Source organism: Rhodoferax sp. SPJ4 (assembly GCF_058216275.1).
Genome location: NZ_JBYZMN010000001.1, coordinates 1,274,438 through 1,387,218, shown reverse-complemented (window position 1 = coordinate 1,387,218; position 112,781 = coordinate 1,274,438). Strand labels below are relative to the sequence as shown.

The following is a 112,781-nucleotide window of genomic DNA, read 5'->3' as shown; positions in this document are numbered from 1 at the left end:
GGGAACTGGCGGAGGAAATTTACCGTGCGCTTCATTGACCATCCTTGGCGGGCCGCGGCCCTGCTGGCCCTGACCGCGGGCTTGAGCGGCTGCGTCCAGCCGCCGACGCCGCCGGTCACGCCCCCACCGACCGAGCCGGCGCCCACCGTCGCCCGCCCGCCCGCGGTGCGGGACCCGGCGGTTCGACCCGCCCGCAACTGGGACGACTACCGGCTGCGTGCCGCCAAGCGCATTGCCGAAAACAATGGCCCGCAGATGTTTGCCGGCACCTTGCCCGACCGCCTGCGTTCCATCCCGGTGCTGACGGTGCAACTGGCACGCGACGGCTCGGTGCGTTCCATCAACGTGATGCGCCAACCGCGCTTTTCAACGGAGACGGTGAAGATGGCGATGGAAGCCGTTCGCCGCGCCGCACCCTTTGAGCCGGTGGGCCATCTGCCGCAGCCCTGGCAGTTCAACGAAACCTTTTTGTACAACGACAACCTGAAATTCCAGCTGCGCTCCCTGGTGGAAACCCCGTGACACGGGGCGCTTGTCCCTCGTGCCAGAATCGGACCATGTTTTTCACCATCCCCACCCTGATGACCTGGACCCGCATCATCGCGATCCCGCTCATCGTCGGCGTGTTCTACCTGCCACTGTCCGAACCCTCGCGCAACACCATCGCCACGGTGATGTTTGTGCTGTTCGCCTTCACCGACTGGCTGGATGGTTTTCTGGCCCGCAAGCTGAATCAGGAGTCGTCGTTCGGCGCCTTTCTGGACCCGGTGGCCGACAAGTTTCTGGTGTGTGCCTCGCTGCTGGTGCTGGTGCATCTGAACCGGGCCGACGTGTTCGTCGCGCTGATCATCATCGGCCGTGAAATCGCCATCTCGGCGCTGCGCGAATGGATGGCGCAGATCGGTGCCTCCAAGAGCGTGGCGGTGCACATGATTGGCAAGGTCAAGACCACCGTGCAAATGGTGGCGATTCCCTTTCTGCTCTACAACGGCCGCTTGTTCGAACTCATCGACACCGGCGTCTGGGGGATCTGGCTGATCTGGTTGTCGGCCATCTTCACCGTCTGGTCCATGGTGTACTACCTGCGCAAGGCCTTGCCCGAAATCCGCGCCCGCGCCACATGACGGCGCCCGCCGACAGCGCCTGGGTGCGGGCCACCCCGCTGACCTTTGTGCTGATCTGGAGCACCGGTTTCATCGTTGCCCGTTACGGTCTGCCTTATGCGCCGCCGATGAAGTTTCTGGCGGCGCGTTACGCCTTGTCGCTGGCCTGTTTCATTCCCTGGGTGCTGCTGGCCAAGGTGCGCTGGCCTTCGTCCCGCGCCCAGTGGGGCCATTTGGCGGTGACCGGCGTGCTGATGCACGGTGGCTACCTGGGCGGCGTCTGGGCGGCGGTCAAGGCGGGCATGGGCTCGGGCCTGTCGGCGTTGATCGTCGGCTTGCAGCCGGTGCTCACCGCGGTGTGGCTGTCGTCGCAGGGTGGCCAGGTCACACGCCGCCAATGGGCCGGTCTGGGGCTGGGCTTTGCTGGGCTGCTGATGGTGGTGTCGACCAAACTGGGCCAGGGCGGCGAGGTCACGGCCTGGAGTTTGGCGCTGGTGGTGCTGGCTTTGTTCAGCATCGCCGTGGGCACGCTGTACCAAAAGAAGCATGTTGAGCCCTGCGATGTGCGGGCCGCCAACAGCGTGCAATTGGGCGCGGCCCTGCTGGTCACCTTGCCGCTGGCCTTGCTGGAGGCCGAGGCCATGCAGTGGACAACGCAGCTGGCCGGGGCCCTGGCCTGGTCGGTGCTGGGCTTGTCGATCGGCGCCAGCTCGCTGCTCTACCTGCTGATCCAGCGCGGCGCGGCCACCGCGGTCACGAGTTTGTTTTACCTGGTGCCACCGGTCACCGCCTTGATGGCCTGGGTGCTGTTTGGCGAGGCCATCACGCCCATCACCGTGCTGGGCACCTTGCTCACCGCGGCTGGCGTGGGGCTGGTGGTGCGGCCGGCGCGCTGACGGCAGCGGCACACAACAAAGGAGCGGGCATGGGCAAGCACAGGATCGCGGTGATCGCCGGTGACGGCATTGGCAAAGAGGTCATGCCCGAGGGCCTGCGGGTCATGGAGGTGGCGGCCAGTCGCTTCGGCATCGACCTGCAGTTCGACCATTTTGATTTTTCGTCCTGGGACTATTTCGAGCGCCACGGCCAGATGCTGCCCGCCGACTGGAAGGACCAGATTGGCGGCCATGACGCGATCTACTTTGGTGCCGTGGGCTGGCCGGAGAAGATCCCTGACCACATCTCGCTGTGGGGCTCGCTGCTGCAGTTCCGGCGCGAATTCGACCAGTACGTCAACCTGCGGCCGGCCCGGCTGATGCCAGGCATTGTGGCGCCGGTGGTGCGCAAGAACGGTCAGCCGCGCGAGCCCGGCGAGATCGACATGATGATCGTGCGCGAGAACACCGAGGGTGAGTACTCGGCCATTGGTGGCCGCATGTTCGAGGGCACCGAGCGCGAGATCGTGATGCAGGAGACGGTGATGTCGCGCGTGGGGGTCGACCGGGTGCTGAAGTTCGCCTTCGAGCTGGCACAGTCGCGGCCCAAGAAACACCTCACCAGCGCCACCAAATCGAACGGCATCGCCATCACCATGCCCTACTGGGACGAGCGGGTGGTGGCCATGGCCCAGGCCTACCCGGCGGTGCGCTGGGACAAGTTCCACATCGACATCCTCACCGCGCACTTTGTGCAGCGGCCCGACTTCTTTGATGTGGTGGTGGCCAGCAATTTGTTTGGTGACATCCTCAGCGACCTGGGGCCGGCCTGCACCGGCACCATTGGCATTGCGCCCAGTGCCAACCTGAACCCGGAGCGGCGTTTCCCGTCCTTGTTCGAACCGGTGCACGGCTCGGCACCCGACATTGCTGGCCAGGGCATTGCCAATCCCATCGGCCAGATCTGGTGTGGCGCGATGATGCTGGACTTTCTGGGCCACCGTGACGCACACGATGCGGTGCTGGCGGCCATCGAGACGGTGTTGGCTCCCCAAAATGGGGCGCCGCGCACACCCGATCTGGGTGGCCAGGCCTCGACCACCGAGCTTGGCCACGCCGTCGCCGATGCCTTGCGTGGTTGATGCTTTTGGCCCCCGCGGCGCACGCCGCCACCGCCGACCCTGCCGCCGCGACAGCCAGCCCGTTTTCAGAGGAAAAACAGACTAGAATCGCCCAACTTTGCCAGTGGGGCAACTCGCATTGACACCGTTGTCCCGCACCGGTCCAATCAACATGCGTTGAGCACCGCGCCGAATCGCCAGAGACGTCTGCACCCAGACCGTCACTCGCAGGCAGGCATTTCTGCCGACCCGAACCATCATCTGACCAACCAAATTCTGAACGAGGGGATTTCTGTGAACAAAGCTGAACTCATCGAGCACATTGCCAAGCAGGCCGACATTTCCAAGGCCGCCGCCACGCGCGCGCTGGAAGCCACGATTGGCGCCGTGAAAACCACCCTGAAAAAGGGCGGCTCGGTGTCCCTCGTCGGCTTTGGCACGTTCGCCGTGGGCAAACGTGCAGCCCGTTCGGGCCGCAATCCGCGCACCGGCGACACGATTAAAATCAAGGCGGCCAAGGTGCCAAAGTTCCGTCCGGGCAAGGCGTTGAAAGACGCGCTGAACTGACATGTGTTTCCGGTGGGGTGCTTAGCTCAGTTGGCAGAGCGGCGCCTTTACACGGCGTAGGTCGGCGGTTCGACCCCGTCAGCACCCACCAAGCGACACCCAGGCGAACACAGGTTCGCCTTTTTTATGCGTTCTCGAAAGTCACGGCATGTTTGATTTCATCCGCAACCACTCCAAAGCCGCTTTGTTCGTGCTGTTCCTGTTGGTCGTGCCCTCGTTCATTCTGTTGGGCACGGGCGGTGATCGCCTGGCCACCAAAAGTCCGGTGGTGGCCACGGTGGACGGCCAGGACATCCATCAAAACGAATGGGACGCCGCGCACGAACAGGAAGGCCGGCGCCTGAAGGCGGCCAACCCCCGCCTGGACGCCAAGCTGCTGGACTCCCCAGAGGCCAAGTACGCCACGCTGGAAAAAATGGTGCGTGAACGCGTGCTGGCGGCGGCAGTCAGCAAGTTCAAGCTCGGCGTCAGCGACCAGCGCCTGGCGAGTGAGTTGCAGCAAGACCCCACCATCGCCTCGCTGCGCCGCGCCGACGGCACGCTGGACATGGAGCGCTACAAGCAGTTGGCCAGCAGCCAGGGCATGACGCCCGAGATGTTCGAAGCCCAGGTGCGCAGCCAGCTGTCGGTGCAACAGGTGCTGCAAGGCGTGGCCGAGTCGGGCTTCGCGCCGCGTCGCGTCGCCGACCAGGCGATTGCCGCTTTCTTCGAGAAGCGCGAGGTGCGCATGGCGCGCTTCAACCCCACCGACTACCTGGCCAAGGTCGCTCCCACCGACGCCGACCTGGAGGCGTATTACAAGGACAACGCCGCGCGCTTTGGGTCCAGTGAGCAGGCCCGCATCGAGTACGTGGTGCTGGACATGGCCGCGGTGCAGCGCAACGTGGTGCCCAGCGAGCAGGACCTGAAAACCTACTACGAACAAAACCTGTCCAAGCTGGCCGGCAAGGAAGAGCGCCGTGCCAGCCACATCCTGTTGGCCGCCGCCAAGGACGCCCCGGCCGCCGAACGCCAGAAGGCCAAGGCCCGTGCCGAGGCCTTGCTGGCCGAAGTGAAAAAGGCGCCGCAGAAGTTTGCCGAGATCGCCAAGGCGCAGTCGCAAGACCCGGGCTCGGCCGCGGCCGGCGGCGACCTGAATTTCTTCACCCGGGGCGCGATGGTCAAGCCCTTTGAGGATGCGGCCTTCGCCATGGCCAAGGGCGACATCAGCGGCGTGGTGGAGTCCGACTTCGGCTACCACATCATCCAGCTGACCGACATCAAGGCCGTCAAGCAAAAGAGCTTTGAAGAGATGCGGCCCACGCTGGAAGCCGAGTTCAAGAAACAAGCCGCTGCCGCCAAATACGCCGAAGCCGCCGAGGTTTTCACCAACGCGGTGTACGAGCAGTCAGACAGCCTGAAGGGGGTGGCCGACAAGCTCAAGCTGGAGATCAAGACAGCCGACGCCGTCACCCGCCAGCCTGCGCCCGGCGCGGTGGGCGCCTTGGCCAACAGCAACTTTCTGAACGCCGTGTTGTCCGCTGACGCGGTGGAAAAAAAGCGCAACACCGAGGCCATCGAGATCGGCCCCAGCCAGTTGGTGTCGGGCCGCATCGTCCAGCACACACCGGCGCGAACCATTCCGCTGGCCGAGGTCAAGACGGTGGTGCGTGAATTGGTGGCCCAGAAACAAGCCAATGCGCTGGCCAAGAAGGAGGGCGCCGAGAAGCTCGCCGCCTGGCGCGCCAAGCCGGACACGGCCACGCTGACCGAGACCCAGTCGGTGTCGCGCGAGCAGGTCAAGCTGGCGCCATCGCTGATTCGCGGTGTGATGCGGGCAGATGTCAGCCAGCTGCCGGCCTGGACCGGGGTGGACCTGGGTGAGTCCGGCTATGCGGTGGTGCGGGTCGACAAGGTCGTGCCACGCGATGCGGTGGACGAGGCCCGTGGTGGCCAGGAACGTGGCCAGTTCAGCCGCTGGTGGACGTCCGCCGAAGGCCAGGCCTACTTCAACCTGCTGAAAGAGACGTTCAAGGTGAAGATCAAGGTGGCCGCGCCCGCCACCGGCAACGCCTGATTGTGCTGCGCCGGGCAAAACGGCCCTCAGACCCGGCTATAATCCTGCTCTTGCGGTGGCTGTAGCTCAGTTGGTAGAGTCCAGGATTGTGATTCCTGTTGTCGTGGGTTCGAGCCCCATCAGCCACCCCAAAACAAAAAAGCCTGTTGGTTGCCAACAGGCTTTTTTGTTTTCTGCGCCCAAAGCCTTGCTTCAAAACACGCCAGGCAGCAGCCGCCAGCGGGTGCGCTGCATGAAGCTCCGGTAGGCGGGGTCCCGCTGCAGCACCTTTTCTTCCCGCAGGATGCGGGCGATCTGCAGCACGTAGACGGTGCCCATCAAAAGAGCGTTCTGCAGCGAGAAGTAGCCGCACAAAAAGCCGACGTGGCCCATCAGGTAGCCCAGGTAGATCGGGTGGCGCACCAGCCGGTAGGGCCCGTTCTGCACCACGCCACGGTTGGCGGGCAGCAGACCGAAGGAGCGGCCCAGGGTGTACTTGGCGGCGATTTGCAGACCGATGGCACCCAGCTGCAGCAGCACTGGCCAGGGCTCGTCGATCAGGGCCCGGCCGGTATCGACCTGCACCCCCAGAATGTAGAAGGTGCCGCCCAGCGTGATGGCGATGTCAAAGGGGTGCAGGGAACGCGTCATCGGGTGGCGCGACAGGATGACCAGCGCCACCGTCAGCGTCTCACCCACGGCCAGCAAAAACAACACCGGGCTGTGGGTGGCCAGAAACTGGGCCAGCACCCGCGTCAGGAACAAGGCCAGCGTCAGCGCAGTGAGTGTCTTCAGCACCCCATCGACCGTTCGCGCCGACGGCACGTACCGGGCCGTGGCCGCACGCATGCCAGCCCGCATCAGCACCAGTGCCGTGACGTCACGCGCCCGGCAGGGCGGTGGCGATGGATTCGAAGGTGGTCTTCAGCTTGGTGCCGACATCGGTCACGGCCAGGATGATGACCACGGCAATCAAGCCGGCGATCAGGCCGTATTCGATGGCGGTGGCGCCTTCTTCGTCGCGAAAGAATCGGGCAAGGGCTTTGGACATGGGGGCTCCATTCGTGGGTTGAATGGCAGCCATCGTAGGCCGGCCAGGGCCGCCCCATCGCAGGAATAAGCGGCGTTTTGCGGTGTTTTCATGGCCTTGGCGCAGCGGGCCTGGCCAGCGAAAAGTGGCCGATGCGGCCCACCCCATGGTCGGTATTAAGCTGGAAGATGTACGCCGTTGGGCCTGCGGAACACCGGGTTCACTGGCGTTTCCCTTCTCCAAGCGGGGGTGGGTTCCGGGTCTCGAAGGCCATCGTGCCAGGCCCTTGGTGCTGGGCCTTAAGACCTCAGAACGGGTGGGGCGCCGGGGCGAAGGGTTAATACCTCTCCACCGATTCGGCGCCGAAAGTAAGCCATTGGTGTCGGTGTCGGTCGGCGGCCACTGTCTCTTATTGAGATAGGAGGAGAAAAGTCCCCCTTTTCTCCCGATGCCGCGGAAGAGGGCTGCCTACGATCAAGCCTCCTTAAACCCACTTCTGGAGACCTCCATGCACCAAGCCCTGACCCGCTTCTTTCGCGACGAAGAAGGCGCCACCGCCATCGAATACGGCCTGATCGCCGGCCTGATTGCCGTGGTCATCATCCTGGCCGTGACCGGCGTCGGCACCAAGCTGAAGACCACCTTCGAATCCATCGCCACCGCCTTGCCAGGCGCCTGATCGCCAGCACCCGGGCACGCCACCGCAGCACATCCACGGCCAGACCATGAACCCGCAGCTGCTGCTTCCCGGTCTGGTGGTGTGGTGCGGCCTGATCGCCTGGTCCGACTGGCACGCCCGTCGCATTCCCAACACCTTGCTGGTGGCCGGCCTGGCCGTGGCCTGGCTGGGCCTGCTGGTGCAGGGCCAGACCCCGTTTGGCATCGGCCCGTGGGCCAGCGTGCTCGGCACGGTGCTGGGGCTGCTGGCCCTGTTGCCTTTTCACCTGATGCGGCTGATGGGGGCGGGCGACGTGAAGCTGTTCGCCACCGCCGGCGCGCTGATGGGCGGCTGGGCGCTGTGGCCGATCTGGCTGATCGCCTCGCTGTTGTCGGCACTGCATGCGCTGGCCTGGACCGCCTGGCATCGCTGGGTGCCCGGGGCGACCCGTCCGGCCGCGTCCGCCGCCCAGGGCCGGCTGCCCTACGGTTTGCACCTGGGGCTGGCGATGGTGGCCGTTGCGCTCTGGCCCGAACTCATTTCCCGGTTGTCGTTTGGCCTGGCCGACTGACAGCACGCTTCCCGTCCCTGGACCTTTTCCATGAACACCATCACCAAAATTTTCGCCGGGCTGCTGCTGGTGGCGGCGGCCCTGATCGGGCTTTACGCCCTGTTGCTGGCCAGGCAACCGGGGCCGGTGGCGCCCGCAGCCACCGCGCCCAATGCCACCGTCCCGGCGGCGCAGTTCGCCGTGGTGGTGGTGAGCAAGGCGCTCAGCGCCGGCAAGCCCATCACCGCCGACAGCGTGCGGCTGGAAAAACTGCCCATCAAGCCAGCCGAGAGTTTTGGCGACGTCAGCGAGGTGGTTGGCAAGGTGCCGGTGGCCGACGTGGGCGAGGGCGTGCCCATGCTGCAAAGCCATTTGTCCGGCGGTCTGGCCAGCCAGGTCGCGGTCGGCGAGCGCGCGGTGGCCATCAATGTGGACGAATCGATCGCCGTCGGCTTCCGCGTCAAGCCCGGTGATTTTGTCGACGTGTTTTTTGTGCTGCGCCAGGACAACGCCGAGATCGCACCCAGCCAGGGCCGGCTGCTGCTGTCCAAACTGCGGGTGCTGGCGGTGGGCGGCAACTCGGTCAACGAGGAGGCATCCAAGGCCGACCCCAACCGCACGGCCGCCGCGGTGCGCACCACGGTGCTGGCGGTGCCGATCGCCGACATCAACCAGCTGAATCTGGCGCAGAACGCCGGCCGGCTGACGCTGGCCCTGCGCAACCCCAAAGACGACGCGCTGCCGTCGGCCCAGCTGTTCCCCAACCCGCCGGCCGTGATCCAGGCCCGCAACGGCAAGGAAGTCACCGAGCCGGTGAACCAGGCCTATGCCGGCACCAGCCTGCCGGGACTGGCTGGCCGCAAGGACGCCCGCCCGGCCCGTCTGGGCAGCCCGGTGGCCGTCGCCGGGCCTGCCCGTCCCGCCATCGACAACGTTGAAATCATCCGTGGAGGAGTGCGCCAATGAGCCGCCAACCAACCCGCCTGGCCGCCCTGTGGGCCCGGCCCGCACACCCGTTGCGTGCCATCGCCCTCGCGGCTGTCGCCGTCGGCGGTCTGACCCCCAGCGCCTGGGCGGCCGAAGCCGCCCCGGCCGCCACCCCCGCGCTGGCCGCCCCGGTAGTGACCGCGGCGGTGCAGCCCGACGCGGCCCAGGCTGCGGCCGAAGCCGGCGTGGCCCTGCCACCGCGCAAGGCCAAGCGGGCCAAGAAAGCCAAGGCCGATCCATCCAAAGCGACACCGGCGACCGACAAGCCCGCGGTCGACCGCTCGCCCGGCGCCGGCTTTCCGGCCAACCTGGCCCTGAAATCCGCTCAGCAGCAGGAACTGCCACTGCCAGCGCCGATCGACCGCATCGCCGTGGCCGACCCCAGCGTGGCCGACGCGCTGCTGCTCAAGCCCCGCAGTGCGGCCGGCCATGGCGCCCTGCTGGTGACCGCCAAACATGCCGGCAGCACCACCGTGCTGGTCTGGTTCCGTGGCCAAGCCAGGGCCGCCACGCTGACACTGGTGGTGGACGGCGACGCCCTGAACGGCACCGGACTGCAAGCCAACGGCGGGGTGCTGACCGGCGCCTCGCCGGACATGCTGGCCCACGCCCAGGCCAGCGAGCTGGCCCGCCAAAACCTGCCGGCCACGGGCGGCAAGACCGTCATCGACCAGAGCACCGTGGCCTTGTCGGGCACGGTGCAGGTCGATGTCAAGGTGGTGGAGTTCAGCAAGACCGCGCTGAAGCAGATCGGCATCAACTTCTCCAAGTTCACCGACGGCACCTTCAAGTTCGGCACGCTGTCGCCCTCGGCCGGCTCGCAGGTGGGCTTTTCGCCCACCGCACTGAGCGGCGGTGGGGTATCGCCGTCGGCGGTGACGGTGCAGCCCCTGTTGCCGATTGCCCAGGCGTTCAACCTGATCAGCTCGCAGTCCGGCAACCTGTTCAACCTCAGCCTGTTGCAGAGCAACGGCATGGCCCGGGTGCTGGCCGAGCCCACGCTGCTGGCCCAGTCGGGCCAGAGCGCCAGCTTCCTCGCCGGCGGCGAAATTCCCATCCCGGTGCCGCAAGGCCTGGGTTCGGTGGCCATCCAGTACAAGCCCTTCGGGGTGGGCCTGGACCTGACGCCCACCGTGATCAGCGCCAGCCGCATTTCGCTGAAGGTCGCACCCCAGGCCAGCGAGCTGGACTACAACAACGCGCTGACCATCAGCGGCTTCTCGGTGCCGGCCATCCGCACCCGACGCACCGACACCACGGTGGAACTGGGTGACGGCGAGAGCTTTGTCATTGGCGGCCTGATCAGCAAAAGCACCATCTCCAACGTCGACAAGGTGCCCTTGCTGGGTGACCTGCCGGTGATCGGCGCCTTCTTCAAGAACCTGAATTTCCGCAGCGAAGAAAAAGAACTGCTGATCATCGTCACGCCCCACCTGGTCAGGCCCATGGCCAAGGGCGCCAACCTCGGCACGCTGCCGGGTGCGGCGGCCACCGGCACCGAGGCCCCGGTCTGGACGCCCTACCTGCTGGGTGGCAGTGGCAACAGCTTTCCCGGGCTGTCGCAATGAGCACCATGCCGCCCGAACTGAGCGACCTGCGCGCCCCTGCCGGCAGCCTGCCCGAGCTGGCGCTGGTATTCGCCCAGGTGGGCACCGAAGACCGATTGGCCGGCATCGTGGGCAACCTGGGGCGGCTGGTGTCCTTGCCGGGCGGCGTGCCTGAATGTGCCGAGGCGCTGGCGCAGCGCAAGCCCCGGCTGGTGTTTCTGGATTTCTCGCCGGCCCAGGCCGGCCGCTCGGCGGCGCTGGCCAAACAGCTGGTGACCCAGAGCCCCAAACTGTCGCTGGTGGCGGTGGGCAATGCCGCCCTGGCCGACTCGGTGCTGGCGGCCTTGCGCGCCGGCGTTCGCGACTTCATTGACCTGCACGACGCCGACGGCGACGCCGGTGCCATCGTGCGCCGGGCGCTGGCAGCCAGCCCCGACGGCCCGGTCAGCCCGGCCCCGGCCGCCCGCGGCAAGATGGTGGCCCTGGTCGGTGGCCGGCCCGGCGTGGGCACGACCAGCGTGGCGGTGAATTTGTCGCTGCTGGCCCAGCAGCATTTCGGCCAGGACGGCCGGGTGCTGCTGCTGGACTTCGGCATCCCGGTGGCCGACGCCTCGCTGTACCTGCACCAGAAAAAAGAGTTCGACCTGCTGCAGGCCATCCACAGCCTGAGCCGAATCGACGAGACCTTCATCGCCTCGGCCTTTGCCCGCCACCCCAGCGGCTTCACGCTGCTGCCCATGCCGTCGCAGCCCGAACGCATGCGCGAGATCTCCTACGACGACGCGCTGGCGGTGCTGGGGGCCATGCGCGGTTTCTTCCCACTGGTGGTGGCCGATCTCGGCGGCTGCACCGACCTCGATTTTGTGGCCGCCATGGTGCGCCAGGCCGACGACGTGCTGCTGGTCAGCGACCCGTCGGCCGGTGCCATCGTGTCGGCCCGCACGCTGGTGCAGTCGCTGGCCGAGCGGGCGGTGATCGTGGGCAAGCTGCAACTGCTGCTGACCAAACACGACGAGGCGCTGGCCCTGGGTGTGAGCGACGTGGCCCAGCGCCTCGGCGTGACTGCCCTGGCCACCTTGCCACACCGCCATGTGCCCATGCTGCAGGCCGCCAACCAGGGCAAGGCCCTGGCCGAACTGGCCCCCAATGACCCCTTTGTGAGCGCACTCGAAGCGGTGCTGGCCCAGGGGGCCTGGTCGCCCGCGACCCGGCCCGCAGCCACCCGTTTTGGCACCGGCCTGGTGGGTGGCCTGCGTCGCCTGGTGAACCGGTCTTGACCCTTTGAATCCCCGAGGACCTGATGCGAAGCAACCTCTATGAACTGTCGGGCGACCTGAACGGGTTTGCCGAATCCCAGCAATTCCTCGACATCAAGCAGAGCGCCCAGGCGCACCTGCTGACCCGCATCGAGGAAGAAGGCCAGGGCCTGATGCAACGGCCACGCACCGCGGTCCAGCAGTTTGTGCTGGCCGAGGTGGACCAGTTCATCCGCAGCCGCCGTGTGCCCATCAACGACCTGGAAACCCGGGTCATTGCCGACGCCTTGTTCAAGGACCTGGTGGGCCTGGGCCCGCTGGAAGACCTGCTGGCCGATCCGGCCATCGAAGACATCCTGTGCAACGGCCCCAAAGAGGTGTTCGTGTCGCGTGGCGGTGTGCTGGAACGCAGCACCACCCGCTTCACCGACAACGCCCATTTGCTGCGCATCGTGCGCCGCATCCTGGCGCCGCTGGGCCGCCGGCTCGACGAGTCCAGCCCCATGGTCGACGCCCGGCTGCACGACGGTGGCCGCCTCAACGCCATCATCGAACCGCTGGCGCTGGAAGGCCCGGTGGTGTCCATCCGCAAGTTCCGCAAGGACCCGATGACACCGCAGGAGCTGATCGACCTGGGCACCATGAACCAGCCGGTCTACGACCTGCTGGCCGCCGCGGTGCGCAACCGCTGCAACATCATCATCAGCGGCGGCACCAGCTCGGGCAAAACCTCGCTGCTGAACGCGCTGGCCAACTTCATCGGCCCGGCCGAACGCATCATCACCATCGAGGACACGGCCGAGCTGCAGCTGCGCCACGAGCATGTGGTGCGGCTGGAATCGCGCCCCGGTGGCTTCGAGGGCACGGGCGAGGTCACGCCGCGCGACCTGATGCGCAACAGCCTGCGCATGCGGCCCGACCGCGTCATCGTCGGCGAGGTGCGCGGCGGCGAGGTGCTGGAGTTGCTGCAGGCCATGGGCACCGGCCACGACGGCTCCATGGGCACCATCCACGCCAACAGCCCGCGCGAATGCCTGTACCGCATGGAAATGCTGGCCGGTTTTGCCGGCTTCCAGGGCAGCGAGTCCAGCCTGCGCCGCACCATTTCCAGCGCGGTGGACTTCATCGTGCAGATCGGCCGCCTGGCCAATGGCAAGCGCCGCATCCTGTCGGTGACCGAGATCACCGGCTTTGGCGACAACATCGTCTCCATGCAGGAGCTGTTCCGCCACGAAACCGTGCTCGCGGCCGACGGCAAGGAACACGACCGCTGGCATGCGCTGGGCGTGCCCGCCCACAGCCCCAAGCTGGCCGCGCTGCGCCAGGCGCCGCAGGCCGCAGCCAAGGGGCGCATCCATGTCTAGCCTGTTGCTTCAGACCCTGGCCCTGGCCTTGTTGCTGGCCGGCGGCGGCCTTTGGCTGTGGCAACGGGCCCGCTGGCAGGACCGGCGCCAGGCCTCCACCGCCGGCATCGACCAGCTGCTGGCGCTGGACGGGCTGGCCGACCAGGCCCAGGGCCGCCAGCGCCGCGAACGCCGGCAGGCGGTGCTGGGCGGCAGCCGCGATTTCCCGTTCAACCAGACCCTGCAGCGCGCCGGCCTGCGGCCCCGGCCGCGCACCCTGGTGCTGATGGTGCTGCCGCCGCTGCTGCTGACCAGCGTGGCGTTGCTGTGGGGCGGTCTGTTGCTGGGCGGCATTGTGGCCCTGGCGAGCAGCCTGATGCTGGTGATGTGGCTGAACCTGCGGATTGCCCGCCGGCGCAAGGCGCTGACCCACGACATCCCGGCCTACCTGGACAACGTGGTGCGTTTGATGACGGTGGGCCACAGCGTGCAGTCGGCCTTCCAGAACGCGCCGGCCGCCGCCGGCTCCCCGCTGGGTCTGGCCACCGAACACGCCTCGCGGCTGCAGGCCGGTGGCCTGGACCCCGACCAGTCGCTGCAGGCCGTGGGTGAGCTTTATGCCTCCACCGAGCTGATGCTGCTGGCCTCCATCCTGCGCATGGCCATGCGTTTCGGCGGCCGCGCCGATCTGATCATCTCGCGCGTCGCGGTGTTCATCCGTGACCGCGAACAGGCCCAGCAGGAATTGATGGCGCAGTCGTCAGAAACCCGGCTGTCGGCCTGGGTGCTGGGCCTGCTGCCGGTCAGCCTGGCGGTCTACATCGTTGGCGCCAACCCCGAATACATCGGCCGCATGTGGGTCGACCCCACCGGCAAGCAGTTGCTGATGGGTGCGCTGGTGCTGCAGTTGCTGGGCGCTGGCGTGCTCTACAAGCTCACCAAGTCGCTGGAGGACTGACCGTGGTCACCGATTCCTTTTCCCTGTGGATGACGGTCTGCGCCGCGCTGGTGGGCCTGGCCTCGCTGGCGCTGGGGCTGGACTTCTGGCTGGGTGCCCGCCGCAAGGCGCAGGCCCGGCAGCGGCTGGACGCGGTGCTGGCCGGCGACCGCCCGGCCCCGGTCGAAGCCGAGGGCGAGGCCAGCGTCAAGCAGCGGCCGGGCGCGGCCACCGCCCGCCGGCTGGGCGACTCCATGGCCAGCTGGGGCGAGCGGGTGTCGGTGTCGCGCTTCGGCCAGATGTCGCTGGAAGACGAGGACGTGCGCCTGCTGGCCCTGTGCAACTTCCGTGACCTGCGCAGCCGCTACATCTTCCTGGGCATCCGCATGCTCACACCGCTGCTGCTGATGGCCGGCGTGGTGCTGTTCTGGACCGGCTCGGCCTCGAATTTCTGGCTGGCCCTGTTTGCCGCCGGTGCCCTGGGTTTTCTGCTGCCCAAATGGGTGCTGAAGGCCTTGGCCGCGCGCCGCCACAGCCGGGTCGAGGTGGAATTGCCCTGGCTGCTGGAACTGCTGCAACTGCTGATGGGCGTGGGCCTGAGCGTGGACCAGAGCCTGCAGCTGGTGATCCACGACTTCCGCAGCACCGCGCCGGTGCTGGCCGACGAACTGGGCATTGCCAACCAGCAGTTCTCGGCCGGCCGCAGCCGCGAGCAAAGCCTGCAGCGCCTGGTCAAGCTGTTCGACAACGACGACCTGAAGGTGTTTGTCGACCTGATCACCCAGATAGACAGGTATGGCGGCTCCGTGCAAGAGCCAATGAAGCGGTTTGGCGACCGCTTATTGGAGCAACGGCGCAACCGGGTCCGGGAGAAGATTGGCGTCATCACCGTGAAGATGAGCGCCGTGATGATTCTGTTCCTGCTGCCCGCGCTGCTGATCGTGGCCGGCGGCCCCGGTTTCATCGGCATCCTGCGTGCGCTCGGCAACCACTGAAGGAAACCCATGAACGCCAAGCCCTGTTTCACCCGCTGGACCGCTGTGGTCACCGCCGCAGCCTTGCTGGCCCTGGGCGGCTGTGCCACCCGTGGCGGCGGCACGGCCGCCGCCACGCCGCGCGCGCCGTCCATCAGCGACAGCCTGGCGGCCGACGCGCTGCCCGCACCGGCCAACACCGACAACCGCGCCACCTATTTGCAGCTGGTGGGCCAGATGCAGCAAAAAGGCCTTTACTTCGCCTCGCTGGCCCACATCGACGCCTTGCAGCAGCGTTGGGGGGCCGACGCCGATTCCAACCTGCTGAAGGCCGACGCGCTGCGCCAGACCGGCCAGGCCGAGCCGGCCCGGCTGCTCTACACCCAGCTGCTGGGCACGCCCGCCAAGGCGCGCGCCGCCCATGGCCTGGGCTTGCTGGCCAGCCGCGCAGGTGACCTGGCTGGCGCGGCCGCCTATTTCACCCAGGCCATGCAGGCCGCGCCCACCGATGGCGCCATCCTCAATGACCTGGGTTATGTGCTGATGCAGCAAGGCCAATGGCCAGCCGCCCGTGTGCCGCTGATGCAGGCCTCCGAGCTGGCGGCCGACAACCCACGGGTCTGGAGCAACGTGGCCTTGTTCCTGACGCTGGACGGCCAGCTGGCCCAGGCCCAGAAGGTGATGGAAAGCCACCAGCTGCCAGCCGCCACCCGCGGCCAGATTGCCGAACAGGCGCGCGCCATCCAGCAACGCCATGGCGTGGCCGACAGCGCCCGCCAGCCCGCGCCCACGCTGGTGTTTGCACCGGCCCTCAGCATGTCGTCCAGCCTGTCGGGCTGGACGGCCGAACCCGCCCGTGCCACGCCGGCCCGTGTCGCGGTGCAGTGATGTTTTCAGGAGTTGTTGCCATGCCTTTTTCGTCTTCCTTGTTTTCCCTGGGCGCCCGGTCCGCGCTGACACTGGCCCTGACCTCGGTCGCTGGCCTGGCCTTGGCCGCACCGGCCGAGCCACCGGTGGTGGGTGGCAGCACCCGTGCGCTGCTGGCCCAGCAGCGCGACGGCAGCCAGGCCGCGCCCCCACTGCCGGTGCTGGGCGCGACCTCGGACCTGGCCTACCAGCGTTACCTGGAGAGCTTCAAGACCAAAATCCCGGACCGCATGGCCAGCGACCTGACCAAGGGCGGCGCGGCGCGCTGACACCGATGCGCCGCGCTTTCGCCATCACCCGGCGCCGGGGAGTGGGGCCTGGGCCCCGCCACCAGGGCGGCGCCTATGCGCTGGAGTACGGGCTGGTGTTTCCATTCCTGTTTCTGGTGATTTACGGCAGCCTGGCGTTCGCGGTGGTGATGTTCATGCGCATCGATCTGCAGCATGCGGCCGAGGAGGGCGCCCGCGCGGCGTTGCAATACCGGCCCACCGCCGGCGCCCGGCTGCAGCAGGCGGTGACGGTGGCCAACCAGCGCACCAGCTGGATGCCCGGCCCCCGCACCGTGGTGGCCGACCTGTGCGCCGGCGGGGTCAGCTGCGAGCCCACCAGCACACCGGCTGCGCCGACCGCGGTCTGTGGCGACACCGTGACCACCGCCTGCCAGCTCACCGTGGTGGCCAGCTACAACTACGCCGCCAACCCCATCGTGCCGCCGCTGCCAGGCCTGGGCTTTTTGCTGCCCAGCGTGCTGCAGGCCAGCGCCACCGTGCTGGTGGACGCCAAGACGCTCGCCCCATGACCCGGCCCCGGTTGTTTGCCCCGGCCACGGCCCGCGCCCAGCGCGGGGTGGCGGCGATCGAGTTCGCGCTGGTGTTCCTGTTGTTTGTTTCCATCCTGTACGGTGTAGCCTCGCTGGGTGCGGTGTTCTACACCCAGCAGGTGCTGGCCCGGGCGGCCGAGGACGGCGCCCGTGCGGTGTCGCTGCTGGGCGCCACGCCGGTCACCGCCAACGACAGCCGCATCATCACCGTGGTGAGAACCTCGCTGGCCAACTCATTGATTGCCCCCAGCTCGGTGGGCACCACCCAGGCCGCCCGCAGCACCTGGCTGAGCAACCCCAGCAACGTCACGGTCACAGTGGACACCGCCTGTGCCGGTGTCAGTGGCTGCGTCAAGGTGACGGTGGCCTACCAGTACGCCAACAACCGCATCCTGCCCGTGCTGCCGCTGATCAGCTGGGTCCCGAGCACACTCAACGCCTTTGCCGTGGCCCCCAAGTAGGACCTCCCCATGCCCCGTTTTGCCCGTTTTTCCCATGCCCGTGGCCGCCGCCAGGGTGGCGCGGTGCTGGTGCAGGCCGCGGTGGCCTTGCTGGTCTGCGTGATTGCGCTCACCGGCACCGAGCTGGGCTATTTGTTTTTCGTCAAACGCGAGATGCAGAAGGCAGCCGACCTGGCGGCCATCACCGGCGCCCGCACGCTGGCCACCGACAGCTGCGCCAACGCCAACGCGGCGGCGGTGGCCAATGCCAACCAGAACCTGCAGTCGCTGGGCTTTCCGATCACGGTCACGCCCACCTGCGGCCGCTTTGACCCGGCCTACACCAGCAAGGACAAGTACTTCGACACCGCGGGCTCACCGTACAACGCCATCAACGTGCTGGTGTCGGGCACCGGGCCGACCTTTCTGCCCTATTTGTCGAGCCGGCTGGTGTCGGCCCAGGCGGTGGCCAAATCAGGTCCGCCTCTGGCCGGTTTCTCGGTCGGAACCAAGCTGCTGGCTGTCACCGGCAACGGCCTGCTGGGCGACACGCTGAAGATGCTGGGCCTGGACCTGACCGGCACCTCGTTGGTGGGTTACGACGGCCTGGCCGATGTCAACATCACCCCCGGCGGTTTGCTGCAGCAGCTGGGCATTCCGGTGGCCAGCGACCTCACCGTGGCCGGCATGAACGCCTTGCTGCAGGCCAACCAGGTCACGCTGGGCCAGGTGCTGGACGCCACCGCCGTGGCGGCCGGCCGCTCGGACCTGCTGGCCCTCAACACCACCTTGCTGAACGCGCTCACCACCAAGCTGGGCGGCGCGGGCAACGTCAACCAGATCAAGCTGGGCTCGGACAGCTCGGGCACCTCGCGCGGCCTGTTCGCCAACGTGGTCACGCCCGACACCTCGGCCGGCTCGGCCCTGAGCAGCCAGGTCAGCGCACTCGACATCCTGAAGGCCGCAGTGGGCGTGGCCAGTGCCGGCCATGCGGTGGATGTGCCCTCGCTCAGCCTCAACCTGCTGGGCCTGGCCACGGTCACCGCCAAGGTGGGGGTGGTGGAGCCGCCGTCGGTGGCCTTTGGCGCGGTGGGTGTGTCGGCCTACACCGCCCAGGTGCGCAGTTCCATCCGCGTGCAGACCACCAGCGGCCTGCTGGGCGCGCTGCTGTCGCCGCTGGTGTCGGTCGATCTTCCCATCGTGGTCGATGTGGTCAGCGGCAAGGGCACGCTGGCCGAGCTGTGCACCGCCAACCAGCGCGACGGCTCGGGCAACGACCGGGCCCGCATCACGGTGGAGTCGTCGATTGCCAAAGTCTGTGTGGGCACCATCGCCGCCGGCGACCTGTTTTCCAAAAGCAACGCCTGCAACGACAACCTGACCAACCCCACCAACCCGCTGCTCAGCGTGGCAGGCCTGATCCAGGCCACCCAGAAGATCAACCTGGACGCGCTGCCGTCGAATGGCTCGGTGACGCTGAAAGAAGGCGAAACCCAAAGCACCACCAACAACCTGCAGATTGGCACCACCGTGTCCAACCTGGTGACCCAGCTGACCAACCAGCTGTTCGGTGCCCAGCCACCCACCACCGCGCCCACCAGCACCCAGCTCGACAACCTGCGCGACCAGATTTGGAACGAAACCGCCAGCGTCTGCACCGCCACCACGCCGGCCTGCCGCGGCAGCCGGCTGACCGACGCCAACAGCCGCGTCACCGCCAACGCCGGCAACAGCGGCCTGCTGTCCGGCGTGGTCAACCTGCTGGGCGGGGTGGTGAGCTCACTGCTCAACTCCTGCACTGGTCTGGCCTACCTGGGCGGCACCGAGGCCGGTTGCAAACAGATGCTGCGCGACACGCTGGCCGCGTCCAGCAACACCACGCTGGGCAGCACGGTGAACAACTCGCTGGCCTACCTGACCGGCCTGGTGAAGCCGCTGCTGAATGCACTGGGCAGCTCGGTGCTGACGCCGCTGCTGCAAAACGTGCTGGGCATCGACCTGGGTGTGACCGACGTCCACCTGATCAAGCTCAACTGCAACGGCGAGCCGCGGCTGGTGTACTGAGGCCGTTCCCTGGCTCAGGCCACGGCCACCGTCAGCGTTTCCAGGCCGCTCACCCGGCCCACCATCACGTCACCCGACACCACCGCCGCCACGCCTTCGGGTGTGCCGGTGTAGATCAGGTCGCCGGGCTGCAGGGTCCAGGCGGCCGACAGGTGTTCGATGATTTCACCGATGTTCCAGATCAGCTTGGCCACCGCGCTGCGCTGGCGGTCGGCCCCGTTCACCTGCAGTGAAATCGCCGCCTGCGTGAGGTCGCCGGCCTGGGCCAGCGGGGTGATGGGGCCGATGGGTGCCGAGTCGTCGTAGCCCTTGCCGATGCACCAGGGTCGGCCCTGTTTTTTCATCTCGGTTTGCAGGTCACGCCGGGTCATGTCCAGGCCCACCGCATAGCCGAACACATGCTGCAGTGCGTCAGCCGCCTGGATGTTGCGCCCGCCGACACCGATGGCCACCACCAGCTCGATCTCGTGGTGCAGGTTGTGGGTCAGCGAGGGGTAGGGAATGCGGCCGGTGGCACCGGCCTCGACCGCCACCACCGCGTCGGCCGGCTTCATGAAAAAGAACGGCGGCTCGCGGCCGGTGAAGCCCATTTCCTTGGCATGCTCCTCGTAGTTGCGGCCCACGCAGTAGATGCGGTGCACCGGAAAACGCTCGCTGCGGCCCAGCACGGGCACCGAGGGCACAGCAGGGGGGGTGAACACAAAGCTCATGGCAGTCTTTCTTCACGGTGAACCCCCAGCGCGTCGTGCACCGGGCGGTCGGAAAAGCTGAACAACACCGCACCGCCGGCAGAGGCCAGGCGCAGCCGGTGCCAGGACGGCACGACAAAATGGTCGCGGGCAGAAAAGTCAAGCCGTTGGCTGCCCGCCGGGCCGTCGATGAAGGCGCTGCCCGCGCCTTCGACCACGCTGTAGACCGCGCCATCGGTCTGCCGGCAGGCCAGGCCGTCAAAACCCGGCGGCAGCAGCTGCATGAAGGCGGCCAGTGTGGGCAGGGGCCAGCCGCCGGTGACCGGGTTGGTGTAGCGCAGCTTGAAGCCGTCCCAGGCATCGAGCGGCGTGGTGCGCGACAGCTGGTTGAGTGCCTCGCGGCTGCGGCTGTAGGGGTGGCTGAACAGCGGGGCGGCGTCGGTGCTGGCGTCGTGCCGCACCGGCGCCATGGTGTGGCCAAACCGGGCCTGGCTGGCGCCCTCGGGCCGGGCCAGTGGCTGGGTGGCGGTGCTGCCGTTCTCGGCGAAACCAGCATCCAGAAACCGCAGCATGGGAATGTCCAGGCCGTCGAGCCAGACCACCGGCTCTTGGGCCTCGTTGCCATGGTCGTGCCAGGTCCAGCTCGGGGTGATGACGAAGTCGCCCGGGGCCATGGTGGTGCGTTCGCCGTTCACCGCGGTGTGGGCGCCGCGGCCCTCGACGATGAAGCGCAGCGCGCTCTGGCTGTGCCGGTGGCTGGGCGCCACCTCGCCGGGCAGGATCAACTGCAGCCCGGCGTACAGCGACTGGGTGACGGCCGACCGACCGGGCAGCGCCGGGTTTTCCAGAATCAGCACCCGGCGCACCGCCTCGGCCGCGCTGATCAGCTCCCCGGCCCGCATCAACAGCGGCCGCAGCGTGGCGTAGCGCCACAGCGCCGGCACACAGGGGCTGGCCGGCTGCGACGGCACCAGGGCGTGCAACACCTCCCACAGCGGGGTCAGGTGCTGGGGCGCGATGGCTTCGTAAAAGGCACGCCGCTCCGCCCGGGTATCGGCCTGCTGGGTGGCCATGGCGCCAGGCTCAGTCCGCCAGGAGCGTGAAGTGTTCCACCACCGGCGGCGCGGCGAAGAAGGGGCCCACAATGGCCCGCCATTCGGCAAACGCCGGCGACTGGCGGAAATCCACCGTGTGGTTTTCCAGCGTGGCCCAGCGGATCTGCAGCAAATAGCGCTCGGGCGCCTCGATGCCATGGTGGACCGTGTGGCCCAGATAGCCCTTGGCCTGGCCAATCACGGCCTGGGCGCCATGGCGGATGGCGGCCTCGAAAGCCGCTTGCTGGCCGGGCTGGATGCGGATGTCGGCCACTTCGAGAATCATGGGATGTCCTTGAAAAAACAGGTCAGGTGTCAAAGCCCAGCAGGGTCACGCTGGCGGCCTGGTGACGCAGCGGCAGCAGCGCCTGGTAGGCCGGCGACTCGTGCCAAGCCACGGCGGCATCCACATCGGGGAAGCGGATCACCACGGTGCGGTCATGGGCGTGGGGGCCGCTGAACACCACATGCCGCTGGCCGCGGAACACGATCTCGGCACCCCAGGGCGCCAGGGTGGCGGGCACCTGGGCACAGTAGTCGGCCCACTTCACGGCGTCGAGCACGGTGATGTGGCCGATCACGTAGCCGGGCCGGGTGTCGGCGGTCTCTGCCTTGGGGGAAATCGGGGTCTGGGCCATGGGGCAGGGCGGTGGTGAAGTGTGGTCAAAGTTTAGCCCAGCGAGGCCCAAACCGCTGGGCCTCACAGCCTGGGTTTATCCTCTGGCCATGCCCGCCAACGCCCCGAATGTCCCTGTGAATGCCCCCGCCAACTGGCTGGTGCCCGACTGGCCGGTGCCGGCCGGGGTGCGGGCCGTCTGTACCACCCGGGCCGGGGGCCAATCGGTGGCGCCGTTCGATTCGTTCAACCTGGGCGGGCATGTGGGCGACGCGGCGGAGGCCGTTCGGGCCAACCGGCGCCAACTGGCCGACGGCCTGGGCGCGCGGCCGGTGTTTCTGGACCAGGTCCATGGCACAGGCCAGATTGAGCTGCAGGCCGACACGCCCGACGGCCTGGCCGCCGACGCCTGTTTCACCACGGCGCACGGCCTGGCCTGCACCGTGATGGTGGCCGACTGCCTGCCGCTGTTGTTCACCACCACCGATGGCGGCTGCGTCGGCGCTGCCCATGCGGGCTGGCGTGGCCTGGCCGCTGGCGTGCTGGCGCCGGTGCTGGCACAGATGCGGGGCCAGGCGGCCGCAAACGGCGCGGCCACGGAGGTGCTGGCCTGGCTGGGGCCTTGCATCGGACCGACGGCTTTCGAGGTGGGTCCCGAGGTGCGCGAAGCCTTTGTTACCCGCCAACTGGCGGCCGAGGCCTGTTTCCAGCCGCAGGGGGCGAAGTTCCTGGCCGACCTGCCGGCGCTGGCCCGCCTGAGCCTGCAGGCCCTGGGCGTGAGTCGGGTCCATGGCAATGACGGCAGCCCGGCCTGGTGCACCGTCAGCCAGCCCTCACGCTTCTTTTCGTTCCGCCGCGACGGCCGCACCGGCCGCTTCGCCGCCTGCATTTGGCGGTTGTGAATCACTCGGCGCGTCGGTTGCCGCGGCACGCTCTGCCGCTTCTCTGGCCTTGATGGCCTTGCGCCGCGCCGGGCTGCCCAGCAGGTAGAGCACCAGCGCCACCGGCAGCAGGCCGTACAACACAAAGGTGATGATGCCGCCCAGCACCGTGCCGCTGGCATGGGTGGCCTCGGCCACGCCCATCATCAGGGCCACGTAAATCCAGGCGATGGCAACCAGGTACATGTGAAAAAAACCTGTCAGCTTGGCGATTGAGAATGCAGAGATACTAAACTGCAACGAAGAGTGGGCCCTTCCAGGCCCCCCCGGGCCAACAGGAGACACCGATGAGCACCAACCCCTCAGAGTTTTGGGCCGAAGCCGCCCAACAGGCACAGCAGTCGCTGACCGAGAACTGGTCCAAGGCCATGCAGGCTTTCCAGGGCCTGGACCTCGGCGCCATGGGCAAGGGTCTGCCGGGCGCGGCCAGCATGCCCCAGCTCAGTTTCGCCGCCGACAAAATCCAGGCGCTGCAGCAGCAGTACATGAAGGACGCCTCCGAGCTGTGGAACCAGGGCCTGAGCGGCACCCCCACCGTGGGTGCAGACCGCCGCTTCGCCGGCGAGGCCTGGGCCAGCAACCCGATGGCCGCGTTCTCGGCCGCCGCCTATTTGCTCAATGCCCGCACGCTGATGGGCCTGGCCGAGGCGGTGGAAGCCGACGAAAAAACCAAGAACCGCATCCGTTTCGCGGTCGAGCAGTGGATGGCGGCCTCGGCGCCGAGCAACTTCCTGGCCTGCAATGCCGAGGCCCAGAAAAAGGCGCTGGAAACCAAGGGCGAGAGCATTGCCAAGGGCATCCAGAACATGCTGCACGACCTGCAGCAAGGCCATGTGTCCATGACCGACGAGAGCCTGTTCGAAGTGGGCAAGAACGTCGCCACCACCGAAGGCTCGGTGGTGTTCGAGAACGAGTTCTTCCAGCTCATCGAGTACAAGCCACTGACCGCCAAGGTTTTTGAGAAGCCCTTCCTGCTGGTGCCGCCCTGCATCAACAAGTTCTACATCCTCGACCTGCAGCCCGAGAACTCGCTGGTGCGCTACGCCGTGGCCCAGGGCCACCGCACCTTTGTGGTGAGCTGGCGCAACCCCGATGCGTCCATGGCCGAAAAGACCTGGGACGACTACATCGAGAACGCCGCCATCAAGGCCATTTCGGTGGTGCAGCAGATCACCGGCGCCAAGCAGATCAATGCGCTGGGCTTCTGCGTCGGCGGCACCATCCTCAGCACCGCGCTGGCGGTGCTGGCCGCCCGCGGTGAAGAACCGGTGGCCTCGGCCACGCTGCTGACCACCTTGCTGGACTTCACCGACACCGGCATTCTGGACATCTTCATTGACGAAAACTTCGTCAAGTACCGCGAGATGCAGATGGGGCAGGGCGGTTTGCTGAAGGGCCAGGAACTGGCGTCCACCTTCAGCTTCCTGCGCCCCAACGACCTGGTGTGGAACTATGTGGTGGGCAACTACCTGAAGGGTGAAACCCCGCCACCGTTCGATTTGCTGTACTGGAACAGCGATTCCACCAACCTGCCGGGCCCGTTCTACGCCTGGTATCTGCGCAACACCTACCTGGAAAACAACCTCATCAAACCGGGCAAGACCACGGTGTGTGGCCAGAAGATCGACTTCAACAAGGTCAAGCTGCCGGTCTACATCTACGGTTCGCGCGAAGACCACATCGTGCCCATCGGCGGCGCCTATGCCTCGACCCAAATCTTCCCGGGCAAGAAGCGGTTTGTCATGGGCGCGTCGGGCCACATCGCCGGCGTGATCAACCCGCCGGCCAAGGGCAAACGCAGCCACTGGATCGGCAGCGACACCAAGTTCCCCAAGAAGGTGGAAGACTGGATCGGCGCGGCCAAAGAGCACCCTGGCAGCTGGTGGACCGACTGGTCTGACTGGCTGCAGTCCCACGCCGGCAAGCAGATCGCAGCGCCCAAGGCGCCGGGCAAGGCGGGTTTCAAGCCCACCGAGCCGGCCCCCGGCCGCTACGTCAAAGCCAAAGCCTGAACGTGGCGCCCCCACGGTCATTCACTGCGTGTAATTCCCTGGCCCCCGAGGGGGCTAGGCCTTGCTTGGGGCGGCCCGGCGCGGCGGCCTCCCTTCCCACATCATTTGTTTGAGTTTTTTGGAGAAACACATCATGGAAGACATCGTCATCGTTTCGGCGGCACGCACCGCTGTGGGCAAATTCGGCGGCTCGCTGGCCAAGGTGGCGGCCACCGACCTGGGTGCGCTGGTGATTCGCGAGGCGATTGCCCGCGCCAAGCTGGACGCGGCCATGGTAGGCGAAGTCATCATGGGCCAGGTGCTGGCGGCCGGTGCCGGCCAGAACCCGGCCCGCCAGGCGCTGATGAAGGGCGGTGTGCCCAAGGAAGTGCCCGGCCTGACCATCAACGCCGTCTGTGGCTCCGGCCTCAAGGCCGTGATGCTGGCCGCCCAGGCCGTGGCCTGGGGCGACAGCGAGATCGTGGTCGCCGGTGGCCAGGAAAACATGAGCGCCAGCCCGCACGTGCTGCTGAACTCGCGCGACGGCCAGCGCATGGGCGACTGGAAGATGATCGACTCCATGATCGTCGACGGCCTGTGGGATGTGTACAACCAGTACCACATGGGCATCACCGCCGAGAACGTGGCCAAGGCCCATGGCATCACGCGTGAAATGCAGGATGCGCTGGCCGCCGCCAGCCAGAGCAAGGCCGCCGCCGCCCAGGCCGCCGGCAAGTTCAAGGACGAGATCGTTGGCGTCAGCATCCCGCAGCGCAAGGGTGACCCGGTGGTGTTCAACAGCGACGAATTCATCAACGGCAAGACCACCGCCGAGGTGCTGGCTGGCCTGCGTCCCGCCTTCGACAAGGCCGGCAGCGTGACGGCTGGCAATGCGTCCGGCATCAACGACGGCGCCGCCGCGGTGGTGGTGATGAGCGCCAAGAAGGCCGCTGCCCTGGGTCTGACGCCGCTGGCCCGCATCGCCGCTTTCGGCACCAGCGGCCTGGACCCGGCCACCATGGGCATGGGCCCAGTGCCCGCCTCGCAAAAGGCCCTGGCCCGTGCCGGCTGGAAGGCCAGTGAAGTGGACCTGTTCGAACTCAATGAGGCCTTTGCCGCCCAGGCCTGTGCCGTCAACAAGGCGCTGGACATCGATCCCGCCAAGGTCAACGTCAACGGTGGCGCGATCGCCATCGGCCACCCCATCGGTGCGTCCGGCTGCCGCATCCTGGTGACGCTGCTGCACGAGATGCAGCGCAGCGGCGCCAAGAAGGGCCTGGCCGCGCTGTGCATCGGCGGCGGCATGGGGGTTTCCCTCGCGCTGGAACGCTGATTTCGGGTTACAACCATTCCGGGATGGCCCTTGGAGGCCATGCCTTTTCCAATAGCAAGAACCACGGGAGATTGAAATGAGTCAGAAAGTAGCCTACGTGACCGGCGGCATGGGCGGCATTGGCACCGCCATCTGCCAGCGCCTTCACAAAGAAGGCTTCACCGTCATCGCCGGCTGCGGCCCCACGCGCGATCACGGCAAATGGCTGGCTGAACAAAAAGCCCTGGGTTACACCTTCCACGCCTCGGTGGGCAATGTCGGTTCCTGGGACTCCACCGTGGAAGCCTTCGCCAAGACCAAGGCCGAACACGGCAGCATCGACGTGCTGGTCAACAACGCCGGCATCACCAAGGACCGCATGTTCCTGAAGATGACCCGCGACGACTGGGACTCGGTGATCGAAACCAACCTGAACTCCATGTTCAACGTCACCAAGCAGGTGGTGGGCGACATGGTCGATAAGGGCTGGGGCCGCATCATCAACATTTCCTCCGTCAACGGCGAGAAGGGCCAGGCGGGCCAGACCAACTACTCGGCCGCCAAGGCCGGCATGCATGGCTTCACCATGGCCCTGGCCCAGGAACTGGCCGCCAAGGGTGTGACGGTGAACACCGTGAGCCCGGGCTACATCGGCACTGACATGGTCAAGGCCATCCGCCAAGACGTGCTCGACAAAATCGTCGCCACTATCCCGGTCAAGCGCCTGGGTCAACCGGAAGAAATTGCGTCCATCATCGCCTGGCTGGCGTCAGATGAAGGTGGTTACTCCACCGGCGCCGACTTCTCGGTCAATGGTGGTCTTCACATGGGTTGAGTGTCCCAGGGCACACCCGAAAGAACCCGCGTCAGCGGGTTTTTTCATTTCTGGTGCTCAATCAGGCCATGCCCCACAGTGTTTCCCTGATCAGCACCATCGCCGCCGGCCTCGGCCTGGCCCTGGTTCTGGGTTTTCTGGCCGCCCGCCTGCGCCTGCCCTCGCTGGTGGGGTACCTGCTGGCCGGGGTGGTGATTGGCCCTTTCACCCCCGGTTTTGTGGCCGATGCGGCGATTGCCAGCCAGTTGGCCGAGATCGGCGTCATGCTGCTGATGTTTGGTGTGGGCCTGCATTTCTCGCTGGACGACCTGCTGGCGGTGCGCAAGATCGCCGTGCCCGGCGCGGTGGTGCAGATCGCGGTGGCCACCGCCATGGGCATGGGCCTGGCCCATTGGTGGGGTTGGGGCCTGGGCGGCGCGCTGGTGTTCGGCCTGTCGCTGTCCGTGGCCAGCACCGTGGTGCTGCTGCGGGCGCTGGAAGCCCGGGGCGTTCTGGACTCGGTGAACGGCCGCATCGCGGTGGGCTGGCTGGTGGTGGAAGACCTGGTGATGGTCTTGGTGCTGGTGTTGCTGCCGCCGCTGGGCGGTTGGCTGGGCGGCCAGGGCGGCACCGATGCCAGCGCCTTGTGGAAGGTGCTGGGCCAGACGCTGCTGCAGGTGGGTGGTTTTGTGGTGTTGATGCTGGTGGTGGGCCGGCGCTTCTTTCCCTGGGTGCTGTGGCAGGTGCAGCGCACCGGCTCGCGCGAGTTGTTCACCCTGTGTGTGGTGGCGGCGGCGGTGAGCATCGCTTTCGGTGCCACCGCGCTGTTTGGCGTGTCGTTTGCGCTGGGCGCTTTTTTCGCGGGCGTGGTGATGCGCGAATCGGAGTTCAGCCACCGGGCGGCCGAGGAGTCGCTGCCGCTGCGCGACGCTTTTGCGGTGTTGTTCTTCGTCTCGGTGGGCATGCTGTTCGACCCCTGGGTGCTGGTGGACCGGCCGCTGCAGGTGCTGGCGGTGGTGGCCGTCATCGTGTTGGGCAAGTCGCTGGCTGCCGCTGCCCTGGTGCTGGCCTTCCGCTACCCGCTGAACACCGCACTCACCGTGTCGGCCAGCCTGGCGCAGATCGGCGAGTTCTCCTTCATCCTGGTGGGACTGGGCGGCTCGCTGGGCCTGCTGCCGGCCGAAGGCCAGAGCCTGGTGCTGGCCGGGGCCTTGATCTCGATTGCGCTCAACCAGGCGGTGTTTGCCGCGGTGGAGCCGCTGCAGCGCTGGGTGCTGGCCCGCTCGGCGCTGGCCCGGCAGCTGGAAACCCGCGACGACCCGCTCGCCGGCCTGCCGGTCAGCACCGAGGCCAAATACCTGTCGCAGCAGGTGGTACTGGTGGGTTATGGCCGGGTGGGGCGGCGGATTGCCGAGGTGCTGGACGCCCAGCACATCCCCTATGTGGTGGCCGAACAGAACCGCGAGACGGTGGAGGCCTTGCGCGGCCGCGGCATCCCGGCGGTGTCGGGCGACGCCTCCGACCCGGCGGTGCTGGTGCAGGCCCACATCGCCCGCGCCCGCCTGCTGGTGATCGCCACCCAGGACACGCTGGATGTGCGCCAGATGCTGGCGGTGGCCCGGACCCTGAACCCGGGCATTGAGACGGTGGTGCGCACCCACAGCGAGACCGAGGCCAGGCTGTTGCAACAGGAAAACGCCGGCACGGTTTTTCTGGGCGAGCAAGAGCTGGCCCAAGCCATGGCGCGCCATGTGCTGGCGCGGGCCAACGCGGCCGCGCCCTGAGCCTGCCACAGCCCCGGGATGGGGCGACCCATGTAGTTTCCACAATGCCGGCGAGGGTTTTTTCGCCTACAGTGCGCAGACCGGGGGCCGACGGGGCCGCCGCCTTTGCAGGAACCTGCCCATGACCGCGCCCAACCCTAACGCCAAACGCCCGCTTTACAAGTCGCTCTACATCCAGGTGCTGGTGGCCGTCGTGATCGGCGTGCTGCTGGGCCATTTCTACCCGCAGACCGGGGCCGACATGAAGCCGCTGGGCGACGGCTTCATCAAGCTGATCAAGATGATCATCGCGCCCATCATTTTCTGCACCGTGGTGGTGGGCATCGCCGGCATGGAAGACATGAAAAAGGTCGGCAAGACCGGTGGCCTGGCGCTGCTGTACTTCGAGATCGTCAGCACGTTGGCGCTGGTGGTTGGCCTGGTGCTGGTCAACCTGGCCCAGCCGGGCCAGGGCATGAACGTGGACGCCAGCACGCTGGACACCAAGGGCATTGCCGCCTACACCGGCCCCGGCAAGATGACCGGCACGGTGGACTTCCTGCTGAACGTCATCCCGACCAGCGTGGTCGATGCCTTTGCCAAGGGCGAAATCCTGCAGGTGCTGCTGTTCGCCGTGCTGTTCGGCTTTGCGCTGCACAAGTTCGGTGGCCGCGGCACGATGATTTTCGACTTCATCGAGAAAACCTCGCATGTGCTGTTCGACATCGTCGGCATCATCATGAAGGTGGCCCCGATCGGTGCCTTCGGTGCCATGGCCTTCACCATCGGCAAGTACGGCATCGGTTCGCTGTTCTCGCTGGGCAAGCTGATGGGCACTTTCTACGCCACCTGTTTGATCTTCATCTTCGTGGTGCTGGGCCTCATCACCCGGCTGCATGGCTTCAGCATCTGGAAGTTCGTCAAGTACATCAAGGAAGAGTTGCTGATCGTGCTGGGCACCTCGTCGTCGGAATCGGTGCTGCCGCGCATGATGCAGAAGATGGAAAACCTGGGCGCCCGCAAGTCGGTGGTGGGCCTGGTGATTCCCACCGGTTACTCCTTCAACCTCGATGGCACCTCGATCTACCTGACCATGGCCGCGGTGTTCATCGCCCAGGCCACCAACACGCCGATGACACTGACCCAGGAGCTGACGCTGCTGGCGGTGCTGCTGCTGACCAGCAAGGGCGCGGCTGGCATCACCGGCAGCGGCTTCATCGTGCTGGCGGCCACCTTGTCGGCGGTGGGCACGGTGCCAGTTGCAGGTTTGGCGCTGATTCTGGGCATTGACCGCTTCATGTCCGAGGCCCGCGCGCTGACCAACCTGGTGGGTAACGGTGTGGCCACCATCGTGGTCGCCAAATGGACCGGCGACCTCGACACCCAGCGCCTGCAGGCCGGCCTGAACGGTGAAACCTGGGTCGAGGCCGAGGCGCCCGAGGTTTTGCTGGACCAGAAGACCGAGCACATGGCGGTGCCCGCCAAGGGCTGAGGCCCTCAGCCGGGCTTGTGGGCGCCGGCCCGCACGCTGTCGGCCGTCTGCCCGAACAGCGCCCGCCTGGCCTCGTCGCTGAGGCCGGTGGCCCGCAATTCCTGGCCCAGCGCCAGCCCGCGTTGCACGGCCGGGCGGTCCATCAGCTGCCTGTACCAGCGCAGCACATTTGGAAAATGCTCAATCGGCGTCTGCTGGGCCTTGTGGATGCGCACCCAGGGCAGGATGGCCATGTCGGCCACCGTGTACTCGGCCCCCGCCACAAAGGCGCTGGTGCGGCCCAACTGCCCGTCCAGCACGCCGTAGAGCCGGTCCACCTCTTTGCTGTAGCGCTCGATCGCATAGGGAATGGGGTCCGGCGCATAGAGCCGGAAATGGCCGTTTTGCCCCGCCATCGGCCCCAGGCCGCCCATTTGCCACATCAGCCATTGCACCGCCTCCTGGCGGCCGCGCAGCTCGGTGGGCAGAAAGCGGCCGGCTTTTTCGGCCAGGTAGAGCAGGATGGCGCCGCTCTCAAACAAGGCCAGTGGGGGCCCGCCATCGGTGGGTTCGTGGTCGACGATGGCCGGCATGCGGTTGTTGGGGCTGATGGCCAGAAACGCCGGCGCGAACTGCTCGCCTTTGCCAATGTTCACCGGGCACAGCCGGTAGGGCAGGCCGGCTTCTTCCAGAAAAATGGAAATTTTCCACCCGTTGGGGGTGGGCCAGTAATGCAGGTCAATCATGGTCAGGCTTCCGGAAGGCGGTGCAAAGCCCATGGTAGCGGCGGCTGGGATAATCGGTGCATGACCGCCCCGTTCGTCCCTGTTCCCACTGCTGCGCACAACCCGTGGCGCCTGTCCGTGGCACCGATGATGGACTGGACCGATCGCCATTGCCGCTACTTCCACCGCCTGCTGAGCCGCCACGCGCTGCTGTACACCGAGATGGTGACCACCGGCGCCCTGGTGCATGGGGATGTGGCCCGGCATCTGCGCTTCAATGCCGAGGAGCAGCCGGTGGCCTTGCAGCTTGGCGGCAGCGAGCCGGCCGACCTGGCCCACAGCGCCCGGCTGGGCGAGCAATGGGGCTACCGCGAGATCAACCTCAATTGCGGCTGCCCCAGCGAACGGGTGCAGCGCGGTGCTTTCGGCGCCTGTTTGATGGCGGAGCCGGCGCTGGTGGCCGATGGCGTCAAGGCCATGCGGGACGTGGTGAGCGTGCCGGTGACGGTGAAGCACCGCATCGGCATCGACCAGACCGAGAGCTACGACTTTGTGCGCGACTTCGTTGGCCAGGTGGCCGAGGCGGGTTGCCAAGTCTTCATCGTCCATGCCCGCAACGCCTGGCTCAAAGGCCTGAGCCCGAAGGATAACCGCGAGGTGCCGCCGCTGCGTTACGCCCTGGTGCACCGGCTGAAGCAAGACTTCCCGCAGCTGACCATCGCCATCAACGGCGGCTTCACCACCGAGGCCCAGCTGGCCGAGCAGCTGGCCCATGTCGACGGTGTGATGGTGGGCCGCGAGGCCTACCACAACCCCTGGAGCCTGGCCGGCTGGGACCAGGCCTTCTTTGGCGCACCGCCGTCCGGCCTGAGCCGCGAGGCGGTGGAGGCGCAGATGGTGGATTACATGGCGCGCGAGGCTGTGCAACACGGCACGCCCTGGGCCAGTATCGCGCGCCACATGCTGGGCCTGCGCAACGGCTTGCCGGGCGCACGCAAATGGCGCCAGGTCTGGAGCGACCACCGCCTCAAGGACCTGGACCCGCACGCGGTGTCGGCCCTGGCGCAGGGCAGGGTGCAAGAGGCGGCCTGAGCGCCCCAAGCGGCGCGCTGGGCCAAGGCTCAGTGCAGGTCTTCGATCACCAGGCGGTGGTAGCGCTGGGCGTAGGTGAAAGGCACATGGTGCATGGCCTCCATCACGCGGCGGGTGTCGTCGTCGGTGGGGGCGTGGATCATCAGTGCGCACTGGCCTTGTTCGGCGCGTTGCTCGTACTCCAGCACGGTGGCGGCTTCGGTGCCGATGGACGGCCAGATGCTGGGGCTGTCGTGGCGCACGGTGCCGCCGATGTCGTGCAGGATGGTGTCGGGCGGCAGCATCATCACCGCGTGCTGGCTGTCGTAGCCGGTGTTGTGCAGCTCACGGTCCAGCTGTTCGGCGTCGGCCTGGCTGGGCAGCATGACAAACACGTAACCGGTGGGGTAGAAGACCCCGCGCAGGGTGAGCATCCGGTTGTTGAGCGCAAAGGCTTGCATGGCGTTCTCCTTTGCAGCGCCCCGGGGCGTTGCCGAACACCACTCTACGCCTGCGCGACGGGGTGTGCAACGGGCCCCGTGCAGGGCCGGCATGGGAGGCTCAGGCCGCTGCTTCCAGCCCGTTCTTGAAATGCGCTTGCATGCACTGGGCGGTGGCCACCGGGTCGCGGGCCACGATGGCGGCCATCACCGCCGCATGCTCCTGCAGCGATTCCTCGATGCGCCCGCTTTTCAGCAGCGAGTGGTGGCGGTTGAGCTTCATCATCTTGCGCAGGTCGGCCACCATCTGGTCGCGCCAGCGGTTGTTGGCGATTTCCAGCAGCCGTTTGTGGAAACGCTCGTTGACCTCGAAAAAGCGCTCCCGGTCTTGCTGACCGGGGCGGGCGGCGGCCTCCAACTCGGCGTGCAAGGCCTGCAGTTCGCGGATTTCGGCGTCGGTGGCGCGGCTGGCCACCACGCCGGCGGCGTCGGATTCCAGCAAGGCCAGCAGGTGGAAGACATCGGCCAGGTCGGTCTCCGAGACCTCGGTGACGTAGGCGCCGCGGCGGATCTTCATGGTGATCAGGCCTTCGGCGGCCAGCACCTTCAGCGCCTCGCGCAGCGGCGTGCGGCTGATGCCGTACTCTTCGGCCAGTTTCAGCTCGTCAATCCAGCTGCCAGGCGCCAGTTCGCGGGTGAAGATGCGCTGGCGCAGCAACTCGGCGACTTCTTCGTACAGGGCGCGGGGTGTCAGGGACAAGGCGGACATGGCAGGATTGTAGGGCCAAACAATATTTTGCATCAATAATTATGAATGATGTAAACTGGCGGCCGTTCAGAAACCGCTGTGAACCCACGTTCCATGAGCACCCCCATGAGCCCATCCACCCCCGAATTCAAACCCGCTGACCTCAACGACTGGGCCAAGGCCGCCGCCAAGTCCGCCCCGGGCGGCGACGTGAACGCGCTGAACTGGGTCACGCCCGACGGCATCACCGTCAAGCCGCTGTACACCGCGGCCGACACCGCCAGCCTGCCGCATGCCGACACGCTGCCGGGGTTCGAGCCCTTTCTGCGCGGCCCGCAGGCCACGATGTACGCGGTGCGGCCCTGGACCATCCGCCAGTACGCCGGCTTTTCCACCGCCGAAGAATCCAACGCCTTTTACCGCAAGGCCTTGGCCGCTGGCGGCCAGGGCGTGAGTGTGGCCTTTGACCTGGCCACCCACCGCGGCTACGACTCCGACCACCCGCGGGTGACCGGTGACGTGGGCAAGGCCGGTGTGGCCATCGACTCGGTGGAGGACATGAAGATCTTGTTCAACGAGATCCCGCTGGACAAGGTGTCGGTGTCCATGACCATGAACGGCGCGGTGCTGCCGGTGCTGGCCGGCTACGTGGTGGCGGCCGAAGAGCAGGGCGTGAGCCAGGACAAGCTCAGCGGAACGATTCAGAACGACATTCTGAAAGAGTTCATGGTGCGCAACACCTACATCTACCCGCCCCAGCCCAGCATGCGCATCATCGGCGACATCATTGGCTACACGGCCAGGAACATGCCGAAGTTCAACTCGATCAGCATCTCGGGTTACCACATGCAGGAAGCCGGCGCGAACCAGGCGCTGGAGCTGGCTTTCACGCTGGCCGACGGCAAGGAGTATGTGAAGACCGCCATTGCCACCGGGCTGGATGTGGACGAGTTCGCCGGCCGCCTGAGTTTCTTCTGGGCCATTGGCATGAACTTCTACCTGGAAGTGGCCAAAATGCGTGCCGCCCGCCTGCTGTGGTGCCGCATCATGAAGGGCTTCGGAGCCAAGAGCGCCAAGAGCCTGATGCTGCGCACCCATTGCCAGACCAGCGGCTGGAGCCTGACCGAGCAAGACCCCTACAACAACGTGGTGCGCACCACCATCGAGGCCATGGCCGCGGTGTTTGGCGGCACCCAGAGCCTGCACACCAACAGCTTTGACGAGGCCATCGCGCTGCCCACCGAAACCTCGTCGCGCATCGCCCGCAACACCCAGCTGATCATCCAGGAAGAGACCCACATCACCAATGTGATCGACCCCTGGGCCGGCAGCTACATGATGGAAAAGCTCACCCAGGACATGGCCGACGCCGCCTGGGCCATCATCGAAGAGGTCGAGGCCATGGGCGGCATGACCAAGGCGGTGGACAGCGGCTGGGCCAAGCTGAAGATCGAGGCCGCCGCGGCCGAGAAGCAGGCCCGCATCGACTCGGGCAAGGACGTGATCGTCGGCGTCAACAAGTACAAGTTGAAAAAGGAAGACCCGATCGAGATTCTGGAGGTGGACAACGTCAAGGTCCGCGACGGCCAGATCGTCCGCTTGAAGCAGATCAAGGCCAGCCGTGACAATGCCAAGGTGTTGGCCGCACTGGACGCGCTGACCGCCGCCGCCGAAAGTGGCGAGGGCAACCTGCTGGACCTGAGCATCCAGGCCATCCGCCTGCGGGCCACGGTGGGCGAGGTGTCCGACGCGCTGGAAAAGGTTTTTGGGCGCCACCGCGCCGACACGCAAAAGGTGACCGGTGTGTACGCTGCTGCCTATGACTCGGCTGAAGGTTGGGAACAACTCAAGACGGAAATCAACGAATTCGCCGAAGCGCAGGGACGCCGGCCGCGGGTGATGATTTCCAAGCTGGGCCAGGACGGCCATGACCGCGGCGCCAAGGTGGTGGCCACGGCCTTTGCCGACCTGGGGTTTGACGTGGACATGGGCCCGTTGTTTCAGACGCCGGAAGAATGCGCCCGCCAGGCCATCGAGAACGACGTGCACGCGGTGGGCGTCAGCACGCTGGCGGCCGGCCACAAGACCCTGGTGCCGGCCATCATTGCCGAGCTGAAAAAGCAGGGCGCGGACGACATCATTGTGTTTGTGGGCGGTGTGATCCCGCGCCAGGACTACGACTTCTTGTACGAGTCCGGTGTCAAGGGCATTTACGGCCCTGGCACGCCGATTCCGGCCAGCGCCAAAGACGTGCTGGAGCAGATCAAGAAGGCCATCGCCTGAGCGCTGGCATGACCCCCGCCAGCCTGCTCGACGGCATTGTGCGCGGCACCCCTGCGGTGCAGCGCCGTGCCATGGCCAAGGCCATCACGCTGCTCGAATCCACCCGGGCCGACCACCGGGCCCAGGGCGACGAGCTGCTGACCGCCTTGCTGCCTCACTGCGGGCGCGCATTCCGCCTGGGCATCAGCGGCGTGCCTGGCGTGGGCAAGTCCACCTTCATCGAGGCGCTGGGCCTGTACTTGATTGCCCAGGGCCACCGGGTCGCGGTGCTGACCATCGACCCCTCGTCCACCGTGTCGGGCGGCTCCATCCTTGGCGACAAGACCCGCATGGAGCACTTGAGCGTGCACGAGCAGGCCTACATCCGGCCCAGCCCCAGCAGCGGCACACTGGGTGGCGTGGCCGAGAAAACCCGCGAGGCCATGCTGGTCTGCGAGGCGGCGGCCTACGACGTGGTGATTGTCGAAACCGTGGGGGTGGGCCAGAGCGAAACCGCGGTGGCCAACATGACCGACATGTTTGTGCTGATGCAGCTGCCCAATGCCGGAGACGACCTGCAGGCCATCAAAAAGGGCGTGATGGAGCTGGCCGACCTGGTGGTGATCAACAAGGCCGACATCGACGCCGACGCCGCCACCCGGGCCCAGGCGCAGATCACGTCCTCGCTGCGCTTGCTGGGCCTGCACGGCAACCCCGAGCACCTGCACCACGACCAGGCCATCTGGCACCCCCGGGTGATTCAGTTGAGCGCCCTGCTGGGTCAGGGCGTCGATGCCTTCTGGGCCGCGGTGAGCGACTTCAAAACCATTCAAAATGCCAACGGCCAGCTGGCGGCACGCCGGCAGAAGCAGTCGCTGGCCTGGATGTGGGAGCGCGTCGACGCCGGCCTGAAGCGGGCTTTCCGCCAGCACCCCCAGGTCAGCCGGCTGTTGCCCGAGATGCTGAAGGAGGTGGCCGCCGGCCGCCTGCCGGCATCCACCGCCGCCCGGAATTTGCTGGCCGCCAGCGCCAATTCCTGATTTTTAGCCATTGAAACAAGAGCAGTCCAAAGAGAGAAACCATGCAAGAAATCCTCGAACAACTGGAACAGAAACGCGCGGCGGCCCGCCTGGGTGGCGGCGAGAAGCGCATTGCGGCGCAGCACAGCAAGGGCAAGCTGACGGCGCGCGAGCGCATCGAGCTGCTGCTCGACGAAGGCACTTTCGAGGAATGGGACATGTTCGTCGAACACCGCTGTGTGGACTTCGGCATGCAGGACAACAAGATCCCCGGTGACGGTGTGGTCACCGGCTACGGCATGATCAACGGCCGCTTGGTGTTTGTGTTCAGCCAGGACTTCACCGTGTTCGGCGGTGCGCTGTCGGAAGCCCATGCCGAGAAGATCTGCAAGGTGATGGACCAGGCCATGAAGGTCGGTGCGCCGGTGATCGGCCTGAACGACTCGGGTGGTGCCCGCATCCAGGAAGGTGTGGCCTCGCTGGGCGGTTATGCCGACGTGTTCCAGCGCAACGTGATGGCCAGCGGCGTGATCCCGCAGATCAGCATGATCATGGGTCCCTCCGCCGGCGGCGCGGTGTACAGCCCGGCCATGACCGACTTCATCTTCATGGTCAAAGACAGCTCCTACATGTTCGTCACCGGCCCCGAGGTGGTGAAGACCGTGACGCACGAGGAGGTCACGGCCGAAGAGCTTGGCGGTGCGGTGACCCACACCACCAAGAGCGGTGTGGCCGACCTGGCGTTTGAGAACGACGTGGAGGCGCTGCTGATGCTGCGCCGGCTCTACAACTACCTGCCGCTGAACAACCGTGAAAAGCCGCCGGTGCGCCCCAGCAACGACCCGGCCGACCGCATGGACCTGAGCCTGGACACGCTGGTGCCCACCAACGCCAACAAGGCCTACGACATGAAGGAGCTGATCACCAAGACGGTGGACGACGGCGACTTCTTCGAGATCCAGCCCGAGTACGCCAAGAACATCGTCATTGGCTTCGCCCGCATGGAGGGCCAAACCGTGGGCATCGTGGCCAACCAGCCGCTGGTGCTGGCCGGTTGCCTGGACATCAAGAGCTCGATCAAGGCCGCGCGCTTCGTGCGTTTCTGTGACGCCTTCAACATCCCGGTGGTGACCTTTGTCGACGTACCCGGCTTCATGCCCGGCACCAGCCAGGAGTACGGCGGCATCATCAAACACGGCGCCAAGCTGCTCTACGCCTACGCCGAGTGCACCGTGCCCAAGATCACCGTCATCACCCGCAAGGCCTATGGTGGCGCCTACGACGTGATGGCCTCCAAGCACCTGCGCGGCGACGTCAACTTCGCCTGGCCCAACGCCGAGATCGCGGTGATGGGGGCCAAGGGCGCGGTGGAAATCATCTTCCGCGAAGACAAGGGCGACCCGGCCAAGCTGGCCGCCAAGGAAGCCGAGTACAAGGCCCGTTTTGCCAACCCCTTTGTGGCCGGCGCGCGGGGCTTCATCGACGACGTGATCCTGCCGCACGAAACCCGCAAGCGCATCTGCCGCTCGCTGGTGATGCTGCGCGACAAGAAGCTGGAAAACCCGTGGCGCAAGCACGGCAACATCCCACTCTGAGAAGAACAGGACGAAGAACATGTTTACGAAGATTCTGATTGCCAACCGTGGCGAAATCGCCTGCCGCGTCATCAAGACCGCCCGCAAGATGGGCATCCAGACGGTGGCGGTGTATTCCGACGCCGACAAGGACGCCCGCCATGTGGAACTGGCCGACGAGGCCGTCAACATCGGCCCCGCCCCCAGCCGCGAGAGCTACCTGGTGGCCGACAAAATCATTGCCGCCTGCAAACAGACCGGCGCGCAGGCGGTGCACCCCGGCTACGGCTTTTTGAGCGAGAACGCCGAGTTCTCCAAACGCTGCGAAGAAGAAGGCATCACCTTCATCGGCCCCAAGCATTACTCCATTGGCGCCATGGGCGACAAGATCGAGTCCAAGAAGCTGGCCGGTGCCGCGGGCGTGAACTGCATTCCTGGCGTCAACGACGCCATCGAAACCCCGGAGAAAGCGGTTGAGATCGCCAAGGGCATCGGCTACCCGGTGATGATCAAGGCCTCGGCCGGCGGCGGCGGCAAGGGCCTGCGCGTGGCCTTCAACGACAAGGAGGCCTTTGAAGGCTTCACCAGCTGCCGCAACGAGGCCCGCAACAGCTTTGGCGACGACCGTGTTTTCATCGAAAAATTCGTTGAGGAACCGCGCCACATCGAGATCCAATTGATCGGTGACAGCCACGGCAACGTGCTGTACCTGAACGAGCGCGAATGCTCCATCCAGCGCCGCCACCAGAAAGTGATCGAAGAAGCGCCCAGTCCCTTCATCAGCGACGCCACCCGCAAGGCCATGGGCGAGCAGGCCGTGGCCCTGGCCAAGGCGGTGAAGTACCAGAGCGCCGGTACGGTGGAGTTCGTGGTCGGCAAGGACCAGAGCTTTTACTTCCTGGAAATGAACACCCGGCTGCAGGTGGAGCACCCGGTGACCGAGTGCATCACCGGCCTGGACCTGGTGGAGCTGATGATCCGTGTCGCGGCCGGCGAAAAGCTGCCGTTGACTCAAGATCAGGTGAAGCGCGACGGCTGGGCCATCGAGTGCCGCATCAACGCCGAAGACCCGTTCCGCAACTTCCTCCCCAGCACCGGCCGGCTGGTGCGTTTCCGCCCGCCGACCGAGACCATGTTCGCCGCCGACATGTCCAAGCTGCAGGGCGTGCGGGTCGACACCGGCGTGGAAGACGGCGGTGAGATCCCGATGTTCTACGACTCGATGATCGCCAAGCTCATCGTGCACGGCAAGGACCGCCTGGACGCCATCGCCAAGATGCGCGACGCGCTGAATGGTTTCGTGATCCGTGGCATCTCCAGCAACATCCCCTTCCAGGCGGCGCTGCTGGCCCACCCGCGTTTTGTGTCGGGTGACTTCAACACCGGCTTCATCGCCGAGCAGTACAGCAAGGGTTTCCGGGCCGAAGACGTGCCGCACGACGACCCCAGCTTCCTGGTGGCCCTGGCCGCCTATGTGAACCGCCGCACGCTGAACCGCCGGGTCGGCATCAGCGGCCAGATGCCCGGTCACGGCGTCACCGTGGGCCAGCAGTTCGTGGTGGTGGGTCTGGGTGCCGAAGGCCGTAACGTCCACCAGGCGGTGACATTGAGTGACTTCAACGCCGACACCGGCGCCGCCACCGTGGTGGTGGGCGAGCAGTCCTATGCCCTGCAATGCCAGTGGCACATGGGCGGTGTGCGCATCCGTGGCACGGTCAACGGCCGGCATTTTGCGGCCCAGGTGGAGCGCGGCCTGCCCAAAAACCCGCTGGCCATCCGCGTGGCCTACAACGGCACCCAGCTCGACACCCTGGTGCTGAGCCCGCGCGCCGCCGAGTTGTACAAGCTGATGCCCTACAAGGCGCCGCCGGACATGAGCCGCTATGTGTTGTCGCCCATGCCCGGCCTGCTGGTCGATGTGGCGGTGCAGGTGGGCCAGAAGGTGCAGGCCGGTGAACGGGTGGCGGTGATCGAAGCCATGAAGATGGAAAACGTGTTGTTCGCCGCCGCCGACGGTGTGGTGGGCAAGATACTGGCCAGCAAGGGCGAAAGCCTGTCGGTGGACCAGCCGATTGTTGAATTTGTCTGAAAGCGCCCGATGAGCACACGTCCTTTCAAAGTGTTGGGCCTGCAACAGATCGCCATCGGCGGTCTGGACAAGCTCAAGCTGCAAAAACTCTGGGTCGAGATGCTGGGCCTGGAAGTCACCGGCACCTACAAAAGCGAGCGCGAGAACGTCGACGAGGACATCTGCGCCCTCGGCAGCGGCCCGTTCAAGGTCGAGGTGGACCTGATGCAGCCCATGGACCCGGAGAAGAAGCCGGCCGTGCACGCCACGCCGCTGAACCACGTGGGCCTGTGGATCGACGACCTGCCCACGGCCGTGCAGTGGCTGGGCGAGCAGGGCGTGCGCTTCGCCCCTGGTGGCATCCGCAAGGGGGCCGCCGGTTTCGACATCTGCTTCATCCACCCCAAGGGCAGCGACGAGTTGCCGATTGGCGGAGAGGGCGTGTTGATCGAGCTGGTGCAGGCGCCGGCCGAGGTGGTCAAGGCCTTTGCCCAGCTGGCGGCCCAGCCGCACTGACGGCAGCGCCGGGGCCTCATCACCCCGGCGGGGTGGCAAAGAAGAAATCAGGCGGTGAATACCGCCTTTTTTTCGCCCCTTGGCAGGTGGCCAACTCCGTATGCTTGCCGGACATGGAGCCCGGTGTGGCCGCTTCGCGGTTCCCGGTTTTCAACCCTGACAGCCTACCTTGGCCGGAACCCGACGATGACCCTGCACCTTTTGTCTCCTGGCGCCGCCTTCCTGCGCCGCCTGCGCCTGACCACCAAACTGGCCTTGCTCACCGCGCTGATGGCGCTGGCCCTGGTGTCCGGGGGGCTGTATTTGGCCCAAGCCCAGGCCCAGGCCCATGGCCAGGCCAACCAGCGGCAGCTGGCGGTGCTGGGCGCAGTGTCCGCGGTGGTGGCGGCGGCGCAACCCGCGGCCCAGGCCTCGGCGGCAGACATCAGCGAGGCGGCCCAGCGGGTGGCTGCGGCTTTGTCCCGCGATCCGGCCTGGACCGGGTTGTCGAGCGACTGGCAGTCTGTGCAGAACGGCCTGGCCGCACCCGACCCATCGGCCCAGGCCATCGCTGGCCTGTTGGCCTTTCAGAACCGGGCCCTGGCCCAGGCCAACCAGCAGGCCACGGCCACCGCCTGGCAGATGGCTCCGGCGGTCCTGCTGCTGATGCTGGCGCTCGTTTGCGCCAGCACGCTGGCCTACCTGTTGCTGGGCTTCCAGGTCAGCTTCATGCGCGATTTCCAGCGCACCACCGCCTGGATCCGCCGGCTGGTGGGCGGGGACCTGACCAGCCGCAACGAGGTCAAGGGCTGTGACGAACTGGCCGATGTGGCCGCGTTGCTGCAGGAACTGGTGGGCCATTTGTCGGCCACCGTGGCCAATGTGCGCAGCAATTCCGCGCTGGTGGCCTATGCCGGCCACCACCTGGCCCACAGCAGCCGTGACCTGGCCGACCGCACCGAGCAGCAGGCCGCCAACTTGGAGCAAACCGCGGCCAGCGTGCACCAATTGACCTCGGCCGTGCAGCAGAACGCTGCCATCACCGCCGAGGTGGACGCCAACGCGCTGCGGGTGCGCGACGCCGCCGACCAGGGCGCCCAATCGATGGGCTCGGCCGTGGCCACGGTGGAGGCCATCCACCAGAGCACCGGCCGCATGAACGAAATCATCGGCGTCATCGACAGCCTGGCTTTCCAGACCAACATCCTGGCGCTGAATGCCGCGGTGGAAGCGGCGCGGGCCGGTGAGCAGGGCCGCGGTTTTGCGGTGGTGGCCAGCGAGGTGCGCAGCCTGGCCCAGCGCTCAGGTGAATCGGCCAAGGAAATCCGCGCGCTGATCCAGTCGTCCACCGCGCAGATCGAGGCCAGTGTGGGCCAGATCCGGGCCGCCGGCGACGGCATCACCCATGTGGTGACCGGCATCCGCAGCGTGGCGGCCAACATGTCGCAGATTTCCACCGCCACCAGCGAGCAAAGCACCGGTTTGAACGAGATTTCCTGCGCGGTGAGCCAGCTCGACGAAATCACCCAGCGCAACGCCCAGATGGTGGAGCGTGCCGCCGCCGAGGCCCACAGCCTGGAGTCCCGCGCAGCGGGGCTGGCCCAGGCGGTGTCGGGTTTCCGCCTGCTGCAGGGCACGGCCGAAGAGGCGATGGCCCTGGTGGGCCGGGCCATGCAGTTGCGCCAGTCGGTGTCGGGCGAGGCCTTTTTGCAGCAGCTGACCGAGCCCGCTGCCGGCTACCACGACCGCGACATGTACGTGTTTGCGCTGGATTCCGCCGGCACCTATGTGGCCTTTGGCGGCAACCCAGCCAAGGTGGGCAGCTCGGTGCACAGCATTCCAGGTATCGACGGCCAACAGCTGATGGCGTCGATTGTTCAGCAGGCCACCGAAGGCCCGGGCTGGGTGGAGTACGACATCACCAACCCGGCGAATGGTGCGATCCAGACCAAGATGTCCTATGTGCAGGAGGTCGACGGGCTTTACCTGGGCTGCGGTGTGTACAAACACCTGATGCTGGCCAAGGCGGCCTGATCACCTGAAGGGCAGGGCTCAGCCCTTGCGGCTGGCCCTGGCTTTGGCCAGCGCGGCCATCACCACCGAAGACTTCACCGCCGCCGCGGACCCCGGGGCTGGCTCGTCCTCGGGCGCGGGCTCGGCTGGCGTGGCCAGCAGGCGCTGCTGGCGCAGTGTGTAGCGGCCCAGCGCATGCCTGGCCTGTTCGGCCGACCAGGCCGCCCAGCCGGTGGCGCCGGCACCATGGTCACCGGCGGCAGGTTCCAGCAGGATGCAGTCCACCGGGCAGACCGGGATGCACAACTCGCAGCCGGTGCAATGCGCCTCGATCACCGTGTGCATGCGTTTGTTGCCACCCATGATGGCGTCGGTGGGGCAGGCCTTCAGGCACAGCGTGCAGCCGATGCACCAGTCCTCGTCCACAAAGGCCACCGTGCGTGGGGCCTCGCTGCCATGGGCGGCCGACAAAGGCAGCACCGGCCGCCCGGTGAGCCTGGCCAGGCGTGCGATGCCTTCGGCCCCGCCGGGCGGGCACTGGTTGATGCCAGCGCTGCCCTCGGCCACCGCCTGGGCATAGGCGGCACAGTCGGGGTAGCCACAGCGGGTGCACTGGGTTTGCGGCAGCGCCGCGTGAATCTGGGTGCTCAGCGCTGTGAGGGAAGCCGCGTGTTTCGCCTGGCTCATTGCTGCGCGGGCATGGAAATCACCCGCTGCCCGTCTGGCATGGTGACCGCCTTGGACGGCTTGGCCACCCCATTGCCTTTGCCCACCTGCATCGGGATGGCCAGGGCCTCGGCGCTGGGGCCCTGGCGCAGGAAGACATGCAGGTAATGCAGGCCGTTGCCCTGGGGTGTGAGCGCCATGCGGTAGCTGGCCACCGGCAGGGTCTGGCTGACCTTGTTGGCGGGCAGCGCGGTCACCCAGCTCAGGGTGGGGTCGGCCTGAACCTCGATGTCCAGCGGTGGCCCGCTGTCGGGCCGGGTGACGGTCATCACCACCTGGCCAGGGGTGCCGGCGGTCAGGCTGTCGACGGTGTAGTCGATGCGCACCCCCATGCGGGTCTTTTGTGTGCGAACCAACCCACGGGTTTTGGCCGTGGGCTTGGCGGCCCGCACGGCCGGCTTGGACGCGCCAGCAGCGGCCTGGGACGCGGGTTCAGCCGCATGGGATGCGCCGACGGCGAAAACCAGTGCAAAGACAGACATAAAGGGACGAATGGTCATGCGGAACTCCTGGGCCATCTCAGTTCACCACCACGGTGAAACAGGCGTTGGTATTGCCGCCGTTCAGGGTGGATTTGGACAAGGCAAAGTCGGTGATTGCCAGCACGTAGTTGCCGGCGGCCAACACGGTGGGGGTGGTGGTCTCACTCCGGTTGACGGCGCTGTCGGCGGTCAGGATGGCTCCCGAGCTGTTGTACAGCACCAGGTCGGGGTCGCTGTTGCCCGTGGTGCTGGAACTCTGTGTGACCGTGAAGCTGCGGCTGCCCGAGGTGGGCAGGGTCAGCCGGACGTAGCGGTACTCACCGGCCTTGTTGAAGGCCAGGCCGGGGTCGGTGGTGTTGCTGACACAGACATTGGTCAGGCTGCTGCCGGGCAGGCCGTAGCTCAGGTAGACCGGGCTCAGGTTGGCCATGGGCGGGTTGCCGAAATTGGTTTCGTTCTCGGCGTAGGGGCTGAGGGGCAGGGCGATGCTTTGGGTCGCCAGAATGTTCTGAATGGTCAGCGTCGCGGCCCCGTTGTTGTTGGCCAGCGCCCGGGCGAACGAGTGAATGCCGGACAGCGCCGGGGACACCGTCAGCCCGGTTTTCATCACCGTCCAGATCGGACCGAAACCCAGCGAGGGGCTGGCATTGAAGTCCCAGAACATCTTTTCCACGCTGGCTTCCTTGAACCAGCCCGGGTTGGTGGTTTCACCCACCGACACGTTGAAGCTGCCGCCCGAGGCCTGGCCACTGCCACTGGTGTCGGCGTAGATCGGGTTGTTCAGCGCGATGCCCGCCCAGGCATTGCCCCAGCCCTCGGAGAAAGCGACCCGCATGTCCAGCCTGTCGTTGCTGCCACCATGGGCGCCACCGACGGTGTCGTCGCGCGAGAACACCTCCTGCAGGTAGTGGCCGAACTCGTGGGCCACCACATGGTCGTCGTATTCGTCGGTGTCGTTGTTGGCATACCCCAGGATGTAGAGGTTGCGGCTGCCACCGCTGAGACCGGCGTAAAAAGAGGTGCCGATCTGGCCCAGGCTCAGCGAACCACTGCTGGTGATGTTGTTGGGGCTCCAGTTGAGGTTGAGGGCCGGAAAGCTGGCCCCGGCATCGACCGAAAGGATTTTCTGCGTCGCCTGGTAAACGGTGTCCAGAATGGCAAACGGCCCGGCGGCGCGTTGGCTGTTGACATAGGCGCTGCCGTTCCAGCCCGAGGGGGCGTTGAGGTTCTGGGTCAGCACCGCACCCTGGCTGGTGGCGAAGCTGGCACCGTCAATGGCCCACTGGGCGCCCCCGTTGGTGTTGTCGACCACAGCAAAGCTGGCGCCGCCGTTGACCACCATCCTGGCCTTGGCGCGCATGAACACCGTGCGTCCAGCGGGCAAACCCATGCTGTAGTCACCCGCGGCGTTGGTGCTGGTGGTGGCCACCAGGGCCAGGGTGTTGGCGTCCAGCGCCTCGACCACCACGGTGCGCGCGGGAAGTCGCACGGTGGCGGCGTAGTTCAGGCGGGAGATCGAACCCGCCAAGGCGATGGGTACGTCATCGAATGTGACTTTTCCTGTCACCGTGGTCGGCCCGGTGCTGGGTGCCGGGGCGGTGGTTCCGCCCCCCCCACCACCACCGCCACAGGCGACCAGCAGGGCACACAGCGCAACAGCGGTGATCAGGCGTCTCATCTCAGGCTCTCTCTCATGGCAGGGTCGATCACACCATGATGCCATGTGACAGACCCGTCCATCGCCGGATAAACAGGTGCTTACAGACAGCGCAGGGGAATTCAGCCTGGGCTTGCCGCCCAGGCTGGCGTCAAGCTCAGCGCTTGGCGGTGGCCGGGCGCTTGACGGCCTTGGTGACCGCCTTCTTCAGGGCGGGCTTGGCAACGGGCTTGGCGACCGCCTTGGCGGAGACCACACCGACGCGGACCGGGGCAGTGGCACGCACTGGGGTGCCGGCCACCGGCGCTGGTTCGGCGGGCGCAGGCGCCTCGGCCACAACGGGCGCGGCCACCGGCGTGTGGGCCAGTATGAAGGCCTTGACCTCCGGGTAGACCATGTCGCGCCAACGGCGGCCGCTGAAAATGCCGTAGTGGCCGGCGCCCTTGGCTTCGTAATGGCGTTGCTGGTCGGCGGGGATGCCGGTGCACAGGTCGTGTGCTGCCTTGGTCTGGCCGCTGCCGGAGATGTCGTCCAGCTCGCCTTCGATGGTCAGCAGCGCGGTGGTGTGGATGTCTTCGGGTTTGACGCGTTCCAGCGCGCCTTCGGTGCTTTTCACATCCCAGGTGCCGTTGACCAGTTTGAAGTCCTGGAACACCGTTTTGATGGTTTCCAGGTAGTAGTCGGCGTCCATGTCCAGCACCGCGTTGTACTCGTCGTAAAACTTGCGGTGGGCTTCGGTGCTGGCGTCGTCGCCCTTGATCAGGTCCTTGAAGTAGTCGTAGTGGCTGGTCAGGTGGCGGTCGGGGTTCATCGCCACGAAGCCGGTGTGCTGCAAAAAGCCGGGGTAAACGCGGCGGCCGGCGCCCGGGAAGTTGTTGGGAACGCGGTAGATCACGTTGTTCTCAAACCACTCGTAGCTCTTGTTCATCGCCAGGTTGTTGACGGCGGTGGGCGAGCGGCGGGCGTCGATGGGGCCGCCCATCATGGTCATGGACAGCGGCGTGGTTTCACCGCGCGAGGCCATCAGCGACACCGCGGCCAGCACCGGCACGGTGGGCTGGCAGACGCTGACCACATGGCAGTTGCCGTAGATGCCCTGCAGGTGGCGAATGAACTCCTGCACGTAGTTCACATAGTCGTCCAAGTGGAACTCACCGTTGGCCAGAGGCACCAGTCGGGCGTTTTTCCAGTCGGTGATGTAGACCTTGTGGTCTTTCAACATGGTTTTGACGGTGTCACGCAGCAGCGTGGCGTAGTGGCCCGACAGCGGGGCGACGATCAGCACCGCCGGCTGGCCCTTGAGCTTGGCCAGGGTGTCGGTGTCGTCGCTGAAGCGCTTGAAGCGCAGCAACTCACAAAAGGGTTTGTCGAGCTCGACCCGCTCGTGGATCACGATGTCGCCGTTGTCTGTGGCGATCTTCTGGATGCCAAACACCGGCTTTTCGTAGTCCTTGCCCAGTCGGTACATCAGGTCGTAGCCGGCCGAGATGCGCTGCGACAAGGCGTTCTTTCCCATGGGCGACAAGGGGTTGCTGTACAGCTTGGCGGCCGCCTGGGCAAAGTCGGCAAAGGGCTCCATCAGCGAGCGCTGGGCTTCGTAAATGTGGTACAGCATGGTCGGACGGCTTTCGGTTTATGTTGCAGTGCAATATATCAGTTGTCTGCGGGTCGAAAGTGGGGGTAACTCCCGAATCTCGGCCTTTTCTGGTTCACAACGACCCAACAGGGGCGTGGCAGGCCTGGCGCAGGCCGGGTTTCACGCTCCGTCGGGCGCTCAGACCACTTTGGCGATGGACTGGCAGACGTAGTCGATGTTTTTGCTGTTCAGCGCGGCCACACACATGCGGCCAGTGTCGGTGCCATACACACCGAACTCGTTGCGCAGGCGCACCATCTGGTCCTTGCTCAGGCCGGAGTAGCTGAACATGCCGATCTGGGTGGTGATGAAGTCCATGTTTTGGGCCACACCGGCGGCCTTCAGGCCGTCGACCAGTCTCTGGCGCATGGCCTTGATGCGCACCCGCATCTCGCCCAGTTCCTTCTCCCACAGGGCGCGCAGCGCCGGGTCGTTCAGCACCGCGGCCACCACCGCGCCGCCATGGGTGGGCGGGTTGCTGTAGTTGGTGCGGATGACGATTTTCAGCTGGCTCAGCACGCGGTCGGCCTCTTCCTTGCTCTGGCACAGCACGCTCAAAGCGCCGACGCGCTCGCCGTACAGGCTGAAGCTCTTGCTGAAGCTGGTGGAGACGAAGAAGCTCAGGCCGGCGGCCACGAACTTGCCGATCACGGCGCCGTCTTCGGTGATGCCGTGGCCAAAGCCCTGGTAGGCCATGTCGAGGAAGGCCACCAGGTTCTTGGCCTTGACAGCGGCCACCACCTCGTCCCACTGGGCGGCGGTGATGTCGTAGCCGGTGGGGTTGTGGCAGCAGGCGTGCAGCACCACGATGGTGCCGGCGGCGGCGCTTTGCAGCGCGGCCAGCATGCCGGCGAAGTTGACGCCACGGCTGGCGGCGTCGTAATAGGGGTAGGTGCCGACCGTGAAGCCGGCGTTGGTGAACAGCGCACGGTGGTTTTCCCAGCTGGGGTCGGAAATCAGCACCTTGGCGTCGGGGTTCAGGCGCTTCAGAAAGTCGGCGCCGACCTTCAGGCCGCCGGTTCCGCCAATGGCCTGGATGGTGGCCACACGGCCAGACTTGACCGGTTCGCTGTCGGCGCCGAAGACCAGGCCTTTGACGGCGGCGTCGTAGGCCGCGATGCCGTCGATCGGCAGGTAGCCGCGGGCCTTGGGCGCTTCCATCATGGCTTTTTCAGCCGCCTGCACACATTGCAGCAAGGGCAGCTTGCCGTTGTCGTCGTAGTAGACACCCACGCCGAGGTTGACCTTGGCCGGGTTCTGGTCGGCGTTGTATTGCTCGTTCAGGCCCAGAATGGGGTCGCGGGGTGCCATTTCGACGGCGGTGAAGAGAGACATGGAAAGTCCTTGGCTGATGGTGGTTTCTTTGTTCGGGCCGGGGCACCCATGCAAGCGCCCTGAAGCTGAGTTACCCTGTCGGGTTGACCCAATTTTAAGGGTTCTCCCGAGGCCGTTCCGATGAGCGACATGACAGACACCCCTCCCGTGCCGGCAACCGGCGAATTTGTGAGCTTTCCCGGCTCGCCGTTCGAGCTGTTTCAGCCCTATCCACCGGCTGGCGACCAGCCGGTGGCGATTGGCCAGCTGGTCGATGGGGTGGAAAACGGCGAGGTCTTCCAGACCCTGCTGGGCGTGACCGGCTCGGGCAAGACCTTCACCATGGCCAACGTGATCGCCCGGCTGGGCCGGCCGGCCATCGTGTTCGCGCCCAACAAGACCCTGGCGGCCCAGCTGTACAGCGAATTCCGTGAGTTCTTCCCCAAGAACGCGGTGGAGTACTTCGTCAGCTACTACGACTACTACCAGCCCGAGGCCTATGTGCCGCAGCGCGACCTGTTCATTGAAAAAGACTCGGCGATCAACGAGCACATCGAGCAGATGCGGCTGAGTTGCACCAAAAGCGTGATCGAGCGGCGCGACGTGATCATTGTGGCCACCGTGTCGGCCATTTACGGCATTGGCGAGCCCGAGAGCTACCACCGCATGGTGATGACGCTGCGGGTGGGCGACAAGTTGGGCCAGCGCGACCTGATTGCCCAGCTGATCCGCATGCAGTACCAGCGCAACGAGCAGGACTTTTCACGTGGCAAGTTCCGGGTGCGCGGCGACACCATCGACGTGTTTCCGGCCGAGCATTCCGAGCTGGCGGTGCGCATCGAGCTGTTCGACGACGAGATCGAGAGCATCCAGCTGTTCGACCCGCTGACCGGCCGCATCTGGCAAAAAATCCCGCGGTTCACCGTCTACCCGTCCAGCCACTACGTGACGCCACGCGACCGGGTGCTGGCAGCGGTGGAAACCATCAAGCTGGAGCTGGACAGCCGGCTCAAGGAGCTGGTGGCCATGGGCAAGCTGGTCGAGGCCCAGCGGCTGGAGCAGCGCACCCGCTTTGATCTGGAAATGCTCAGCGAGATCGGCCACTGCAAGGGCATCGAGAACTACACCCGCCATTTGTCGGGTGCCGCACCCGGCAGCCCGCCGTCGACGCTGGTCGACTACCTGCCCAAGGACGCACTGATGTTTTTGGACGAGTCGCATGTGCTGATCGGCCAGTTCGGCGGCATGTACAACGGCGACCGGGCCCGCAAGACCACGCTGGTGGAGTACGGTTTCCGCCTGCCCAGCGCGCTGGACAACCGGCCGCTGAAATTCGAGGAGTTCGAGACCAAGATGCGCCAGGCGGTGTTTGTGTCGGCGACGCCCGCCGCCTACGAGCGCGAGCATGCCGGCCAGGTGGTCGAGCAGCTGGTGCGGCCCACCGGCCTGGTCGACCCGCTGGTGGAGGTGCGGCCCGCCACTCACCAGGTGGACGATGTGCTGCAGGAAATCCGCATCCGGGTGGAGGCGGGCGACCGGGTGCTGATCACCACGCTGACCAAGCGCATGGCCGAGCAGCTGACCGACTACCTCAGCGACAACGGCGTCAAGGTGCGCTACCTGCATTCCGACATCGACACGGTGGAGCGGGTGGAAATCCTGCGCGATCTGCGGTTGGGCGCCTTCGACGTGCTGGTGGGCATCAATTTGCTGCGCGAGGGCCTGGACATCCCCGAGGTCTCGCTGGTGGCGATTCTGGATGCCGACAAGGAAGGCTTTTTGCGCTCCGAGCGCAGCCTGATCCAGACCATCGGCCGGGCGGCACGCAACCTCAACGGCAAGGCCATTTTGTACGCCGACCGGGTGACCGACTCGATGAAGCTGGCGATCGGCGAAACCGAGCGGCGGCGCGCCAAGCAGATCGCCTTCAACACCGCCAACGGCATCACGCCGCGCAGCATCGTCAAACAGGTCAAGGACTTGATCGACGGCGTCTACAGCGAAAAAGCTGGCCGCGACGCCGAGCGCCTGGAGCAGGACGCGATGCAGCGCGCCAAGTTCGACGACATGAGTGAGAAAGACGTGTCGCGCGAAATCAAGCGGCTGGAAAAGCTGATGATGGAACATGCCCGCAACCTGGAGTTCGAAAAGGCCGCCCGGGTGCGCGACCAGCTGGCCATCCTCAAAGAGCAGGCCTTTGGCGCGCCCGGCACCGACAACGTGGTGGTGCTGGTGGCCGGTGCGCCGGGGGCAGGGCGGTGACGGGCGCCTCCTACCGCGTGCTGTTCGTCTGCATGGGCAACATCTGTCGCAGCCCCACGGCCGAAGCGGTGTTCCGCGCCCAGGCCGAGCAGGCCGGCTTGGCGGCCTGGCTGCGCATCGATTCGGCAGGCACACACAATGACCACCCCGGCGCCGAGCCTGACCCCCGCACCCAGCGCCACGCGGCGCAGCGGGGTTACGACCTGTCTGGCCTGCGGGCGCGCCAGGTCAGCGACGCCGATTTCCGCGACTTCGACCTGTTGCTGGCCATGGACTGGGACAACCTGGCCTTGCTGCAGGCCGCTTGCCCACCCGAGGCCCAGCACAAGCTCCACTTGGTGATGTCGTTTGCCGCCGACCCACCCAGCCCGGTGGTACCCGACCCCTATCACGGCGGGGCCGCGGGTTTTGACGAGGTCATCGATTTGCTGGAACTCGCCGCGCCTGGCTTGCTCCACCATGCACGGCAAGCCTTGGAACGCCGCGGTCAGTTGCCCGACGCTGGCTTTAGTTGACTGAAACGTTTGGCCTTTCTGCTATACTTGAGTTGATTAGTCAAGAACAAAGCGTGCGCCACCCACTGGGCTGAGCGCACCGAGGGGCGGCAGACAGCCGCGTTGGGGGTGGAGGACGGTGCCTTGGTGGTTCGCCGCCGGGGTGTATTGGGTGACAAGCCTGTTTAAAGGAGCTTGAAATGCGTCTCACAACCAAAGGTCGTTTTGCGGTCACCGCGATGATTGACCTGGCCTTGCGTCAGAACACGGGCCCAGTGACCCTGGCGGCCATCAGCCAGCGGCAGCAGATTTCACTGTCCTACCTGGAACAGCTGTTTGGCAAACTGCGTCGGCACGAGCTGGTGGAGTCCACCCGCGGCCCCGGCGGCGGTTACACCCTGGGTCGCAAGGCCGGCGAAATCACCGTGGCCGACATCATCGTGTCGGTCGACGAGCCCATCGACGCCACCCAGTGCGGCGGCAAGGAAAACTGCCTGGGCGAAGCCGGCCGTTGCATGACCCACGAACTGTGGGCGTCGCTCAACAACCGCATGGTCGAGTTCCTGGATTCGGTCACGCTGCAAAAACTGGTGGACGAGCAGCTCGCCAAGGGCATTCAGATCGAAGACAAGCCCACCGTCAAGCGGGCCATCTCGGCGATGCCTGTGGTCAAGCCCATCCGCATCAATGCGCCCAATTCGGTTTTTGCCCTGGGGGCGATGCTGGCCAAGCCCTGAGCCTGGGCGCCAGGGCCAGTCGCCTGGCGTGCACCGAATCCGGTTTTTAGTTTTTTGAACGTCTGTTTTTTAGAACCTCACAGAGCCAGACATGGACACACCGCACTTTCCCATTTACATGGACTACAGCGCCACCAACCCCTGCGACCCGCGGGTGGTGGACGCCATGATTCCCTGGTTGCGCGAGCATTTCGGCAACCCGGCCTCGCGCAGCCACGCCTGGGGCTGGGAAGCCGAAGCCGCCGTGGAAAAAGCCCGTGAGCAGGTGGCCGCGCTGATCAACGCCGACCCGCGTGAGATCGTCTGGACCTCGGGCGCCACCGAATCCAACAACCTGGCGCTGAAGGGTGCCGCCCACTTCTACAAGACCAAGGGCAAGCACCTGATCACGGTGAAGACCGAGCACAAGGCGGTGCTGGACACCTGCCGTGAGCTGGAGCGCCAGGGCTTTGAAGTGACCTACATGGACGTGCAAGCCGACGGCCTGCTGGACCTGGACGCGTTCAAGGCCGCCATCCGTCCCGACACCATTGTGGCCAGCGTGATGTTCGTTAACAACGAAATCGGCGTGATCCAGGACATCGCCGCCATCGGCGCCATCTGCCGCGAAAAGGGCGTGATTTTCCATGTGGACGCCGCGCAGGCCACGGGCCGGGTCGACGTGGACCTGGCCACGCTGCCGGTTGACCTGATGAGCCTGACCTCGCACAAGACCTACGGCCCCAAGGGCATCGGTGCCTTGTACGTGCGCCGCAAACCGCGCATCCGCATCGAAGCGCAGATGCACGGCGGTGGCCACGAGCGCGGCATGCGTTCGGGCACGCTGCCCACCCACCAGTGTGTGGGCATGGGCGAGGCCTACCGCATTGCCAAGGAAGAAATGGCGGCCGAGAACACCCGCATCCGGGCCTTGCACGAGCGTATGCTGGCCGGCCTGAAGGATGTGGAGCAGGTCTTCATCAACGGCCATACCGAGCGCCGCGTGCCACATAACCTCAACATGAGCTTCAACTATGTCGAGGGCGAGTCGCTGATCATGGGCATCAAGGGCCTGGCGGTGTCGAGCGGTTCGGCCTGTACCTCGGCCAGCCTGGAACCCAGCTATGTGCTGCGCGCCCTGGGCCGCAGCGACGAACTGGCCCACAGCAGCCTGCGCATGACCATCGGCCGCTGGACCACCGAGGAAGAGATCGACTACGCGATCGCCACCATCAAACAGAACGTCGCCAAGCTGCGCGACCTCAGTCCGCTCTGGGAGATGTACCAGGACGGCATCGACATCAGCACCATCCAATGGGCTGCGCACTGATTCAGGAGAATTGACATGGCTTACTCAGACAAGGTCGTTGACCACTACGAAAATCCCCGCAACGTCGGCTCCTTCGAAAAAAGCGACGACACCGTGGGCACTGGCATGGTGGGTGCACCGGCCTGCGGCGATGTGATGAAGCTGCAGATCAAGGTCAACCCGACCACCGGTGTGATCGAAGACGCACGCTTCAAAACCTATGGCTGCGGCTCCGCGATTGCATCCAGCTCGCTGGTGACCGAATGGGTCAAGGGCAAGACGCTGGACGAGGCGGCGGCCTTGAAAAACAGCCAGATCGCCGAAGAACTGGCGCTGCCGCCGGTCAAGATCCACTGCTCCATCCTCGCCGAAGACGCGATCAAGGCGGCGGTGGACGACTACAAGAAGAAGCACGCTCACTGAGACCCGGCGCGCCCGGCTTTCACGCCGGGCGACGCGACCCGAGAACAACATGGCAGTTACCTTGACTGAAGCCGCTGCGCGGCACGTGACCCGTTATTTGTCCAAGCGAGGCAAGGGCGTGGGCGTGCGCCTGGGCGTGAAAACCACCGGCTGCTCCGGCATGGCCTACAAGCTGGAGTATGTGGACGAGCTGGCCCCCGAAGACGTGGTGTTTGAAGGCCATGGCGTCAAGGTGCTGGTCGACCCCAAGAGCCTGGCCTACATCGACGGCACCGAGCTGGACTTTGTGCGCGAAGGCCTGAACGAGGGCTTCAAGTTCAACAACCCCAACGAGCGCGACCGCTGCGGTTGCGGCGAGAGCTTCCGGATTTAATTCACCCTCCCCGAGCGCTTGTGCGCCTCCCCTTCCAGGGGGGCGCTTCCAGCGGCCCGGCCAAGCCGGTGCCGCGGCGGCCCTGGAAATGTCCGCCCGAGATGAACCTGCAATCCACCGACTTCGAGCTGTTTGGCGTGCCCGCCCGGCATGCGCAGGACCTGGCCGCACTCGATGCGCGCTGGAAAGAACTGCAGCGCGAAGCCCATCCCGACCGTTTTGCCGCCCAGGGTGCGGCCGCCCAGCGGCTGGCCATGCAGTGGTCGGTGCGCATCAACGAGGCCTACCAGCGGCTGAAAAACCCGCTGAAGCGGGCCGCCTACCTGTGCACCCTGCAGGGCGCGGCCATCGATGCCGAACGCAACACCGCCATGCCGCCGCAGTTTCTGATGCAGCAGATGGAATGGCGCGAGGCCCTGGACGACGCGAGCGATGCCGCGGCCCTGGAGCGCTTGCACGAGGAGGTCTTGTCGACCCGCAAAAACCTGCTGGCCGACTGCGCCCGCCTGCTGGACGAGCAGCAGGATGCGGCCGGGGCCGCCCAGCAGGTCAGGGCGCTGATGTTCATTGACAAATTCGCCCACGCCGTGGAAGCCCGCCTCGACGCAATGGCCACCTGAGCCCAGAGACAATCACCCCATGGCCTTGCTGCAAATTTCCGAACCGGGCTACTCGCCCGACCCCCACACCCGGCGCATCGCGCTGGGCATCGACCTGGGCACCACCCATTCGCTGGTGGCCGCGGTGCGCCATGGTGTGGCCGAGTGCCTGCCCGACGACCAAGGCCAGGTCATCCTGCCGTCGGTGGTGCGCTACCTGGACAACAACGGCCGGCAGATCGGTTTCGAGGCCCAGGCCGCGCTCAGCACCGACCCCGAAAACACCATCGCCTCGGTCAAGCGTTTCATGGGCCGTGGCCTGGCCGACATCGCCAACCGCGACAAGCTGCCCTACCGCTTCATCGACAAGCCCGGCATGGTGGGCCTGATGACCCGGGCCGGCGAGAAGTCGCCGGTGGAGGTCAGTGCCGAGATTCTGGCCACGCTGCGCTTCCGCGCCGAAGACACCTTCAACGACGACGTGCATGGCGCGGTGATCACCGTGCCGGCCTACTTTGACGACGCCCAGCGCCAGGCCACCAAGGACGCGGCCCAACTGGCCGGGCTGAACGTGCTGCGCCTGATCAACGAGCCCACCGCTGCCGCCATCGCCTACGGCCTGGACAACGCCAGCGAAGGCATTTACGCGGTCTATGACCTCGGTGGCGGCACCTTCGACATCTCCATCCTGCGGCTGGCCCGGGGTGTGTTCGAGGTCATCGCCACCGGCGGTGATTCGGCCCTGGGTGGCGACGACTACGACCGCGCCCTGGCCGACTGGGTGCTGGCCCAGACCGGCGTGGTGGTGAGCGATGCGTCCGACAAGGCGGCGCTGAAGGTGGCGGCCCGGGCCTGCAAGGAGGCCCTGACTACCAGTGACGTGGTGGGCTTTGCAGCCGAATTGACGGCCGGCCCGGTTCAGTGGCAGGTCACGAGAACGGCTTTCGAGGCCGCCACCGCCGCGCTCACCGCCCGCACCATGGCCGCGGTGCGCAAGGCCTTGCGCGACGCCCAGCTGGCCAAGGACGAAGTGCAGGGCGTGGTCATGGTGGGCGGCTCCACACGTATGCCGCAGGTGCAGCAGGCGGTGGCCGATTTCTTTGGTCGCCCGCCGCTGAACAATCTCAACCCCGACGAGGTGGTGGCGCTGGGCGCCGCCATCCAGGCCAACCAGCTGGCCGGCAATGCCGGCAGCGACGATTTGCTGCTGCTGGACGTGATCCCGTTGTCGCTGGGCATAGAAACCATGGGCGGGCTGGTGGAGCGCATCGTGCCGCGCAACCAGACCATCCCCACCGCGATGGCCCAGGACTTCACCACCTACCAGGACGGCCAGACCGCGCTGGCGCTGCATGTGGTGCAGGGCGAACGCGACCTGGTGGCCGACTGCCGCAGCCTGGCCCGCTTCGAACTGCGCGGCATTCCGCCCATGGCCGCCGGCGCGGCCCGCATCCGGGTGGTGTTCACCGTGGACGCCGACGGCCTGCTGAACGTCAGCGCCAAGGAGCAGGTCAGCGGCGTCGAGGCCCGCATCGACGTCAAGCCGTCCTACGGCCTCAGCGACGACCAGATCGCCCAGATGCTGCAGGACAGCTTCGCCACCGCCGAGCAGGACATGCAGGCCCGGGCCTTGGCCGAAGCCAGGCTGGAGGCCGACCGCATGCTGATCGCCATTGCCTCGGCGCTGGCCGCCGACGGCGATTTGCTGTCGGCCGACGAGCGTGCCACCATCGACCTGCTGGCCGAGGCGGTCAAGGCCGCCAAGCCCCTCACCGATGCCAAGGCCATCGAGGCCGCCACCGAGGCGCTGGCCAAAGGCACAGAAGCCTTTGCGGCCCAGCGCATGAACCACGGCATCCAGAAAGCCCTGGCCGGCAAGAACATCGACAACGTCTGACACAGGTCGCCCCCATGCCCATCATCAAGATCCTGCCCCACCCCGAATACTGCCCCCAGGGCGCCGAGGTGAGCGCACCGGCCGGCACGTCGATCTGCGAGGCGCTGCTGGACCACCACATCAATATCGAGCACGCCTGCGACATGAGCTGCGCCTGCACCACCTGCCACATCATCGTGCGCGAAGGTTTTGCGTCGCTCAACGAGCTGGACGAGAACGAGGAAGACCTGCTGGACCGCGCCTGGGGCCTGGAGCCCCAGTCCCGGCTGAGCTGCCAAGCCTTTTTGGCCCAGGCTGACGTGGTCGTCGAGATCCCCAAGTACTCGATCAACCACGCCAAAGAGAACCATTGACCCCCACGCTCCGCCGTTTCACGGGTCGCTGCCCCCCGAGGGGGCTGTTCCGCCTTGGGGCGGCCCGGCGGCGGAACGCCTTGACTGTGGAAGCCCCGCATGACACGCCAGATCGTTCTTGACACCGAAACCACCGGTCTCTCCGCCGAGAACGGCGACCGCATCATCGAGATCGGTTGTGTCGAGCTGCTCAACCGCAAGCTGACCGGGCAGAACAAGCATTTCTACCTGAACCCCGGGCGTGACAGCCACGAGGACGCGCTGCGCATCCACGGCATCAGCAACGAGTTCCTGCGCGACAAGCCCAAGTTCGCCGCCGTGGCCGATGAGCTGATGGACTACCTCGCGGGCGCCGAGATCATCATCCACAACGCGGCCTTCGACGTCGGCTTTCTGAACAAAGAGCTGGAACTCCTCGGTCGGCCGCCGTTCAAGACGGTGGTGGGCAGCGTCACCGACACCCTGGTGATGGCCAAGGAGATGTTTCCGGGCAAACGCAACTCGCTCGACGCGCTGTGTGACCGGCTGGGCGTAGACAACTCCGGCCGCACCCTGCACGGCGCGCTGCTCGATGCCGAGCTGCTGGCCGATGTCTACATCAACCTGACCCGTGGCCAGGACGCGCTGCTGATCGACCTCGGCACGGTGGGCGAGGGCGAAGCCCAGGCCCCGCGGGTCGATCTCAGCGGCATCAGCCTGCCGGTGCTGAACGCCAGCGCGCAGGAGCTGGCGGCCCACACCGAGGTGCTGGGCCAGCTGGACAAAGCCAGCGGCGGCAAGACCCTGTGGCGGGCCCTGGAGCCGGCCGCCTGAGTCAACTCACTTGCGCCACAATGCCGCATGGCCTTGGTGACGCATTTGCCCGGAAGCACCGCACTGGTGCTGGACTCGCCGCACAGCGGCACCGATTACCCGGACGACTTCGGTCACGCCTGTGAACTGGCCCGTTTGCGGCAGGCCGAAGACACCCATGTGGAAAAGCTCTACGCTTTCGCGCCCGCGCTGGGGGTGGCCTGGGTCGAGGCGCATTTCCCGCGCAGCTACCTGGACGCCAACCGCAACACCACCGAGATCGACCCCGAACTGCTCGATGCCCCCTGGCCCGGCCCGCTGGAAGGCGGTGCCAAGGTGCGGCTGGGCAAGGGCCTGGTCTGGCGCCTGACCGACGACGGTCTGCCCATCTATGCCCGCCGGCTCAGCGTGGCCGAGGTGCAAAACCGCATCACCCGCTGTTGGGTGCCCTACCACGCGGCGGTGGCGGCCGCCATCGAGGCCGCCCAGGCCCGCCACGGTTACTGCATCCACCTGAACTGCCATTCCATGCCGGCCGTGGCCAGCAGCCATGCCACCGAGTTTCCGGGGCTTCAGCACGCCGACTTCGTGGTCGGCAACCGCGACGACACCAGTGCCAGCGCCGCGTTGGCCCAGCTGGTGGGTGAGCATCTGCAGCAGCGCGGCCACAGCGTCAGCTGGAACCACCCCTACAAGGGGGTCGAGCTGGTGCGGCGCCATGGCCAACCGTCGCAGCAGCGCCACAGCATCCAGCTGGAAGTGAACCGCCGGCTGTACATGGACGAGGCGACGCTGGCCATGCATTCCGGCTTTGCCGCCCTGCAGGCCACGCTGAGGTCGCTGGTGGTGCGGCTGCTGGTCACCGACCCGCGCCGCCTTTGACACACCGGTCCCGGCGCATCCCATACATCCATTGGCCTATTGACGGTCATCGGGGCGACGCTAACCTTTCGCTGTGACCGAAACCTCTGCCAGAACGCTCACACGCGACTTCGTCCGGGAGCAATTCATCGCGCTGATTGCCCGGCAAAGCCGCCGGGTACCCATCGGTGTGTTCGTCATCGCGTTGGTCATTGCCGGCCTGGGCGCCACCAGGCTGCCGCTGGTCTGGCCTCTGGCCTGGCTGGCCTTGGCCGTTGCCATGATGGTGTTGCGCTGGCATGTGCTGGGGCGTTTGCCCGACAAGACCCACCTGCCCACCGAACAGCGCATCCGGGTCATTTTCTGGATGAGCTTCGCCAACGGCGTGGTGTTTGCCCTCAGCCACCTGGCTTTCCCTTTCCTGTCGCTGGCCGGCCGCTCGGTTCACACGCTGATTCTGCTGGGCCTGGTCAGTGGCGCGGTGGCCACCACCGGCGGCCACAAAAAGACTTTTCTGGCCTACACCCTGCCCACGCTGCTGCCCATCGTGGCGCTGTGGGCGTTCAGCCCAGGGCTGGCGGAGGTGACCTGGGCCGAGCGCACCATGGCCTTGCTGACCCTGGTCTACCTGTGGATCGTGCTGGGCCTGGCCAGCGACGCCTGGGCCACCTTTGTCGAGTCCTGCGAGATCCGTTTCCAGGAACGCGAGCTCAACGACAAGCTGAAGGTGGCGCTGGACCAGGCCGATGCGGCCAACCGGGCCAAAACCCGTTTTCTGGCCGCCGCCAGCCATGACCTGCGCCAACCGCTGCACACCCTGACCCTGCTCGGCGCTGCGTTGGGCATGCGCGACATCGACGCCCGCAGCAAGGAAATCGTCAAGGTGCTGAACGAGGTCACCGACAACCTGAGCGCCCAGCTCGACGGCCTGCTCGACATCTCCAAACTCGATGCCGGCATCGTGCAGGCCGAGATGCGGCCGGTCAAGCTGGCCGACGTGGTGCGCCAGCATTTCGGCGAAATCGACGCCATCGCCCGGGCCCGTGGCCTGGAGCCGCGGCTGGCCATCCACAGTGAGCAGTTGGTCAACACCGATGCCCACCTGCTGATGCGCATCCTGCGCAACCTGACCCAGAACGCCATCAAGTTCACCGAGCAAGGCCATGTGACGCTGATGGTGCGCAGCCGGGGCGAGCGCATGCTGCTGACGGTGACGGACAGCGGTCGCGGCATCGCCGAGCAGCACCAGGAAGAGGTGTTCCAGGAGTTCTACCAGGTCGACAACCCGGAGCGCGACCGCTCCAAGGGCCTGGGCCTGGGCCTGTCCATCGTGCGCCGGCTGTGTGAGCTGTTGCGCATCGAATTGACCATGGCCTCACAGGCCGGTGTCGGCACCTCCTTCACGCTGGAGATGCCGGTCGCTACCCAGGTGATTTCCACGCTGGTGGCGCCGGTGGCACACACCGGTGCCACGCAGTTCAGCCTGCGGGTGCTGGTGATTGACGACGAACGTTCGGTTCGCCTGGGCCTGCGCATCGTGCTCGAAGAGATGGGCTGCGAGTGCATCGAGGCCTCTGGCACCGAGGAGGCCTGTGCCATGGTCCGCAACCGCGCCCCCCACCTGGTGCTGGCCGACTTCCGGCTGCGCGGCGACGACAACGGCATCGCCTCGATCCGTGCCATCCGCGCGCTGTGGCCCCAGGTGTCGGCGGTGCTGGTCAGTGGCGACACCGCGCCCGACCGCCTGCTGGAGGCCGAGCGGGCCGGCATGCGCTTGTTGCACAAGCCGCTGCCGCTGGACACCCTGCGCGACGAGCTCGCGCGGGCCCAGAGCATGGCCCCCGACTGGCAAGCCCCCCGCCTGGCCGACACCGCAGGGATGCGGGCTTGACAGACTCGGCATCCCGACCGACCCGCGCAGCCCGTTGGCTGTCCAGGGACATTGGGGCGCTGATTCAGGCGCAGGCGGTCGAGCCCACGGTGTACGACCTGGTGATCGTCGGCAGCGGCTACGGCGGCGCGATGGCGGCGGCCGAACTGGCCGGCTGCCAGGTGCCTGACGAAAGCCACCCCGGCCAGTGGCGCCGCGCCAGGGTCTGCATTCTGGAGCGGGGCCGCGAGTATTTGCCCGGTGCCTTCCCGTCCCGCATGGCCGAGTTGCCGCGCGCCGTGCGTTTCAAGACCGCTGACGGTGAAGGCCCCAAGGGCGAGATGGAGGCCTTGTTCGATGTCCGGGTGGGCAAGGACGTGTCGGTGCTGCTGGCCAACGGGCTGGGCGGCGGCTCGCTGATCAACGGGGCGGTGATGGAAAAACCGGCCTTCGGCAGCTTCCAGAGCCACCTGCCCGGGCGGGTCGAGAAGGCCTTGCAGCGCGGCTATTTGCAGGCCGCCAAGGTCAGGCTGGGCGGCACCCGGGCCGGCCGTGACAACAGCATGGCCTTGCATGCCAGCCAGCAGGCCGCCCAGTCCCGGCCGCTGAAAAAGACCGAGGCCCTGAAGGCGCTGGACCCGGCCCGCTTTCGGCTGGCTGCCCTGACCATCGAAATGCAGGGTGGGGCCAATGCGCAGGGTGTGCAGTTGAACGCCTGCACCCTGTGTGGCGATTGCATGACCGGTTGCAACGTTGGCGCCCGGGAGTCGCTGGACACCAACCTGCTGGTGCAGGCCCAGCGCCAGGGCGCTGAAATCTACACCGAGGCCTCGGTGCTGAGCCTGCACCGGCAGCAGCACGGCTGGGAGGTGCTGGTCGTGCCCACGCCGCCCGCGCTGCGCCACCGGGAGCAACAGGCCCGGCGCGAGGCCGGTGAGCTTGACAACCAGGCCGGGGCCATGCGTTTGCGGGCGCGGCGGGTGATTCTGGCGGCCGGCGCGCTGGGCTCCACCGAAATCCTGCTGCGCTCGAGAACCCCGGCCCTGGCCTTTTCCAGCCGCCTGGGCCAGCGCTTTTCCTGCAATGGCGACAACCTGTCGGCCCTTTACAAGCACCGGCAGCCCACCGGCACCGTGGCCGACGAAACCCAGCCCTTCGATGGCCGGCAGGTGGGGCCCACCATCACGGGCATCGTCGATGCGGTGGCGGCTGACGATTCCCACCGCTTCCTGATCCAGGAGTTCGCTGTGTCGGCGCCGCTGAAACGGCTGTTTGAGGAAATCGTCACCACCTCGGACGCCTTGCACGCCATGGTGCAGCCCGACCTGGCTTGCCACCGGCCAGGCCAGCCCGCCCGCCAAGACCCCTGCGCCATCGATGACGAGGCCATGGCCCACACCGCGCTGCTGGGCCTGATCGGGCACGACAGCGCCAGTGGCGCGGTCCGTTTGCCACGCGCCCGTGCAGCGGCCGATGGCGCCGGTCATCAGGAGGGCATGGCCTGGATCGACTGGCCCGAGGCCCGTTGGTCAGCCCATCTGGACCAGGCCCATGCACGGCTGGAGCAGCTGGCTGGCCAGGCACCCGGGCAGCCCGGCGTGCTGGGTCCGGGCGGGCGGGTGTTGCCCAACCCGATGTGGCGCATGCTGCCCAAGGGGCTGGAGTTTCTGGTCAGCCAGGGCCGTGGCCCGGTGCTGACCGTGCACCCGCTGGGGGGTTGTGCGATGGGCCGCAGCGCCATGGACGGCGTGGTGGACGAACTGGGCCGGGTGTTCGACGGCCACGACCCCCATGGCGCAGCGCCATTCGATTCGTCGCTGGTGGTGCTGGACGGTGCGATTTTGCCGGGCTCGCTGGGCGCCAACCCGGCCCTGACGATTGCCGCGCTGGCACTGCGTTCGGCCCGACAACTGCGCAAACAGTGGCAGTGGAAGCGGCCACCAGGCCCGGCCACGGTGCCAGGCCCGGCGGCGCCACGGCCGGTCTACCGCACCCCGGCCGAGAGTTTTTCTCAGCAGCGGCAGGACACGGCTTTGCAGATCGTCGAGCGGCTCACCGGCGAGCTGCCTTTGTCGGTCGATGGTGCGGGTGACGTTCCCCATGTGGCCGAACTGACCCTGCACTTCGCGCCGCAAACGCTGGCCGGCCTGACCCGGACCATGGGCCGGCGGATCCCGTTAACCCAGGGGCCGGGCCAGACCAACACCCTGCGCCTGTTCACCCGTGACGATTGGGCCCATGGCGTGCGCCAGCCCGATGGCCGCCGTGGCCGCCCGCTGCGGCTGGCCGACGATGAACAGCGGCAGGCGGCGGCGGTGCTGGTCGCCACGCTGGACGGCGAGTTGCGCCTGCTGGACCGCCAGCCCTCCGGGCCCCTGCGCCGCGTGCTGCGCGGGCTGTGGGCCTGGTTTTTCAACCGGGGCCTGCGCGATCTGTGGCAACGCGTCACTGAGCCCGAGCCGGTGGCCCATGACGCGGCCCTGCAGACCAGTCCAGGCTGGCGCGAAAGCATCCGAAACTACGCACTGGGGGTGTTGAAAATCGCTTCCCGTGCCGGCGAGCAGCGGGTGTTTGATTACCGCCTGACCCTGACCGAGGTCACCCAGGGTGCCGAGGGACCACTGGGCCGGCAGGTGCGGGCAGGGGCCAGCGTGCGTGGCGAAAAATGCCTCAGCTATGCGCGCCGCGCCAACCCCTGGCTGCAGCTCAGCCGCATGCGCCTGCGGGCCTTTCCCGGGACCCACTGGCTGGGCTTGGCGCGCCAACCGCGGGTCCTGGCGCTGGACACCCGCTTTCTGGCACGCCAGGGCGTGCCGCTGTTGCAGATCACCCGGCAGCAAGACCAGCCCAATGCGCTGGCCGACATGGCCTCGCTGGGCTTGTACATGCTGCGCCTGGTGCTGGGTGTTCACCTCTGGAGTTTCCGCAAACCCGACACCGCACCGCCGCAGACGCCGCAGCGCCTGCCAGGTGGTGTGCCCGGCCTGCCGCCGCCGCAGGTCACCGAACTGGACCTGGACCCGCAGCCCAGCGGCCTGCCGGTGCGGGTGCGCCTCACACGCTACGAGCGGCGCGGGTCAGGCCGGCCGCCGCTGGTCTTCATCCACGGCTACAGCGCCAGTGGCACCAACTTTGCCCACGCGGCCATCCAGCCCTGTCTGGCCAGCCATTTCTGGCACCAGGATTGCGACGTCTGGGTGCTGGACCTGCGCACCAGCTCCGGCATGCCCACCGCGCACCAGCCCTGGGCCTTTGAAGACGCCGCCTTCGCCGACATTCCGGTGGCCATTGCCCACATCGTGCGGGTCACCGGGCGGCCACAGGTCGATGTGTTTGCCCATTGCATCGGGGCGGTGATGCTGAGCATGGCCTTGCTCACCGGCCGGCGGGAGCTGCCGTCGGTGGTGTCCCCACAACCGCCGATCGACGGGCAGGCGCCGCCCACCGTCTATGCCGATGAACTCGAGGCCTTGCCCAGCCGCATCCGCCGCCTCGTGTTGTCACAAAAGGGCCCGGTGCTGAACTACACCGATGGCAACATCTTCCGGGCCTACACCATGCGCCACCTGCGCCGCTTGCTGCTGCCCGACCGCTACCGTTTCCGGCCGACCGAACCGGCCTCGGTCAAAGACCAGTTGCTGGACCGGTTGCTGGCCACCCTGCCATACCCTGAGGACGAGTTCGACCGCGAAAACCCGCCGCCCTGGCGCTTCTGGCGGCGCACGCCCTGGACCACCACCCGCCACCGCATGGACGCCTTGTACGCCCGCGACTTCAACCTCGCCAACATCGCCGACACCACGCTGCGCCACATCGACGATTTTTTTGGTCCGCTCAACCTCGACACCGTGGCCCAGGCCATCCATTTCGCCCGCTACAGCACCATCACCAACAGCGATGGCCGCCGGCTGTCGCTGGATGCGATGGCCGAACGCTGGGGGCCCATTCCCACGCTCAGCGTGCACGGCGCGAACAACGGCCTGGTGGACAAGGCCACGCTGGACAGTATGGCGGCGCTGATGGCCCAGCAAGGCGTGCCCTTCCAGGCCTTGCAGGTCGAGGGTTACGGCCACCAGGACTGTTTGATCGGCCGGGACGCGGCGGCCAAAGTGTTCGAGCCGGTGAACCGTTTCCTCCGGCAAGGCCAGGGGCTCTCATGCTGAGCCGCCCGCAGGTGTTGCGCATGCCGGAGCGAACCACGCCCGACCCCATGGGCCGGGGCCGGGCCAGCCTGGTGTGGCGCGGTGCAGGGGTGGACATGCACGCGCTGGCCGTGCCGGTGGTGCCGGCGCCCGATGGCCAGCACTGGGCACTGCCGCCCGGATGGGCCGGTGACCTGAGCCCCATCCCGCCCACCGCCAGCGTCTGGATCCGGGTGCCCTTGCTGGTGCCCACCGGTCTGCCCACTGCGCTGGCCGGTCATGTGTTGCTGCTGGTGTGTGACGGCGCCGGCGACGAAGCCCCCACCTTCGATGCCGCGGTGACGGTGACGCCCGCGCAGTGGACGGGGGTGCCGTTGCTGATGGCCCACCAGCCCCAGGTGGCGACGCCGGGTTTGCCGGATTGGCCCAGCCTGGTGACCTACCTGGCCAGCCACAGCCTGGCGGCGCTGGCCCACAGCTTTGTGCCGCTGGCCGAGACCGTGTCTGGCGCCTCGGGCGCCGATGCCCCTCCTGCGCTGGTGTTGGCACTGGCCAGCTGCCAGTACCCCGCACAGCTGTTCGATCGGCCCATGGCCCAGGCCTCATACCGGCGGTTGGCGGCGCGGCTGTCAGCCCCCACCGGCCGGCCCACGCTGTTGCTGCGCGTGGGGGACCAGATCTATGCCGACGCCACCGCCGGCCTGCTGGACGCCAAACGCCTTGCCGATCGCTACGACAACCGCCACCAGGACGCCTGGCTTGACCTGCCGGCCGCGCTGACGGCCGGCCTGGCCATCCACACCCAACTGGACGACCATGAACTGGCCGACAACTGGGAACCCCATGCCTCGCCGGACTGGGTGGACGACCTGCACGTCGGCCGCCGCGCGTTTGTCAACCAGCGCACGGTGGACGAGGCCGAGGTCGCCACCCTGTGGTACCCGCTGCCAACCGACGGCCCCTGGGGCACCGGCGGCGTGCCGGTTTTCCTGGCCGACTCGCGCACCGAACGCGATTTCCGGCACGCCACCAACGGCCACCAGGCCACCCTCATGTCGGCGGGCCAGATGTCGGCCTTGCAGGCCTGGATGCTGCAGGCGGCCAGCGAGGACCCCGACCGGCCGATGCTGATTGCCATGCCCGCCATGCTGTTGCCCCGCCACCGGGCGGTGGCGCAAGACCCGGGCATGGCCTGGCGCTGCGATGGCTGGGACGGCTACCCGGCTTCTCTGCATGAACTGCTGGGCTTCGTTGCCCGGCACCGGATTCGCAACGCCGTGTTCCTGTCGGGCGACGAGCACCTGGCCAGCGTCTGCCAGATTCGCCTGTGGGCGGCGGGGCACACCGAATCCGCCGTCACCGTGTTGTCGCTGCACACCCCCGGTTTGTACGCACCGTTTCCCTTTTCCAACGGGCGGGTGCAGGACTTCAAGCCACAGGACCGCTTCAGCTTTGACCACCCGGCGCCGGACGGGGCCCCGCGCCGCTTTCGCTGCGCACTGACCACCGAGTTTCCCGAGAACGGTGATGGGTTTCTGGTGGTGACGGTGGCGAAGGCCGACGCGGGTTGGTCGCTGTCGGTGGCCATCGACGGCGCCCAGGGGGTTCAAACCCGCCGCTTTGTCTGCAGCGCTGCCGGTGGCGGCTTTGTCAGTGCACCGAACCCGTCAGACCCAGCTGGGCGGCCTTGAACACCGCCTCGGTGCGGTTGCTGACGTCCAGCATGCGGAAGGCGGTGGACAAATGGGCCTTGATGGTGCCTTCGGCCAAATTCATCTCGCGGGCAATGACCTTGTTGGGCTTGCCCTGCACCACCTTCAGCAGCACCTCCAGTTGGCGGTCTGACAGGCCGGCGGCCTTGCGTTGCCCACAGTGGGTGGCGCCAGCCAGCGGCTCCACACCACCGGGCCCAGCCATCAGCGCATGGGGGGGCAGGTAGGCGCCCCCGGCCAGAATCAGTTGCAGGGCCGCCATCAGCATCTCTGGCGACGACGACTTGGGCACGAAGCCCATCGCGCCTTCCGAGATGGCGGCGCTGATCACGGCCGGACTCTCTTCGCCCGACAGCAGGGTGATGGGCACCGAGGGCAGGGCCGCCCGCAGCGCGTGCAGGCCGGAGAATCCCTGGGTGTCGGGCAGCTTGAAGTCCAGCAGCACCAGGTCAAAAGGGCCTGGCAGCCGCACCGCCTCGGCCACCGACGACGCGGTCACGCAGTGGATGGAGGGGTTCAGCTCGGCCAGCAGAAAGCGCAGGCTTTGCACGAACAACGCATGGTCATCGACAAGCAGCAGGCGCATACAGTCCAGTGGTCAAAAAGTGGGTGGTCTGGCGTTTGCCCCGGGGTTGGGCCGCCAGGGTGTCGCCACCGCGACTGAGACGAATGTATGCCAGACGGCCGGCCGGTGTAAAGCCCTGTCCACCGTGACCGTGGTCGACAGGCTCAGGCCAGGCTGCCGGCCGCCTTCAAGGCCAGCGCCGCGTCCCGCACCAGGCCCGGGCCCTGGTAGATCAGGCCGGTGTAGATCTGCACCACGTCGGCACCGGCGCGGCGCTTGGCCACGGCGTCCTCGGCCGACATCACACCGCCCACACCGACGATGGGGAAGCCCTGGCCGAGTGCCGCGCGCAACTGGGCAATGACGCGGTTGCTGGCCGCCAGCACCGGCGCGCCGCTCAGGCCGCCGGCTTCTTCGCCATGGGGCAGGCCACGCACCGCGTCGCGGGCCAGCGTGGTGTTGGTGGCCACCACGCCGTCCATGGCGTGGCGTTGCAGCGTGGCGGCAATCACTTCGACCTGGGCCTCGTCGAGGTCGGGCGCGATCTTCACAAAGATGGGCACGCGGCGGCCATGCTGGCGGGCCAGCGCCTCGCGCCGTTCGGCAATCGCACCGAGCAGGGCGTCCAGCGCTGCGTCGCTCTGCAGCGCGCGCAGGTTTTTGGTGTTGGGGCTGGAGATGTTGACCGTCACGTAGTCGGCGTGCGGGTAGACGCCGTCCAGGCAGGTCAGGTAGTCGCGGGTGGCGTCTTCGATGGGGGTGGCGGCGTTCTTGCCGATGTTCAGGCCCAGGATGCGGCCGCGCTGGCGGAAGGACGAGCGCAACACGTTGGCGACGAAGGCGTCCAGGCCGTCGTTGTTGAAGCCCAGGCGGTTGATCAAGGCCTTGGCCTCGGGCAGGCGGAACATGCGGGGCTTGGGGTTGCCGGGCTGGGCCTTGGGCGTCACCGTGCCCACCTCGACAAAGCCGAAACCCATCGCGCCCAGGCCGTCGATGCAGCGGGCGTTCTTGTCCAGCCCGGCGGCCAGGCCGATGCGGTTGGGGAAGCGCAGGCCGGCCAGCGTCACCGGGTCGTCAACCATGCCGGCGCAGAAGGCCCAGGCCAGCGGCGTGCCTTGGGTGCGGGCCAGCGCGGCCATGGTCAGTTCGTGGGCGGCTTCAGGGTCCAGGCCGAACAAAAAGGGGCGGGCGAGGGCGTAGGGCAGCAAGGGCATGGGGGAGGGAGGCTGGATAATCGGACACTTTGGTCGCCACCCACGGTGGCCGCACCTCAGTCACTCTGCATTGTCGCAAAAGCACCCATGACCCAAGACGAACTCAAGACCCTGGTGGGCCAGGCCGCCCTGCAATACGTGCCCGAAGGCGGCATCGTTGGCGTGGGCACCGGCTCCACGGTGAACAAATTCATCGATGCGCTGGCCACCGTCAAAGACCGCATCCGCGGCGCGGTGAGCAGCTCGGTGGCTTCCACCGCCCGCCTGCAGGCGTTGGGCATCCGGGTCTTCGACAGCAACGAAGTGGACGAGTTGGCGGTCTACATCGACGGCGCCGACGAGATCGACGGCCAGGGCCACATGGTCAAGGGTGGCGGCGCGGCCCTGACCCGCGAGAAGATCGTTGCGGCGCAATCGCGCCAGTTCGTCTGCATCGCCGACGAGAGCAAGCTGGTGCCAGCGCTGGGCGGGTTTCCGCTGCCGGTCGAAGTCATTCCGATGGCCACCGCACGCATCCAGCGCCAGTTCGCCGCGCTGGGCGGCCAAGCGTCGGTGCGCATGAAAGACGGTGCGCCGCTGGTCACCGACAACGGTCAGCACATCTTGGACGTGACCGGTTTGCGCATCACCGACCCGCTGGGCTTTGAATCCATGGTCAACCAGTGGCCCGGCGTGGTGACGGTGGGGGTGTTTGCCCACCAGAAGGCCCAGGTGTGTTTGCTGGGCACGGCCAGCGGCGTGCGCACCATCGTCTACTGACGTTTTCGCGGCCGCCCGAGGGCGGTGTGTGCCGTGTCAGTGCAGGTGGCCGTGGTGCCCGCCGGAAGCCGCGGGTGTGGGCACCTTGAAGAAGCTGGCGCCGGCCGTGCCGCGGCCAATTTCTTCCTCGGTGGCTTCGCGGATGGCTTCCACCTTCAGGTGCAGGCGCAGCGCGATGCCGGCCAGCGGGTGGTTGCCTTCCAGCACCACATGCTCGGGGTAGATGTCGGTCACCACAAACAGGTTGTTTTTGGGCGCGTCGGGGTTGCAGCCGGCCGGCAGGCCTTCAAAGGCCATGCCTTCCTGCAGATCGGCCGGGAACAGCGAACGGGCTTCGAGGAAGACCAGGTTCTCGTCGTAGTCGCCAAAAGCCTGTTCGGGCTCCAGGTGCAAATCCACCTTGTCGCCGACCTCGTGGCCTTGCAAGGCCTCGCTGATCTTGGGCAGCAGGTCGTCGCCCCCCACCAGAAACTCGACCGGCTCGTCGAGCACGTCGAGCTCTTCACCCAAGGTGTCCTTCAAGGTCCAGGTCAGGGCCACCACGCATTGCTCGGTCACGGCTGAAATCATTTCCATAAGACAATTGTCCCATGGACGTGACCCTTCCCCTGACCCTGCTCGGCGGCCTGAGCCCGCAACAATTCATGGCCCGCCACTGGCAGAAAAAGCCGCTGCTGGTGCGCCAGGCCATTCCCGGCTTTCAGCCGCTGCTGGACCGTCGTGCGCTGTTCGATCTTGCCGGCCAGGAGGCGGTGCAGTCGCGCCTGGTGCTGCAGGACGGTGAGCGCTGGCGGCTGCGCAATGGCCCGTTCGCCCGCCGCGCCTTGCCGGCGCTGAGCCAGCCGAACTGGAGCCTGCTGGTGCAGGGCGTGGACCTGCACCACAACGGGGCGCATGAATTGCTGCAGGCTTTTCGTTTCCTGCCCGAGGCGCGGCTGGACGACCTGATGGTCAGCTATGCCAGCGACGGCGGCGGCGTGGGCCCGCATTTCGACAGCTACGACGTGTTTCTGCTGCAAGCCCATGGCCAGCGCCGCTGGCGCATCGGCCGCCAGAAAGACCTGAGCCTGCGCGACGACGTGCCGCTGAAAATCCTGGCCCGGTTCGAGCCCGAGCAGGAATGGGTGTTGAACCCTGGCGACATGCTTTACCTGCCGCCTCGCTACGCCCACGATGGTGTGGCGGTGGGCGAGTGCATGACCTATTCGGTGGGTTTCCGGGCGCCGGCCCGCGGTGAGCTGGCCCGGGCCTTGTTCGAGCGCCTGGCCGACGAGGTGGACGACCCCCGGCTCTACGCCGACCCCAAGCAGCCGGCGGTGACCGACAGCGCCCGCCTGCCCGCGCCGCTGCTGGCCTTTGCGATGCAGGCGGTGCAAGATGCGCTGAAAGACCCTCGCGCCAGCGCCCGCGCCCTGGGCGAGTACCTGACCGAGCCCAAGCCCACGGTGTGGTTCGACGAAGACGGTGAGTCGGCCGACCAGACCGGCGGCGGCTGGCGGCTGGACCGCCGCAGCCGCATGCTGTACGACGACCACCATGTGTTCATCAACGGCGAGGGCTTCCGTGCCGGCGGCCGGGATGCCACACTGATGCGTCTGCTGGCCGACCAGCGCCGCCTGACAACGGCGCAGGCCGGCCGGCTCAGCCCCGAGGCCGCCGAGTTGGTGGCCGACTGGCATGCCTGCGGCTGGTTGCACCCCGACAGGCCCTGAAGGAGACCGCCATGCAAGACCCGTCCGCCGTCGCGCCGCTCAGCCCCTTGCACCAGGGTCCGTTTGTCGGTCTGGACGAGTTCCGGGTCATTGTGCGCAACGCCCTGGGCCAGGCCGATGCCCAGGGCTGGAAGACCCTGTGGCTCAGCGACCCCGACTTTGAAGACTGGCCGCTGGGTGAGCGCAGCCTCTGCGATGCCTTGAACGCCTGGGCCGGCAGCGGCCGCCAGCTGCGGCTTCTTGCCGGCCATTTCGACCTGTTTGAGCGGTGCCATCCGCGGTTTGTGGTGTTTCGCCGCCAGTGGTCTCACCTGGTCGAGTGCCACCAACTGGGTGGGCGCCACGGCGAGGACGTGCTCAGCGCGATCTGGACGCCGCACTGGACACTGCAGCGCCTGGACCTGGTGCGCTGCACCGGCGTGGGCACGCTGGAGGCGCGGCGCCGGGTGACCTTGCACGAGGAGTTGCAGGAGCAATGGGCCCAGGCCCGGCCCGGCTTCGCCGCGACCACGTTGGGTTTGTAACAACTGCCATCAGGGTTTGCCCGTGACGCTGTGCAGTTCCCGTTATAATCGTAAGCTGAGTGAAAAGGTGGTGAGGCTTTTTTGCTCGCTGCCCGGCTGACGTCAGGCGAAAACCCGATGTCAGCGCATTCCCCGGAATTTTCTTCAATCCTTTCAAGGACTTTTCAAATGAACAAACTGCTCGTTTTGGCGACCCTGGTTTCCGCTGTGGCCCTGTCTGCTTGTGGCAAGAAGGCCGAAGCGCCTGCTCCCGCCCCCGCACCGGCCGCTGCGCCCGCCGCCCCCGCCGCTGAGCCGGCATCTGCTCCCGCTTCCGCCGCCGCTCCGGCCGCTGACGCTGCTGCCAGCGCCGCTGCGCCCGCTGCCGCCCCGGCCGCCGACGCAATGAAGAAGTAATTCTTCGTTTGTTCTGAAAAAGCCGCCTTCGGGCGGCTTTTTTCATGGGCGAACGCTTACAGCGTCACCCAGTCCGTGCCCTTGTCGGCATCGGCCACCTGCAGCTCGCAGCCCTGGCCTTCGGTCACCGCGCCCAGGGCCTGCAATGCCAGCGCCGGCCGGTTGTTCTGCGCGCTCAGGTGGGCCGCCACCACATGGCTCAGCCCGCGATGGGCCAAGCGGGCCAGCAACTCGGCCGACTGGCTGTTGGCCAAATGCCCCAGCCGCCCGGCGATGCGTTGCTTCAAAAAGGGTGGGTAGGCCGACTGGGCCATCATGGCCTCGTCGTGGTTGCATTCCAGCAGCAAGGCGGTGCAGTCGCTCAGCTGTTGCACCACGTGCGGGGTGACATGGCCCAGGTCGGTCAGGATGCCCAGGCTGCTGTGGCCATCGGTGCAACGCAGTTGCAAGGGTTCACGGGCGTCATGGGGCACGGTGAAGGGCAGGGCGCCCAGTGCGCCGAGGTCAATCGGCTCGCCGTCGCGGGCCACCCGCAGCCAGCCACCCCAGTCGGCCTGGGCGTCCAGGCCCAGGGCGCTGTGTGTGCCATGGCTCATCCACACCGGGATGCGTTCACGCAAGGCCAGCTGGCGCACGCAGCCGGTGTGGTCGGCGTGTTCATGGGTGATGAACACCGCGTCGATGTCGGCGGCGCTGAGGTTGGCGGCGGCCAGGCGCCGCTCCAACTGGCGGATGCCAAAGCCGCAGTCGACCAGCAAACGCACCACCGCCGAGCCAGACCCGGCTTCGACCAGCGTCGCATTGCCCGAGCTGCCGCTGCCCAGGCTGCGGAAGCGCATGGGCTTACTTCAGGTCGTCGGCAATGACGCGGACGATGCGCTGGGCATTGGCCGAGGTCTCGGGCGTGCCGGTCGCGGTCAACACCGAAACGGTGCTGGACTCGCCTTCACTGGCCACCTTGATGCGGTATTTCAGGGGGCTGGTGTTGACATTGTTGCCACTGAAGATCTTGCTGAAGAAGCCAGGCTCTTTCTTGTCGGCGGTGGGCTCAACGTAGCGCACGAAGTAGGTGCCTTGCGAGCGGTCACGGTCTTCCACGGTGAAGCCGGTGCGGTCCAGCGCGAGGCCGACACGGCGCCAGGCGCGGTCAAAGCCCTCGTCGATCTTGACCACCGGCAGGTTGTTGACCGAGGCCACCCGCGAGGTGGGCTTGTCGGTGCCAGTGGCCAGCAGGGCGCGTGACTGCTCCTGGGACACGCCCAGTTTGACCATCAAACGGCGCAGGAATTCGGCTTCCAGTTCGGGATCGGCCGGGCGGGGCTGCCACACGGTTTCATTGGATTTGGCCCCGCTGTCCTGGCGGTAGACCTCCACCATGCCGCGGTGGCTGATGAAGACCTCGGTGGCGCCGCTGGTGTTGCGCTCGATGCGGGTGCGGAACTTGTCACGCTCGCCGGTGGAGTAGATGGACTCGAACAGCTTGCCAATGGTGTTGCGGATGAAATCCTGCGGCAGCTTAGCCCGGTTTTCGGCGAAGTCGGTTTCCATGATGCCCAGGTTCTGCTGGTCAATGGTCAGCAGAAAACCGTTTTCTTGCCAGAAGTCGCGGATCGGGCTCCACAGCTGGTCGGCCGGGCGGTTGACCACCAGCCAGCGCTGGGTGCCGGCGCGCTCGATGCGCACATCGCCCACAGCGACGGCGGCGGTGGGAACGGAGACATTGGTCTGGCCGGCCTGGTAGCCGCTGGCCGTGATCGGGCCACCGGGCACCACGTAGCGGCTGTCGCGCGACAGCTGGGCCAGGTCGGGCGGCACGGCCAGCGACGGCGCCTTGCCCGAGCTCTTGTAGTCGATCTTGTCGCCTTCCAGCGTCGAGCAGGCCGACAGGGCCAGCAGCAGCGCCAGGGCGGCGATTGGGGTGGTTTTGTTCACGGATCGGTCCTCGTTGTTCAGATCAGGCCGCACTGCTGGAGTGCGCGCTCCACCACCGGGGCATTGCCCTCGGTGAGCGGGGTCATGGGCAGGCGCAGCGCCGGGCCACACAGGCCCATGCGGGCCATGGCCCACTTCACCGGAATGGGGTTGGCTTCGACAAACAGGTGGCGGTGCAGCGGCAGCAGCTGCATCTGGATGCGCATCGCGGTGCGCACGTCGCCGGCCAGCGCGGCCACACACAGTTCGTGCATCAGCTTGGGCGCCACGTTGGCGGTGACGCTGATGTTGCCATGGCCGCCGCACAGCATCAGGGCCACGGCGGTCGGGTCGTCACCCGAGTAGATGTGGAAGCCGGCCGGGGCCTCGCGGATCAGCCATTCGGCGCGCTCGATGTTGCCGGTGGCCTCCTTGATGCCGATGATGCCGGGCACCTGGGTCAGCCGCATCACCGTGTCATGGGCCATGTCGGCCACGGTGCGGCCGGGCACGTTGTACAGCACCATGGGCAGGTCCACCGCTTCGGCAATCGCCTTGAAGTGCTGGTACTGGCCTTCTTGTGTGGGCTTGTTGTAGTAGGGCACGACCTGCAGATGGCAGTCGGCGCCGACGTCACGGGCGAAGCGGGTGAGCTCGATGGCTTCGGCGGTGCTGTTGGCGCCGCAGCCAGCCATGATGGGCACGCGCTTGGCGGCCTGTTCCACCGACACGCGGATGATTTCGCAGTGCTCCGTCACATTGACCGTGGGCGACTCGCCGGTGGTGCCCACCACGCCAATGCAGTCGGTGCCTTCGGCGATGTGCCAGTCGATGAGCTTGCGCAGCGTGGGGTAGTCCACGCTGCCATCCTCGTGCATGGGGGTCGCCAGGGCGACGATGCTGCCAGTGATCGGGGTCATGTTGACGGAGTTGGTCTCAAAAGCTCATTGTACTGAGAGCGCATGGCGGGCCGGCGGCTGCCCGGGTGCGGGCGCCAGCGACTCACGCAGCGCGGCAATGCGCTGCACAAAGCGGTCGGGCCCGGCCAGAAAGCCGTCCTCGTAGGCCACCACCCGCAGGCCCGCACAGCGCTGCAGCAATTCGCCGGGCTGCAGCAGGAAGTCAGGCCGCGAGGGCTTGCCCACGGTCTCGTTGCCCTGGGCAAAGGTCTCGTACAGCAGCACACCACCCGGGGCCAGGCTGGCCAGCAGCGTGGGCCACAGCGGCCGCCACAGGTAGTTGGTCACCACCACCGCGGCAAAGCCTTGCACCGCGCCTTCGGCCATGAAGGGCCAGGGGCCGTTCTCGATGTCGGCCTGGCGCACATCGCCCAACAGGGCCACTGCCGCCACCGCATCGGGCGAGCGATCCACCGCCGCCACCGGGTGGCCGCGCTGGGCAAACCAGCGCAGGTGGCGGCCATGGCCACAGGCCACGTCGAGCACGCGGCCGCCGGCCGGCACCAGGTGCGACCAGCGTTGAATCCAGGGGGAAGGCGGCTCAGTGCCGTGTTGCGGGGAGGCGGTCATGTGTTCGAGGGGAGGGGCGAAGCCGCTGGCCCGGCGCGGCGGGCGCCTGGGCCGAGGACACTCAGCGGGGTTTGACGTCGTCTTTCAGCGCGGCCAGCGCCATGCGATCCACCAGCGCAGGGTTCAGCAAGCGGAGCCAGCGGCCGATCTTGCCGCGCCAGGTCATCACCACGTCGCGCTGGCGGGCGGCCATGCCTTCCAGAATCAGGCGGGCGCATTCCTCTACCGGCATGGCCTGCTCTTCCTTCAGGCCGCTGGCACCGGCGGCCTTGCCGGCCGCGTTGTAGCCGCGGTAACGGATCTGGGTGTCTACCACGCCGGGGTAGGCGATGGTGACGCTGACGCCAGTGGGAACCAGCTCGGTGCGCAGGGCTTCGAAAAAACCGTTCATCGCGAACTTGCTGGCGCCATAGGCTGTGCGGCCCGGCACGCCCACCAGCCCGGCCAGCGAGGACACCGCGACGATGTAGCCCTGGCGTGCGATCAGGTGCGGCAAGGCCTGGTGGGTGCACCACACCGCGCCCCAGTGGTTGACCCGCATCAGCTGCTCGTACCAGCCCATGTCGCTGTCTTTGACATCGGCCAGCATGGCCTGGGCCGACACACCGGCGTTGTTGATCAGCGCGTCGATGCGGCCGAAGCGGGCCACGGCGGCGTCAATCAATGCACGGCAGGCGGCCTCGACCGACACGTCGGTGGGCACCACCAGGGTTTGCGCGGCATGCACTTCGCACTGCTGGGCCACCAGGTTCAGGCTGTCGGTGTTGCGGGCCGCCAGCACCAGGCCGCAGCGCGGGCCATGGGCATGGGCCAGTTGCCGGGCCATCTCGGCGCCGATGCCGTCCGAGGCACCGGTGATCACAAAGATTTTCATCGGCGGGAGCTTAGCACCGGTGCGGAGCGATCCCGGGGCCCCACGCTCAAAAGCAGGACCAGGCCTGGTTGGCCAGCGTGAACAGGAAATCCGGCCGGGTGTAGAGCCAGAAGGCGCCCAGCAGGGCCGCCACCGCCACAGCCCCACCCACCCAGCGGCGCCAGGTGCGAAGGGGTGCCGTGGCCAGGGTCATGCCGCCTTGGCCACGCCGCGGGCCAGCGTGGCTTCCTTGATGGGCAGGTTTAGCAGGGCGGCCAGCACGCCCAGCGCGATGGTGATGGCCCAGACCCCGTCGTAGTTGCCGGTGCGGTCGTACAGCAGGCCGCCCAGCCACACGCCCAGGAAAGAGCCGATCTGGTGCGAGAAGAACACAAAGCCGCCCAGCATGGACAGGTGCTGGATGCCGAAGATCTGCGCCACCAGGCCGTTGGTCAGCGGCACGGTGGACAGCCACAACACCCCCATCACGGCCGAGAACACATAAACCGACATCGGTGTCAGCGGCGCCCACAGAAACAGCGCAATCACCACCGCCCGAGCGCCGTAGATAAAGGCCAGGATGTGCCGTTTGGGCCAGGTCTGGCCCAGCCAGCCGGCCAGGTAGGAGCCGAACACATTGAACAAACCGATCAGCGCCAGCGAATAGCTGGCCACCTGCGGCGACAGGCCATGGTCGCGCAAATAGCTGGGCATGTGCACGCCGATGAACACCACTTGGAAGCCACAGACAAAGTAGCCCAGCATCAGCAGCTGGAAGCTCGGGTAGCGGCAGGCCTCGGCCAGCGCCTGGGCCACGGTTTGCTCCCGCACCGGCGCGGCGCTGCCGCCAAAGCCGGGCTCGCGCAGACCCCAGGCCAGCGGAATCATCACCAGCGCGGCCATGGCCAGCAGCACCAGCGCCTGCTGCCAGCCAAAGTCGCTGATCAGAATGCCCTCCACCGGCACCATCAGAAATTGGCCAAACGAACCGGCCGCCGCGGTGATGCCCATGGCCGAGCTGCGTTTGGCTGCCGACACGTTGCGGCCAATCACCCCGTACACCACGGCGTAGGTCGTGCCGCCCTGTGCCGCGCCGATCAGCAGGCCGGCGGTCAATGCAAACAGCAGCGGCGACGGCGCAAAAGCCATGCCCCACAGGCCCAGGCCGTACAGCAGCGAACAGCCCACGATGACACGGAAGGCGCCAAAACGGTCGGCCAGCATGCCGGCAAAAATGCCCGAAACGCCCCAGGCCAGGTTCTGGATGGCCAGTGCGAAGGCAAAATTCTCGCGCGTCCAACCTTGGGCCTGGGTGATGGGTTGCAGCCACAGGCCGAAGCCGTGGCGTATGCCCATGGACAGCGTGACGACCGCGGCGCCACACACCAGCACCTGGACCATGGAAAGGGGTTTGGAAACAGCAGTCATGCAAAGACTGTAGCCAATTCGCCGTGGCGCCGCTGGCGCGTCAACGACAGCCGATCCGGGCCACAGGCTTGTGGCCTGTGGTTGTATCCAGTGGTTTTCAGGGCGCGTGGCTACAATCGCCGCTTCACTCGACAGCACCATGGCCACCAAACCCCCCAGCGACTACTCTGAAAGTTCGATCCGTGTGCTCAAGGGCCTGGAGCCCGTCAAGCAGCGGCCAGGCATGTACACCCGCACCGACAACCCCTTGCACATCATCCAGGAGGTGCTGGACAACGCGGCCGACGAGGCGCTGGCCGGCCACGGCAAGAAGATCAAGGTCACGCTGCACGCCGACGGCTCGGTCAGCGTGGACGACGACGGCCGCGGCATCCCGTTTGGCCTGCACCCGGAGGAAAAAGCGCCAGTGGTCGAGCTGGTGTTCACCCGGCTGCACGCCGGCGGCAAGTTCGACAAGGGCAAGGGCGGCGCCTACAGCTTCTCCGGCGGCCTGCACGGCGTGGGCGTCAGCGTCACCAACGCCTTGTCCAAGCGGCTGGAAGTCACCAGCCACCGCGAAGGCCAGGTGGCCCGCATCGTGTTCGCCGGTGGCGATGTGGTGGAGCTGCTCTCCACCCGGCCGGCCGCCGAGGGCGACCGCAAGCAGGGCACCAGCGTGCGGGCCTGGCCCGACGCCAAGTACTTCGAGTCCAGCGTCCTGCCCATGACCGAGCTGACGCATTTGCTGCGCAGCAAGGCGGTGCTGATGCCCGGCGTGACGGTCACGCTGGCGCAGGAGAAAACCAAGGACAGCCAGGTCTGGCTGTACAAGGGCGGCCTGCGCGACTACATGACGCAGACGCTGAACGGCGAGCCGGTGATTCCACTGTTCGAGGGCGAGGGTTTTGCCGACAGCGGCCACGAGTCCTTTGCCGAAGGCGAAGGCGCGCAATGGTGTGTGGCCTTCACCGAGGACGGCGCACCGGTGCGCGAGAGCTACGTCAACCTGATCCCCACCAGCGCCGGCGGCACCCACGACAGCGGCCTGCGCGACGGCCTGTTCAACGCCGTCAAAAGCTTCATCGAGCTGCACAGCCTGTTGCCCAAGGGGGTCAAGCTGCTGCCTGAAGACGTGTTCGCCCGCGCCAGCTATGTGCTGAGCGCCAAGGTGCTGGACCCGCAGTTCCAGGGCCAGATCAAGGAGCGGCTGAACTCGCGCGACGCGGTGCGCCTGGTGTCCAGCTTTGTGCGCCCCACGCTGGAGCTGTGGCTGAACCAGCATGTGGACTACGGCAAAAAGCTGGCCGAGCTGGCCATCAAGGCCGCGCAGACCCGGCAGCGCGCCGGCCAGAAGGTCGAAAAACGCAAGGGCTCGGGCGTGGCCGTGCTGCCCGGCAAGCTGACCGACTGCGAAAGCCGTGACCTGGCCCACAACGAGGTGTTCCTGGTCGAGGGCGACTCGGCCGGCGGCAGCGCCAAGATGGGCCGCGACAAGGAAAGCCAGGCCATCCTGCCGCTGCGTGGCAAGGTGCTCAACACCTGGGAAGTGGAGCGCGACCGGCTGTTTGCCAACACCGAAATCCACGACATCGCGGTGGCCATCGGTGTGGACCCGCATGGCCCCAACGACAGCCCTGACCTCACTGGCCTGCGCTATGGCAAGGTCTGCATTCTGAGCGACGCCGACGTGGACGGCTCACACATCCAGGTGCTGCTGCTGACGCTGTTCTTCCGCCATTTCCCCAAGCTCATCGAGGCCGGCCATGTGTTTGTGGCGCGGCCGCCGCTGTTCCGCGTCGATGCGCCGGCGCGCGGCAAAAAGCCGGCCGCCAAGTTCTATGCGCTGGACGAGGGCGAGCTCACCGCCATCCTTGACAAGCTGCGCAAAGAGGGCGTGAAAGAAAACGCCTGGAGCATCAGCCGTTTCAAGGGCCTGGGCGAGATGAATGCCGAGCAGCTGTGGGACACCACGCTCAACCCCGACACCCGCCGCCTGCTGCCGGTGCAGCTGGGCGACCTGGACTTTGCCGGCACCGAGGCCTTGATCACCAAACTGATGGGCAAGGGCGAAGCCGCCGCCCGCCGCGAACTGATGGAACTGCATGGCGACGCGGTCGACATCGACGTCTGACGCCCCCGCCCACCCAATTGAACAAGCCATGAGCGACCAAGCCACCCTGGATTTCCCCGACGGCGCACCGCCGCAACCACCCGTGCCCCCGACGCCGCCCGCCGGCCCCACCGACGGTGACGACAACCTCAACCTGGCCACCTATGCCCAGCGCGCCTACCTGGAGTACGCGCTGAGTGTGGTCAAGGGCCGGGCCCTGCCCGATGTCTGCGACGGCCAGAAGCCGGTGCAGCGCCGCATTCTGTACAGCATGTCGCGCATGGGCCTGGGTTTTGGCGGACCCAACGGCGCCACAGGCGCCAAGCCGGTCAAAAGCGCCCGCGTGGTGGGCGATGTGCTGGGCCGCTTCCACCCGCACGGCGACCAGGCCGCCTACGACGCGCTGGTGCGCATGGCGCAGGACTTTTCGCAACGCTACCCGTTGATCGACGGCCAGGGCAATTTCGGCAGCCGCGACGGCGACGGCGCGGCCGCGATGCGCTACACCGAGGCCCGATTGGCCCGCATCACCAGCCTGCTGCTCGACGAGATCGACGAAGGCACGGTGGACTTCATCCCCAACTACGACGGCAGCACGCAAGAACCCAAGCAACTGCCGGCCCGGCTGCCCTTCACGCTGCTGAACGGCGCCAGCGGCATCGCCGTGGGCCTGGCCACCGAAATCCCCAGCCACAACCTGCGCGAGATCGCCGACGCCTGTGTGGCCTTGGTCAAGAACCCCAAGCTGGCCGAAGAAGAACTGCTGGCGCTGGTGCCCGGCCCCGACTACCCCGGTGGTGGCCAGATCATCAGCCCGGCCGCCGACATCGCCGACGCCTACCGCAACGGCCGCGGCTCGCTGAAGGTGCGGGCGCGCTGGAAGATCGAAGAGCTGGCCCGCGGCCAGTGGCAGCTGGTGGTGACCGAGCTGCCGCCCGGCGTCAGCAGCCAGAAGGTGCTGGAAGAAATTGAGGAAATCACCAACCCCAAGATCAAGGCCGGCAAAAAGGCGCTGACGCAGGACCAGAACCAGCTCAAGGCCAGCATGCTGGCGGTGCTGGACCTGGTGCGTGACGAGTCCAGCAAAGACGCTGCGGTGCGCCTGGTGTTCGAGCCCAAAACCAGCCGCATCCAGCAAAGCGAACTCATCACCGCGCTGCTGGCCCACACCAGCCTGGAAACCTCGGCGCCCATCAACCTCACCATGGTGGGCCTGGACGGCAAACCCATGCTGAAGTCGCTGCGCCAGATGCTGCTGGAATGGATTGCCTTCCGCCAGACCACGGTGGAGCGCCGCTCGCGCCACCGGCTGGACAAGGTGCTGGACCGCATCCACATCCTCGAGGGCCGGCAGCTGGTGTTGCTCAACATCGACGAGGTGATTGCCATCATCCGCAACGCGGACGAGCCCAAGGCCGCGCTGATCGAGCGCTTCAAATTGAGCGACCGCCAGGCCGAAGACATCCTGGAAATCCGGCTGCGCCAGCTGGCCCGGCTGGAGGCCATCAAGATCGAGCAGGAGCTGAAAAACCTGCGCGACGAACAGCAAAAGCTGGAAGAAATCCTGGGCAACCCGGCGTCGCTGCGCCGGCTGATGGTCAAAGAAATCGAGGCCGACGCCAAGCTGTTTGCCGACGCCCGCCGCACGCTGATCCAGGCCGAGAAGAAAGCCGTGGCCGAGGTCAAGGTGGTGGACGAGCCGGTCACGGTGGTGGTGTCGCAAAAGGGCTGGGTGCGGGCCATGAAGGGCTGGAAAGAAGCCCCCAAAGACAACGCCAAGGACAGCGGCCCCACCGAGTACAACTTCAAGGCCGGCGACGGCCTGTACGGCGCCTTCGAGTGCCGCACCGTCGACCAGCTGCTGGTGTGGGGCAGCAATGGCCGGGTGTATTCGGTGCCCGTGGCCGCCTTGCCCGGCGCCCGCGGCGACGGCCAGCCGGTGACCACGCTGATCGAGCTGGAATCCGGCACCCAGATTGCGCACTACTTTGCCGGCCCGGCCAGCGCGGTGCTGCTGCTCAGCAGCTCGGGCGGCTACGGTTTTCTGGCCGCGGTGGAGGCCATGGTGTCGCGGCAGAAGGGCGGCAAGGCCTTCCTCACCTGCAACGAGGGCGACGTGCCCTGTGCGCCCTCGCTGGTGGGCGGTGGCAGTGGCGGCACGCCGCTGGCGGCCGCCACCCATGTGGCCTGCGCGTCCACCGGCGGGCGCTTCCTGACCTTTGAGATCAGCGAGCTCAAGCAAATGACCGGCGGCGGCCGCGGCCTGATGCTGATCGACCTGGACGACAAAGACCGCCTGGCCGGCGCTGCCGCCTACACCCGCAGCGTGCGCATCGACGGCATCGGCCGTGGTGGCAAGGCCAGGGACGAAACCCTGGAAATCCGCAGCCTGAACAACGCCCGCAGCCCACGCGGCCGCAAAGGCAAGCTGGCGGACCTGGGCTTCAAGCCGACGGCGGTGACGCGGGTGGAGTGAGCCTGGCGCTCAGGCCACCTCGGCAATCATCTCGATCTCCACACAAGCCCCCAGCGGCAGCTGGGCCACGCCGAAGGCGCTGCGGGCATGGGCGCCTTTGGCGCCAAACACCTGGCCAATGAGTTCGCTGCAGCCGTTGGTCACCAAATGGTGTTCGGTGTAGTCGGGGCTGGAGTTCACCAGGCTGGTGAGCTTGACGATGCGGGTCACGCTGTTGAGGTCACGGCCGGTGGCCTGCAGCGCGGCCTGCAGCGTGCCCAGCAGGTCGATGGCCACGGCGCGGGCGGCCTGCTGGCCCTCGGCGGTGGCCATGGTGCGGCCCAGCTGGCCGGTCCACACCGCGCCGTTGCGCTTGGCGATGTGGCCGCTCAAATAAACCAACGAACCCGATTGCACAAAGGGCACGTAGGCGGCGGCCGGGGTGGCGACCGGGGGCAGGGTGATCTGCAACTGTTCAAGAGTGGTGTAGACGCTCATGGCGGGCTCGAAAGGGTGGAGGTCAAAAAATGGGTGGGGCCACCGGCTGGCGCGATCGCCGCCAAACCACCTCACTGGCTGTCGGCGGTGGCCATCTCCGGCGCATCGGCAGGCGCCACGGTGACGCGCACCGTGAGTGTATGGTCTGCGCCGCCGTGGATCACGCCGCGCACCGGTGACACGTCGCCGTAGTCGCGGCCGGTGGCCAGGGTCACGTAGTCCTGGCCGGGGGCGCGGTTGTTGGTGGGGTCGAAGTCCAGCCAGCGGCCCACACCGTCACCGGTGGGCAGATACACCGCGGCCCAGGCGTGCGAGGCGTCGGCGCCCAGCAGTCGGGGCTGGCCGGGCGGTGGCTCGGTGAGCATGTAGCCGCTGACGTAGCGGGCCGGCAGGCCCAGGCTGCGGCAGCAGGCCACCATGATGTGGGCAAAGTCCTGGCAGACACCGCGCCGCAGCGTCAGCGCCTCCAGTGGCGGGGTGTGGACCTCGGTGCTGGCGCTGTCGTAGGCAAAGTCGGTGTGGATGCGGGCCATCAGCGCCTGGGCCGCCTCCAGCAACTGCCGGCCCGGCGCAAAGCAGGGCCGGGCGTAGTCGGCAAAGGCGTCGTGGCGCGGCACCAGCGGCGAGGCCAGTGCGAACTCGGCCGCCGGCTCGTAGGGGTGGCTCGCCTGGTAGCGCATGCGCTCGCGCACCGGCTCCCAGGCCAGGCCGGCCTGGGCCGGGTCCACCGGCTCGGGGGCCAGCGTGGCCACCTCGCTGTGTGCGGTGACCACCAGCCGGGTGTGGGCCGCCTGCAGCGAGAAAAAGCTGCGGTGGTTGCCGTACACGTCGGTGTGTTCGGTCACCGTCTGGGGCGTCGGCTCAATCTGCAGGCTGTGGCTCAGCAACTGCTGGCAGGGCGTGTCCACCGGCCGCAAACAGGCCATGTGCTGGGCGGTTTTCACCGCCGGCTCGTAGGCGTAGGCCGTTTCATGAACCACCCGCAGCTTCACCTCAGGCCCCCACGCTGGTTTCGGCTTCGCCGGAATGGGTGAAGTACTGGGCGCCAATGCGGTCGGAAATGTGCCAGGCGCCGCTGCCGCATTGCCGCAGCTGGGCCACCAGCGTGGTGTGCTGGCCGTCGGCATCGGGGTACAGCAGCTCGGCCATGTCCCACTGGCCGGGGTCGGGCACGGCCATGCCCAGCGGGCTCAACTCGCCCGGCGCGGCGCCGTCCAGTTTGGCCAAACGGCTCTTGAGGCTTTGCGCCACCCAGCCCAGGGCTCGGGGGTTTTCGCGGTCCAGCACCAGCAACTCCAGCAACGCGGGCAGGTCGCGCCGTTGCTGGTACTGGGCGTGGAAGGTGATGGTGCTGTCAAACAGCGCCACCAGGGCCTCGAAGGCGGCCTCGTCGTGCACCGCGCCGTCTTCCACCGCCGAGGCCAGCGCCGCCGACAAAAAGCCCAGCCGCTCGATGTGGCGGCCCAGGCTCAGCAGCCGCCAACCGTCGTCGCGGGTCATGCGGTCGGTTTGGGCGCCGGTCACCGCGGCCAGGCTCAGGCTGGCCGATTCCAGCATCTGCAGCGCCGCGCTGGTGCCGGAGTCACCGGGGCTGCGCAGCGCCGCACCGCGCTCGAACATCTCGGCCTCGGTGCGGACGATCAGTTTCCACTGCTCCTGCGACAGCCGCTCGCGCACCGCGGCGGCCGCCAGTTTGGTGGCGCGCAGGTTGTAGCCCACGCTGCGGCAGTCGTCGGAGTTGGCCAGCGAGGCCACCAGCGAGCGCTCGAACACCCGCCTTGCCGCGGTGGCGGCCGGCACGGCCGGGTCGACCAGGCCGTTGGACTGGACCAGCCCGCTGAGCCACTGCAGCAGCGGCTGCGAGGACTGGTCTTCACCGTTCAGCGACTCCAGTGTCAGCCGGGCCAGCCGGATGCTGTTTTCGGTGCGTTCGGTGTAGCGGCCCAGCCAGAACAGGTTTTCGGCGGCGCGGCTGGTGACCAGCCGGCGGCCATGCGGCAGGGCGGCCGAGGCCAGGGCCTGCGGGCTGGGCAGCAGCGTGGTGGTGTCCACCGCGCCGGGCGCCATGACCCAGCAGTCGGCGCTGCTGCCACCACGCTGCATGGACGCCACACCGGCGTCGGAGCCGGCAATGCGGGCCAGGCCGCCGGGCAGCACGCGCCAGGATTGGGGGCCGTCGGACACCGCGTACACCCGCAGCAACACCGACTGCGGCACGATGCGGCCGCCCGAGCCGCCGTTGGCGTCAGGGCGCCAGGTGGGCATTTGCGACAGTGGCAAATAGGCCTGCACCGTGTGCTCGTCGCCCTGGCGCATGATGCGGCCGGCCCATTCGTCGAGCTGGCGGCGCGACTGGTTGCGCCCCAGCACCGCATGGAAAGAACCCTGCTGGCGCGAGCCGCTGTAGGTGGGCTTGATGACGCTGCTGCGCAGCTGGGGCAGGGCGTCTTCCATCGCCGCCCGTTCGCCGCACCACCAGGTGGGCAGGGCCGGCAGTTGCAGGTCTTGCCCGGTGAGCTGGCGGCACAGTGCCGGCAAAAAGCCCAGCAGCGCGGCCGATTCCAGAAAACCCGAACCGGGTGCGTTGGCCACCAGCACGTTGCCGGCGCGGATGGCCTGCAACAGGCCGGGCACACCCAGCCGCGAGTCGGCGCGCAGCTCCAGCGGGTCGAGAAAGGGGTCGTCCAGGCGCTTCAGCAGGCCGTGCACCGGCTCCAGGCCACGCAGGGTTTTCAGGTAGACCCGCTGGTCGCGCACGGTGAGGTCGTTGCCCTCGACCAGGGTCAGGCCCAGGTAGCGGGCCAGGTAGGCGTGCTCGAAATAGGTTTCGTTGTAGGGGCCGGGGGTGAGCAGCGCAATGTGCGCATCGGCGCCAGCGCCACTCATCTGCTTCAGGCTGTCGACCAGTGCCCGGTAGGTGCTGGCCAGCCGCTGCACATGCAGGCCCTCGAAGGCCTTGGGGAACAGCCGGGACACCGCCAGCCGGTTTTCCAGCAGGTAGCCCAGGCCGGACGGGGCCTGGGTGCTTTGCGACACCACCCACCAGTTACCGTCTGGGCCACGGGCCAGATCGAACGCCGCCACATGCAAATGGGTGCCGCCCAGCGGCGTGACACCACACATGGGTCGGATGTAGCCGGGGTGGCCCTGCACCAGCGCGGTGGGCAGCAGGCCCTCGGTCAGCAGGCGCTGGGGTCCGTACACGTCGGCCAGCACCTGCTCCAGCAGGCCCACCCGCTGCCGCACGCCGGCCTCGATCTGGGCCCAGCCGGCGGGGTCGATCAGCAGCGGAAACAGGTCCAGCGACCAGGGGCGCTGGGGGCCGTGGCTATCGGCATAGACGTTGTAGGTGACGCCGTTGTCGCGGATCTGCCGGCCCAGCAGCGCGGTGCGGCGGTTCAAATCCAGCAGGCCATCGGTGCCGATGTGGGTGAAAAAATGCTTCCAGCCGGGCGTCAATGCGGCCGCATCACCGAGGGCCGAGGGCGCGGCTGTCGGGCTGGATTGCGATTGCGACTGGCTTTGGGTCTGGCGTTGCGAGGCCGGGGTGGCCACGGTCAGTGCCGGTGCGGGCGGCGGTGCCACCGGGGCAACGCCCACCAGCGGGGAGGCGGTGTGGCCACGCAGCTCGTCAAAATGCCCAGCCACCGCGGACGGCGCCAGGGCGGCGGCCATGTCGGCTGCGCTGGCGGGTTGGCTGCCGTCAAACAGCGACGGGTGGGGCGGGTGGGGCATGGGGTCCATGGCAGGCAAGGACTCGATTGTCCCATGGCCCCAGTAGGGCCAAGGGCCCATCAGCGCCGTGGAGCTGGCGCTTTTGGGCCCTTGGTGGGCTGCCTGGTCCAGGTCGGCCGGCCGCGGGGGTGGGTGCTCGGTGCTCACCCGCCAGCCCGGTCAGGTGCGCAGGTCCAGCGTGAACGGGAACTCGCGGCTGCCTGGCACATGCAGGGTGGCCGGCGGGACCTTGAGCACGCCGGGCGTGTGGCCCATGCGGACAAAACGCGACATGCGTCGGCTTTCGGCCTCGTAGGAGTTCACCGGGAAGGTGTCGTAGCTGCGGCCGCCGGGATGGGTCACGTGGTACTGGCAGCCGCCCAGCGAGCGGCCCATCCAGGTGTCGACGATGTCGAAGGTGATGGGCGCGTGGATGCCGATGGTGGGATGAAGCGCCGACGGCGGCGCCCAGGCTTTGTAGCGCACGCCCGACACGTACTCGCCCACGGTGCCGGTGGGCTGCATGGGCAGCGCGCGGCCGTTGGCGGTGATGGCGTAGCGGCTGGGGTTGAGGCCGGTGACGCGCACCTCGATGCGCTCCAGTGAGGAGTCGACATAACGGGCGGTGCCGCCGGCGGTGCTCTCCTCACCCATCACATGCCAGGGCTCCAGCGCGTTGCGCAGCGTCAGCTCGATGCCGCTGACCTGGACCTCACCGACCAGCGGGAAGCGGAACTCGAAATGCGGCGCAAACCACGAGGGGTCGAAGGCGTAGCCGGCGCTGTTCATCTCGGCAATGACGTCGGCAAAGTCCATTTGCACAAAGGTGGGCAGCAGGAAACGGTCGTGCAGCTCGGTGCCCCAGCGGGCGGCGGGCGCCTCGTAAGGGGTTTTCCAGAAGCGGGCCACCAGCGCGCGCAGCAGCAGCTGCTGGGAAATGCTCATGCGGGCGTGCGGCGGCATCTCGAAGGCGCGCAGCTCCAGCAGGCCCAGCCGGCCGGTGGCCGAGTCGGGCGAGTACATCTTGTCGATGCTGAACTCGCTGCGGTGGGTGTTGCCGGTGACGTCGATCAGGATGTTGCGCAGGCTGCGGTCGACCAGCCAGGCCGGCATGGCCTGGCCATGTTTTTGGCGCGCCTTGCGGATCTCGGCCAGCGCAATCTCCAGCTCGTACAGCTGATCGTTGCGGGCTTCGTCGACCCGCGGCGCCTGGCTGGTCGGGCCGATGAACATGCCGCTGAACAAATAGCTCAGAGACGGGTGGTTGTGCCAGTACAGCAGCAGGCTGGCCAGCAGCTCGGGCCGGCGCAGAAACGGGCTGTCGGACGGTGTGGCGCCGCCCATCACAAAGTGGTTGCCGCCGCCGGTGCCGGTGTGGCGGCCGTCGGTCATGAACTTCTCGGCCGACAGCCGGGTTTCGAACGCGGCCTCGTACAGGAATTCGGTGTGGGCCACCAGTTCACCCCAGCTGTAGGCCGGGTGGATGTTGACCTCGATCACGCCAGGGTCGGGCGTGACCTGCAGCAATTTGAGGCGCGGGTCGCGTGGCGGTGGGTAGCCCTCCAGCACCACCTTGACGCCCAGCTCGGCCGCAGTGGCTTCCACCGCGGCCAGCAGGTCGAGGTAGTCGTCGACCTCGGCCAGCGGCGGCATGAACACGTAGAGCATGCACGAGGCCTGGCCTTGCTGTTCGGCCTTGGGGCCGTTGGCGCGGCGCGGGTCGCGGGCCTCCACACACAGCGCGGTGCGTATGGTGTCGCTGGCCGACACAAAACGGGAAGGCGGCGAGTTCAGTGTGGCCGCGGCCTGGCTGCCTGCAGGGCCAGTGCCCGCACCGGCAGCCCCTGTTGCAGTGCCGACGCCCCGCATTTGCATCAGCCGGCTGGCTTCGCGCCGGGCGTCGCCGGCCGGGCCTTGCGGCGCGTAGCGGCTGTGCAGCAGGTCGGTGTTGGGCAGCGGGCTGCTGCTGAAGACCGGGTCCATCGGGTCACGCTCGGTCAGATAGGGGTACTCGTTGTCCCGCACCCAGGGCAGCGAGCCCAGCGGCAGGCGGAAACCCATGGGGGAGTCGCCAGGGATCAGGTACATGCGGTCGTCGCGCAGAAACCAGGGGCCGGTTTTCCAGCGGCCGCCCTGCAGGCGCGGGCCGCTGCCGTCGCCCGACGGTGATTGCAGCGGCAGCACATAGCCCACCACCGCGTCCAGCTTCTGGGTGAAGACGCGGCGCAGCCGGGCCCGCTCCAGCTCGTCGTCGAGCCGCGAATCAAAGGGGTCGACGTTGACCGGCAGCTTGTGCTCGCGCCACAGGTAGTACCAGACATCCTCGTAGCCGGGGGTGATGAAGTCGGTGGGCAGGCCCATCTTCTGCGCCAGCAGCGTGGTGAAGCGCTCGGCGTCGGCGCTGGTGTAGTGGCTGGGCACCCGCTCGTCGGCGAACAGATCGGGGTTTTTCCAGACCGGCTGGCCGTCGGCGCGCCAGTAGATGTTGAGGGCCCAGCGCGGCAATTGCTCGCCCGGGTACCACTTGCCCTGGCCAAAGTGCAGGAAGCCGCCCTGACCGTACTCGTCGCGCAGCTTGTGCACCAGCGCGGTGGCGTAGCCGCGTTTGGTCGGGCCCAGCGCGTCGGTGTTCCATTCGGCGGCGTCACGGTCGCTCACCGCCACAAAGGTGGGCTCGCCGCCCATGGTCAGGCGCACATCGCCAGCTTTCAGCTCCTGGTCGACCTTGTCGCCCAAGGCCAGCACCGCGGCCCACTGGTCGTCGGTGTAGGGCTTGGTGACGCGCGGCGATTCATAGATGCGGCTCACCGCCATGTGGTGGCTGAACTCAACCTCGGCCTCGTCCACCGCGCCCTCGATGGGGGCGGCGGCCGAGGGTTGGGGCGTGCAGGCCAGCGGAATGTGGCCCTCACCGGCCAGCAGGCCGGAGGTGGCGTCCAGGCCAATCCAGCCGGCACCGGGCAAATACACCTCGCACCAGGCGTGCAGGTCGGTGAAATCCACCGTGGTGCCGCTGGGGCCGTCCAGCGCCTTGACGTCGGGGGTCAGCTGAATCAAATAGCCCGAGACGAAGCGCGCGGCCAGGCCGCAATGGCGCAGCAGCTGCACCAGCAGCCAGCCGGAATCGCGGCAGGAGCCGGCCGCCAGCTCCAGGGTTTCTTCCGGCGTTTGCACGCCGGGCTCCATGCGGATCAGGTAGCGGATGTCGCTCTGCACCTGCTGGTTCAGCTTGACCAGGAAGTCGATGGTGCGGCCCTTGGTTTGGTCGATCTTGTCGAGGTAGGCCTTGACCAGCGGCGTCATGGGCTCGGTGGCCAGGTAGGGCGTGAGCTCCTGGCTTTGCTCGGCGGTATAGCTGAACGGGAACTGCTCGGCGTAGGGTTCGAGGAAGAAGTCGAAGGGGCTGTAGACCGCCATCTCGACCACCAGGTCCACCGTGATCTTGAATTCGGTGGTTTTCTCCGGAAACACCAGCCGGGCCTGGTAGTTGGCGAACGGGTCTTGCTGCCAGTTGACGAAGTGACCTTCGGGCTCAACCTTCAGCGAGTACGACAAGACCTTGCTGCGGCAATGCGGGGCCGGGCGCAGGCGGATCACCTGCGGGCCCAGCGCCACCAGGCGGTCGTACTGGTAATGGGTGACGTGGTTCAGCGCGGCATGAATGGGCATGGGGTTCTCGGTCTCGGCTCGGTGGGGCGGGGGCGCCTGTCCCATCCTAGCAAGTCCTGAGCCATCCGTTGATGACAAAGCGCCGGGCGATTAGCATCCCGCCATGCCACAGCGCGCCGTCCAGGGCTCGGTTGTCGCCAGCGCCGGTGTGCTGGCGCTGCTGGGCTGGGTGCTGGGTTCGGCGTTGCAATTACAGCAGCCCAGCCTGTGGCCCAGCCCGGTGTACGCCGGGCTGGCGCTGACCGGGCTGGCCGGCGCGGCCTGGGGTGGGCTGCGGCCGGCCCCGGTGCGGCCATGGCTGGCGATGGCCTGGGCGGCGCTGTTCGCCGCGGTGCTGGGTTTTGCCAGTGTGGGCCTGCGCGCCCAGGCCTTCGATGGCCAGCGGCTGGCACCCGAACTGGAGGGCCAGGACCTGCGCCTCAGTGGCACGGTGGCCGCGATGCCGCAGCGCACCGAGTGGGGCTGGCGTTTCCGTTTTGACGTTGAGCAGGCTTGGCATGGGGCAGCGCCGGTAGCCGTGCCCAGCCGGATCGACCTCGGCTGGTATGCCCGCGGCGGTTGGGGCCCGGCCGCTGCCGTACCGCCAGAGGCGCAGGCGCTGCCGGCATTGCGGGCCGGCGAGCGCTGGCAATTCACGGTGCGGCTCAAGGCGCCGCACGGCCAGGTCAACCCACATGGTTTTGACGTGGAGCTGTGGTGGTGGGAGCAGGGCATACAGGCCACCGGCGCGGTGCGCGATGGCCCCAAAGACATGGTCCCACAGCGGCTGGGCGACAGCGGCCGGCACCCGCTGGAGCGGGCCCGGCAGTCGGTGCGCGACGCGATTTTTCTCACCGTGGCCGACCGGCGGCTGGCCGGCGTGGTGGCGGCCCTGGTCACTGGCGACCAGAACGCCATCGAGCGGGCCGACTGGGACATTTACCGCGCCACCGGCGTGGCCCATTTGATGAGCATCTCCGGCCTGCACATCACCATGTTCGCCTGGGGTGCGGCGCTGCTGGTGGGCGCGCTGTGGCGGCGCAGCGCCTGGCTGTGCCTGGCCTGGCCGGCGCCGCAGGCGGCCTTGGCTGGGGGCTTGGCGCTGGCCACCGCCTATGCGCTGTTCAGCGGCTGGGGCGTGCCGGCCCAGCGCACGGTGCTGATGCTGGCCACCGCCGGCCTGCTGCGCTTGGCTGGCGCGCGCTGGCCCTGGCCGGTGGTGGCGCTGCTGGCCATGGCGGTGGTGGTGACGGCCGACCCCTGGGCCTTGCTGCAGGCCGGCTTCTGGCTGAGTTTTGTTGCGGTGGCGGTGCTGTTCGCGTCCGACGCCGGCGCTGAGCCGCTGCCCCAGCGCGCTCTGCGGGCACGCATGGCGGCGCTGTGGCGCGAGCAGTGGGTGGTGACGCTGGCGCTGACGCCGCTGAGCCTGCTGCTGTTTGGCCAGGTCTCGGTGGTGGGGCTGCTGGCCAACCTGGTGGCGATCCCCTGGGTCACGGGGGTGGTCACGCCGCTGGCCTTGCTGGGGGTGGTGTTTGCGCCGCTGTGGACGGTGGCGGCCGGTGCGGTCGATGGCCTGGGCCAGGGGCTGCAATGGCTGGCCAGCCTGCCGGGAGCCACGCTGTCGCGGCCGGCCCCGGCGCTGTGGGCCGGCGCGCTGGGGGTGGCGGGTGGCCTGCTGCTGGTGATGCGCTGGCCGCTGGCGCTGCGGCTGCTGGGCCTGCCGCTGGTGTTGCCGGTGCTGCTGTGGCACAACGCCCGGCCCGGCTCGGGCGAATTCGAGCTGCTGGCGGCCGACGTGGGCCAGGGCAATGCGGTGCTGCTGCGCACCGCCACCCACAGCCTGCTGTACGACGCCGGCCCGCGCTATTCGGTCGACAGCGACGCTGGCCACCGGGTGCTGGTGCCGCTGTTGCGGGCGCTGAACGAGCGACTGGACCTGCTGGTGTTGAGCCACCGCGACCTCGACCACACCGGCGGCGCGCCCGCGGTGCTGGCCATGCAGCCGCAGGCCGGGTTGCTCAGCTCCATCGAGGCCAGCCACCCGCTGCAGGCGCTGCGCCCGGCCCGCCGCTGTGTGGCCGGCCAGCACTGGGAGTGGGACGGCGTGCAGCTGGAGGTGTTGCACCCCCAGCCCGGTGACGAAGACCGTGGTCTCAAAAGCAATGCGCTGAGCTGTGTGCTGCGCATTGCCAACGGTCGGCAGGCGGCGCTGCTGGTGGGCGACATCGAGGCGGCCCAGGAGGCCAGTCTGCTGGCGGCCGGCGCGGCGCTGCGGGCCGACTTGCTGCTGGTGCCCCACCATGGCAGCAAGACCTCGTCGACCGAGGCCTTCGTGGCGGCGGTCCAGCCGCGCTGGGCGCTGGTGCAGGCCGGCTACCGCAACCGCTTCGGCCATCCGGCGGCCGAGGTGGTGGCGCGCTACCGCGGCCAGGGCGTGGCCTTGTTGGACTCGGCCCATTGCGGGGCGTTGCGGTGGTCATCGCTGGCGTCGGCGCCACCCCGCTGCGAGCGGCTGGTGGCGCCGCGCTACTGGCGACACGCCAGTCCGCCAGAATGAGGCCTGCAGGGCCGGTTTGACCGCGACGACCATGGCAGTTGGCCTGTAACTTGCTAAGCTGTAGACAGAAAAATGGTGCCCTATGCAAAAGTTTGACGAGATGTACACCGCCTTGCCCTACAAGTTTTTCACGCAGGGCGCGGAGATCCGAGACCACTACAAGCTGTACGACGCCTGGCTGGCCAAGCAGCCGGGCGACATGATGCGCAAGCGACGCGAAGAGGCGGAGATGATCTTCCGCCGCGTGGGCATCACCTTCGCGGTGTACGGCACCAAGGACGAGGACGGCGCCGGCACCGAGCGGCTGATTCCCTTTGACCTGATTCCCCGGGTCATTCCGGCCAATGAGTGGGCGTCCATGGAAAAGGGCCTGGCGCAGCGGGTGAATGCGCTGAACCGCTTCATCCACGACGTCTACCACGACCAGGAAATCATCAAGGCCGGCATCGTGCCGGCCGAGCAGATTTTGGGCAATGCGCAGTTCCGGCCGGAGATGGTGGGCGTGGACGTGCCCAACCAGATTTATTCGCACATCGCCGGCATCGACATCGTGCGCGCCGCCAACCCGGATGGCAGCGGCGAGTACTACGTGCTGGAAGACAACCTGCGGGTGCCCAGCGGCGTGAGCTACATGCTGGAAAACCGCAAGATGATGATGCGGCTGTTCCCCGACCTGTTCAACCAGCACCGGGTGGCACCGGTCGCCCATTACCCCGATCTGCTGCTGGAAACCCTGCGCGCCTCGGCGCCGCCGGCCACGGCAGAACCCACGGTGGTGGTGCTGACGCCGGGCATGTACAACAGCGCCTATTTCGAGCACGCCTTCCTGGCCCAGCAGATGGGCATCGAGCTGGTCGAGGGCCAGGACCTGGTGGTCAAGGACGACTTTGTCTACATGCGCACCACCCGCGGCTTGAAACGGGTGGACGTGATCTATCGCCGGGTGGACGACGACTTCCTCGATCCCTCGGTGTTCCGGCCCACCTCCACGCTGGGTTGTGAGGGCTTGATCGGTGCCTACCGGGCCGGCAACGTGACCATCTGCAACGCGGTGGGCACCGGCATTGCCGACGACAAGTCCATCTACCCCTATGTGCCCAAGATGGTGGAGTTCTACCTCGGTGAGAAGCCCATCCTGAACAACGTGCCCACCTACATGTGCCGCAACAAGGACGAGCTGGCCTACACCCTGGCCAACCTGAAAGACCTGGTGGTGAAAGAGGTGCACGGCGCCGGCGGCTACGGCATGCTGGTGGGCCCGGCCGCCACCACCGCCGAGATCGAGGATTTCCGCAAGGCCTTGCTGGCCAACCCGGCCGGCTACATCGCCCAGCCCACGCTGAGCCTGTCGAGCTGCCCGACCTTTGTGGAAAGCGGCATCGCACCCCGCCACATCGACCTGCGGCCCTTTGTGCTGAGCGGCAAGGAGGTGCAGATGGTGCCCGGCGGCCTGACCCGGGTGGCGCTGAAGGAGGGCTCGCTGGTGGTGAATTCGTCCCAGGGCGGCGGCACCAAGGACACCTGGATTCTGGAAGTCTGACAGTCCACCAAGAACAAAAAGGAAACCCTATGCTGAGCCGCACCGCCGATCACCTTTTCTGGATGTCCCGCTACACCGAGCGGGCGGAAAACACCGCCCGCATGCTGGACGTGAACTACCAGACCGCCTTGTTGCCGCAGTCCACCGCGGTGGCCGAGCTGGGCTGGAAGGGTTTGCTGAGCATCAGCGAGCTGCTGCCCACCTACATGGAAAAACACGGCGACATCCGCTCCAAACATGTCATGGACTTCATGGTGCGCGACGAGAGCAACCCGTCCAGCATCATTTCCTGCTTGCGTGCGGCCCGCGAGAACGCCCGGGCGGTGCGTGGCACGCTGACCACCGAGGTCTGGGAAACCCAGAACCAGACCTGGCTGGAACTCAACCGCATGCTGCGGGCTGGCGAGTTCGAGGAAGAGCCTGCGCAGTTCTTCGAGTGGGTGAAGTTCCGCTCGCATTTGTCGCGCGGCGTCACCGTCGGCACCATGCTGATGGACGAGTCGCTGTACTTCATGCGGCTGGGCACCTTCCTGGAACGGGCCGACAACACCGCCCGGCTGGTGGACGTGAAGTTCCACGCGCTGCAGAGCGACTTCTTCGGCGTGGCCAGCGAGAAGGATCAGGAGTACGACTTCTACCACTGGAGCGCCATCCTGCGCTCGGTCTCCGGCTTCGAGATCTACCGCAAGGTCTACCGCGACGTGATCAAGCCCGAGCGGGTGGCCGAGCTGCTGATTTTGCGGCCCGACATGCCGCGCTCGCTGCACGCCAGCCTGAACGAGGTGGTGTCCAACCTGGCCATGGTCACCAGCGACCAGGCCAGCGAAACCCAGCGCCGGGCCGGCAAGCTGCGGGCCGACCTGCAGTACGGGCGCATCGACGAGATCCTGGCCACCGGCTTGCACGCCTTTTTGACTCAATTTCTCGACCGGGTCAACGAGCTGGGCAGCCACATCAGCCGCGACTTTTTGCTGCCCAGCTCGGCCTGAGCGGGTTTGGCGCCGGTTTTTCGCCAAAAAAGCCGCGTTGCGGGCGTCAAACCGGCCATTCCAGGCCTGGAATGGCCCTCTGGGCATTGATATCAGGGATTGCCCGCGGTACAATGCAGGCTTCACGACCAAACGGGCGGGTATCTACCGCCCGTTTTTTTTGGTCGATCGTTTTTTGAATCGTGCGGTTTTAGGTCGAATCTGAGCAGTGGCATTGCAGCAAATCGTTGAAAACATCGTGGCCGGTCTGGGCTACGACCTGGTGGAGATCGAGCGCTCCGGCGGGGGCTTGCTGCGCATCACCATCGACCTGCCGTGGGTGGCTTCGGCCACCGGAGCCGATCCTTATGTGACGGTGGAAGACTGCGAAAAAGTCACCCGGCAGCTGCAGTTTGCGCTGGAGGTGGACGGCGTGGACTACCGGCGCCTGGAAGTGTCCTCGCCCGGCATCGACCGGCCCTTGCGGCACCAACAGGATTACCTGCGCTTCGCCGGCGAGGTGGTGGACATCACGCTGAAGGCACCGCTGGGCGCGGCCGCCCAGGGCCAGGTGGCTGCCAACCGCAAGAAATTTCGCGGCACGCTGGAGCAGGCGGGTGAAGGCTGGCAGATCGTCTGGCGCGACGAGCCGGTGGCCAAGCCCGGGCAAAAAGTCAGTGCCAAGCGCGCGCTGGCCCCGCTGCAGGCACTGGGTTTCACGCTGGACGAGGTGCGCGAAGCACGTCTGGCACCGATTGTGGATTTCAAGGGGCGCAAGCCCAAAAGCGCCGGCCCGGCCGGCGCGCCTGGCGGAACAGCGGACGGCGACCATGCCGACCCGTCCGTTCCCCACTGATTACAGGAGAGTTGTGTCATGAATCGCGAAATGTTGATGCTGGTGGATGCCATCTCGCGCGAAAAGAACGTCGAACGTGACGTGGTGTTCGCGGCGGTGGAGTCGGCGCTGGCCCAGGCGACCAAGAAGCTGTACCAGGGGGATGTGGACATCCGCGTGGCGATTGACCGCGACAGCGGCGCCTACGAAACCTTCCGCCGCTGGCTGGTGGTGCCGGACGAAGCCGGCCTGCAAAACCCCGAAGCCGAAGAACTGCTGATGGACGCCAAGGAGCGCATCGCCGACGTGGAAGAGGGCGAGTACATCGAAGAAGGCGTGGAGTCGGTGCCGATCGGCCGCATCGGCGCCATGGCCGCCAAGCAGGTCATCCTGCAGAAAATCCGCGACGCCGAGCGCGAGATGCTGCTCAACGACTTCATGTCGCGCGGCGAAAAGATTTTTGTCGGCACCGTCAAGCGCCTGGACAAGGGTGACCTGATCGTCGAAAGCGGCCGGGTCGAAGGCCGTCTGAAGCGCAGTGAGATGATCCCCAAGGAAAACCTGCGCACCGGCGACCGGGTGCGGGCCATGATCATGTCGGTGGACCTGACGCTGCGTGGCGCGCCCATCCTGTTGTCGCGCAGTGCGCCCGAGTTCATGGTCGAGCTGTTCAGCCACGAAGTGCCTGAAATCGAACAAGGCCTGCTGGAAATCAAGAGCTGCGCCCGTGACCCCGGTTCGCGCGCCAAGATCGCCGTGCTGAGCCACGACAAGCGGGTGGACCCCATTGGCACCTGTGTCGGTGTGCGTGGCACCCGCGTCAACGCCGTCACCAACGAACTGGCCGGCGAACGCGTCGACATCGTGCTGTGGAGCGAAGACCCGGCGCAGTTCGTCATCGGTGCGCTGGCCCCGGCCAATGTGTCGTCCATCGTGGTGGACGAAGAGCGCCACGCGATGGACGTGGTGGTGGACGAGGAAAACCTGGCCATTGCCATCGGCCGTGGCGGCCAGAACGTGCGCCTGGCCTCCGACCTGACCGGCTGGAAGATCAACATCATGGACGCGGCCGAATCGGCCGAGAAAAACGCCAGCGAGACCGATTCCATCCGCGCGCTGTTCACCGAGAAGCTCGACGTGGACCAGGAAGTCGCCGACATCCTGATCAACGAAGGGTTCACCAGCCTCGAAGAGGTGGCCTATGTGCCGCTGCAGGAAATGCTGGAAATCGAAGGTTTCGACGAAGACACGGTGACCGAGCTGCGTTCGCGCGCCAAGGATGCCTTGTTGACCATGGAAATCGCCCGCGAAGAAGACGCCGAGGGCGTGTCGCAGGACCTGCGCGACATCGAGGGCATGACGCCTGAGTTGGCGACCCAATTGCAAGAGGCGGGTGTCAACACCCGTGACGACCTGGCCGACCTGGCCACGGACGAACTCTCTGAAATCACCGGCCAGACTGCGGAAGAGGCCACCGCCCTGATCATGACCGCGCGTGCACACTGGTTCGCCAGCGACGCCGCCGAAGAGTCCGGATCATGAAGGCCATCACCAGGAACGCCAGATATGTCCAGCACCACCGTCGCCGAGTTTGCCAGTGAACTCAAAAAATCTCCCGAAACCCTGCTTGACCAGCTGAAGGCCGCAGGCGTCACCAAGGGCAGCGCCCATGACCCGCTGACCGACGTCGACAAGCAACGCCTGCTCAGCCATCTGCAGGCCAGCCACGGCACCGTGGCCGCCGACCGCAAGAAGATCACGCTGGTGAAAAAATCCACCAGCGAGATCAAGCAGGCCGATGCCACCGGCCGCGCCCGCACCATCCAGGTCGAGGTGCGCAAGAAGCGCACCTTCATCAAGCGCGATGACGAGCTGGACCTGCCCGTGGCCCCGTCCGTCGAAGACGCCCCCGCGGCGGTGACGCCCGCCGCGCCGTTTTCTGTGGACGATGCTGAGCTGGCCCGCCGCGAGGAAGACGCGCGCCGCCAGGCCGAGCTGCTGCGCCGCCAGGAAGAAGAGCTGACCGAAAAGCGCCGCCAGCGCGAGGCCCTGGAGTCCCGCGAACGCGAAGCCGAAGAGCGCGCCGCTGCCTACGAGGCCGCCGAGCGCCAGAAGAAGGAAGCCAAGGCCGACCAGGCCTCGCAGAACGACGCCTCCATTCTGGAAGCCCGGGCCCAGCGCCAGGCGGCCGAGGCCGCCGCCAAGGAAGAAGCCCGCCTGAAGGTTGCCGCCGAGTCCAAGGCCCGCGCCGACGAGGAAGCCGCGCGCGCCAACGACCTGCAGGAACGCCGCCGCAAGGCCGAGGCCGAAGCCGCCGCCATCCGCACCATGATGGCTACGCCCAAGAAGGTGTTGACCGCCAAGAAGCCGGAAGAAGTCAAGCCGGTGGCCAAGGTCGACCCGGCCAAGCCTGGCATGAAGGGCACGCTGCACAAGTCGGCCACCAGCACCGTGGCGCGTCCTGGCGCACCGGCCACTGGCGACGCCAACAAGGAAGTCAAGTCGGCCAAGCTGTCGTCCAGCTGGGCGGGCGATCCGGCCAAGAAGAAAGAAATCAAGACCCGCGGCGACAGCAGCGGTGGTGTGGGCCGTGGCGGCTCCAACTGGCGCGGTGGTCCCCGTGGCCGTCGCTCCAACGACCGCAACGACCGCAGCGACCACCAGGTGGCGGCACCGGTGGAAGCCCGCGTCATCGAGGTCCATGTGCCCGAGACCATCACCGTGGCCGAGCTGGCCCACAAGATGGCCATCAAGGCCTCCGAGGTCATCAAGCACCTGATGAAGCTGGGCCAGATGGCCACCATGAACCAGCCGCTGGACCAGGACACCGCGATGATCGTGGTGGAAGAAATGGGCCACACCGCGGTGGTGGCGGCGCTGGACGATCCGGAAGCCTTCACCGACGACGACGTGTCCGGTCAGGTGGCCGAGTCGCTGCCGCGCGCGCCGGTGGTCACCGTCATGGGCCACGTGGACCATGGCAAGACCTCGCTGCTGGATTACATCCGTCGCGCCAAGGTGGCGGCCGGTGAGGCCGGTGGCATCACCCAGCACATCGGTGCCTACCATGTGGAAACCCCGCGTGGCATGGTGTCCTTCCTCGACACCCCCGGCCACGAGGCGTTCACCGCCATGCGTGCCCGCGGTGCCAAGGCCACCGACATCGTGATTCTGGTGGTGGCGGCCGACGACGGCGTGATGCCGCAGACCAAGGAAGCCATCAAGCACGCGAAAGCGGCCGGTGTGCCCATCGTGGTCGCGGTCAACAAGATCGACAAGCCCGATGCCAACCCCGAGCGCGTCAAGCAGGAACTGGTGGTCGAAGAAGTGGTGCCCGAAGAGTACGGCGGCGAGTCGCCCTTCGTCTCGGTGTCGGCCAAGACCGGCCAGGGCATCGACGAGCTGCTGGAGCAGGTGCTGCTGCAGGCCGAGGTGCTGGAGCTGAAGGCCCCGGTGGAAGCCCTGGCCAAGGGCCTGGTGATCGAAGCCCAGCTCGACAAGGGCCGCGGCCCGGTGGCCACGGTGCTGGTGCAGTCCGGCACGCTGAAGACCGGCGACGTGGTGCTGGCCGGCCAGACCTTTGGCCGCGTGCGCGCCATGCTGGACGAGAACGGCCGCTCCATCAAGACCGCAGGTCCGTCGATCCCGGTGGAAATCCAGGGTCTGACCGAAGTGCCGCAGGCCGGCGACGAGTTCATGGTGATGACAGACGAGCGCCGTGCGCGCGAAATCGCCACCTACCGTGCCGGCAAGTTCCGCAACACCAAGCTGGCCAAGCAACAGGCCGCCAAGCTGGAGAACATGTTCTCCGACATGACGGCGGGCGAGGTCAAGACCCTGCCCATCATCGTCAAGGCCGACGTGCAAGGCTCGCAGGAAGCGCTGGCCCAGTCGCTGCTGAAGCTGTCGACCGACGAGGTCAAGGTGCAGATGGTCTACACCGCGGTGGGCGGCATCAGCGAGTCGGACGTCAACCTGGCGATCGCCTCCAAGGCCGTCATCATCGGCTTCAATGTGCGGGCCGACTCCGGCGCGCGCAAGCTGGCCGAGAGCAATGGCGTGGACCTGCGCTACTACAGCATCATTTACGACGCGGTGGACGAACTCAAGGTCGCCATGTCGGGCATGCTGACGCCGGACAAGAAGGAAGAAGTCATCGGCACCGCGGAAATCCGCACCGTGTTCGTGGCCTCCAAGATCGGCACCGTGGCTGGCTGTATGGTCACCTCCGGCATGGTCAACCGCTCGGCCAAGTTCCGCCTGTTGCGCGACAACGTGGTGGTCTACACCGGCGAGCTGGAGTCGCTCAAGCGCGTCAAGGACGATGTGCGCGAAGTCAAGGAGGGCTTCGAGTGCGGTATCAAGCTGAAGAACTACAACGACATCCAGGTCAATGACCAGCTGGAGTTCTTCGAAATCAAGGAAATCGCGAGAACGCTCTGATGCCGGCCCGCAAGACCTCTGCCCCCAACCGCAGCTTCAAGGTGGCCGATCAGATCCAGCGCGATCTGACGGAGTTGATCGCGCGCGAGTTGAAAGACCCGCGGGTGGGCATGGTCACGGTGCAATCGGTCGAGGTCACCCCCGACTACGCCCACGCCAAGGTCTTCTTCAGCGTGCTGGTGGGCAACCCGCAGGAATGCGAGCTGGCCCTGAACCAGGCTGCTGGTTTCCTGCGCAACGGCCTGTTCAAGCGCTTGCACATCCATACCGTGCCGACGCTGCACTTTCTGTTTGACCGCACCACCGAGCGTGCGGCCGACATGAACGCCTTGATCGCCAAGGCCGTTTCCTCGCGCGCCAAGGACGACTGAGCATGAACGCGCCACGCACAAGGGTGCAGCGGCGCCCTGTGCATGGGGTGTTGTTGCTTGACAAACCGCTGGGATTCTCCAGCAACGATGCGCTGCAAAAGGCCAAGTGGCTGTTGCGGGCGGAAAAGGCCGGCCACACGGGCACGCTGGACCCGCTGGCCACTGGCGTGTTGCCGCTGTGTTTCGGCGCCGCCACCAAGTTCAGTCAGTTGCACCTGGACGCCGACAAGACCTACGAAACCACGGTGCGCCTGGGTGTGCGCACCCGCACCGCCGACGCCGAGGGCGAGGTGATTGACACCCGCCCAGTGACCTGCACCTTGGGCCAGGTGGTCGAGGTGCTGGACCGTTTCATGGGACCGATCGAGCAGGTGCCGCCCATGCACAGCGCCCTCAAGAAGGATGGCAAGGCCTTGTACGAGTACGCCCGCCAGGGTGAAACCGTCGAGCGTGCGCCGCGGGCCGTGGTGATCCATGACCTGGAACTGCTGGACGTGGACCTGCAATGCGATGCGCCCTTTCTGCGCCTGCGGGTGGCCTGCAGCAAGGGCACCTACATCCGCACGCTGGGCGAAGACATTGCCGAGGCTCTGGGCTGCGGCGGCCACCTGAGTGCCCTGCGCCGTGTGGCCACCGGAGACTTCAGCGAAGCCCAGTGCGTGACCATGGCCGAACTGGAAGCCATGAGCGAGGACCAGCGGCTGGACGGCCTGCTGCCGGTGGAGTCGCTGCTGGCCAGCCACACGCGGGTCACACTCGACACCGACAATGCGGGGCGCTTTCTGAGCGGCCTGCGCCGCCGGGTCGATTTGCCCGACGCGACTGCGGTGGCGGTGTTCGGCCAGGCGCCCGACGCCTTGCTGGGCGTGGCCCACATCACCGCGCGGGAGCTGATTCCCGACCGCCTGCTCAGCCCCATCGACATCCAACAGATTTTAGAAAACCGACCACACGCGACCGTGTGACACCCTTTCAGGAAACCACCATGAGCACCAAACAGATTCGCAACATCGCCATCATTGCGCACGTTGACCACGGCAAGACCACCATGGTCGACCAGCTGCTGCGCCAGTCGGGCACCTTTGCCGAACACGAGAAGGTGGTCGACACGGTGATGGACAACAACGCGATTGAAAAAGAGCGTGGCATCACCATCCTGGCCAAGAACTGCGCTGTGACCTGGGAAGGCACGCACATCAACATCGTCGACACCCCCGGCCACGCCGACTTCGGTGGCGAGGTGGAGCGCGCGCTGTCCATGGTCGACGGTGTGGTGCTGCTGATCGACGCGCAAGAAGGCCCGATGCCGCAGACCCGCTTCGTGACCAAGAAGGCGCTGGCCCTGGGCCTCAAGCCCATCCTGGTGGTGAACAAGGTGGACAAGCCCGGTGCCCGCCCCGACTACGTGGTGAACGCCGCGTTCGATTTGTTCGACAAGCTGGGCGCCACCGACGAGCAGCTCGACTTCCCGGTGGTCTATGCCTCCGGTATCAATGGCTGGTCGTCGCTGGAAGAAGGCGCCCCCGGTGAGCAGTGGGGCCCCGACATGTCGGCCCTGTTCGACACCGTGCTGAAGCATGTGCCGGCCCAGAAGGGTGACCCGGCCGCGCCGCTGCAGCTGCAGATCTCGGCCCTCGACTTCTCCACCTTCGTCGGCCGCATCGGCGTGGGCCGCATCAGTGCCGGCACCATCAAGCCCATGATGGACGTGGTGGTGATGGAAGGGCCGGACGGCAAGGCCGTCAAGGGCCGCATCAACCAGGTGCTGACCTTCCAGGGTCTGGAGCGCGTGCAGGCCACCGAAGCCGGCCCTGGAGAAATCGTGCTGATCAACGGCATCGCCGACATCGGCATCGGCGTCACCGTCACCGACCCGCTGAACCCGGCGCCGCTGCCCATGCTGAAGGTGGACGAGCCCACGCTGACGATGAACTTCTGCGTCAACACCAGCCCGCTGGCTGGCCGCGAAGGCAAGTACGTCACCAGCCGCCAGATCTGGGACCGCCTGCAAAAAGAGCTGCAGCACAACGTGGCGCTGCGGGTCAAGGAAACCGACGAGGAAGGCATTTTCGAAGTGATGGGCCGGGGCGAACTGCACCTGACCATCCTGCTGGAAAACATGCGTCGCGAAGGCTATGAACTCGCGGTCAGCAAGCCGCGTGTGGTGTACCGCGACATCAACGGTGAAAAGCACGAACCCATCGAGATGGTCACCGCCGACATCGAAGACCAGCACCAGGGCGGCGTGATGCAGGCGCTGGGCGAACGCAAGGGCGAGCTGGTCAACATGGAGCCGGACGGCCGTGGCCGTGTGCGCCTGGAATACCGCATCCCGGCACGTGGACTGATCGGCTTCACCAATGAGTTCCTGAACCTGACCCGTGGCTCGGGCCTGATCTCCAACATCTTCGACGGCTACGAGCCACACAAGGGCGAGATCGGTGGCCGCAAGAACGGTGTGCTGATCTCCATGGACGCTGGTGAGATCTTCACCTACGCGCTGGGCAAGCTGGACGACCGCGGCCGCATGTTTGTGCGCGCCAACGACCCGGTGTACGAAGGCATGATCGTCGGCATCCACAGCCGCGACAACGACCTGGTGGTCAATGCCACCCGCACCAAGCAGCTGACCAACTTCCGCGTCTCCGGCAAGGAAGATGCAATCAAGATCACGCCGCCGATTGACGCCACGCTGGAGTACGCTGTGGAATTCATCGAAGACGACGAGTTGGTGGAAATCACGCCCAAGTCGATCCGCCTGCGCAAGCGCCACCTGTCGGAAAGCGACCGCAAGCGCGCCAGCCGCTGAACGGGTTCGCGGTCAGGGGTGTTTCAACCGAGGCAGAGGCAGAGCATGAAAACGGACAACGTGGATGTGATCGCCGAGCGGCGTGGCCAGCTGGGCATGCTCACCCTGAACCGGCCCAAGGCCTTGAACGCCTTGTCGCTGGCCATGGTGCGGGCCCTGACCCAGCACCTGCATGCCTGGCGCGACGACCCGGCGGTGCGGGCGGTGGTGGTGCGCGGGGCTGGCAAGGACAGCCCCTTTGGCCATTTCTGCGCCGGCGGTGACATCCGTTTCTTCCATGCCGCCGCGCTGGCCAACGACCCGGCGCTGGAAGACTTCTTCACCGAGGAATACCGCCTCAACCACCTGATCGCCACCTACCCCAAGCCCTACATCGCCTTCATGGACGGTGTGGTCATGGGCGGCGGCATGGGCATCAGCCAGGGTGCGAGCCTGCGTGTGGTGACCGACCGCACCCAGATGGCCATGCCCGAAACCGGCATCGGCCTGTTCCCGGACGTGGGCGGCAGCTATTTCCTGAGCCGCTGCCCGGGCCGGCTGGGCGAGTACCTGGCCTTGACCGGCCTGACCATCGGCAGCCTGGAAGCCCAGTGCTGGGGCCTGGCCGACGGCCACATCGACGCGGTGCAGCTGCCGGTGTTGTGGGACACGCTGGCCAGCACCCCGTTTGAGAGCGCCAACGCGGTGGAGCACTGGGTGCAGTCGCGTTTTGCCGCGCTCGGCAAGAAACCGGCCACCCAGGCCATCGACCGCATCTTCGCGCTGGGTACGGTGCAGGCCATCGTCGACGCGGTGGAGGCCGAAGACAGCGACTGGGGCCGCGCCACCGCCGCCTTGCTGCGCAAGCGCTCGCCGCTGATGCTGAACGTGGTGCTGGAGCAGATCCGCCGTGGCCGTGCCCTGGGCCTGGCCGACTGCCTGCGCATGGAGCGCACGCTGGTTTACCGCTGCTTCCACCTGCGGCCCGGCGCGGCCAGCGAAACGGTGGAAGGCATTCGTGCGTTGGCCATAGACAAAGACCACTTGCCGAAGTGGAACCCGGCCCGCATTGAAGACGTCACGCCGGCCATGGTGGCACCGTTTTTTGAGAGTCCCTGGGCACCCGACCAGCACCCGTTGCGCCAGCTGGGCTGAGGCCCACTGCCGCGGCCGTCAGCGGTTGCGGCTTTTCATTGCGCGCTCCACCTCGCGCTTGCCTTCGCGGTCCTTGATGGTGTCGCGTTTGTCGTGCTCGGCCTTGCCCTTGGCCAGCGCGATGTCGCATTTCACCTTGCCGGCTTTCCAGTGCAAATTCAGCGGCACCAGGGTGTAGCCTTTTTGCTCGACCTTGCCGATCAGCCGCTTGATCTCGGCCTTGTGCATCAGCAGCTTCTTGGTCCGCACCTTGTCGGGGCTGACATGGCTGGAGGCGGTGTTCAGCGGGTTGATCTGGCAGCCCAGCACAAACAGCTCGCCGTCGCGGATCACCACATAGCCGTCGGTCAGCTGCACCTTGCCCTCGCGCAACGACTTCACCTCCCAGCCCTCCAGCACCATGCCGGCCTCGAAGCGTTCTTCGAAGAAATAGTTGTACGCCGCCTTCTTGTTGTCGGCGATGCGGGCGTTCTTGGTGTCGGGGGATGCGGGTTTTTTGGCCATGGCAAAGAGTTGGGGGCGCAAGGCCTCCATACAATGGCTCGCGAGCCCCGTATTCTAGGGGCTCACGGCAGCAGCCCCGGGGCGCTGCCGCTGAGTGAGCGCATGAAAACCGTCCAAAAATCCGTCCTCATCTGGTACAGCCCGGCCGAAATGTTCGCGCTGGTGACCGACGTGCCCCGCTACCCGGAATTCCTGCCCTGGTGTGACCATGCACGGGTCTTGTCGCAGGAGGTCGATGGTGTCACCGCCGAGGTGGGCATCGGCTTTGGCGGCTTGCGGCAAAGCTTCACCACCCGCAACACCCATGTCGAGGGCAGGGCGGTGCATCTGTCACTGGTCAAAGGGCCGTTTTCGTCGCTCGAAGGCCAGTGGAATTTTGTGCCCCTGGTGGCCCCCGGCGCTGCCGCCGACGCGCCGCCGGAGCGGGCCTGTCGGGTCGAGCTGTCGCTGCAGTACGGCTTTGACAACGGCGCTCTGGGCCTGCTGGTCGGGCCGGTGTTCGACAAGATCGCCGGCAGCCTGGTTGATGCCTTTGTGAAGCGCGCCGAACAGGTCTATGGCTGAGCCCGGCTGGATCACGGTGACGCTGGTGGCCTCGCCCGGCCCGCGCCAGACGGTGGAAGAGGTTCTTCGTCTGCCGGTTGGTGCACGGGTGGCGGACGCCTTGCAGGCCAGCCAGACGGTGGCGCAACATGTCCAGGCCGGTACGCCGCCCGATGTGGGGCTGTGGGGCCGTGGGGTGCCACTCACCGAACCGCTGGCCGACCAGGACCGGCTGGAGTTGTACCGCCCGCTGAAGGTGGACCCGAAAGTGGCGCGGCGCGAGCGGTTTCAGCAGCAGGGCGCGCGCGGCACGGGCCTGTTTGCCAAGCGCCGCCCCGGGGCCAAGTCCGGTTACTGAGGTGTGGGCATTGCGCCGAGGTGGGTAACCACCAGACCGGTCCGCCTCAGTGGCTCACTTGCAATCGGACGCGATGATGGTTTCCAGCCGCTTGGTCTCGGTGGCGCGGGTGGCGTCGTCGATGATCTCTCGCTCGCCCTGGGCGTTGGTGCGGGCAATCCGCGCCCCCGAGTCGTAGGTGGCCTTGGCCTGCTGGGCGCGGGCGCAGTTGTCGGCCCGGTCCTTGGCCTGCTTGTCGTCAGCCACCTTCTTCTGGGCGGCCGCAGCCTCGTCGGCCTGCTTTTTCTTGGCTTCCAACTCCTTGTCCTGCGTCGCCGGGCGGGGTGCGCTGGCCGCCTTGGACGCTTCGGCCAAGGGCACTGGCACCAGCAGCTTGGACGGGGTGGGTTGGCGAAGGATGTCTTTGTCGGGCACGCTTGCCGGTGGTGGCTGGTCGCTGAAAATCTGCCGGCCGCTGGCGTCGCGCCATCCCCACTGGGCCTGGGCCAGGCCGGCGGTGGTCACAAAAAACACGATGGCGAAGCGTTGCAATGCGGTCATGCCGCGAGTTTAGTCGCCGCCGGCCCGCTGTGCGAGGGCTTTTGGCGCCCGGCCAGGAGGCCCAGGATGGCAACGGTACAATTCATCTTTTGGAGCTTTCACAATGCGCCTGCTAGGAAAAGCGCTCACCTTCGACGATGTGTTGCTGGTGCCAGCGTTCTCCCAAGTCCTGCCCAAGGACACGTCTCTTGCGACCCGTTTGTCGCGCAACATCACCCTGAACCTGCCGCTGGTGTCCGCCGCCATGGACACGGTCACCGAAGCCCGTCTGGCCATTGCCATGGCGCAAGAAGGTGGCCTTGGCATCGTGCACAAAAACCTGAGCGCCAAGCAGCAGGCGGCCGAAGTGGCCCGCGTCAAGCGCTACGAATCCGGCGTGCTGCGCGACCCGGTGGTGATCACCCCCCACCACACGGTGCGCCAGGTGGTTGACCTGTCGGAGCAACTGGGTGTCAGCGGCTTCCCGGTCTGTGACGGTGGCAAGGTGGTGGGCATTGTCACCAACCGTGACCTGCGGTTTGAGACCCGTTACGACGTGCTGGTCAGCGAGATCATGACGCCGCGTGACAAGCTGGTCACCGTCAAGGAAGGCGTCACACCGGCCGAGGCGCGGGCCTTGCTGAACCGCTCCAAGCTGGAGCGGCTGCTGGTGGTCAACGACGCTTTCGAGCTCAAGGGCCTGATCACGGTGAAAGACATCACCAAGCAAACCAGCTTCCCCAACGCCGCGCGCGACGCCTCTGGCCGCCTGCGGGTGGGTGCGGCGGTGGGCGTGGGCGAGGGCACCGAGGAGCGGGTCGAATTGCTGGCCCAGGCCGGGGTCGACGTGATCGTGGTCGACACCGCCCACGGCCACAGCCAGGGCGTGATCGAGCGGGTGCGCTGGGTCAAGCAGAATTTCCCGCAGATCGACGTGATCGGCGGCAACATCGCCACCGGCGCGGCCGCCCGTGCGCTGGCCGACGTGGGGGCTGACGCCGTCAAGGTCGGCATCGGCCCCGGCTCCATCTGCACCACCCGCATCGTCGCCGGTGTGGGCGTGCCGCAAATCACCGCCATCGACAACGTGGCCACCGCGCTGCAAGGCACTGGTGTGCCGTTGATTGCCGACGGCGGTATCCGTTACTCGGGTGACATCGCCAAGGCCATTGCCGCTGGCGCCAGCACCGTGATGATGGGTGGCATGTTCGCCGGCACCGAAGAGGCGCCGGGCGAGATCGTGCTGTACCAGGGCCGCAGCTACAAGAGCTACCGCGGCATGGGCAGCATCGGCGCGATGCAGCAGGGCAGTGCCGACCGCTATTTTCAGGAAACCAACGCCGGCAACCCGAATGCCGACAAGCTGGTGCCCGAGGGCATTGAGGGCCGCGTGCCCTACAAGGGCTCGATGGTGTCCATCATGTTCCAGATGGCCGGTGGCGTGCGCGCCGCCATGGGTTACTGCGGTTGCGCCACCATCGACGAGATGAAGGCCAAGGCCGAGTTTGTGGAGATCACCACCGCTGGCATCCGCGAAAGCCATGTGCACGACGTGCAGATCACCAAGGAAGCGCCCAATTACAGGGCTGAATAAGTCCAGCGCTCCCCACAGGGGCAGCCGCAGGGCCGCCCCTTTTTTCTTTTCCGTCCCGCCGCCATGCAACACCAGAAAATCCTCATCCTCGATTTCGGCTCCCAGGTCACCCAGCTGATTGCCCGCCGGGTGCGCGAAGCCCATGTGTACTGCGAGGTCCACCCCTGCGACGTCAGCGACGACTGGGTGAAAGCCTACGCGGCCGACGGCACGCTGAAGGGCGTGATCCTGTCCGGCAGCCATGCCAGCGTCTACGAGGACAGCACCGACAAGGCGCCAGCCTCGGTGTTCGAACTGGGCGTGCCGGTGCTGGGCATCTGCTACGGCATGCAGACCATGGCCCACCAGCTAGGCGGCAAGGTGGAAAGTGGCCACCAGCGTGAATTTGGTTTCGCCGCTGTGCGTGCGCGTGGCCACACCGCGCTGCTGAAGGACATCGCCGACTTCACCACGCCGGAAGGCTTTGGCATGCTCAACGTCTGGATGAGCCATGGCGACAAGGTCACCGAGCTGCCGCCCGGCTTCAAGCTGATGGCCAGCACCGACAGCTGTCCCATCGCCGGCATGGCCGACGAGGAACGCCGCTTTTACGCGGTGCAGTTCCACCCCGAGGTCACGCACACGGTGCAGGGCCAGGCGATGCTGGAGCGCTTTGTGCTGGGCATCTGCGGCGCCCAGCCCGATTGGGTGATGCGCGACCACATCACCGAGGCGGTGGAGAAAATCCGCGCCCAGGTGGGTGACGAAGAAGTGATTCTGGGCCTGTCCGGCGGGGTGGATTCCTCGGTGGCCGCGGCGCTGATCCACCGCGCCATTGGCGACCAGCTGACCTGCGTTTTTGTGGACCACGGCCTGCTGCGGCTGAACGAGGGCGACATGGTGATGGACATGTTCGTCGGCCAGCTGCACGCCAAGGTGATCCGCGTCGATGCGGCCGACCAGTTCCTGGGCCACCTGGCGGGCGTCAGCGAGCCAGAGGCCAAACGCAAGATCATTGGCCGCGAATTCGTTGAGGTGTTCAAGGCCGAGGCCGCCAAACTCACTTCAAGTGGTGCATCAACAAAAGGCGCCAAGTGGTTGGCACAAGGAACTATTTACCCCGATGTCATCGAGTCCGGCGGGGCCAAGAGCAAGAAGGCCGTGACCATCAAGAGCCACCACAACGTCGGTGGTCTGCCCGAGCAGCTGGGCCTGAAGTTGCTCGAGCCGCTGCGCGATCTGTTCAAGGACGAGGTGCGCGAGCTGGGTGTGGCCCTGGGCCTGCCGCCCGAAATGGTCTACCGCCACCCCTTCCCCGGCCCTGGTCTTGGCGTGCGCATCCTGGGCGAGGTGAAGAAGGACTACGCCGACCTGCTGCGCCGGGCCGACGCCATCTTCATCGAAGAGCTGCGCAACTTCAAAGACGCTGCCACCGGCAAAACCTGGTACGACCTGACCAGCCAGGCCTTCACCGTGTTTTTGCCGGTGAAAAGCGTCGGCGTGATGGGCGACGGCCGCACCTACGACTACGTGGTGGCGCTGCGCGCGGTGCAAACCAGCGATTTCATGACCGCCGACTGGGCCGAGCTGCCCTATGCGCTGCTGAAAAAGGTGTCCAGCCGCATCATCAACGAGGTGCGTGGCATCAACCGTGTGACCTACGACGTGAGCTCCAAGCCACCGGCCACCATCGAGTGGGAGTGAGCGGCCGGCCATGGACGCCTTGACCCCGCTGAGCTGGCTGCTGCTGGCCCTCGCCCTGGGGCTGGGCGGGGTGCTGGGCGCCTGGCTGGCGCGGGGCCGTGCGGCTGCCGCCCTGGCCCAGGTGCGCAGCCAGTCCGAGCTGGCGCTGGCGCTGGCCCAGCAGCGTGTGCAGACGCTGGAGGCCGATCACCAGCGCCTGCTGGCCCAGTTTGAGGCCACCCACAGCCAGGCAAGCCAGTGGCGCGACGCGCTGGACCTGGCGCGCGACGAGCGGGCCCAGCTGGCCGAGCGGGCCTCCCGGGTGCCGGCGCTGGAGGCCGAGCTGGCGGCGCTGCACAGCCGCCATGCCGAGGACCAGCAGCTGCAACTGCGTTTGTCCAACGAACTGACCGAGGCCAACGCCCGGCTGGCCGGCGAGCGGGCCCAGGCCGACGAAAAACTGGCTTTGCTGCAATCGGCCCGTGAATCGCTGGCCGAGCAGTTCAAAAACCTGGCCAACGACATCCTGGAAGAAAAAAGCAAGCGCTTTGCCGAGCAGAACCAGACCTCGCTGGGCCAGATGCTGGACCCGCTGAAGCTGCGCATCAACGAGTTCCAGGCCAAGGTGGAAGACGTCTACGTCAAGGAAGGCAAGGACCGCAGCGCGCTGGCCGAGCAGGTGCGCCAGCTGCTGGACCTGAACCAGGTGCTGAGCCAGGACGCCAAAAACCTGACCCGGGCGCTGACCGGCTCGGCCAAGTCGCAGGGCAATTGGGGCGAGCTGGTGCTGGAGCGGGTGCTGGAGGCGTCCGGCCTGCGCAAGGGCGAGGAATACACGGTGCAGGACAGCCACACCCGCGAGGACGGCTCCCGCGCCCAGCCCGACGTGGTGATCCACCTGCCCGAAGGCCGGCAGCTGGTGGTGGACGCCAAGGTGTCGCTCAACGCCTACGAGGCCTTTGCCAACCTGGAAGACGAGGCCGGCCGGCAGGCCGCGCTGAAGCGCCACCTGGACTCCATCCGCGCCCACATGCGTGGCCTGTCCGACCGCAACTACCAGGACCTGTACCAGCTGAAGTCACTCGACTTTGTGCTGATGTTTGTGCCCATCGAGCCGGCCTTCATGCTGGCGGTCAGCAGCGACCGCGAGCTGTTCATGGAGGCCTGGCAGAAAAACGTGCTGATGGTCAGCCCGTCGACGCTGCTGTTCGTGGTGCGCACCGTGGCCCATTTGTGGCGCCAGGAAGCCCAGAACCGCAACGCGCAGGACATCGCCCGCCGCGGCGCGGAGCTGTACGACAAGCTGGTGGGTTTTGTCGAAGACCTGGAATCGGTCGGCACCCGGCTGAAGCAGGCCCAGAAAGACTACGACGCTGCCCACAGCAAGCTCACCGGCGGCCGCGGCAACGTGATCCGGCAGGCCGAGATGCTGCGCGAGCTGGGCGTCAAGCCCTCGAAAAGCCTGCCAGCCGGGCTGGTGGAGGCGGCGGCCCAGTTGCCGCTGTCGCCGCCCACCGAAGGCCCTTGAGAGTCTTCAGCGGCAGTTGAAGCTCAGGACACCGTTCTCGGGCACCACCAGCCGCTGGCCGCCACCCTCGTCGATGCAGCGGTAGCGCACCACCAGCTGCTTGACCTGGCCGGGCGCCGGGTCGCCACACAGGCCATTGTCGACACGGACCTGGTAGCCCTGCTGCGGGTTGGCCAGCCGTTGCTCCAGGCCGTTACGGGCATCGCAGGTGCTGCGGCCCACGCCATAGCGTGCCACCTCGATCCGAACCTGGGGCGGGTAGGACGGCATCGGCGCCTGCACCTGGCCGCTTTGGGCGGCGGCCACGCCGTCGCGGTAGCCCTGGTCATAGCCCCGGCGGAACTCGGCGCTCTGGGCCTGGGCGGTGCCGGCCGCGGCCAGCAGGCCCAGCAGGATCCCGACGCGGGTCAGCGAAGGCAGGGTGGCGGTGTTCATGGCGGGGTCTCCTGGAGGGATGGGAAGAGCAAAGAATCAACCAGCATAGCCGTCGCGGGCCGCCAGCGCCATCACTGTTTCGGCCAGCGCCAACACCGACAGCGGGGCGCAGCCCTCGGCCTTGTTGCTGATGGTCACCAAAGCGGGCTGGCCGCCGCGCAAAGTGCCGGCAATCACCCGGGCCAGGGCCTCGCGGGTGGCCAGGTCGGGGTCCATCAACTGGTTGTAGGGGCTGTAGCGCTGGTGGGCGTCTTCGTAGCCATAGGCGCCGTGCAGCGGGTTCAGGTTCCAGCGGCACACCAGCGGTCCTGGCCACAGCGCGCGCAGCAAGGGCAGCTGTTCGGCAATCGGGGGCATCTTGGCGTGCAGGCCCAGGCAGTAGGTGGCGCCAGCGGCTTTCAGCAGCGCGGCCAGGGCCGGTGTCACCAATGCCGGATCGCGCACCTCCACCGCCACCACCGCGTCTGGGGCTGTGGGGCGCAAGGGCGGCAGTGCCTGCAGCAAGGCCTGCAGCCGCGCCATCACCTCGGGCAGCCGGCCCAGCAGCTCGCCGGGCAAGGGGCTGAGCTGGAACACCAAAGCGCCCAGCTTGGGCCCCAGGCCTTCGAGCGCCGGCGCCACAAACTCCTGCACCGCCATCAGCGGGTTCAGAAACAGCGGGTTGGCCTCCATGCCCCGGCCGTCTTCGCTGCGGATCAGCGCATCACTCACCGCGCTGGGCGCCTTCACCACAAAGCGGAAGTCGTCCGGCACCTGGGCGGCGTAGCGGGCGTACTGCGCCGCGGTGAGCGGCCGGTAAAACGAGCGGTCGATGCTCACCGCGCGCAGCAGCGGGTGCTGGGCGTAGGTGGCCAGGCCTTGTTTGGACAGCGTGGCGTCCGGGTGCTCGCGGTCCCACACCAGACCAGCCCAGCCGGGGTAGGTCCACGACGAGGTGCCCAGCCGCAAACCGGTCGGTAACTGGGCGGCCAGCGCATGGACCTCGGCGGCTTGTGCCGCCGGCTGAAGGGGGGCTGCGGTTGCGCGCGGGGGCTTGGGTGTTTTGGGTGGCGGTGTTTTGTCGGGTGGCGGCGGTGGCACCGCGTCGCCGAACAGGTCGTCCTGCACCGCAGTGGCCAGGGTTCAGAGGGCCAGCAGGCTGGCGGCCACCGCCTGGTAGGTGGCGCGCTCGGCAGCCGGCATGCGGGCTGCCGGCGCCTGGTGGCCGGCGGCCAGGCCATCAGCCACCGACTGGATCAAACGCAGCGAGTCGGCTTCCTTGGGCAACACGGTGCCGGCAAACAGCACCTCGCTGCCGCGCGCGACCAGCAGCGTGGGGAAGGTCTCCACGTCCACGTCGCCGGCCAGCTCGGACTGGTCCTCGATGTCTATCCAATGGAACTGGTGGCCGGGCAGGGCGTTTTGCAGCGATTGGAACACTGCCCGGTACTCGCGGCAGGTGCCGCACCATTCGGCGCACAGGCAGGCAATCGTCAGGGTGGGGAAATCGGTCACGGCAACGGGTTCAAGAGCTGCCGGGTAGTCTAGCCGAGCAGCCCGGACCGGGTGGCGACCTGACACAATCCCTTCCATGTATTTGCCGCCGCAATTTGACCGTTCGGGCGATGACACGCTGGTTGATGCCGCCATTGTCGAATGTCCTCTGGCCAGCCTGGTGTCGGTGGACGACCAGGGCCTGCCCTATGTCACCCACCTGCCGCTGCATCTGCAGCAGCGGGCCTCGCCCGA

Annotated in this window: 102 protein-coding genes and 2 tRNA genes (2 of these 104 running past the window's edge); 70 read left to right on the top strand and 34 right to left on the bottom strand. The window is 66.9% G+C overall.

The features are described from left to right. The 9 genes from uvrC to AC4BAR_RS06740 form a co-directional block, all read left to right on the top strand. Positions 1 to 38: the 3' end of an excinuclease ABC subunit UvrC gene (gene uvrC, locus AC4BAR_RS06780; protein ID WP_490627045.1), read on the top strand. Its footprint begins 1,915 nt before the window's first position; only the last 38 of its 1,953 coding nucleotides appear in the window; the start codon falls outside the window, past its left edge; the stop codon is at positions 36 to 38. Then, entirely contained in the window at positions 25 to 522 is a 498-nt protein-coding gene (locus AC4BAR_RS06775; protein WP_490627044.1) for a hypothetical protein, read from the top strand. The genes uvrC and AC4BAR_RS06775 overlap by 14 nt, the downstream gene beginning before the upstream one ends. A 35-nt stretch (positions 523 to 557) precedes the next feature. Further along, positions 558 to 1,124: a CDP-diacylglycerol--glycerol-3-phosphate 3-phosphatidyltransferase gene (gene pgsA, locus AC4BAR_RS06770; RefSeq protein WP_490627043.1), complete on the top strand. Its 567-nt coding sequence runs from the start codon at positions 558 to 560 to the stop codon at positions 1,122 to 1,124. Further along, positions 1,121 to 1,999, top strand: coding sequence for a DMT family transporter (locus tag AC4BAR_RS06765; protein ID WP_490627042.1), 879 nt, complete (start codon positions 1,121 to 1,123; stop codon positions 1,997 to 1,999). The genes pgsA and AC4BAR_RS06765 overlap by 4 nt, the downstream gene beginning before the upstream one ends. Before the next feature lie 29 nt (positions 2,000 to 2,028). Further along, positions 2,029 to 3,120, top strand: coding sequence for a tartrate dehydrogenase (locus tag AC4BAR_RS06760; RefSeq protein ID WP_490627041.1), 1,092 nt, complete (start codon positions 2,029 to 2,031; stop codon positions 3,118 to 3,120). Positions 3,121 to 3,360: 240 nt separating this feature from the next. Continuing rightward, positions 3,361 to 3,666: an HU family DNA-binding protein gene (locus tag AC4BAR_RS06755; RefSeq protein WP_490627205.1), complete on the top strand. Its 306-nt coding sequence runs from the start codon at positions 3,361 to 3,363 to the stop codon at positions 3,664 to 3,666. 15 nt (positions 3,667 to 3,681) lie between these two features. Then, positions 3,682 to 3,757 (top strand) — tRNA-Val (locus AC4BAR_RS06750). Positions 3,758 to 3,814: 57 nt separating this feature from the next. Further along, positions 3,815 to 5,722 carry a SurA N-terminal domain-containing protein gene (locus tag AC4BAR_RS06745; RefSeq protein ID WP_490627040.1) on the top strand — a complete coding sequence of 636 codons (1,908 nt, stop codon included), beginning with the start codon at positions 3,815 to 3,817 and terminating at the stop codon, positions 5,720 to 5,722. Positions 5,723 to 5,777: 55 nt separating this feature from the next. Next, positions 5,778 to 5,853: transfer RNA gene (locus tag AC4BAR_RS06740), tRNA-His, on the top strand. A gap of 61 nt (positions 5,854 to 5,914) precedes the next feature. On the opposite strand, the gene AC4BAR_RS06735 is transcribed toward AC4BAR_RS06740, so the two are convergent. Both AC4BAR_RS06735 and AC4BAR_RS06730 read right to left on the bottom strand, forming a co-directional pair. After that, positions 5,915 to 6,550, bottom strand: coding sequence for a methyltransferase family protein (locus AC4BAR_RS06735; protein ID WP_490627039.1), 636 nt, complete (start codon positions 6,548 to 6,550; stop codon positions 5,915 to 5,917). 31 nt (positions 6,551 to 6,581) lie between these two features. Further along, positions 6,582 to 6,752 carry a Flp family type IVb pilin gene (locus tag AC4BAR_RS06730; protein ID WP_490627038.1) on the bottom strand — a complete coding sequence of 57 codons (171 nt, stop codon included), beginning with the start codon at positions 6,750 to 6,752 and terminating at the stop codon, positions 6,582 to 6,584. 487 nt (positions 6,753 to 7,239) lie between these two features. Here AC4BAR_RS06730 and AC4BAR_RS06725 point away from each other — a divergent pair, with 487 nt between their 5' ends. The 13 genes from AC4BAR_RS06725 to AC4BAR_RS06665 are packed head-to-tail and all read left to right on the top strand — an operon-like array spanning position 7,240 to position 19,234. Continuing rightward, the gene (locus tag AC4BAR_RS06725; protein ID WP_490627037.1) at positions 7,240 to 7,410 is read left to right on the top strand and encodes a Flp family type IVb pilin; all 171 of its coding nucleotides are present in this window, start codon (positions 7,240 to 7,242) and stop codon (positions 7,408 to 7,410) included. A gap of 46 nt (positions 7,411 to 7,456) precedes the next feature. Beyond that, positions 7,457 to 7,960 carry an A24 family peptidase gene (locus AC4BAR_RS06720; protein ID WP_490627036.1) on the top strand — a complete coding sequence of 168 codons (504 nt, stop codon included), beginning with the start codon at positions 7,457 to 7,459 and terminating at the stop codon, positions 7,958 to 7,960. Between the two features lie 30 nt (positions 7,961 to 7,990). Then, the gene (cpaB, locus tag AC4BAR_RS06715) at positions 7,991 to 8,905 is read left to right on the top strand and encodes a Flp pilus assembly protein CpaB (RefSeq protein ID WP_490627035.1); all 915 of its coding nucleotides are present in this window, start codon (positions 7,991 to 7,993) and stop codon (positions 8,903 to 8,905) included. Beyond that, positions 8,902 to 10,494, top strand: a complete 1,593-nt coding sequence (locus AC4BAR_RS06710) for a type II and III secretion system protein family protein (RefSeq protein WP_490627034.1) — start codon at positions 8,902 to 8,904, stop codon at positions 10,492 to 10,494. Before cpaB ends, AC4BAR_RS06710 begins: the two co-directional genes overlap by 4 nt. Beyond that, positions 10,491 to 11,750, top strand: coding sequence for a CpaE/TadZ family protein (locus tag AC4BAR_RS06705; protein ID WP_490627033.1), 1,260 nt, complete (start codon positions 10,491 to 10,493; stop codon positions 11,748 to 11,750). The genes AC4BAR_RS06710 and AC4BAR_RS06705 overlap by 4 nt, the downstream gene beginning before the upstream one ends. Before the next feature lie 23 nt (positions 11,751 to 11,773). Continuing rightward, the gene (locus AC4BAR_RS06700; protein ID WP_490627032.1) at positions 11,774 to 13,093 is read left to right on the top strand and encodes a TadA family conjugal transfer-associated ATPase; all 1,320 of its coding nucleotides are present in this window, start codon (positions 11,774 to 11,776) and stop codon (positions 13,091 to 13,093) included. Further along, positions 13,086 to 14,030, top strand: a complete 945-nt coding sequence (locus AC4BAR_RS06695; protein ID WP_490627031.1) for a type II secretion system F family protein — start codon at positions 13,086 to 13,088, stop codon at positions 14,028 to 14,030. Before AC4BAR_RS06700 ends, AC4BAR_RS06695 begins: the two co-directional genes overlap by 8 nt. A gap of 2 nt (positions 14,031 to 14,032) precedes the next feature. Continuing rightward, entirely contained in the window at positions 14,033 to 15,004 is a 972-nt protein-coding gene (locus AC4BAR_RS06690) for a type II secretion system F family protein (protein WP_490627030.1), read from the top strand. A 9-nt stretch (positions 15,005 to 15,013) separates the two neighbouring features. Further along, positions 15,014 to 15,871 (top strand): tetratricopeptide repeat protein, encoded by an 858-nt coding sequence (locus tag AC4BAR_RS06685; protein ID WP_490627029.1) that lies wholly within the window; start codon positions 15,014 to 15,016, stop codon positions 15,869 to 15,871. A 20-nt stretch (positions 15,872 to 15,891) separates the two neighbouring features. After that, positions 15,892 to 16,179, top strand: a complete 288-nt coding sequence (locus AC4BAR_RS06680) for a DUF3613 domain-containing protein (RefSeq protein ID WP_490627028.1) — start codon at positions 15,892 to 15,894, stop codon at positions 16,177 to 16,179. A 5-nt stretch (positions 16,180 to 16,184) separates the two neighbouring features. Continuing rightward, the gene (locus AC4BAR_RS06675; RefSeq protein ID WP_490627027.1) at positions 16,185 to 16,709 is read left to right on the top strand and encodes a TadE/TadG family type IV pilus assembly protein; all 525 of its coding nucleotides are present in this window, start codon (positions 16,185 to 16,187) and stop codon (positions 16,707 to 16,709) included. Next, a complete protein-coding gene (locus tag AC4BAR_RS06670; protein ID WP_490627026.1) occupies positions 16,706 to 17,191 on the top strand; it encodes a TadE/TadG family type IV pilus assembly protein in 486 nt (161 codons plus the stop codon). Before AC4BAR_RS06675 ends, AC4BAR_RS06670 begins: the two co-directional genes overlap by 4 nt. 9 nt (positions 17,192 to 17,200) lie before the next feature. After that, complete coding sequence (locus AC4BAR_RS06665) at positions 17,201 to 19,234, top strand: TadG family pilus assembly protein (RefSeq protein ID WP_490627025.1); 2,034 nt, start codon at positions 17,201 to 17,203, stop codon at positions 19,232 to 19,234. 14 nt (positions 19,235 to 19,248) lie between these two features. On the opposite strand, the gene AC4BAR_RS06660 is transcribed toward AC4BAR_RS06665, so the two are convergent. From AC4BAR_RS06660 to AC4BAR_RS06645, 4 genes are read right to left on the bottom strand one after another with little or no spacing between them, the layout of a single operon-like run. Continuing rightward, complete coding sequence (locus tag AC4BAR_RS06660) at positions 19,249 to 19,944, bottom strand: fumarylacetoacetate hydrolase family protein (protein ID WP_490627024.1); 696 nt, start codon at positions 19,942 to 19,944, stop codon at positions 19,249 to 19,251. Then, entirely contained in the window at positions 19,941 to 20,996 is a 1,056-nt protein-coding gene (gene gtdA / locus AC4BAR_RS06655; protein WP_490627023.1) for a gentisate 1,2-dioxygenase, read from the bottom strand. Before gtdA ends, AC4BAR_RS06660 begins: the two co-directional genes overlap by 4 nt. Before the next feature lie 10 nt (positions 20,997 to 21,006). Further along, a complete protein-coding gene (locus AC4BAR_RS06650; RefSeq protein WP_490627022.1) occupies positions 21,007 to 21,303 on the bottom strand; it encodes an antibiotic biosynthesis monooxygenase family protein in 297 nt (98 codons plus the stop codon). 22 nt (positions 21,304 to 21,325) lie between these two features. After that, positions 21,326 to 21,655: a DUF1330 domain-containing protein gene (locus tag AC4BAR_RS06645; protein WP_490627021.1), complete on the bottom strand. Its 330-nt coding sequence runs from the start codon at positions 21,653 to 21,655 to the stop codon at positions 21,326 to 21,328. Positions 21,656 to 21,743: 88 nt separating this feature from the next. Between AC4BAR_RS06645 and pgeF the strand changes: the two genes are divergently transcribed. Further along, positions 21,744 to 22,535 carry a peptidoglycan editing factor PgeF gene (pgeF, locus tag AC4BAR_RS06640; RefSeq protein ID WP_490627020.1) on the top strand — a complete coding sequence of 264 codons (792 nt, stop codon included), beginning with the start codon at positions 21,744 to 21,746 and terminating at the stop codon, positions 22,533 to 22,535. On the opposite strand, the gene AC4BAR_RS06635 is transcribed toward pgeF, so the two are convergent. Continuing rightward, positions 22,467 to 22,760 (bottom strand): hypothetical protein, encoded by a 294-nt coding sequence (locus AC4BAR_RS06635; protein WP_490627019.1) that lies wholly within the window; start codon positions 22,758 to 22,760, stop codon positions 22,467 to 22,469. The two genes, pgeF and AC4BAR_RS06635, sit on opposite strands and share 69 nt — an antisense overlap. A 101-nt stretch (positions 22,761 to 22,861) precedes the next feature. Between AC4BAR_RS06635 and AC4BAR_RS06630 the strand changes: the two genes are divergently transcribed. From AC4BAR_RS06630 to AC4BAR_RS06610, 5 genes are all read left to right on the top strand, one after another. After that, positions 22,862 to 24,586, top strand: a complete 1,725-nt coding sequence (locus AC4BAR_RS06630) for a PHA/PHB synthase family protein (RefSeq protein ID WP_490627018.1) — start codon at positions 22,862 to 22,864, stop codon at positions 24,584 to 24,586. 133 nt (positions 24,587 to 24,719) lie between these two features. After that, positions 24,720 to 25,898, top strand: a complete 1,179-nt coding sequence (locus tag AC4BAR_RS06625; RefSeq protein WP_490627017.1) for an acetyl-CoA C-acetyltransferase — start codon at positions 24,720 to 24,722, stop codon at positions 25,896 to 25,898. A 76-nt stretch (positions 25,899 to 25,974) separates the two neighbouring features. Further along, positions 25,975 to 26,712, top strand: a complete 738-nt coding sequence (phbB, locus tag AC4BAR_RS06620) for an acetoacetyl-CoA reductase (protein WP_490627016.1) — start codon at positions 25,975 to 25,977, stop codon at positions 26,710 to 26,712. A 68-nt stretch (positions 26,713 to 26,780) separates the two neighbouring features. After that, on the top strand, positions 26,781 to 28,475 hold the full coding sequence (locus AC4BAR_RS06615; protein WP_490627015.1) for a cation:proton antiporter domain-containing protein: 1,695 nt from the start codon (positions 26,781 to 26,783) through the stop codon (positions 28,473 to 28,475). 121 nt (positions 28,476 to 28,596) lie between these two features. After that, on the top strand, positions 28,597 to 29,946 hold the full coding sequence (locus tag AC4BAR_RS06610) for a dicarboxylate/amino acid:cation symporter (protein ID WP_490627014.1): 1,350 nt from the start codon (positions 28,597 to 28,599) through the stop codon (positions 29,944 to 29,946). 5 nt (positions 29,947 to 29,951) lie between these two features. Here AC4BAR_RS06610 and AC4BAR_RS06605 read toward each other — a convergent pair whose 3' ends face one another. Further along, entirely contained in the window at positions 29,952 to 30,671 is a 720-nt protein-coding gene (locus AC4BAR_RS06605) for a glutathione S-transferase N-terminal domain-containing protein (RefSeq protein WP_490627013.1), read from the bottom strand. Between the two features lie 60 nt (positions 30,672 to 30,731). On the opposite strand from AC4BAR_RS06605, the gene dusA reads away from it, so the two are divergent. After that, a complete protein-coding gene (dusA, locus tag AC4BAR_RS06600; protein ID WP_490627012.1) occupies positions 30,732 to 31,742 on the top strand; it encodes a tRNA dihydrouridine(20/20a) synthase DusA in 1,011 nt (336 codons plus the stop codon). Positions 31,743 to 31,771: 29 nt separating this feature from the next. On the opposite strand, the gene AC4BAR_RS06595 is transcribed toward dusA, so the two are convergent. Then, positions 31,772 to 32,182, bottom strand: coding sequence for an RNA-binding protein (locus AC4BAR_RS06595; RefSeq protein WP_490627011.1), 411 nt, complete (start codon positions 32,180 to 32,182; stop codon positions 31,772 to 31,774). 100 nt (positions 32,183 to 32,282) lie between these two features. Continuing rightward, positions 32,283 to 32,930, bottom strand: a complete 648-nt coding sequence (locus tag AC4BAR_RS06590) for a GntR family transcriptional regulator (protein ID WP_490627010.1) — start codon at positions 32,928 to 32,930, stop codon at positions 32,283 to 32,285. A gap of 105 nt (positions 32,931 to 33,035) precedes the next feature. On the opposite strand from AC4BAR_RS06590, the gene scpA reads away from it, so the two are divergent. The 6 genes from scpA (at position 33,036) to AC4BAR_RS06560 (ending at position 42,361) form a co-directional block, all read left to right on the top strand. Next, positions 33,036 to 35,192, top strand: a complete 2,157-nt coding sequence (gene scpA, locus AC4BAR_RS06585; protein ID WP_490627009.1) for a methylmalonyl-CoA mutase — start codon at positions 33,036 to 33,038, stop codon at positions 35,190 to 35,192. An 8-nt stretch (positions 35,193 to 35,200) separates the two neighbouring features. Continuing rightward, a complete protein-coding gene (meaB, locus tag AC4BAR_RS06580; RefSeq protein ID WP_490627008.1) occupies positions 35,201 to 36,211 on the top strand; it encodes a methylmalonyl Co-A mutase-associated GTPase MeaB in 1,011 nt (336 codons plus the stop codon). Between the two features lie 41 nt (positions 36,212 to 36,252). Then, positions 36,253 to 37,785: an acyl-CoA carboxylase subunit beta gene (locus AC4BAR_RS06575; protein ID WP_490627007.1), complete on the top strand. Its 1,533-nt coding sequence runs from the start codon at positions 36,253 to 36,255 to the stop codon at positions 37,783 to 37,785. Positions 37,786 to 37,804: 19 nt separating this feature from the next. Next, complete coding sequence (locus AC4BAR_RS06570; RefSeq protein ID WP_490627006.1) at positions 37,805 to 39,853, top strand: acetyl-CoA carboxylase biotin carboxylase subunit; 2,049 nt, start codon at positions 37,805 to 37,807, stop codon at positions 39,851 to 39,853. Positions 39,854 to 39,862: 9 nt separating this feature from the next. Further along, entirely contained in the window at positions 39,863 to 40,348 is a 486-nt protein-coding gene (locus AC4BAR_RS06565) for a VOC family protein (RefSeq protein ID WP_490627005.1), read from the top strand. A 186-nt stretch (positions 40,349 to 40,534) separates the two neighbouring features. After that, on the top strand, positions 40,535 to 42,361 hold the full coding sequence (locus AC4BAR_RS06560) for a methyl-accepting chemotaxis protein (RefSeq protein ID WP_490627004.1): 1,827 nt from the start codon (positions 40,535 to 40,537) through the stop codon (positions 42,359 to 42,361). Positions 42,362 to 42,379: 18 nt separating this feature from the next. On the opposite strand, the gene AC4BAR_RS06555 is transcribed toward AC4BAR_RS06560, so the two are convergent. The 5 genes from AC4BAR_RS06555 to AC4BAR_RS06535 all read right to left on the bottom strand — a co-directional run bounded on the left by AC4BAR_RS06555 (position 42,380) and on the right by AC4BAR_RS06535 (position 48,176). Next, positions 42,380 to 43,027 carry an RnfABCDGE type electron transport complex subunit B gene (locus AC4BAR_RS06555; RefSeq protein WP_490627003.1) on the bottom strand — a complete coding sequence of 216 codons (648 nt, stop codon included), beginning with the start codon at positions 43,025 to 43,027 and terminating at the stop codon, positions 42,380 to 42,382. Next, positions 43,024 to 43,566 carry a hypothetical protein gene (locus AC4BAR_RS06550; protein WP_490627002.1) on the bottom strand — a complete coding sequence of 181 codons (543 nt, stop codon included), beginning with the start codon at positions 43,564 to 43,566 and terminating at the stop codon, positions 43,024 to 43,026. The genes AC4BAR_RS06555 and AC4BAR_RS06550 overlap by 4 nt, the downstream gene beginning before the upstream one ends. A gap of 19 nt (positions 43,567 to 43,585) precedes the next feature. Further along, positions 43,586 to 45,226, bottom strand: coding sequence for a hypothetical protein (locus tag AC4BAR_RS06545; protein ID WP_490627001.1), 1,641 nt, complete (start codon positions 45,224 to 45,226; stop codon positions 43,586 to 43,588). Between the two features lie 136 nt (positions 45,227 to 45,362). Further along, the gene (locus tag AC4BAR_RS06540; RefSeq protein WP_490627000.1) at positions 45,363 to 46,820 is read right to left on the bottom strand and encodes a polyhydroxyalkanoate depolymerase; all 1,458 of its coding nucleotides are present in this window, start codon (positions 46,818 to 46,820) and stop codon (positions 45,363 to 45,365) included. Positions 46,821 to 46,979: 159 nt separating this feature from the next. Next, positions 46,980 to 48,176, bottom strand: a complete 1,197-nt coding sequence (locus AC4BAR_RS06535; protein ID WP_490626999.1) for an amino acid aminotransferase — start codon at positions 48,174 to 48,176, stop codon at positions 46,980 to 46,982. A gap of 120 nt (positions 48,177 to 48,296) precedes the next feature. Between AC4BAR_RS06535 and uvrB the strand changes: the two genes are divergently transcribed. The 14 genes from uvrB to AC4BAR_RS06465 all read left to right on the top strand — a co-directional run bounded on the left by uvrB (position 48,297) and on the right by AC4BAR_RS06465 (position 65,937). After that, a complete protein-coding gene (gene uvrB, locus AC4BAR_RS06530; RefSeq protein ID WP_490626998.1) occupies positions 48,297 to 50,417 on the top strand; it encodes an excinuclease ABC subunit UvrB in 2,121 nt (706 codons plus the stop codon). Continuing rightward, a complete protein-coding gene (locus tag AC4BAR_RS06525) occupies positions 50,414 to 50,932 on the top strand; it encodes a low molecular weight protein-tyrosine-phosphatase (RefSeq protein ID WP_490626997.1) in 519 nt (172 codons plus the stop codon). The genes uvrB and AC4BAR_RS06525 overlap by 4 nt, the downstream gene beginning before the upstream one ends. A gap of 179 nt (positions 50,933 to 51,111) precedes the next feature. Next, positions 51,112 to 51,648, top strand: a complete 537-nt coding sequence (gene iscR, locus AC4BAR_RS06520; protein ID WP_490626996.1) for a Fe-S cluster assembly transcriptional regulator IscR — start codon at positions 51,112 to 51,114, stop codon at positions 51,646 to 51,648. A gap of 91 nt (positions 51,649 to 51,739) precedes the next feature. Continuing rightward, complete coding sequence (locus AC4BAR_RS06515) at positions 51,740 to 52,957, top strand: IscS subfamily cysteine desulfurase (RefSeq protein WP_490626995.1); 1,218 nt, start codon at positions 51,740 to 51,742, stop codon at positions 52,955 to 52,957. Between the two features lie 15 nt (positions 52,958 to 52,972). Continuing rightward, complete coding sequence (gene iscU / locus AC4BAR_RS06510) at positions 52,973 to 53,359, top strand: Fe-S cluster assembly scaffold IscU (protein ID WP_490626994.1); 387 nt, start codon at positions 52,973 to 52,975, stop codon at positions 53,357 to 53,359. Positions 53,360 to 53,408: 49 nt separating this feature from the next. Beyond that, positions 53,409 to 53,732 (top strand): iron-sulfur cluster assembly protein IscA, encoded by a 324-nt coding sequence (iscA, locus tag AC4BAR_RS06505; protein WP_490626993.1) that lies wholly within the window; start codon positions 53,409 to 53,411, stop codon positions 53,730 to 53,732. Between the two features lie 101 nt (positions 53,733 to 53,833). Continuing rightward, a complete protein-coding gene (hscB, locus tag AC4BAR_RS06500) occupies positions 53,834 to 54,352 on the top strand; it encodes a Fe-S protein assembly co-chaperone HscB (protein ID WP_490626992.1) in 519 nt (172 codons plus the stop codon). A gap of 19 nt (positions 54,353 to 54,371) precedes the next feature. Further along, entirely contained in the window at positions 54,372 to 56,228 is a 1,857-nt protein-coding gene (gene hscA, locus AC4BAR_RS06495; RefSeq protein ID WP_490626991.1) for a Fe-S protein assembly chaperone HscA, read from the top strand. A gap of 14 nt (positions 56,229 to 56,242) precedes the next feature. Then, positions 56,243 to 56,581 (top strand): ISC system 2Fe-2S type ferredoxin, encoded by a 339-nt coding sequence (gene fdx, locus AC4BAR_RS06490; protein WP_490626990.1) that lies wholly within the window; start codon positions 56,243 to 56,245, stop codon positions 56,579 to 56,581. Between the two features lie 99 nt (positions 56,582 to 56,680). After that, positions 56,681 to 57,394 carry a DNA polymerase III subunit epsilon gene (dnaQ, locus tag AC4BAR_RS06485; RefSeq protein WP_490626989.1) on the top strand — a complete coding sequence of 238 codons (714 nt, stop codon included), beginning with the start codon at positions 56,681 to 56,683 and terminating at the stop codon, positions 57,392 to 57,394. 27 nt (positions 57,395 to 57,421) lie between these two features. Beyond that, complete coding sequence (locus tag AC4BAR_RS06480) at positions 57,422 to 58,255, top strand: N-formylglutamate amidohydrolase (protein ID WP_490626988.1); 834 nt, start codon at positions 57,422 to 57,424, stop codon at positions 58,253 to 58,255. Between the two features lie 73 nt (positions 58,256 to 58,328). Beyond that, positions 58,329 to 60,125, top strand: coding sequence for a sensor histidine kinase (locus AC4BAR_RS06475; protein WP_490626987.1), 1,797 nt, complete (start codon positions 58,329 to 58,331; stop codon positions 60,123 to 60,125). Continuing rightward, positions 60,122 to 64,267 carry an alpha/beta fold hydrolase gene (locus AC4BAR_RS06470; RefSeq protein WP_490626986.1) on the top strand — a complete coding sequence of 1,382 codons (4,146 nt, stop codon included), beginning with the start codon at positions 60,122 to 60,124 and terminating at the stop codon, positions 64,265 to 64,267. The genes AC4BAR_RS06475 and AC4BAR_RS06470 overlap by 4 nt, the downstream gene beginning before the upstream one ends. After that, entirely contained in the window at positions 64,261 to 65,937 is a 1,677-nt protein-coding gene (locus AC4BAR_RS06465; RefSeq protein ID WP_490626985.1) for an alkaline phosphatase D family protein, read from the top strand. The genes AC4BAR_RS06470 and AC4BAR_RS06465 overlap by 7 nt, the downstream gene beginning before the upstream one ends. Here the strand turns inward: AC4BAR_RS06465 and AC4BAR_RS06460 are convergent. Together AC4BAR_RS06460 and AC4BAR_RS06455 are read right to left on the bottom strand one after the other, a co-directional pair. Further along, complete coding sequence (locus tag AC4BAR_RS06460; RefSeq protein ID WP_490626984.1) at positions 65,897 to 66,544, bottom strand: response regulator; 648 nt, start codon at positions 66,542 to 66,544, stop codon at positions 65,897 to 65,899. The genes AC4BAR_RS06465 and AC4BAR_RS06460 overlap by 41 nt on opposite strands. A gap of 143 nt (positions 66,545 to 66,687) precedes the next feature. Next, complete coding sequence (locus AC4BAR_RS06455; protein WP_490626983.1) at positions 66,688 to 67,737, bottom strand: quinone-dependent dihydroorotate dehydrogenase; 1,050 nt, start codon at positions 67,735 to 67,737, stop codon at positions 66,688 to 66,690. Between the two features lie 87 nt (positions 67,738 to 67,824). Here AC4BAR_RS06455 and rpiA point away from each other — a divergent pair, with 87 nt between their 5' ends. Beyond that, positions 67,825 to 68,496 (top strand): ribose-5-phosphate isomerase RpiA, encoded by a 672-nt coding sequence (gene rpiA, locus AC4BAR_RS06450; RefSeq protein WP_490626982.1) that lies wholly within the window; start codon positions 67,825 to 67,827, stop codon positions 68,494 to 68,496. 36 nt (positions 68,497 to 68,532) lie between these two features. Here rpiA and AC4BAR_RS06445 read toward each other — a convergent pair whose 3' ends face one another. Beyond that, a complete protein-coding gene (locus tag AC4BAR_RS06445; protein WP_490626981.1) occupies positions 68,533 to 69,072 on the bottom strand; it encodes an FKBP-type peptidyl-prolyl cis-trans isomerase in 540 nt (179 codons plus the stop codon). Positions 69,073 to 69,086: 14 nt separating this feature from the next. Between AC4BAR_RS06445 and AC4BAR_RS06440 the strand changes: the two genes are divergently transcribed. Both AC4BAR_RS06440 and AC4BAR_RS06435 read left to right on the top strand, forming a co-directional pair. Then, the gene (locus tag AC4BAR_RS06440; RefSeq protein WP_490626980.1) at positions 69,087 to 70,208 is read left to right on the top strand and encodes a JmjC domain-containing protein; all 1,122 of its coding nucleotides are present in this window, start codon (positions 69,087 to 69,089) and stop codon (positions 70,206 to 70,208) included. An 11-nt stretch (positions 70,209 to 70,219) separates the two neighbouring features. Beyond that, complete coding sequence (locus tag AC4BAR_RS06435) at positions 70,220 to 70,732, top strand: hypothetical protein (RefSeq protein WP_490626979.1); 513 nt, start codon at positions 70,220 to 70,222, stop codon at positions 70,730 to 70,732. A 452-nt stretch (positions 70,733 to 71,184) separates the two neighbouring features. Here the strand turns inward: AC4BAR_RS06435 and AC4BAR_RS06430 are convergent, their stop codons facing one another. The 7 genes from AC4BAR_RS06430 to AC4BAR_RS06400 form a co-directional block, all read right to left on the bottom strand. Next, entirely contained in the window at positions 71,185 to 71,967 is a 783-nt protein-coding gene (locus AC4BAR_RS06430) for an MBL fold metallo-hydrolase (protein ID WP_490626978.1), read from the bottom strand. 4 nt (positions 71,968 to 71,971) lie between these two features. Then, a complete protein-coding gene (gene bamC, locus AC4BAR_RS06425; RefSeq protein ID WP_490626977.1) occupies positions 71,972 to 73,060 on the bottom strand; it encodes an NlpB/DapX family lipoprotein in 1,089 nt (362 codons plus the stop codon). Positions 73,061 to 73,077: 17 nt separating this feature from the next. After that, positions 73,078 to 73,959, bottom strand: a complete 882-nt coding sequence (gene dapA / locus AC4BAR_RS06420) for a 4-hydroxy-tetrahydrodipicolinate synthase (protein WP_490626976.1) — start codon at positions 73,957 to 73,959, stop codon at positions 73,078 to 73,080. Positions 73,960 to 73,983: 24 nt separating this feature from the next. Then, positions 73,984 to 74,568, bottom strand: a complete 585-nt coding sequence (locus AC4BAR_RS06415) for a class I SAM-dependent methyltransferase (protein ID WP_490626975.1) — start codon at positions 74,566 to 74,568, stop codon at positions 73,984 to 73,986. Between the two features lie 61 nt (positions 74,569 to 74,629). Continuing rightward, on the bottom strand, positions 74,630 to 75,442 hold the full coding sequence (locus tag AC4BAR_RS06410; RefSeq protein ID WP_490626974.1) for an SDR family oxidoreductase: 813 nt from the start codon (positions 75,440 to 75,442) through the stop codon (positions 74,630 to 74,632). Between the two features lie 46 nt (positions 75,443 to 75,488). Further along, positions 75,489 to 75,635: a hypothetical protein gene (locus AC4BAR_RS06405; RefSeq protein WP_490626973.1), complete on the bottom strand. Its 147-nt coding sequence runs from the start codon at positions 75,633 to 75,635 to the stop codon at positions 75,489 to 75,491. Beyond that, positions 75,632 to 76,849, bottom strand: coding sequence for an MFS transporter (locus AC4BAR_RS06400; RefSeq protein ID WP_490626972.1), 1,218 nt, complete (start codon positions 76,847 to 76,849; stop codon positions 75,632 to 75,634). Before AC4BAR_RS06400 ends, AC4BAR_RS06405 begins: the two co-directional genes overlap by 4 nt. 139 nt (positions 76,850 to 76,988) lie before the next feature. Between AC4BAR_RS06400 and AC4BAR_RS06395 the strand changes: the two genes are divergently transcribed. Both AC4BAR_RS06395 and parC read left to right on the top strand, forming a co-directional pair. Further along, positions 76,989 to 78,959, top strand: a complete 1,971-nt coding sequence (locus AC4BAR_RS06395) for a DNA topoisomerase IV subunit B (RefSeq protein WP_490626971.1) — start codon at positions 76,989 to 76,991, stop codon at positions 78,957 to 78,959. A 28-nt stretch (positions 78,960 to 78,987) separates the two neighbouring features. Further along, the gene (gene parC / locus AC4BAR_RS06390) at positions 78,988 to 81,414 is read left to right on the top strand and encodes a DNA topoisomerase IV subunit A (RefSeq protein WP_490626970.1); all 2,427 of its coding nucleotides are present in this window, start codon (positions 78,988 to 78,990) and stop codon (positions 81,412 to 81,414) included. Between the two features lie 9 nt (positions 81,415 to 81,423). Here the strand turns inward: parC and AC4BAR_RS06385 are convergent, their stop codons facing one another. The 4 genes from AC4BAR_RS06385 to AC4BAR_RS06370 all read right to left on the bottom strand — a co-directional run bounded on the left by AC4BAR_RS06385 (position 81,424) and on the right by AC4BAR_RS06370 (position 89,274). Then, positions 81,424 to 81,891, bottom strand: a complete 468-nt coding sequence (locus tag AC4BAR_RS06385; RefSeq protein WP_490626969.1) for a RidA family protein — start codon at positions 81,889 to 81,891, stop codon at positions 81,424 to 81,426. Between the two features lie 71 nt (positions 81,892 to 81,962). Beyond that, the gene (locus tag AC4BAR_RS06380; protein WP_490626968.1) at positions 81,963 to 82,883 is read right to left on the bottom strand and encodes a transglutaminase family protein; all 921 of its coding nucleotides are present in this window, start codon (positions 82,881 to 82,883) and stop codon (positions 81,963 to 81,965) included. 1 nt (position 82,884) lies between these two features. Beyond that, on the bottom strand, positions 82,885 to 85,626 hold the full coding sequence (locus tag AC4BAR_RS06375) for a circularly permuted type 2 ATP-grasp protein (RefSeq protein ID WP_490626967.1): 2,742 nt from the start codon (positions 85,624 to 85,626) through the stop codon (positions 82,885 to 82,887). A 159-nt stretch (positions 85,627 to 85,785) separates the two neighbouring features. After that, positions 85,786 to 89,274, bottom strand: coding sequence for a transglutaminase family protein (locus tag AC4BAR_RS06370; protein ID WP_490626966.1), 3,489 nt, complete (start codon positions 89,272 to 89,274; stop codon positions 85,786 to 85,788). A gap of 103 nt (positions 89,275 to 89,377) precedes the next feature. Here AC4BAR_RS06370 and AC4BAR_RS06365 point away from each other — a divergent pair, with 103 nt between their 5' ends. The 10 genes from AC4BAR_RS06365 to AC4BAR_RS06320 all read left to right on the top strand — a co-directional run bounded on the left by AC4BAR_RS06365 (position 89,378) and on the right by AC4BAR_RS06320 (position 103,910). Continuing rightward, complete coding sequence (locus tag AC4BAR_RS06365; RefSeq protein ID WP_490626965.1) at positions 89,378 to 91,810, top strand: DNA internalization-related competence protein ComEC/Rec2; 2,433 nt, start codon at positions 89,378 to 89,380, stop codon at positions 91,808 to 91,810. Positions 91,811 to 91,892: 82 nt separating this feature from the next. Further along, a complete protein-coding gene (locus tag AC4BAR_RS06360) occupies positions 91,893 to 93,350 on the top strand; it encodes a circularly permuted type 2 ATP-grasp protein (protein ID WP_490626964.1) in 1,458 nt (485 codons plus the stop codon). Between the two features lie 29 nt (positions 93,351 to 93,379). Then, entirely contained in the window at positions 93,380 to 94,339 is a 960-nt protein-coding gene (locus AC4BAR_RS06355) for an alpha-E domain-containing protein (protein WP_490626963.1), read from the top strand. Positions 94,340 to 94,547: 208 nt separating this feature from the next. Then, positions 94,548 to 95,174 carry a ribosome maturation factor RimP gene (rimP, locus tag AC4BAR_RS06350; RefSeq protein WP_490626962.1) on the top strand — a complete coding sequence of 209 codons (627 nt, stop codon included), beginning with the start codon at positions 94,548 to 94,550 and terminating at the stop codon, positions 95,172 to 95,174. A gap of 18 nt (positions 95,175 to 95,192) precedes the next feature. Further along, entirely contained in the window at positions 95,193 to 96,695 is a 1,503-nt protein-coding gene (gene nusA, locus AC4BAR_RS06345; RefSeq protein ID WP_490626961.1) for a transcription termination factor NusA, read from the top strand. Positions 96,696 to 96,719: 24 nt separating this feature from the next. Further along, complete coding sequence (gene infB / locus AC4BAR_RS06340; protein WP_490626960.1) at positions 96,720 to 99,596, top strand: translation initiation factor IF-2; 2,877 nt, start codon at positions 96,720 to 96,722, stop codon at positions 99,594 to 99,596. Next, positions 99,596 to 99,967, top strand: a complete 372-nt coding sequence (gene rbfA / locus AC4BAR_RS06335) for a 30S ribosome-binding factor RbfA (RefSeq protein WP_490626959.1) — start codon at positions 99,596 to 99,598, stop codon at positions 99,965 to 99,967. The genes infB and rbfA overlap by 1 nt, the downstream gene beginning before the upstream one ends. 2 nt (positions 99,968 to 99,969) lie before the next feature. Further along, entirely contained in the window at positions 99,970 to 100,932 is a 963-nt protein-coding gene (gene truB / locus AC4BAR_RS06330) for a tRNA pseudouridine(55) synthase TruB (protein WP_490626958.1), read from the top strand. Between the two features lie 20 nt (positions 100,933 to 100,952). After that, complete coding sequence (typA, locus tag AC4BAR_RS06325; protein ID WP_490626957.1) at positions 100,953 to 102,776, top strand: translational GTPase TypA; 1,824 nt, start codon at positions 100,953 to 100,955, stop codon at positions 102,774 to 102,776. Positions 102,777 to 102,821: 45 nt separating this feature from the next. Continuing rightward, positions 102,822 to 103,910 carry an enoyl-CoA hydratase/isomerase family protein gene (locus AC4BAR_RS06320; protein ID WP_490626956.1) on the top strand — a complete coding sequence of 363 codons (1,089 nt, stop codon included), beginning with the start codon at positions 102,822 to 102,824 and terminating at the stop codon, positions 103,908 to 103,910. Between the two features lie 18 nt (positions 103,911 to 103,928). On the opposite strand, the gene smpB is transcribed toward AC4BAR_RS06320, so the two are convergent. Continuing rightward, a complete protein-coding gene (smpB, locus tag AC4BAR_RS06315; protein ID WP_490626955.1) occupies positions 103,929 to 104,414 on the bottom strand; it encodes an SsrA-binding protein SmpB in 486 nt (161 codons plus the stop codon). Between the two features lie 102 nt (positions 104,415 to 104,516). Between smpB and AC4BAR_RS06310 the strand changes: the two genes are divergently transcribed. Both AC4BAR_RS06310 and AC4BAR_RS06305 read left to right on the top strand, forming a co-directional pair. Next, complete coding sequence (locus tag AC4BAR_RS06310) at positions 104,517 to 104,978, top strand: type II toxin-antitoxin system RatA family toxin (protein WP_490626954.1); 462 nt, start codon at positions 104,517 to 104,519, stop codon at positions 104,976 to 104,978. Beyond that, a complete protein-coding gene (locus AC4BAR_RS06305; RefSeq protein WP_490626953.1) occupies positions 104,971 to 105,315 on the top strand; it encodes an RnfH family protein in 345 nt (114 codons plus the stop codon). The genes AC4BAR_RS06310 and AC4BAR_RS06305 overlap by 8 nt, the downstream gene beginning before the upstream one ends. Before the next feature lie 54 nt (positions 105,316 to 105,369). Here AC4BAR_RS06305 and AC4BAR_RS06300 read toward each other — a convergent pair whose 3' ends face one another. After that, a complete protein-coding gene (locus AC4BAR_RS06300; RefSeq protein WP_490626952.1) occupies positions 105,370 to 105,855 on the bottom strand; it encodes a DUF4124 domain-containing protein in 486 nt (161 codons plus the stop codon). Between the two features lie 103 nt (positions 105,856 to 105,958). Between AC4BAR_RS06300 and guaB the strand changes: the two genes are divergently transcribed. From guaB to AC4BAR_RS06285, 3 genes are all read left to right on the top strand, one after another. After that, positions 105,959 to 107,428 (top strand): IMP dehydrogenase, encoded by a 1,470-nt coding sequence (guaB, locus tag AC4BAR_RS06295; RefSeq protein ID WP_490626951.1) that lies wholly within the window; start codon positions 105,959 to 105,961, stop codon positions 107,426 to 107,428. A 63-nt stretch (positions 107,429 to 107,491) separates the two neighbouring features. Next, entirely contained in the window at positions 107,492 to 109,111 is a 1,620-nt protein-coding gene (guaA, locus tag AC4BAR_RS06290; RefSeq protein WP_490626950.1) for a glutamine-hydrolyzing GMP synthase, read from the top strand. A gap of 10 nt (positions 109,112 to 109,121) precedes the next feature. Next, positions 109,122 to 110,618 (top strand): DNA recombination protein RmuC, encoded by a 1,497-nt coding sequence (locus AC4BAR_RS06285; protein ID WP_490626949.1) that lies wholly within the window; start codon positions 109,122 to 109,124, stop codon positions 110,616 to 110,618. Between the two features lie 6 nt (positions 110,619 to 110,624). Here the strand turns inward: AC4BAR_RS06285 and AC4BAR_RS06280 are convergent, their stop codons facing one another. The 3 genes from AC4BAR_RS06280 to AC4BAR_RS06270 are packed head-to-tail and all read right to left on the bottom strand — an operon-like array spanning position 110,625 to position 112,547. Beyond that, positions 110,625 to 111,053: a hypothetical protein gene (locus tag AC4BAR_RS06280; protein WP_490626948.1), complete on the bottom strand. Its 429-nt coding sequence runs from the start codon at positions 111,051 to 111,053 to the stop codon at positions 110,625 to 110,627. Positions 111,054 to 111,089: 36 nt separating this feature from the next. After that, positions 111,090 to 112,160, bottom strand: a complete 1,071-nt coding sequence (locus AC4BAR_RS06275; RefSeq protein ID WP_490626947.1) for a DUF72 domain-containing protein — start codon at positions 112,158 to 112,160, stop codon at positions 111,090 to 111,092. 15 nt (positions 112,161 to 112,175) lie between these two features. Beyond that, the gene (locus AC4BAR_RS06270) at positions 112,176 to 112,547 is read right to left on the bottom strand and encodes a thioredoxin family protein (RefSeq protein ID WP_490626946.1); all 372 of its coding nucleotides are present in this window, start codon (positions 112,545 to 112,547) and stop codon (positions 112,176 to 112,178) included. Positions 112,548 to 112,623: 76 nt separating this feature from the next. On the opposite strand from AC4BAR_RS06270, the gene AC4BAR_RS06265 reads away from it, so the two are divergent. Then, positions 112,624 to 112,781, top strand: the beginning of a protein-coding gene (locus AC4BAR_RS06265) for an FMN-binding negative transcriptional regulator (protein ID WP_490626945.1). Its footprint extends 487 nt past the window's final position; the window shows 158 of its 645 coding nt (coding positions 1-158); the start codon lies at positions 112,624 to 112,626; its stop codon lies beyond the right edge, outside the window.

Excerpts from the sequence above, each read along its gene's own strand:
- pgsA (WP_490627043.1), top strand. The coding sequence starts at position 558 with ATGTTTTTCACCATCCCCACCCTGATGACCTGGACCCGCATCATCGCG.
- AC4BAR_RS06765 (WP_490627042.1), top strand. The coding sequence starts at position 1,121 with ATGACGGCGCCCGCCGACAGCGCCTGGGTGCGGGCCACCCCGCTGACC.
- AC4BAR_RS06760 (WP_490627041.1), top strand. The coding sequence starts at position 2,029 with ATGGGCAAGCACAGGATCGCGGTGATCGCCGGTGACGGCATTGGCAAA.
- AC4BAR_RS06745 (WP_490627040.1), top strand. The coding sequence starts at position 3,815 with ATGTTTGATTTCATCCGCAACCACTCCAAAGCCGCTTTGTTCGTGCTG.
- AC4BAR_RS06735 (WP_490627039.1), bottom strand. The coding sequence starts at position 6,550 with ATGCGTGCGGCCACGGCCCGGTACGTGCCGTCGGCGCGAACGGTCGAT.
- AC4BAR_RS06730 (WP_490627038.1), bottom strand. The coding sequence starts at position 6,752 with ATGTCCAAAGCCCTTGCCCGATTCTTTCGCGACGAAGAAGGCGCCACC.
- AC4BAR_RS06725 (WP_490627037.1), top strand. The coding sequence starts at position 7,240 with ATGCACCAAGCCCTGACCCGCTTCTTTCGCGACGAAGAAGGCGCCACC.
- AC4BAR_RS06720 (WP_490627036.1), top strand. The coding sequence starts at position 7,457 with ATGAACCCGCAGCTGCTGCTTCCCGGTCTGGTGGTGTGGTGCGGCCTG.
- cpaB (WP_490627035.1), top strand. The coding sequence starts at position 7,991 with ATGAACACCATCACCAAAATTTTCGCCGGGCTGCTGCTGGTGGCGGCG.
- AC4BAR_RS06710 (WP_490627034.1), top strand. The coding sequence starts at position 8,902 with ATGAGCCGCCAACCAACCCGCCTGGCCGCCCTGTGGGCCCGGCCCGCA.
- AC4BAR_RS06705 (WP_490627033.1), top strand. The coding sequence starts at position 10,491 with ATGAGCACCATGCCGCCCGAACTGAGCGACCTGCGCGCCCCTGCCGGC.
- AC4BAR_RS06700 (WP_490627032.1), top strand. The coding sequence starts at position 11,774 with ATGCGAAGCAACCTCTATGAACTGTCGGGCGACCTGAACGGGTTTGCC.
- AC4BAR_RS06695 (WP_490627031.1), top strand. The coding sequence starts at position 13,086 with ATGTCTAGCCTGTTGCTTCAGACCCTGGCCCTGGCCTTGTTGCTGGCC.
- AC4BAR_RS06685 (WP_490627029.1), top strand. The coding sequence starts at position 15,014 with ATGAACGCCAAGCCCTGTTTCACCCGCTGGACCGCTGTGGTCACCGCC.
- AC4BAR_RS06680 (WP_490627028.1), top strand. The coding sequence starts at position 15,892 with ATGCCTTTTTCGTCTTCCTTGTTTTCCCTGGGCGCCCGGTCCGCGCTG.
- AC4BAR_RS06675 (WP_490627027.1), top strand. The coding sequence starts at position 16,185 with ATGCGCCGCGCTTTCGCCATCACCCGGCGCCGGGGAGTGGGGCCTGGG.
- AC4BAR_RS06670 (WP_490627026.1), top strand. The coding sequence starts at position 16,706 with ATGACCCGGCCCCGGTTGTTTGCCCCGGCCACGGCCCGCGCCCAGCGC.
- AC4BAR_RS06665 (WP_490627025.1), top strand. The coding sequence starts at position 17,201 with ATGCCCCGTTTTGCCCGTTTTTCCCATGCCCGTGGCCGCCGCCAGGGT.
- AC4BAR_RS06660 (WP_490627024.1), bottom strand. The coding sequence starts at position 19,944 with ATGAGCTTTGTGTTCACCCCCCCTGCTGTGCCCTCGGTGCCCGTGCTG.
- gtdA (WP_490627023.1), bottom strand. The coding sequence starts at position 20,996 with ATGGCCACCCAGCAGGCCGATACCCGGGCGGAGCGGCGTGCCTTTTAC.
- AC4BAR_RS06650 (WP_490627022.1), bottom strand. The coding sequence starts at position 21,303 with ATGATTCTCGAAGTGGCCGACATCCGCATCCAGCCCGGCCAGCAAGCG.
- AC4BAR_RS06645 (WP_490627021.1), bottom strand. The coding sequence starts at position 21,655 with ATGGCCCAGACCCCGATTTCCCCCAAGGCAGAGACCGCCGACACCCGG.
- pgeF (WP_490627020.1), top strand. The coding sequence starts at position 21,744 with ATGCCCGCCAACGCCCCGAATGTCCCTGTGAATGCCCCCGCCAACTGG.
- AC4BAR_RS06635 (WP_490627019.1), bottom strand. The coding sequence starts at position 22,760 with ATGTACCTGGTTGCCATCGCCTGGATTTACGTGGCCCTGATGATGGGC.
- AC4BAR_RS06630 (WP_490627018.1), top strand. The coding sequence starts at position 22,862 with ATGAGCACCAACCCCTCAGAGTTTTGGGCCGAAGCCGCCCAACAGGCA.
- AC4BAR_RS06625 (WP_490627017.1), top strand. The coding sequence starts at position 24,720 with ATGGAAGACATCGTCATCGTTTCGGCGGCACGCACCGCTGTGGGCAAA.
- phbB (WP_490627016.1), top strand. The coding sequence starts at position 25,975 with ATGAGTCAGAAAGTAGCCTACGTGACCGGCGGCATGGGCGGCATTGGC.
- AC4BAR_RS06615 (WP_490627015.1), top strand. The coding sequence starts at position 26,781 with ATGCCCCACAGTGTTTCCCTGATCAGCACCATCGCCGCCGGCCTCGGC.
- AC4BAR_RS06610 (WP_490627014.1), top strand. The coding sequence starts at position 28,597 with ATGACCGCGCCCAACCCTAACGCCAAACGCCCGCTTTACAAGTCGCTC.
- AC4BAR_RS06605 (WP_490627013.1), bottom strand. The coding sequence starts at position 30,671 with ATGATTGACCTGCATTACTGGCCCACCCCCAACGGGTGGAAAATTTCC.
- dusA (WP_490627012.1), top strand. The coding sequence starts at position 30,732 with ATGACCGCCCCGTTCGTCCCTGTTCCCACTGCTGCGCACAACCCGTGG.
- AC4BAR_RS06595 (WP_490627011.1), bottom strand. The coding sequence starts at position 32,182 with ATGCAAGCCTTTGCGCTCAACAACCGGATGCTCACCCTGCGCGGGGTC.
- AC4BAR_RS06590 (WP_490627010.1), bottom strand. The coding sequence starts at position 32,930 with ATGTCCGCCTTGTCCCTGACACCCCGCGCCCTGTACGAAGAAGTCGCC.
- scpA (WP_490627009.1), top strand. The coding sequence starts at position 33,036 with ATGAGCCCATCCACCCCCGAATTCAAACCCGCTGACCTCAACGACTGG.
- meaB (WP_490627008.1), top strand. The coding sequence starts at position 35,201 with ATGACCCCCGCCAGCCTGCTCGACGGCATTGTGCGCGGCACCCCTGCG.
- AC4BAR_RS06575 (WP_490627007.1), top strand. The coding sequence starts at position 36,253 with ATGCAAGAAATCCTCGAACAACTGGAACAGAAACGCGCGGCGGCCCGC.
- AC4BAR_RS06570 (WP_490627006.1), top strand. The coding sequence starts at position 37,805 with ATGTTTACGAAGATTCTGATTGCCAACCGTGGCGAAATCGCCTGCCGC.
- AC4BAR_RS06565 (WP_490627005.1), top strand. The coding sequence starts at position 39,863 with ATGAGCACACGTCCTTTCAAAGTGTTGGGCCTGCAACAGATCGCCATC.
- AC4BAR_RS06560 (WP_490627004.1), top strand. The coding sequence starts at position 40,535 with ATGACCCTGCACCTTTTGTCTCCTGGCGCCGCCTTCCTGCGCCGCCTG.
- AC4BAR_RS06555 (WP_490627003.1), bottom strand. The coding sequence starts at position 43,027 with ATGAGCCAGGCGAAACACGCGGCTTCCCTCACAGCGCTGAGCACCCAG.
- AC4BAR_RS06550 (WP_490627002.1), bottom strand. The coding sequence starts at position 43,566 with ATGACCATTCGTCCCTTTATGTCTGTCTTTGCACTGGTTTTCGCCGTC.
- AC4BAR_RS06545 (WP_490627001.1), bottom strand. The coding sequence starts at position 45,226 with ATGAGACGCCTGATCACCGCTGTTGCGCTGTGTGCCCTGCTGGTCGCC.
- AC4BAR_RS06540 (WP_490627000.1), bottom strand. The coding sequence starts at position 46,820 with ATGCTGTACCACATTTACGAAGCCCAGCGCTCGCTGATGGAGCCCTTT.
- AC4BAR_RS06535 (WP_490626999.1), bottom strand. The coding sequence starts at position 48,176 with ATGTCTCTCTTCACCGCCGTCGAAATGGCACCCCGCGACCCCATTCTG.
- uvrB (WP_490626998.1), top strand. The coding sequence starts at position 48,297 with ATGAGCGACATGACAGACACCCCTCCCGTGCCGGCAACCGGCGAATTT.
- iscR (WP_490626996.1), top strand. The coding sequence starts at position 51,112 with ATGCGTCTCACAACCAAAGGTCGTTTTGCGGTCACCGCGATGATTGAC.
- AC4BAR_RS06515 (WP_490626995.1), top strand. The coding sequence starts at position 51,740 with ATGGACACACCGCACTTTCCCATTTACATGGACTACAGCGCCACCAAC.
- iscU (WP_490626994.1), top strand. The coding sequence starts at position 52,973 with ATGGCTTACTCAGACAAGGTCGTTGACCACTACGAAAATCCCCGCAAC.
- iscA (WP_490626993.1), top strand. The coding sequence starts at position 53,409 with ATGGCAGTTACCTTGACTGAAGCCGCTGCGCGGCACGTGACCCGTTAT.
- hscB (WP_490626992.1), top strand. The coding sequence starts at position 53,834 with ATGAACCTGCAATCCACCGACTTCGAGCTGTTTGGCGTGCCCGCCCGG.
- hscA (WP_490626991.1), top strand. The coding sequence starts at position 54,372 with ATGGCCTTGCTGCAAATTTCCGAACCGGGCTACTCGCCCGACCCCCAC.
- fdx (WP_490626990.1), top strand. The coding sequence starts at position 56,243 with ATGCCCATCATCAAGATCCTGCCCCACCCCGAATACTGCCCCCAGGGC.
- dnaQ (WP_490626989.1), top strand. The coding sequence starts at position 56,681 with ATGACACGCCAGATCGTTCTTGACACCGAAACCACCGGTCTCTCCGCC.
- AC4BAR_RS06480 (WP_490626988.1), top strand. The coding sequence starts at position 57,422 with ATGGCCTTGGTGACGCATTTGCCCGGAAGCACCGCACTGGTGCTGGAC.
- AC4BAR_RS06465 (WP_490626985.1), top strand. The coding sequence starts at position 64,261 with ATGCTGAGCCGCCCGCAGGTGTTGCGCATGCCGGAGCGAACCACGCCC.
- AC4BAR_RS06460 (WP_490626984.1), bottom strand. The coding sequence starts at position 66,544 with ATGCGCCTGCTGCTTGTCGATGACCATGCGTTGTTCGTGCAAAGCCTG.
- AC4BAR_RS06455 (WP_490626983.1), bottom strand. The coding sequence starts at position 67,737 with ATGCCCTTGCTGCCCTACGCCCTCGCCCGCCCCTTTTTGTTCGGCCTG.
- rpiA (WP_490626982.1), top strand. The coding sequence starts at position 67,825 with ATGACCCAAGACGAACTCAAGACCCTGGTGGGCCAGGCCGCCCTGCAA.
- AC4BAR_RS06445 (WP_490626981.1), bottom strand. The coding sequence starts at position 69,072 with ATGGAAATGATTTCAGCCGTGACCGAGCAATGCGTGGTGGCCCTGACC.
- AC4BAR_RS06440 (WP_490626980.1), top strand. The coding sequence starts at position 69,087 with ATGGACGTGACCCTTCCCCTGACCCTGCTCGGCGGCCTGAGCCCGCAA.
- AC4BAR_RS06435 (WP_490626979.1), top strand. The coding sequence starts at position 70,220 with ATGCAAGACCCGTCCGCCGTCGCGCCGCTCAGCCCCTTGCACCAGGGT.
- AC4BAR_RS06430 (WP_490626978.1), bottom strand. The coding sequence starts at position 71,967 with ATGCGCTTCCGCAGCCTGGGCAGCGGCAGCTCGGGCAATGCGACGCTG.
- dapA (WP_490626976.1), bottom strand. The coding sequence starts at position 73,959 with ATGACCCCGATCACTGGCAGCATCGTCGCCCTGGCGACCCCCATGCAC.
- AC4BAR_RS06415 (WP_490626975.1), bottom strand. The coding sequence starts at position 74,568 with ATGACCGCCTCCCCGCAACACGGCACTGAGCCGCCTTCCCCCTGGATT.
- AC4BAR_RS06410 (WP_490626974.1), bottom strand. The coding sequence starts at position 75,442 with ATGAAAATCTTTGTGATCACCGGTGCCTCGGACGGCATCGGCGCCGAG.
- AC4BAR_RS06405 (WP_490626973.1), bottom strand. The coding sequence starts at position 75,635 with ATGACCCTGGCCACGGCACCCCTTCGCACCTGGCGCCGCTGGGTGGGT.
- AC4BAR_RS06400 (WP_490626972.1), bottom strand. The coding sequence starts at position 76,849 with ATGACTGCTGTTTCCAAACCCCTTTCCATGGTCCAGGTGCTGGTGTGT.
- AC4BAR_RS06395 (WP_490626971.1), top strand. The coding sequence starts at position 76,989 with ATGGCCACCAAACCCCCCAGCGACTACTCTGAAAGTTCGATCCGTGTG.
- parC (WP_490626970.1), top strand. The coding sequence starts at position 78,988 with ATGAGCGACCAAGCCACCCTGGATTTCCCCGACGGCGCACCGCCGCAA.
- AC4BAR_RS06385 (WP_490626969.1), bottom strand. The coding sequence starts at position 81,891 with ATGAGCGTCTACACCACTCTTGAACAGTTGCAGATCACCCTGCCCCCG.
- AC4BAR_RS06375 (WP_490626967.1), bottom strand. The coding sequence starts at position 85,626 with ATGCCCCACCCGCCCCACCCGTCGCTGTTTGACGGCAGCCAACCCGCC.
- AC4BAR_RS06370 (WP_490626966.1), bottom strand. The coding sequence starts at position 89,274 with ATGCCCATTCATGCCGCGCTGAACCACGTCACCCATTACCAGTACGAC.
- AC4BAR_RS06365 (WP_490626965.1), top strand. The coding sequence starts at position 89,378 with ATGCCACAGCGCGCCGTCCAGGGCTCGGTTGTCGCCAGCGCCGGTGTG.
- AC4BAR_RS06360 (WP_490626964.1), top strand. The coding sequence starts at position 91,893 with ATGCAAAAGTTTGACGAGATGTACACCGCCTTGCCCTACAAGTTTTTC.
- AC4BAR_RS06355 (WP_490626963.1), top strand. The coding sequence starts at position 93,380 with ATGCTGAGCCGCACCGCCGATCACCTTTTCTGGATGTCCCGCTACACC.
- nusA (WP_490626961.1), top strand. The coding sequence starts at position 95,193 with ATGAATCGCGAAATGTTGATGCTGGTGGATGCCATCTCGCGCGAAAAG.
- infB (WP_490626960.1), top strand. The coding sequence starts at position 96,720 with ATGTCCAGCACCACCGTCGCCGAGTTTGCCAGTGAACTCAAAAAATCT.
- rbfA (WP_490626959.1), top strand. The coding sequence starts at position 99,596 with ATGCCGGCCCGCAAGACCTCTGCCCCCAACCGCAGCTTCAAGGTGGCC.
- truB (WP_490626958.1), top strand. The coding sequence starts at position 99,970 with ATGAACGCGCCACGCACAAGGGTGCAGCGGCGCCCTGTGCATGGGGTG.
- typA (WP_490626957.1), top strand. The coding sequence starts at position 100,953 with ATGAGCACCAAACAGATTCGCAACATCGCCATCATTGCGCACGTTGAC.
- AC4BAR_RS06320 (WP_490626956.1), top strand. The coding sequence starts at position 102,822 with ATGAAAACGGACAACGTGGATGTGATCGCCGAGCGGCGTGGCCAGCTG.
- smpB (WP_490626955.1), bottom strand. The coding sequence starts at position 104,414 with ATGGCCAAAAAACCCGCATCCCCCGACACCAAGAACGCCCGCATCGCC.
- AC4BAR_RS06310 (WP_490626954.1), top strand. The coding sequence starts at position 104,517 with ATGAAAACCGTCCAAAAATCCGTCCTCATCTGGTACAGCCCGGCCGAA.
- AC4BAR_RS06305 (WP_490626953.1), top strand. The coding sequence starts at position 104,971 with ATGGCTGAGCCCGGCTGGATCACGGTGACGCTGGTGGCCTCGCCCGGC.
- AC4BAR_RS06300 (WP_490626952.1), bottom strand. The coding sequence starts at position 105,855 with ATGACCGCATTGCAACGCTTCGCCATCGTGTTTTTTGTGACCACCGCC.
- guaB (WP_490626951.1), top strand. The coding sequence starts at position 105,959 with ATGCGCCTGCTAGGAAAAGCGCTCACCTTCGACGATGTGTTGCTGGTG.
- guaA (WP_490626950.1), top strand. The coding sequence starts at position 107,492 with ATGCAACACCAGAAAATCCTCATCCTCGATTTCGGCTCCCAGGTCACC.
- AC4BAR_RS06285 (WP_490626949.1), top strand. The coding sequence starts at position 109,122 with ATGGACGCCTTGACCCCGCTGAGCTGGCTGCTGCTGGCCCTCGCCCTG.
- AC4BAR_RS06280 (WP_490626948.1), bottom strand. The coding sequence starts at position 111,053 with ATGAACACCGCCACCCTGCCTTCGCTGACCCGCGTCGGGATCCTGCTG.